Source organism: Xanthomonas sp. DAR33341 (genome assembly GCF_003992815.1).
Classification (GTDB): Bacteria; Pseudomonadota; Gammaproteobacteria; order Xanthomonadales; family Xanthomonadaceae; genus Xanthomonas; species Xanthomonas cissicola.
This window is the reverse complement of record NZ_QEYV01000011.1, coordinates 1-115,343: the sequence shown is the minus strand read 5'-3', so window position 1 is coordinate 115,343 and position 115,343 is coordinate 1. Positions and strand designations below refer to the sequence as shown.

99 protein-coding genes, 1 other RNA gene and 2 pseudogenes (1 of these 102 running past the window's edge) are annotated in these 115,343 nt (G+C 65.4%); 76 read left to right on the top strand and 26 right to left on the bottom strand.

Annotated features, from left to right (window positions below; all coding sequences use genetic code 11):
* The 3 genes from EO156_RS01945 to hpaM all read left to right on the top strand — a co-directional run.
* Nucleotides 1-1,776, top strand: partial view of a penicillin acylase family protein gene (locus EO156_RS01945; protein WP_016851380.1) — the 3' portion only. It extends 642 nt beyond the left edge of the window; the window shows 1,776 of its 2,418 coding nt (coding positions 643-2,418); the start codon falls outside the window, past its left edge; it ends in the stop codon at nt 1,774-1,776.
* 436 nt (nt 1,777-2,212) lie between these two features.
* Complete coding sequence (locus EO156_RS01940; RefSeq protein WP_016851378.1) at nt 2,213-4,351, top strand: TonB-dependent receptor; 2,139 nt, start codon at nt 2,213-2,215, stop codon at nt 4,349-4,351.
* Nucleotides 4,352-4,796: 445 nt separating this feature from the next.
* Entirely contained in the window at nt 4,797-5,849 is a 1,053-nt protein-coding gene (hpaM, locus tag EO156_RS01935; protein WP_005911745.1) for a type III secretion-associated outer membrane-bound protein HpaM, read from the top strand.
* Nucleotides 5,850-5,916: 67 nt separating this feature from the next.
* Here hpaM and asnB read toward each other — a convergent pair whose 3' ends face one another.
* From asnB to map, 6 genes and pseudogenes are all read right to left on the bottom strand, one after another.
* Complete coding sequence (gene asnB, locus EO156_RS01930; protein WP_016851376.1) at nt 5,917-7,611, bottom strand: asparagine synthase B; 1,695 nt, start codon at nt 7,609-7,611, stop codon at nt 5,917-5,919.
* Nucleotides 7,612-7,904: 293 nt separating this feature from the next.
* Nucleotides 7,905-9,035, bottom strand: a complete 1,131-nt coding sequence (gene dapE / locus EO156_RS01925; RefSeq protein WP_016851375.1) for a succinyl-diaminopimelate desuccinylase — start codon at nt 9,033-9,035, stop codon at nt 7,905-7,907.
* A gap of 264 nt (nt 9,036-9,299) precedes the next feature.
* A complete protein-coding gene (locus EO156_RS01920) occupies nt 9,300-9,656 on the bottom strand; it encodes an arsenate reductase (protein WP_003485342.1) in 357 nt (118 codons plus the stop codon).
* Nucleotides 9,657-9,845: 189 nt separating this feature from the next.
* A complete protein-coding gene (gene dapD / locus EO156_RS01915) occupies nt 9,846-11,045 on the bottom strand; it encodes a 2,3,4,5-tetrahydropyridine-2,6-dicarboxylate N-succinyltransferase (RefSeq protein WP_015472351.1) in 1,200 nt (399 codons plus the stop codon).
* A 24-nt stretch (nt 11,046-11,069) separates the two neighbouring features.
* Nucleotides 11,070-13,676 (bottom strand): annotated as a pseudogene (locus EO156_RS01910) ([protein-PII] uridylyltransferase); the annotation flags it as partial.
* A complete protein-coding gene (map, locus tag EO156_RS01905; protein ID WP_008576697.1) occupies nt 13,673-14,449 on the bottom strand; it encodes a type I methionyl aminopeptidase in 777 nt (258 codons plus the stop codon). The pseudogene EO156_RS01910 and the gene map, both read right to left, overlap by 4 nt.
* Before the next feature lie 290 nt (nt 14,450-14,739).
* Between map and EO156_RS01900 the strand changes: the two genes are divergently transcribed.
* The 16 genes from EO156_RS01900 (at nt 14,740) to bamA (ending at nt 32,821) form a co-directional block, all read left to right on the top strand.
* Nucleotides 14,740-15,291, top strand: a complete 552-nt coding sequence (locus tag EO156_RS01900) for a spore coat U domain-containing protein (RefSeq protein WP_016849731.1) — start codon at nt 14,740-14,742, stop codon at nt 15,289-15,291.
* Between the two features lie 8 nt (nt 15,292-15,299).
* On the top strand, nt 15,300-16,070 hold the full coding sequence (locus tag EO156_RS01895) for a molecular chaperone (RefSeq protein ID WP_016849732.1): 771 nt from the start codon (nt 15,300-15,302) through the stop codon (nt 16,068-16,070).
* Between the two features lie 16 nt (nt 16,071-16,086).
* Entirely contained in the window at nt 16,087-18,438 is a 2,352-nt protein-coding gene (locus EO156_RS01890; protein ID WP_016849733.1) for a fimbria/pilus outer membrane usher protein, read from the top strand.
* Entirely contained in the window at nt 18,435-19,469 is a 1,035-nt protein-coding gene (locus EO156_RS01885; RefSeq protein WP_029828453.1) for a spore coat U domain-containing protein, read from the top strand. Before EO156_RS01890 ends, EO156_RS01885 begins: the two co-directional genes overlap by 4 nt.
* Nucleotides 19,470-19,517: 48 nt before the next feature.
* Complete coding sequence (locus EO156_RS01880; RefSeq protein ID WP_016849735.1) at nt 19,518-19,850, top strand: hypothetical protein; 333 nt, start codon at nt 19,518-19,520, stop codon at nt 19,848-19,850.
* Between the two features lie 2 nt (nt 19,851-19,852).
* Nucleotides 19,853-20,578: a fimbria/pilus periplasmic chaperone gene (locus EO156_RS01875; protein ID WP_003485360.1), complete on the top strand. Its 726-nt coding sequence runs from the start codon at nt 19,853-19,855 to the stop codon at nt 20,576-20,578.
* 408 nt (nt 20,579-20,986) lie between these two features.
* Complete coding sequence (rpsB, locus tag EO156_RS01870; RefSeq protein ID WP_005911732.1) at nt 20,987-21,784, top strand: 30S ribosomal protein S2; 798 nt, start codon at nt 20,987-20,989, stop codon at nt 21,782-21,784.
* Between the two features lie 169 nt (nt 21,785-21,953).
* The gene (gene tsf, locus EO156_RS01865; RefSeq protein WP_005921626.1) at nt 21,954-22,832 is read left to right on the top strand and encodes a translation elongation factor Ts; all 879 of its coding nucleotides are present in this window, start codon (nt 21,954-21,956) and stop codon (nt 22,830-22,832) included.
* 278 nt (nt 22,833-23,110) lie between these two features.
* A complete protein-coding gene (locus EO156_RS01860; protein ID WP_005924972.1) occupies nt 23,111-24,634 on the top strand; it encodes a GGDEF domain-containing protein in 1,524 nt (507 codons plus the stop codon).
* A gap of 106 nt (nt 24,635-24,740) precedes the next feature.
* Nucleotides 24,741-25,463 (top strand): UMP kinase, encoded by a 723-nt coding sequence (gene pyrH, locus EO156_RS01855; RefSeq protein ID WP_005911727.1) that lies wholly within the window; start codon nt 24,741-24,743, stop codon nt 25,461-25,463.
* A gap of 184 nt (nt 25,464-25,647) precedes the next feature.
* Nucleotides 25,648-26,205 (top strand): ribosome recycling factor, encoded by a 558-nt coding sequence (frr, locus tag EO156_RS01850; RefSeq protein WP_005921623.1) that lies wholly within the window; start codon nt 25,648-25,650, stop codon nt 26,203-26,205.
* Between the two features lie 17 nt (nt 26,206-26,222).
* A complete protein-coding gene (gene uppS, locus EO156_RS01845) occupies nt 26,223-26,981 on the top strand; it encodes a polyprenyl diphosphate synthase (RefSeq protein WP_016849736.1) in 759 nt (252 codons plus the stop codon).
* Nucleotides 26,978-27,805: a phosphatidate cytidylyltransferase gene (locus tag EO156_RS01840; RefSeq protein ID WP_003485370.1), complete on the top strand. Its 828-nt coding sequence runs from the start codon at nt 26,978-26,980 to the stop codon at nt 27,803-27,805. The genes uppS and EO156_RS01840 overlap by 4 nt, the downstream gene beginning before the upstream one ends.
* A gap of 2 nt (nt 27,806-27,807) precedes the next feature.
* Nucleotides 27,808-28,998: a 1-deoxy-D-xylulose-5-phosphate reductoisomerase gene (locus EO156_RS01835; RefSeq protein ID WP_029828451.1), complete on the top strand. Its 1,191-nt coding sequence runs from the start codon at nt 27,808-27,810 to the stop codon at nt 28,996-28,998.
* Between the two features lie 26 nt (nt 28,999-29,024).
* Nucleotides 29,025-30,371 carry an RIP metalloprotease RseP gene (rseP, locus tag EO156_RS01830; protein WP_003485372.1) on the top strand — a complete coding sequence of 449 codons (1,347 nt, stop codon included), beginning with the start codon at nt 29,025-29,027 and terminating at the stop codon, nt 30,369-30,371.
* A gap of 83 nt (nt 30,372-30,454) precedes the next feature.
* Nucleotides 30,455-32,821: an outer membrane protein assembly factor BamA gene (gene bamA / locus EO156_RS01825; RefSeq protein WP_016849939.1), complete on the top strand. Its 2,367-nt coding sequence runs from the start codon at nt 30,455-30,457 to the stop codon at nt 32,819-32,821.
* A 76-nt stretch (nt 32,822-32,897) separates the two neighbouring features.
* Here the strand turns inward: bamA and EO156_RS01820 are convergent, their stop codons facing one another.
* The gene (locus EO156_RS01820; RefSeq protein ID WP_011050898.1) at nt 32,898-33,089 is read right to left on the bottom strand and encodes a hypothetical protein; all 192 of its coding nucleotides are present in this window, start codon (nt 33,087-33,089) and stop codon (nt 32,898-32,900) included.
* A gap of 128 nt (nt 33,090-33,217) precedes the next feature.
* Here EO156_RS01820 and lpxD point away from each other — a divergent pair, with 128 nt between their 5' ends.
* From lpxD to EO156_RS01775, 9 genes are all read left to right on the top strand, one after another.
* Nucleotides 33,218-34,231: a UDP-3-O-(3-hydroxymyristoyl)glucosamine N-acyltransferase gene (gene lpxD, locus EO156_RS01815; RefSeq protein ID WP_016849940.1), complete on the top strand. Its 1,014-nt coding sequence runs from the start codon at nt 33,218-33,220 to the stop codon at nt 34,229-34,231.
* Entirely contained in the window at nt 34,228-34,686 is a 459-nt protein-coding gene (gene fabZ / locus EO156_RS01810; RefSeq protein ID WP_003485378.1) for a 3-hydroxyacyl-ACP dehydratase FabZ, read from the top strand. The genes lpxD and fabZ overlap by 4 nt, the downstream gene beginning before the upstream one ends.
* Before the next feature lie 25 nt (nt 34,687-34,711).
* Nucleotides 34,712-35,503: an acyl-ACP--UDP-N-acetylglucosamine O-acyltransferase gene (gene lpxA, locus EO156_RS01805; protein ID WP_003485381.1), complete on the top strand. Its 792-nt coding sequence runs from the start codon at nt 34,712-34,714 to the stop codon at nt 35,501-35,503.
* 29 nt (nt 35,504-35,532) lie between these two features.
* Entirely contained in the window at nt 35,533-36,819 is a 1,287-nt protein-coding gene (gene lpxB, locus EO156_RS01800; RefSeq protein ID WP_016849941.1) for a lipid-A-disaccharide synthase, read from the top strand.
* The gene (locus EO156_RS01795; protein WP_003485385.1) at nt 36,816-37,550 is read left to right on the top strand and encodes a ribonuclease HII; all 735 of its coding nucleotides are present in this window, start codon (nt 36,816-36,818) and stop codon (nt 37,548-37,550) included. The genes lpxB and EO156_RS01795 overlap by 4 nt, the downstream gene beginning before the upstream one ends.
* Nucleotides 37,551-37,812: 262 nt before the next feature.
* Entirely contained in the window at nt 37,813-41,403 is a 3,591-nt protein-coding gene (gene dnaE / locus EO156_RS01790; protein WP_016849942.1) for a DNA polymerase III subunit alpha, read from the top strand.
* A gap of 159 nt (nt 41,404-41,562) precedes the next feature.
* The gene (locus EO156_RS01785; protein ID WP_005924942.1) at nt 41,563-42,522 is read left to right on the top strand and encodes an acetyl-CoA carboxylase carboxyltransferase subunit alpha; all 960 of its coding nucleotides are present in this window, start codon (nt 41,563-41,565) and stop codon (nt 42,520-42,522) included.
* Between the two features lie 57 nt (nt 42,523-42,579).
* On the top strand, nt 42,580-43,335 hold the full coding sequence (locus tag EO156_RS01780) for a tetratricopeptide repeat protein (protein ID WP_016849943.1): 756 nt from the start codon (nt 42,580-42,582) through the stop codon (nt 43,333-43,335).
* A gap of 41 nt (nt 43,336-43,376) precedes the next feature.
* Complete coding sequence (locus EO156_RS01775) at nt 43,377-43,877, top strand: hypothetical protein (protein ID WP_078585611.1); 501 nt, start codon at nt 43,377-43,379, stop codon at nt 43,875-43,877.
* Nucleotides 43,878-44,082: 205 nt separating this feature from the next.
* Here the strand turns inward: EO156_RS01775 and EO156_RS01770 are convergent, their stop codons facing one another.
* Nucleotides 44,083-44,529, bottom strand: coding sequence for a CopD family protein (locus tag EO156_RS01770; RefSeq protein WP_003485394.1), 447 nt, complete (start codon nt 44,527-44,529; stop codon nt 44,083-44,085).
* 74 nt (nt 44,530-44,603) lie between these two features.
* Here EO156_RS01770 and EO156_RS01765 point away from each other — a divergent pair, with 74 nt between their 5' ends.
* Both EO156_RS01765 and EO156_RS01760 read left to right on the top strand, forming a co-directional pair.
* Complete coding sequence (locus tag EO156_RS01765; protein WP_011050894.1) at nt 44,604-45,206, top strand: class I SAM-dependent methyltransferase; 603 nt, start codon at nt 44,604-44,606, stop codon at nt 45,204-45,206.
* Nucleotides 45,207-45,507: 301 nt separating this feature from the next.
* Nucleotides 45,508-46,851, top strand: coding sequence for a polyhydroxyalkanoate depolymerase (locus EO156_RS01760; RefSeq protein WP_015472356.1), 1,344 nt, complete (start codon nt 45,508-45,510; stop codon nt 46,849-46,851).
* A gap of 124 nt (nt 46,852-46,975) precedes the next feature.
* Here EO156_RS01760 and EO156_RS01755 read toward each other — a convergent pair whose 3' ends face one another.
* Nucleotides 46,976-47,893, bottom strand: coding sequence for a sensor domain-containing protein (locus EO156_RS01755; protein WP_003485399.1), 918 nt, complete (start codon nt 47,891-47,893; stop codon nt 46,976-46,978).
* Complete coding sequence (locus tag EO156_RS01750) at nt 47,890-48,252, bottom strand: PadR family transcriptional regulator (protein ID WP_003485401.1); 363 nt, start codon at nt 48,250-48,252, stop codon at nt 47,890-47,892. The genes EO156_RS01755 and EO156_RS01750 overlap by 4 nt, the downstream gene beginning before the upstream one ends.
* A gap of 381 nt (nt 48,253-48,633) precedes the next feature.
* Here EO156_RS01750 and EO156_RS01745 point away from each other — a divergent pair, with 381 nt between their 5' ends.
* Complete coding sequence (locus EO156_RS01745) at nt 48,634-50,187, top strand: alginate export family protein (protein ID WP_029828445.1); 1,554 nt, start codon at nt 48,634-48,636, stop codon at nt 50,185-50,187.
* A gap of 440 nt (nt 50,188-50,627) precedes the next feature.
* Here the strand turns inward: EO156_RS01745 and EO156_RS01740 are convergent, their stop codons facing one another.
* Nucleotides 50,628-52,004 carry a hypothetical protein gene (locus EO156_RS01740; RefSeq protein WP_016849945.1) on the bottom strand — a complete coding sequence of 459 codons (1,377 nt, stop codon included), beginning with the start codon at nt 52,002-52,004 and terminating at the stop codon, nt 50,628-50,630.
* Nucleotides 52,005-52,425: 421 nt separating this feature from the next.
* On the opposite strand from EO156_RS01740, the gene EO156_RS01735 reads away from it, so the two are divergent.
* The 3 genes from EO156_RS01735 to EO156_RS01725 all read left to right on the top strand — a co-directional run bounded on the left by EO156_RS01735 (nt 52,426) and on the right by EO156_RS01725 (nt 56,093).
* The gene (locus EO156_RS01735) at nt 52,426-53,100 is read left to right on the top strand and encodes a DUF502 domain-containing protein (RefSeq protein ID WP_033479811.1); all 675 of its coding nucleotides are present in this window, start codon (nt 52,426-52,428) and stop codon (nt 53,098-53,100) included.
* Between the two features lie 4 nt (nt 53,101-53,104).
* Nucleotides 53,105-53,881, top strand: a complete 777-nt coding sequence (locus tag EO156_RS01730; RefSeq protein WP_016849947.1) for a queuosine precursor transporter — start codon at nt 53,105-53,107, stop codon at nt 53,879-53,881.
* A gap of 274 nt (nt 53,882-54,155) precedes the next feature.
* Entirely contained in the window at nt 54,156-56,093 is a 1,938-nt protein-coding gene (locus EO156_RS01725; RefSeq protein ID WP_016849948.1) for a DUF885 family protein, read from the top strand.
* Nucleotides 56,094-56,281: 188 nt separating this feature from the next.
* Here the strand turns inward: EO156_RS01725 and mmuM are convergent, their stop codons facing one another.
* Together mmuM and mmuP are read right to left on the bottom strand one after the other, a co-directional pair.
* Nucleotides 56,282-57,247, bottom strand: a complete 966-nt coding sequence (gene mmuM, locus EO156_RS01720) for a homocysteine S-methyltransferase (RefSeq protein ID WP_005911685.1) — start codon at nt 57,245-57,247, stop codon at nt 56,282-56,284.
* A complete protein-coding gene (mmuP, locus tag EO156_RS01715) occupies nt 57,244-58,641 on the bottom strand; it encodes an S-methylmethionine permease (RefSeq protein WP_016850275.1) in 1,398 nt (465 codons plus the stop codon). The genes mmuM and mmuP overlap by 4 nt, the downstream gene beginning before the upstream one ends.
* A gap of 352 nt (nt 58,642-58,993) precedes the next feature.
* Here mmuP and EO156_RS01710 point away from each other — a divergent pair, with 352 nt between their 5' ends.
* From EO156_RS01710 to EO156_RS01620, 18 genes are all read left to right on the top strand, one after another.
* The gene (locus EO156_RS01710; protein WP_016850274.1) at nt 58,994-59,383 is read left to right on the top strand and encodes a VOC family protein; all 390 of its coding nucleotides are present in this window, start codon (nt 58,994-58,996) and stop codon (nt 59,381-59,383) included.
* A gap of 139 nt (nt 59,384-59,522) precedes the next feature.
* The gene (locus tag EO156_RS01705) at nt 59,523-60,416 is read left to right on the top strand and encodes an ABC transporter ATP-binding protein (RefSeq protein WP_016850273.1); all 894 of its coding nucleotides are present in this window, start codon (nt 59,523-59,525) and stop codon (nt 60,414-60,416) included.
* Nucleotides 60,417-60,428: 12 nt separating this feature from the next.
* Complete coding sequence (locus tag EO156_RS01700; protein WP_033482691.1) at nt 60,429-64,025, top strand: ABC transporter permease subunit; 3,597 nt, start codon at nt 60,429-60,431, stop codon at nt 64,023-64,025.
* Between the two features lie 231 nt (nt 64,026-64,256).
* Complete coding sequence (locus EO156_RS01695; RefSeq protein WP_003485424.1) at nt 64,257-64,706, top strand: DUF2147 domain-containing protein; 450 nt, start codon at nt 64,257-64,259, stop codon at nt 64,704-64,706.
* A gap of 244 nt (nt 64,707-64,950) precedes the next feature.
* Complete coding sequence (metG, locus tag EO156_RS01690; RefSeq protein WP_016850271.1) at nt 64,951-67,035, top strand: methionine--tRNA ligase; 2,085 nt, start codon at nt 64,951-64,953, stop codon at nt 67,033-67,035.
* A 371-nt stretch (nt 67,036-67,406) separates the two neighbouring features.
* The gene (locus tag EO156_RS01685) at nt 67,407-67,973 is read left to right on the top strand and encodes an HAD family hydrolase (RefSeq protein ID WP_126936730.1); all 567 of its coding nucleotides are present in this window, start codon (nt 67,407-67,409) and stop codon (nt 67,971-67,973) included.
* 25 nt (nt 67,974-67,998) lie between these two features.
* Nucleotides 67,999-68,427, top strand: a complete 429-nt coding sequence (gene rnfB, locus EO156_RS01680; RefSeq protein ID WP_016850270.1) for an Rnf electron transport complex subunit RnfB — start codon at nt 67,999-68,001, stop codon at nt 68,425-68,427.
* Nucleotides 68,428-69,076: 649 nt separating this feature from the next.
* Nucleotides 69,077-69,865, top strand: a complete 789-nt coding sequence (locus tag EO156_RS01670) for a hypothetical protein (protein ID WP_003485434.1) — start codon at nt 69,077-69,079, stop codon at nt 69,863-69,865.
* 85 nt (nt 69,866-69,950) lie between these two features.
* Nucleotides 69,951-70,319 (top strand): hypothetical protein, encoded by a 369-nt coding sequence (locus tag EO156_RS01665; RefSeq protein WP_016850269.1) that lies wholly within the window; start codon nt 69,951-69,953, stop codon nt 70,317-70,319.
* A 58-nt stretch (nt 70,320-70,377) separates the two neighbouring features.
* Nucleotides 70,378-70,941, top strand: coding sequence for a sigma-70 family RNA polymerase sigma factor (locus EO156_RS01660; protein WP_003485439.1), 564 nt, complete (start codon nt 70,378-70,380; stop codon nt 70,939-70,941).
* On the top strand, nt 70,938-71,771 hold the full coding sequence (locus EO156_RS01655; protein ID WP_003485441.1) for an anti-sigma factor: 834 nt from the start codon (nt 70,938-70,940) through the stop codon (nt 71,769-71,771). The genes EO156_RS01660 and EO156_RS01655 overlap by 4 nt, the downstream gene beginning before the upstream one ends.
* 224 nt (nt 71,772-71,995) lie before the next feature.
* The gene (locus EO156_RS01650; protein ID WP_005911662.1) at nt 71,996-72,994 is read left to right on the top strand and encodes an acyl-CoA desaturase; all 999 of its coding nucleotides are present in this window, start codon (nt 71,996-71,998) and stop codon (nt 72,992-72,994) included.
* The gene (locus EO156_RS01645) at nt 72,991-74,241 is read left to right on the top strand and encodes an FAD-dependent oxidoreductase (protein WP_016850268.1); all 1,251 of its coding nucleotides are present in this window, start codon (nt 72,991-72,993) and stop codon (nt 74,239-74,241) included. Before EO156_RS01650 ends, EO156_RS01645 begins: the two co-directional genes overlap by 4 nt.
* Nucleotides 74,241-75,125 carry a DUF1365 domain-containing protein gene (locus EO156_RS01640; RefSeq protein WP_003485446.1) on the top strand — a complete coding sequence of 295 codons (885 nt, stop codon included), beginning with the start codon at nt 74,241-74,243 and terminating at the stop codon, nt 75,123-75,125. Before EO156_RS01645 ends, EO156_RS01640 begins: the two co-directional genes overlap by 1 nt.
* Complete coding sequence (locus EO156_RS01635; RefSeq protein ID WP_016850267.1) at nt 75,122-76,417, top strand: cyclopropane-fatty-acyl-phospholipid synthase family protein; 1,296 nt, start codon at nt 75,122-75,124, stop codon at nt 76,415-76,417. The genes EO156_RS01640 and EO156_RS01635 overlap by 4 nt, the downstream gene beginning before the upstream one ends.
* A complete protein-coding gene (locus tag EO156_RS01630; RefSeq protein WP_003485450.1) occupies nt 76,414-76,959 on the top strand; it encodes a DUF2878 domain-containing protein in 546 nt (181 codons plus the stop codon). The genes EO156_RS01635 and EO156_RS01630 overlap by 4 nt, the downstream gene beginning before the upstream one ends.
* A complete protein-coding gene (locus tag EO156_RS01625) occupies nt 76,956-77,738 on the top strand; it encodes a DUF1295 domain-containing protein (RefSeq protein ID WP_016850266.1) in 783 nt (260 codons plus the stop codon). Before EO156_RS01630 ends, EO156_RS01625 begins: the two co-directional genes overlap by 4 nt.
* A 17-nt stretch (nt 77,739-77,755) precedes the next feature.
* Nucleotides 77,756-78,826: a cyclopropane-fatty-acyl-phospholipid synthase family protein gene (locus tag EO156_RS01620; protein WP_003485455.1), complete on the top strand. Its 1,071-nt coding sequence runs from the start codon at nt 77,756-77,758 to the stop codon at nt 78,824-78,826.
* Nucleotides 78,827-78,983: 157 nt separating this feature from the next.
* On the opposite strand, the gene EO156_RS01615 is transcribed toward EO156_RS01620, so the two are convergent.
* Together EO156_RS01615 and EO156_RS01610 are read right to left on the bottom strand one after the other, a co-directional pair.
* Nucleotides 78,984-79,331, bottom strand: a complete 348-nt coding sequence (locus tag EO156_RS01615) for a RidA family protein (RefSeq protein ID WP_003485457.1) — start codon at nt 79,329-79,331, stop codon at nt 78,984-78,986.
* A 10-nt stretch (nt 79,332-79,341) separates the two neighbouring features.
* On the bottom strand, nt 79,342-80,220 hold the full coding sequence (locus EO156_RS01610; protein WP_306291540.1) for a DUF998 domain-containing protein: 879 nt from the start codon (nt 80,218-80,220) through the stop codon (nt 79,342-79,344).
* Between the two features lie 92 nt (nt 80,221-80,312).
* On the opposite strand from EO156_RS01610, the gene mprF reads away from it, so the two are divergent.
* Nucleotides 80,313-82,877, top strand: a complete 2,565-nt coding sequence (gene mprF / locus EO156_RS01605) for a bifunctional lysylphosphatidylglycerol flippase/synthetase MprF (RefSeq protein ID WP_029828438.1) — start codon at nt 80,313-80,315, stop codon at nt 82,875-82,877.
* Between the two features lie 291 nt (nt 82,878-83,168).
* Here the strand turns inward: mprF and EO156_RS01600 are convergent, their stop codons facing one another.
* From EO156_RS01600 to EO156_RS01570, 7 genes are all read right to left on the bottom strand, one after another.
* On the bottom strand, nt 83,169-84,542 hold the full coding sequence (locus EO156_RS01600) for an AcvB/VirJ family lysyl-phosphatidylglycerol hydrolase (RefSeq protein ID WP_005911646.1): 1,374 nt from the start codon (nt 84,540-84,542) through the stop codon (nt 83,169-83,171).
* 69 nt (nt 84,543-84,611) lie between these two features.
* A complete protein-coding gene (locus tag EO156_RS01595) occupies nt 84,612-84,806 on the bottom strand; it encodes an oxidoreductase-like domain-containing protein (protein ID WP_003485464.1) in 195 nt (64 codons plus the stop codon).
* Nucleotides 84,807-84,869: 63 nt separating this feature from the next.
* A complete protein-coding gene (locus EO156_RS01590) occupies nt 84,870-85,475 on the bottom strand; it encodes a hypothetical protein (protein WP_011050871.1) in 606 nt (201 codons plus the stop codon).
* Between the two features lie 35 nt (nt 85,476-85,510).
* Nucleotides 85,511-86,113 (bottom strand): RNA 2',3'-cyclic phosphodiesterase, encoded by a 603-nt coding sequence (gene thpR, locus EO156_RS01585; RefSeq protein WP_016849749.1) that lies wholly within the window; start codon nt 86,111-86,113, stop codon nt 85,511-85,513.
* Nucleotides 86,114-86,386: 273 nt separating this feature from the next.
* Nucleotides 86,387-86,842: a PA2169 family four-helix-bundle protein gene (locus EO156_RS01580; protein ID WP_003485469.1), complete on the bottom strand. Its 456-nt coding sequence runs from the start codon at nt 86,840-86,842 to the stop codon at nt 86,387-86,389.
* Between the two features lie 221 nt (nt 86,843-87,063).
* On the bottom strand, nt 87,064-87,234 hold the full coding sequence (locus EO156_RS01575) for a hypothetical protein (protein WP_005911641.1): 171 nt from the start codon (nt 87,232-87,234) through the stop codon (nt 87,064-87,066).
* A 165-nt stretch (nt 87,235-87,399) separates the two neighbouring features.
* Nucleotides 87,400-88,611, bottom strand: coding sequence for an MFS transporter (locus EO156_RS01570; RefSeq protein WP_003489501.1), 1,212 nt, complete (start codon nt 88,609-88,611; stop codon nt 87,400-87,402).
* 244 nt (nt 88,612-88,855) lie between these two features.
* On the opposite strand from EO156_RS01570, the gene EO156_RS01565 reads away from it, so the two are divergent.
* Entirely contained in the window at nt 88,856-89,950 is a 1,095-nt protein-coding gene (locus tag EO156_RS01565; protein WP_026006961.1) for an alkene reductase, read from the top strand.
* 604 nt (nt 89,951-90,554) lie between these two features.
* Here the strand turns inward: EO156_RS01565 and EO156_RS01555 are convergent.
* Nucleotides 90,555-90,890, bottom strand: a complete 336-nt coding sequence (locus tag EO156_RS01555; protein WP_005911637.1) for a zinc ribbon domain-containing protein YjdM — start codon at nt 90,888-90,890, stop codon at nt 90,555-90,557.
* Nucleotides 90,891-91,004: 114 nt separating this feature from the next.
* On the opposite strand from EO156_RS01555, the gene EO156_RS01550 reads away from it, so the two are divergent.
* From EO156_RS01550 to EO156_RS01530, 5 genes are all read left to right on the top strand, one after another.
* Nucleotides 91,005-92,054 (top strand): cation diffusion facilitator family transporter, encoded by a 1,050-nt coding sequence (locus EO156_RS01550; RefSeq protein ID WP_026006962.1) that lies wholly within the window; start codon nt 91,005-91,007, stop codon nt 92,052-92,054.
* A gap of 340 nt (nt 92,055-92,394) precedes the next feature.
* Nucleotides 92,395-92,868, top strand: a complete 474-nt coding sequence (locus EO156_RS01545; protein ID WP_011050866.1) for a peptidylprolyl isomerase — start codon at nt 92,395-92,397, stop codon at nt 92,866-92,868.
* A gap of 157 nt (nt 92,869-93,025) precedes the next feature.
* Nucleotides 93,026-94,402, top strand: a complete 1,377-nt coding sequence (locus EO156_RS01540) for an Hsp70 family protein (protein WP_016849780.1) — start codon at nt 93,026-93,028, stop codon at nt 94,400-94,402.
* Nucleotides 94,403-94,591: 189 nt separating this feature from the next.
* Nucleotides 94,592-94,777 (top strand): hypothetical protein, encoded by a 186-nt coding sequence (locus EO156_RS01535; RefSeq protein WP_003489485.1) that lies wholly within the window; start codon nt 94,592-94,594, stop codon nt 94,775-94,777.
* A 430-nt stretch (nt 94,778-95,207) separates the two neighbouring features.
* The gene (locus EO156_RS01530) at nt 95,208-95,801 is read left to right on the top strand and encodes a mechanosensitive ion channel family protein (protein WP_026006972.1); all 594 of its coding nucleotides are present in this window, start codon (nt 95,208-95,210) and stop codon (nt 95,799-95,801) included.
* A gap of 183 nt (nt 95,802-95,984) precedes the next feature.
* Here the strand turns inward: EO156_RS01530 and EO156_RS01525 are convergent, their stop codons facing one another.
* On the bottom strand, nt 95,985-96,251 hold the full coding sequence (locus tag EO156_RS01525) for a DksA/TraR family C4-type zinc finger protein (protein ID WP_005911632.1): 267 nt from the start codon (nt 96,249-96,251) through the stop codon (nt 95,985-95,987).
* Nucleotides 96,252-96,424: 173 nt separating this feature from the next.
* On the opposite strand from EO156_RS01525, the gene EO156_RS01520 reads away from it, so the two are divergent.
* The gene (locus tag EO156_RS01520; protein WP_016849782.1) at nt 96,425-96,679 is read left to right on the top strand and encodes a DUF2789 domain-containing protein; all 255 of its coding nucleotides are present in this window, start codon (nt 96,425-96,427) and stop codon (nt 96,677-96,679) included.
* Between the two features lie 158 nt (nt 96,680-96,837).
* Here EO156_RS01520 and EO156_RS01515 read toward each other — a convergent pair whose 3' ends face one another.
* Nucleotides 96,838-97,011: a DUF1328 domain-containing protein gene (locus EO156_RS01515; RefSeq protein WP_003489471.1), complete on the bottom strand. Its 174-nt coding sequence runs from the start codon at nt 97,009-97,011 to the stop codon at nt 96,838-96,840.
* A gap of 378 nt (nt 97,012-97,389) precedes the next feature.
* Here EO156_RS01515 and EO156_RS01510 point away from each other — a divergent pair, with 378 nt between their 5' ends.
* From EO156_RS01510 to EO156_RS01495, 4 genes are all read left to right on the top strand, one after another.
* Nucleotides 97,390-97,917: a M48 family metallopeptidase gene (locus EO156_RS01510; protein WP_026006973.1), complete on the top strand. Its 528-nt coding sequence runs from the start codon at nt 97,390-97,392 to the stop codon at nt 97,915-97,917.
* 93 nt (nt 97,918-98,010) lie between these two features.
* A non-coding RNA gene (locus EO156_RS01505) (sX9 sRNA) lies at nt 98,011-98,087 on the top strand.
* A 16-nt stretch (nt 98,088-98,103) separates the two neighbouring features.
* Nucleotides 98,104-99,360: a 2OG-Fe(II) oxygenase gene (locus tag EO156_RS01500; RefSeq protein WP_016849783.1), complete on the top strand. Its 1,257-nt coding sequence runs from the start codon at nt 98,104-98,106 to the stop codon at nt 99,358-99,360.
* 156 nt (nt 99,361-99,516) lie between these two features.
* Nucleotides 99,517-100,617, top strand: a complete 1,101-nt coding sequence (locus EO156_RS01495; protein ID WP_005924809.1) for a Glu/Leu/Phe/Val dehydrogenase dimerization domain-containing protein — start codon at nt 99,517-99,519, stop codon at nt 100,615-100,617.
* A gap of 61 nt (nt 100,618-100,678) precedes the next feature.
* On the opposite strand, the gene EO156_RS01490 is transcribed toward EO156_RS01495, so the two are convergent.
* On the bottom strand, nt 100,679-103,519 hold the full coding sequence (locus EO156_RS01490; protein ID WP_029828430.1) for an autotransporter serine protease: 2,841 nt from the start codon (nt 103,517-103,519) through the stop codon (nt 100,679-100,681).
* A gap of 155 nt (nt 103,520-103,674) precedes the next feature.
* Between EO156_RS01490 and EO156_RS01485 the strand changes: the two genes are divergently transcribed.
* The 12 genes and pseudogenes from EO156_RS01485 to EO156_RS01430 all read left to right on the top strand — a co-directional run.
* Entirely contained in the window at nt 103,675-104,850 is a 1,176-nt protein-coding gene (locus EO156_RS01485) for an acetyl-CoA C-acyltransferase (protein ID WP_016848625.1), read from the top strand.
* A 122-nt stretch (nt 104,851-104,972) separates the two neighbouring features.
* Nucleotides 104,973-105,314 carry a hypothetical protein gene (locus EO156_RS01480; protein WP_003489455.1) on the top strand — a complete coding sequence of 114 codons (342 nt, stop codon included), beginning with the start codon at nt 104,973-104,975 and terminating at the stop codon, nt 105,312-105,314.
* Nucleotides 105,315-105,542: 228 nt separating this feature from the next.
* The gene (locus EO156_RS01475) at nt 105,543-105,869 is read left to right on the top strand and encodes a hypothetical protein (protein ID WP_029828426.1); all 327 of its coding nucleotides are present in this window, start codon (nt 105,543-105,545) and stop codon (nt 105,867-105,869) included.
* Nucleotides 105,870-105,978: 109 nt separating this feature from the next.
* Complete coding sequence (locus EO156_RS01470; protein WP_029828423.1) at nt 105,979-107,688, top strand: diguanylate cyclase; 1,710 nt, start codon at nt 105,979-105,981, stop codon at nt 107,686-107,688.
* 243 nt (nt 107,689-107,931) lie between these two features.
* Nucleotides 107,932-108,486 (top strand): polymer-forming cytoskeletal protein, encoded by a 555-nt coding sequence (locus EO156_RS01465; RefSeq protein WP_016850536.1) that lies wholly within the window; start codon nt 107,932-107,934, stop codon nt 108,484-108,486.
* Nucleotides 108,483-108,848: a hypothetical protein gene (locus EO156_RS01460; protein WP_016850537.1), complete on the top strand. Its 366-nt coding sequence runs from the start codon at nt 108,483-108,485 to the stop codon at nt 108,846-108,848. The genes EO156_RS01465 and EO156_RS01460 overlap by 4 nt, the downstream gene beginning before the upstream one ends.
* Before the next feature lie 236 nt (nt 108,849-109,084).
* Entirely contained in the window at nt 109,085-110,107 is a 1,023-nt protein-coding gene (locus EO156_RS01455) for a ligase-associated DNA damage response exonuclease (protein WP_016850789.1), read from the top strand.
* Complete coding sequence (locus EO156_RS01450) at nt 110,104-110,337, top strand: hypothetical protein (protein ID WP_003489440.1); 234 nt, start codon at nt 110,104-110,106, stop codon at nt 110,335-110,337. Before EO156_RS01455 ends, EO156_RS01450 begins: the two co-directional genes overlap by 4 nt.
* The gene (locus EO156_RS01445; RefSeq protein WP_016850788.1) at nt 110,334-111,938 is read left to right on the top strand and encodes an ATP-dependent DNA ligase; all 1,605 of its coding nucleotides are present in this window, start codon (nt 110,334-110,336) and stop codon (nt 111,936-111,938) included. The genes EO156_RS01450 and EO156_RS01445 overlap by 4 nt, the downstream gene beginning before the upstream one ends.
* Nucleotides 111,935-114,436, top strand: coding sequence for a ligase-associated DNA damage response DEXH box helicase (locus EO156_RS01440; protein ID WP_016850787.1), 2,502 nt, complete (start codon nt 111,935-111,937; stop codon nt 114,434-114,436). Before EO156_RS01445 ends, EO156_RS01440 begins: the two co-directional genes overlap by 4 nt.
* A complete protein-coding gene (locus EO156_RS24255; RefSeq protein ID WP_241239501.1) occupies nt 114,426-115,187 on the top strand; it encodes a metallophosphoesterase in 762 nt (253 codons plus the stop codon). Before EO156_RS01440 ends, EO156_RS24255 begins: the two co-directional genes overlap by 11 nt.
* 44 nt (nt 115,188-115,231) lie before the next feature.
* A pseudogene (locus EO156_RS01430) lies at nt 115,232-115,343 on the top strand (phosphoesterase); the annotation flags it as partial.

The window sequence follows — 115,343 nt, the reverse complement described above, 5'->3', positions numbered from 1 at the left end:
GCGCCGTTGTTCGGGCCGCCACAAGGCGATGCCAGCGTGCCGGATGCGGCCACGCTGGACCTACGGCGTCTACCGCATCCGCCTGCCGCGCCACACGCGGAAACGCCGACGCCGGGCAGCAACAACTTCGCGGTGGACGGCAGCCTCACCGCCGACGGCCGCGCCATCGTTGCCGACGACATGCACCTGGGCCTGCGCGCGCCCAATATCTGGTTCCGCGCACGGCTGCGCTATGCAGACAGCAATGCGCCCGAGGGCAAGGTGGATGTCACCGGATTCACCCTGCCGGGTCTGCCGGCGGTGGTCGTGGGCAGCAACGGGCATGTGGCTTGGGCATTTACCAACAGTTACATCGACACTGCGGATTTCGCGCGTATTCCCGCACCTACACCGGGTCACCCGCAAGCACTGACCAGGCACGTGGAAACCATCCGCGTGGCGGGCGCAGCGCCGGTGCAGTTCGAGGTCAGTGAAGCGGCGTGGGGACCGGTATTGCACGTCAACGCCGACGGCAGCGCGCTGGCATTGCGCTGGGCGGCGCAGTTGCCCGGTGCGATCCGGTTGGACTTCGCCCAGATGAGCACGGCGGGCGATCTGCAGGCGGCGTTTGCGGTGGCCGACCGCTCCGGCATTCCGGCGCAGAACCTGCTGCTTGCCGATCGCAGCGGGCGCATCGCCTGGCGCCTGATCGGCGCGCGCCCCGCGCGCAATGCCGGGTGCGGCCCGAGCGGGATTGCCGAATTGGCGACATCGACGCCCGCACCTGAGGCAGCATCCAGCGCACCTGCAGAGGCGGCTGCAACGCCTTCGATGTCGGGCACCTGCCTGCCATGGTCGCTGCGCAGCGATGCTGCGCCTGCGTTGATCGATCCGCCGTCGCACCGGCTCTGGACCGCCAACAACCGTATCGTCGATGCGCAACAACTGGCCACGCTTGGCAACGCAGGTTACGACCTTGGCGCGCGTGCGCAGCAGATTCGCGAGGGTCTTTTCGCAAAGCAGCGCTTCAACGAACGCGATCTGCTCGCCATCCAGCTCGACGATCGCGCCGTGCTGCTCACGCGCTGGTGGCAACTGCTGCGTAGCGTGGTCGAGCACAGCAAGGACCCGGCACTGCAACAGATTGCACACGTCACGCGCCACTGGGATGGGCGCGCCTCGACTGACTCGGCCAGCTATCGCATCGTGCGCCAATTTCGCAGCAAGACCATCGAGGCGGTGGAAGCCGGCCTGCTGGCACCGGCAAAAGCCGCACTTGGCGCGGAGTTCCTGCCGCCACGTCGCGCGCAACTGGAGGGCATCGTCTGGCCGTTGCTGCAACAGCGCCCGGCCCACCTGTTATCGCCCGCCGTCGCTAGTTGGGAGCAGTTACTCGACGATGCCGCGCGCAGTGCGCAGTCAGACCTGATTGCTGAAGACGCACAAAGCGAACCGCGCGGCCAGCACACCTGGGGCCAGCGCAACACCGCCGCCATCTGCCACCCCATCGCGCGTGCACTGCCCGCCCTGGCCAAGCGCTGGCTCTGCATGCCGTCCGATCAACTGCCGGGCGACCGCGACATGCCGCGCGTGCAAGGCCCGGCCTTTGGCGCCTCCGAGCGCATGGTGGTTTCGCCCGGCCACGAGCAGGACGGCATCGTGCACATGCCCGGCGGCCAGAGCGGCCACCCGCTCTCGCCGTTCTGGGGCGCGGGGCACGACGATTGGGTGCATGGCAGACCCACACCATTTTTGCCCACTGCCACGCGTTACACGCTGCAATTGCGTCCGCAGTAAGAGCGGGCGGCAACGCAGCTGCGCAGCGTCCAGCGAAGAAGGAGGAAGACGTTCGAGCATCGCTGCTCCACAAAGCGCCTCTCCCCTTGGGGGGGGAGGTTACGGGCACCACGCACTACTGATTAGTGCGCAATGTGACCCTTCGCGCGCGCCCATCAGGCTTCGCACCCGCCTTCATCCGCCCTTCGGGCGCCCTGCTCCCCAATGAAGGAGACGATGTCCCGGCGGGGGAAGGGAAGCTGTGCACGCATGCCTTCTGCATTTTGCGCGTTCTGCATCTTTCGCATCTCGGATGTATGGATCCGCACACGTGCGCGCGTGCGCGCGTGCGCATGCATCCTCCACCAAGCATGGCGCCCGGCACCTCGGCGACCTCCATGATCAAGCAAACACATCATGCTAAGATGCATTTGATAACCATTCCCATTAGTGACCAATGCGCCCCACGCTTCTTGTCACCGCGCTCGCCGCTGCGCTCGCTCTGCACACCCTGCCCGCCTTCGCTCAACACACCACCACGCCAGCCGTGACCGAGCTGGATGGCGTGGATGTCATCGGCCGTGCGCAGACGCTCTACAAGTCCGAAGACGCCGCTGTTGCCACGCGCACCGATACCCCGCTGGCGCTGGTGCCGCAATCGGTGCAGGTGCTGCCGCGCGAGTTGATCGACGACCAGGCCGCGCGGCAGATCACCGATCTGTATCGCAGCATCAGCGGCATCAGTTTCTTCAGCTATGCCGGTGTGACCTTGCGCGGTTTCCGCCAGGAAAACGTGCTGTACGACGGCCTGCGCGGCGACCCGTATGCCGGGTTCTCGGTGCCGCAGCTGTTCAACATCGAACGCGTGGAAGTGCTCAAGGGTCCAGCCGGAGCGCTGTACGGCGGTGGCGAACCCGGGGGTGTGATCAACTATGTCACGCGCAAGCCCGGTCATCAGGCGGCGCGCCGCATCGAACTGCAGCTGGGCAATCAATCCTTCGGTGCAGCCTCATTCGAGGCCACCGGCCCTGCGCGCGAAGATGGCCGCATCCGTTACCGCATCGGCGCCTATGTCGATGGCGAAGACGGGTTTCGTTGGAATACCGACAGCCAGAGCAAGATCGGCGATGCGTCGGTAGCCTTCGATCTGGGCGATACCGGCGAGCTCACCCTGCAATATACCGACATCACCCAGAACCTGGGCGGCAACCGACTGCGCGGCGTGCCGGTCGATAACGACGGCAACTTCCTCACCGACCGGCGCTGGAACCACAACGAACCTACCGATTTCCTGGACATGCGTGCCAAGGTGGCGCTTGCGCAGTATCGGTTTGCACCGTCCAGCGCGTGGGAGGTGGACATGGCGCTGCGCTGGTTCAAGAACCGAGAGCATCAGATCTATCACGAGCCGATGGGTCTGATCGACCGCGATCGCGACGGCACCGCCGAATGGATGACCCGGCAGCTGCGCAATCAATACCGCGACAACGATGCGATCTCCAGCAACGTCAACGCGATATTCCGCACCAGTACCGGGGCGATCGAGCACAAGCTGCTGATGGGCGCGGACTACTACCGGCTGGACGCGGATTTCCGCGCGCAAACCGCCAACACCGCAGACACCGGACGCGTGCGCGGCCCGGTGCCTGGCATCGATTTGTTCAACCCGGTATACGGCCGCAGCGGCTTCTACGATTACGGTTTGGGTGCCCTGCCCTGGCGCGCCACCAGCACGCGCAGTCAACGCTACGGCGCATATCTGCAGGACGAACTCACGCTGACGCCGCGCTGGTATGCAATGGCGGGGCTACGCTGGGACGGCTTCAAGGACGACAACCTGCTGAGTGGTTCGCGCGTCACCGGCAACGATGTCAGTTGGCGCGTCGGCAGCACCGTGGTGTTACGCGATGGCATCAATGCCTACGCAAGCTATGCCAGCGGTTTCCTGCCGCAGGACGCGGCCAATCAGGACAGCAGCGTGGGCGGACCGTTCGCACCGGAACGCAGCACGCAATGGGAAATGGGCCTGAAGACTGCGCTGAACGATGGCGGACTCACCCTCAATACGGCGTTGTATCGCATCGAGCGCAGCAACATCGTGCAGGCGAACGGACGCGTCGTCGAGGGTGTCAATCAGCTCTCTGCGCTTGGCTTGGTGCGCAGCGAAGGACTCGAAGTCGACCTGCTGGCCGACCTGACCGAGCGCTGGGTGCTCAATCTCACGTATGCCTACAACGATGCACGTGTGCTCGATGCAGGCACCAATGGCATCACCAATGCCTCTGGCGATCGCTTCGCCAATGCACCGCGCAACACCTTCGGCCTGTGGACGCGCTACGACCTGCCGATGTGGCGCTCGGCGATCGCCTTCGGTGCCGACTACGTGGGCGAACGCGTCAGCCTGGATGGCCAACGCGTCAAACCGTATGCCATTTACGACATCAGCTGGCAGACGCAGTGGGACGCGTGGAAACTGCAGATCAACGTCAAGAACCTGTTCGACAAGGTCTATGCGGCGAGCGGGTTCAATACGCGCGCCGGACACTTCCCCGGCGAGCCGCGTCGCATTTACGCGCAGCTGGCTTACAGCTTCTGACGAGCGCGCAGCGAATATGTGGCGCGCCACCAGCCAGCTGCGATGGCAACGCAAACAGCGCATCGCGCCTGCGGTTGCCACCCGCTCAAACACGTGTTTCTTTCTGTTGGAAGGACAGAGCGCGCCTGGCCCGCTCTACCGATTGCAGGTGCAAAACAGCTGTAAACAAGCGCAAGTCGTGGCTTGAAACTGCGCCCCCGTGCAGTGCAAGGCAAATCGGGCGCTGACTGCACGGCGTTTCGCTTGCAATGTGATGCAGGTCAGCGAAGCGACCTCTCGCAATGGGAAAAACAGCCTCGACTGCAGCAACGTAATGAACCTGCGCCGAATCGCGCGGCTGCGCATGGGCTGGAACTTAACGTCCGGTGGGACACACTAGAGTCCGTCGCGAATGTGGAGTCTTGCTCCGCACATCGCCCTCCTCCCCCCACTGACCGGAATCCGCATGCCTTTGCTTGCCCGCTCCGTTTCCGCCCTGTTGCCACTGATGTTTGCCACTGCCTGCTCGGCCGCGCCGCCAGCCAAATCCGGCCCGCCGGATGCGCCAGTGGCTGCATGCACCGCCAAGGTACGTCCTGGCCAGGACCTGCAGAAAGCCATCGACAAACTGCCGCAAAGCGACAAGCCCACGGTACTTTGCCTGGAGAAAGGCGAGTTCCCGCTCAATGGCTTGGTATCGATCCATCGCGGCAACTTTACCCTGCGCGGCCAGGGCCCCAGCACCATCGTGCGCATGGCCGACGGCGTGCAGCAGCCGGTGCTGGTGGTCGGCGATTACGAAAACCAGCAACCCACCGGTGTGATCCGCAACGTCAGCATCGAAGACATGCAGATCGTAGCGAGCACAGGCGATAAGGAGTTCATGCCCGAGCGCCCCTACCTGAGCAACAGCGCGGTGGTGGTGCGGTCCGGGCAAGGCATTCGGCTTGCAGGCCTGCAGGTCAACAAGTGCCGCAGCGCGTGCCTGCTGAGCGAGTACGACACCCGCGAGATCACCATCGAAAACAACGATGTGTCGGGCGCAATCTGGGACGGCGTCTCGTTCAACCGCACCGCCAAGGTCACGATGGTCAACAACTATATCCACGACAACGTGGCCGCCGGCCTGACAACCGAACACCTGGAAGACAGCGAGATCCGCAACAACCGTTTCGAACGCAACGGCAGCCAGGGTATCTATCTCTCCGATGCGCGGCGCAATCGCTTCAGCAACAATCAATTCGATGGCAACAAGGTGGCCGGCGTGTTTTTGGCCTGCGCGATTCGTTATCGCACACCGGAAATTTTGTGCTGGGACAACAGCATGAGCCAGGACAACGTCTTCGAGAACAACCGTTTCGCCAACACGCCGTTTACCTACACCATCGGCGTTGACCGCGCGGCCAACTGCACGTCGGCCGACTTCAAGCCGAACCTTTGGCGCAATAACCAGGCCGACATGGCGGGTGTGGATATCGATCCGCAGCGCTATGGGTACTGCGTGCGGCACGAGCAATAAGACGCGCCAGTCAACGCAGCGGCCGGCCGTGCAGCGATGCATGCCGGCCGCTGCAGTGACTGCAGCCTTACGAAGCCAGCGCCTGCGCGTGCACTCCTGTAATCGCGCGGCCCGATGGGTCGGCCATCGCGGCAAAACTCGCATCCCAGGCAATCGCCGTTGGCGACGAGCAGGCGATCGACTTGCCGCCCGGCACGGTTTCCGCCGCCGCCTGGCCAGGGAAAAACTGCTCGAACAAGCTGCGATAGAAATACGCCTCCTTGGTCTGCGGCGGGTTGACCGGGTAGCGTCGGTCGGCGGCGGCGAGTTCGCGGTCGCTGACCTGCGACTGCGCATGCGCCTTCAGCCCGTCGATCCAGCCGTAACCCACGCCGTCGCTGAACTGCTCTTTCTGACGCCACAGGATGGATTCGGGCAGGTAGCCGGCAAATGCCTCGCGCAGTACGCCCTTCTCCATGCGCGTCGCCCCGCTGCTGGTCTTGTCGACCATCTTGAACCTGGCATCCATGCGCATCGCCACATCCAGGAATTCGCGGTCCAGGAACGGCACACGTGGCTCTACGCCCCAGGCCATCATCGACTTGTTCGCGCGCAGGCAATCGTAGTTGTTGAGCGCGTCGAGCTTGCGTACCAGCTCTTCGTGGAATTCGCGCGCATTCGGTGCCTTATGGAAATACAGGTAGCCGCCGAAGATCTCATCGCTGCCTTCGCCGGAAAGCACCATCTTGACGCCCATCGCCTTGATCCGCCGCGCCAGCAAGAACATCGGTGTGGAGGCGCGAATGGTGGTGACGTCATAGGTTTCGATGTGGCGAATGACGTCGGGCAATGCATCCAGGCCTTCGTCGAAGGTGTATTCGAAACCGTGATGCACCGTGCCGAGCGCTGCGGCGGCCACTTCGGCCGCGGCCAGATCTGGCGAGCCCTTCAAGCCGATCGCGAACGAATGCAGGCGCGGCCACCAGGCTTCGGTGATGTCGTTTTCTTCGATGCGGTGACGAGCGTAGCGCGCGGCGACGGCCGCAACCAGCGAAGAATCCAGTCCACCGGACAGCAATACACCGTACGGCACATCGGTCATGAGCTGACGGTGCACGGCGCGCTCGAAGGCTTCGCGCAATTCCTGCAGTTGCACCTGTACACCTTCCACCGCGCCGTATTGGCGCCAGGCGCGTTCGTAGTAACGGTTCAGTGCGCCGGTGGCGCTGTCGTACCAATGGCCCGGCGGAAACTGCGCCGCATCGGCACAGTCGTCCACCAGCGATTTCAGTTCCGACGCCACACGCAAACGGCCTTCGCGATCATGCCCCCAGTACAGCGGCACCACACCGATCGGGTCGCGCGCGATGATGACGCGCCCTTCCGTCTTGTCCCACAGCGCGAATGCAAAGATGCCGTTGAGGCGGTTGAGATACGAAGCCGGCGTATCTTCGCGATACAGCGCATTGATCACCTCGCAATCGGAGCCGGTCTGGAACGCGTACGGCTGCAGCAGCTCCGCCTTGAGTTCGCGATGGTTGTAGATCTCGCCATTGACCGCCAGGGCGAGCTGCCCGTCTTCGGAGAGCAATGGTTGCGAGCCGCCGGCCGGATCGACAATGGCCAGCCGCTCGTGCACCAGGATGGCGCCGGTATCGACGTAGACGCCGCTCCAGTCGGGCCCGCGATGACGCTGCCGCTGCGAACATTCCAGCGCCTGCCGGCGCAGCGCCTGCAGGTCGTCACCGGGTTGCAGGCCGAAAATACCGAAGATGGAACACATGGAAACACTCCTGAAGAACTGCGTGGATTGGCGGCCGGTAAGAGCGTGCTGCACGGATCGACACCCATAAAAAAAACCCGCATCGGCCGATGCGGGTTTTTCTGGTTCCTGGGCGTTTGGTGGACGTCGCCTAGTCGCAGACCCGCATCGGCCGCGCACGATTATTCGCGCGCAGAGTGTTGCGGTTGGCGTTATTGAGATTGGCGAGGCGAATGACCATGTCGCCGACGCTAACGGTTCGGCTGCACCGACGCAACTGTTTCAGTGGCAACAACGGCGTCTGCGTGGCCCGCTCACCCGACCAGCAGGCGCTCGATCAATTTGCGATACAGCGCCGGTAGCGCTTGCAGGTCGGCCACGCGCACATGCTCGTCGACCTGGTGGATGCTGGCATTGACCGGGCCCACTTCGATGCACTGTGCGCCCAATGGCGCGATGAAGCGCGCATCGGAGGTGCCGCCACCGGTGCTTTCTTCCGGCGGCGCGCCGGCGAACTCGCCCAATACCTCACGTGCAACGCTGCGCAACCGCCCTTCCGGGGTGTAGAACGGCTCGCCGCTGCGGTGCCAGCGCAGCGCATAGTCCAGCGCGTGCCGATCGAGCAGCGCGGTGATTTCGGCCTCCAGGCGCGGCGCGTCCCAGTGCGGGGTGTAGCGCAGATTGAAGGCCACCTGCAGCTCGCCAGGAATCACGTTATTGGCGCCGGTGCCGGCATGGATGTTGGAGAGTTGCAGGCTGGTGGGCGGAAAGCTTTCGAAGCCGTCGTCCCACTGCCGCGCCACCAGTTCGGCCAGCGCAGGCGCTGCCAGATGGATCGGGTTGCGCGCCTTGTGCGGATACGCCACATGCCCCTGCACACCCTTGACGGTCAACGTACCGGACAGGCTGCCGCGACGGCCGACGCGCAACAGATCGCCCAGGCGCTCGGTGGACGACGGTTCGCCGGTGATGCACCAGTCGATCGTTTGCCCGCGTTCGCGAAACACCTCGGCAACCCGGCGCACGCCATCGATGGCATCGCCCTCTTCGTCCGAGGTCAGCAACACCGCCAGCGTGCCGGTATGGGATGGATGCGCAGCGACGAATTGCTCTGCGGCGACGACGAATGCGGCGACGCTGCCTTTCATGTCCGCCGCACCACGCCCATACAGCACGCCGTCGCGGATCTGCGGATCGAACGGGTCGCTGGTCCACGCCTCGCGCGGGCCCGGCGGCACCACATCGGTATGCCCGAGCAACACCAGCACCGGCGCACCGCTGCCATGGGTTGCCCACAGATTCTCGACCTCGCCCAGGCGCAAGTGCTCGCAGCTGAAGCCGGCTGCGCGCAGGCGCTGCGCAGTCGCGGCCTGACAACCGGCATCCGCCGGCGTTATCGAGGCACGTGCAATGAGGTCACAGGTCAACTCCAGCACATCGCTCATGAAACGTCACCGCAATAGAGCCGCATCTGCGGCGTTGATGGAGGGATTGCGTCTGCATCGATCGGCGTATTTTGGTCGCTGTTGCAGCGGTTGCAGCGGTTGCAGCGGTGGCAGCTAACCGGTTTGAAGGCAATCATCGCGTCATTGCCTGCGCGACGTCGAACGGCTTGCCCAGCGGATGAGCGCGCGATCAGCGTGCGAGACGTAACGCGTCGCGACGATAGCGGCAACACGGTCCGCGGCACCGTCGAAAACCGCAGTCGCTTAGCCAATGCCGAATAGCTTCTTGAAGCCGTTATCGGAAAAGCCCTGATGCAAGGCGCCATCGTCGGCGATGACAAGCGGCCGCCGGATCAGCTGCGGGTACTCGCGCAGCAACAGCTTCCATTCGGCTGCACTGCCCGCCGCCTTGCGGTTGTCCGGCAACTGCCGCCACGTGGTCGAGGACTTGTTGATCAACACATCGAATCCACCGACCTGCTCCGCCCACTCCGCCAGGGTCTGCGGCTCCGGCTTGTGATCGCGATAGTCGACAAACGTATACGCCACACCAAAACGATCCAGCCACTTGGTGGCTTTCTTGCAGGTATCGCAGTTTTTGAGTCCGTAGAGCGTGGTCATGCGAAATATCCCCAAGGGCGGTGCAGAGCCCCTCGCTTATCGAAAGGGGTTGCGATGGAACTGCGCGCGAAGCGACCGGCAAGCGACTTGCAAGCGCGTTGGGACGCGCGTGTCATTGCAGCAACCGAGCGCGGCAAAGGCGCATCCTTGGCCGGCGCTGCGCGGCAGCTGTTGCGGATGCGAAATGGATTAATCCGCCAGACCGCGCAACAGTTCGTTGACGCTGGTCTTGCTGCGCGTCTTGGCATCCACCTGCTTGACGATCACCGCGCAATACAGCGAGTGCGAGCCGTCCTTGGAGGGCAACTGCCCGGACACCACCACGCTGTACGGCGGCACATAGCCGTAAGAAATCTCGCCGGTGGCGCGGTTGTAGATGCGTGTGCTCTGGCCGATGAACACGCCCATGCCGATCACGCTGTGGTGCCCGATGACCACGCCTTCCACCACCTCCGAGCGCGCACCGATGAAGCAGTGATCTTCGATGATGGTGGGACTGGCCTGCAGCGGTTCGAGTACGCCGCCGATGCCGGCGCCGCCGGACAAATGGCAGTGCTTGCCGATCTGCGCGCACGACCCCACGGTAGCCCAGGTATCGACCATGGTGCCTTCGCCGACATAGGCACCGATGTTGGTGAAACTCGGCATCAGCACCACGTCCTTGCCGAAGTAACTGCCGCGACGCGCCACCGCACCCGGCACGACGCGCACGCCGGCCTTGCGGAATTCGGCTTCATGGAAGCCGGCAAAGCGCGATTCCACCTTGTCCCAGAACGGCGCTGGCTGGGCGTCGATCACTGCCATCTCGTTGACGCGGAAATACAGCAGCACCGCTTTTTTCAGCCATTCGTTGACGGTCCAGCCGCCCTGCCCGTCCGGCTCGGCGACGCGGAACTGCCCGCTTTCCAGTCCGTCGATCACGCGGGTGACAATGGCACGGGTGGAACCGTCGATCTCGTCCATGGTCAGCGTGGCGCGCCGTTCGAATGCGCTTTCGATGCCCAGTTTGAGTTCGTCGCTGCCGACCTGCGTGGAGGCGCTGTGCACGGCCTGCTCGGCAATCGGCAGCTTCTTTGCCGCAGCGGCCTTCTTTGCGGCCGGTGCAGCAACCACCTTGGTCGGCTGCCTGGCCACGCGCGGTGCAGCGGAAGTCGCGGTCTTGCCGCCAGTCTTCTTTGCAACGGTTTTCTGGCTTGCTGCATCAGATGCAGCAGTCTTTTTGCCGACAGCGCCCGCTGCCGCGCCCTGCTTGCCGACGCCAACACCTGGCTCGGAGTCGGCAGCAGCCGGCACCTTGGCAGCCTTGCCGCTCGGAGCATTCGCGCGCTTGGACGCTGCGTTGGTGGTGGTCGCGCTCTGCTTGGGCGCGGTTTTCTTGCTGGTGGCCATGGGGGTCTCCGGAGTTGCTAGCTAGACAGGGTCAAGGCAGGCGCACAACGCATCGCGCAGCGCCTGCCGGGCGGATTCGGACAACGGGCGATCATGCTCGTCGGTGATCTGGAACTGGTCTTCGGCACGCTCGCCGAAAGTGGCGATACGCGCGTCGTGCACGCGCAGGTGCTGCATGCGCAACACGTGCGCGACATCGGCGAGCAGGCCGGGGCGGTCGGGTGCGACCAGGCTGATGCGGGTGCGGCGGCCGCCGGCGCTTTCGCTGAACTCCACCCGCGGTGCGAAGCGGAAATGCCGCAACTGGCGCGGCACTGCACGGCGCGCCGGGCGCACCTTCTGCAGATCGCCGGCCAGTACCTGGCGCAGCGTTGCCGCCAGCCGCTGCGGGTCGCCGTCGGCATAGGTCTCCTGCGGCAACACTTCGAACACGTCGAAGATCGCATCGTGTGGCGCGTCCAGTACACGTGCGCGATGGATGCCGTAGCCCTTGCGATCGAGCGTGGCCACAATGGCCGCAAACAGCCCGTCGCGGTCCGGCGAATACACGAACACTTCCAGCGCGTCGTTATCCGGCACCGCGCGACGCGCCTTGACCAGGGTCTGGCCGATCTCCACTTCGATCAGCGAGGCCGCCTGCCACGCCAATTGCTCGGGACGGAAGCGCAGAAAATTCTCGTCCGGCATGCCGGCGAATTGCCGGTCGATGGTGACGTCGTCATGCCCTTGCGCCTGCATCAAGGTGCGCGCCGATTCGCGCGCTTCGCGTAGCCGTTCTTCGCGCGGCGGCGGGTGTTCCAGGCCCTCGCGCAACGCGCGACGCGCAGCGAAATACAGATCCGCCAACAGCCGATCTTTCCACGCGTTCCACAACTTGGGACTGGTGCCGGCGATATCGGCACAGGTGAGCAGGTACAGATAGTCCAGACGCTCGCGGGTGCCGACCAAGGTCGCGAAACGATGGATCACCTCCGGGTCGGAAATGTCCTGTTTCTGCGCGGTGACCGACATGCGCAAATGCTGCTCCACCAGCCAGGTCACCAGCTCGGTATCGCCCTCGCTCAAGCGATGCGCCAGGCAGAACGCGCGCGCATCCACCGCGCCCAGTTCCGAATGATCGCCGCCGCGGCCCTTGGCGATGTCGTGGAACAGGCCCGCCAGCAACAGCAGTTCCGGCTTGCGCAGACGCGGCCAGACTTCATGCGCGATCGAGAAACGTTCATCGGCACGGCCTGCGGCAAACAGCGCAATGTTCCGCAACACCATCAAGGTGTGCTGGTCCACCGTGTAGACATGGAACAGGTCGAACTGCATGCGTCCGGAAACGCTGGCGAATGCCGGAATCCACTGGCCCAGCACGCCCAGCCGCGCCATGCGATTGAGCGTCTCCACCGCACGCGGGCCGCGCAGCAACGCCATGAAGCGTTCCCGGGCGGTCGCATCGGCAACCTCGTATGCCGGCAGATCGCGCAGGACCTCGGCCAGCGCGCGCGCGGTCAGCGAATGCAGTCCGCGCACCTCGCGATGCGCGGCCCATTGCGCAAACAGCGCGAACACCTGCAGCACATCGCCGTCCGGCCAGCTCTCGGTGTCGGCGGCCAGATAGCCGCGGCGCAGGCTGAAGCCGCCGCCCAGCGGCTCCGGCGTCGCTTCGCCATCGAACTGTTCTTCGAAGCGCTGCAACAAGCGGTCGCTGATGCGGCGGATCAACGCAGCGCTGCGATAAAAGCGCTGCATCATTTTTTCCACGCCCAGGCTTTCCGGGTCGTCGGCGAACCCCAACCGTTCGGCCAGGGTCTTTTGATAATCGAACCGCAGGCGCTCTTCCGGCCGGTTGGCCACGATGTGCAGACCGAAACGCAGACGGGCAAGCTCTTCGCGCTCGCGACGCAACGCGGCGGCTTCGTCGAAGCCGACATGGCCCAGCCCGACCAAGGCCTCAAGGTCCTTGACCCCGAACGCGCGCAAGGCCATCCAGCCCAGCGTCTGCAGATCGCGCAGACCGCCGGGGCCGTCCTTGATATCAGGTTCGAGATTATCGGCGGTGTCGCCGAAGCGCTGATGGCGCGCCAGCAATTCCTCGCGCTTGGCCTGGAAGAAATCGCGCGGCGGCCACACCTGCGGCGGCGCGATCGCCGTGGCCAGCGCAGCGCGCGCCTGGGCGTCGGCCACCAGCGCGCGCGATTCGATCAAGGCAGTGAGCACGGTCTGGTCGGCCGCCGCAGCGGTGCACTGCGCCGGCGAGCGCACCGCGTGACTGATCGGCAGGCCCACATCCCAGAGCAGCGCAAACAGGCGCGCCAGGGCCTGCTCGTGCTGCTGTTGCGCGGCGGTGTCGCCCAGCACCAGCACATCCACATCCGAGCGCGGAAACAATTCGCCACGTCCATAGCCGCCGACCGCATGCAGCGACAAGCCGCTATCGGCCGGAATACAGCGCATCCAGGCATTGCGCATCAATTGGTCGACCGCGCGTGCGCGCAACGCGACCAGGCGCTCGATCGGCTCACCCTGATCGAAGCGTTTGCACAGGCGCATGTCCGCATGCACCAGCAGCGGACGGGCCTGCGCGGCCCAGTCCGCGTCGCCGGCGACGCCCGGGTCGGGTCGCTCCGCCGGCGTGTCCGTCATACCGGCGCTGGCGAATTGGCCGACAGCGTCAACACATCCACGCCGTCTTCGGTGACCGCAACCATGTGTTCCCACTGCGCAGACAGCTTGCGGTCCTTGGTGACCACGGTCCAGCCGTCGGGCAGCGTCTTATGGTGATAGGTGCCTTCGTTGATCATCGGCTCGATGGTGAAGGTCATGCCCGGCTTGAGCACCAACCCTTCGCCCGGGCGGCCGTAATGCATCACCTGCGGCTCGTCGTGATACACCTTGCCGATGCCGTGGCCACAGTAATCGCGTACCACGCTGAAGCGCTCGGCTTCGGCGAACTTCTGGATCGCATGGCCCACATCGCCCAGCGTGGCACCCGGCTTGACCGCCCGGATACCGCGCCACATCGCTTCATACGTCGTTTCGACCAAGCGCTTGGCCATCACCGACGGAGTGCCGACGTAGTACATGCGGCTGGTGTCGCCGTGCCAGCCGTCCTTGATGACGGTGACGTCGATATTGACGATGTCGCCGTCCTTCAACACCTTGGCCGCACTCGGGATGCCGTGACAGATCACGTTGTTGACCGAGGTGCACACGCTCTTGGGGAAGCCGCGATAGCCGACATTGGCGGGAATGGTGCCCTGCACGTTGACGATGTGGTCGTGGCAGATGCGGTCCAGCTCGGCAGTGGTCACGCCCGGCTTCACGTGCGGTGCCACCACATCGAGCACCTCGGCGGCCAAGCGGCCGGCGACGCGCATCAGTTCAATTTCTTCTTTGGTTTTCAGATTGACGCTCATGGCCGCGATTATCGCCGATCCGGGCTGAATCTGAACGACCCGCGCCTGCGTTTTTTATGAGACGCCGTGGGTCGCCTCAAGCGGACCGCACAGCAAAAAACCGGCGCGGCCTCCCATTCATGCGTGACGCAGTGCACTCAGCGTCAAAACTTGCCTTAACGAAGCCATCCGTAAGACATCGCACTTTTACGATTAAAACGAGTGAAGACAACTAGATAGCGCGTGAATTCGGCGTTATGTTTGGCACAGCTGATGCATTGCAGGGAAGGCGACGACTCGTCGCGTCATCAATGACCAGAACGGTCAAGGAAATGTCCATGCGCACTGTCCGCCCTGTCCTGCTGTCGCTCGGCCTGCTCTCGACCATTGGGATGGCGAGCGCGGCAGACACCACCACTTTCAACGTCAAGATCGCGGTCACCAAGGCCTGCACGATCACCGCTGCGTCCGCCACGGACGTCGACTTCGGCTCGGTGCTCTCGACCTCGACCGCCAATGCGGACGCCAACGGCAGCGTGACCGCCCAGTGCACCGCGCTGACGCCGTACAACATCGCATTGAGCGCGGGCAGCAATGCCGGCACCGCCAACGACGTCACCACCCGCCGCATGAAAAATACCGACGCGCTGGTGACCACCAACAACTACATCGCCTATCAGCTCTACCAGGATCTGGGCCGCAGCACGGTCTGGGGCAGCACCACCGGCACCAACACGCTCAGCCGCACCGCCACCGGCCTGAATCAGGTCTACCCGGTCTACGGTCGCGTGACCAACCCGTCGGCCAACAACCCCGCGACCGGTAATTACCAGGACACGATCACTGCCACGATCGTCTATTGAGTCCGCGTATGCCTGTGCATCACCGCCCGTTGTCACGTTTACCGGTCTGGCTGATGGCGGCCGGGCTGGCGACGGCGCTGGTCATGGCCAACGGCGGCTTGTCGAGGCCGGCGCATGCCGCCAGCCTGCAGTTGGCCCCTACATCGCTGAGCCTGAGTGCCCAGCAGACCGCCGACGGCCTGTGGCTGAGCAACAGCGGCAGCACGCCTGTCCAGGTGCAGACCCGCGCCTATCGCTGGACCCAGCGCGATGGGCAGGATCAGCTCGACCCCACCCAGAATCTGCTGGTCAGCCCGCCGATGCGCACCCTGGCCGCTGGCGAACGCCAGTTGATCCGGGTCATCCGCGCCGGGCCTGCCCCGAGCGGGCAGGAGCAGTGTTACCGCATCATCGTCGACGAGCTGCCCAGCGCCGATGCCGACCGCAAAGGCATGCAGTTCGTGCTGCGTTATTCGGTGCCGATCTTCCTGCTGCCGCCGGGCAATACCGAACCGTCGCCGGCCCTGAGCGCGCAGGTGGTCGCCGGCAGCGATGGCAAGGCGCAGATCCAGATCAGCAACACCGGCACCGGCCATGCGCAGGTCGCCGACCTGCGGCACCAGGTCGATGGCGCAACCAAGACCGCATTGAACGGCTTGGTCGGTTATGTACTGCCCGGGCAGACCATGCGTTGGTCGCTGGGTGCGCCGCTGGCGCAGTTCGGCCGCGGCACCATCATCGCAAGGATCAATGGTGAGGCTGACGAACGTACTTTGTTGGCCGCGCCGACGGCGCCTTGATGCGGCGCGACTGGCGATGACGCTGCTTGCGACCGCCAGCTGCCTGGGCAGCGCCGCAGCCGGCGATCTGGCCGATGTGGCGTCGCTTCCCGATCCGCCGCCGCCCAGCGCCACGCCACAGCCGCAAACACTCTATCTGGACGTGACCTTGAACCAGGCCGACCGCGGCTTGGCGCCGTTCGAACTGGTCGACGGGCGGCTGCGCGGCTCGGTGGAAACCCTGCGCAAACTCGGCTTCATCCTGGCCGACCGCGTCCCTGGCGAATTGGTCGATCTGGACCGCCTGCCCGACGTGGAAGTGCGCTACGACGCCGCGCTGCAGCGGCTCGCGCTGCAGGCGCCGCTGGCGCAGCTGTCGTTGTCCACCACGGTACTGAAAGCCGAAGAAGTGGCTCCGCCCAGCGCCACCGCATCGCCAGGCATGCTGCTCAATTACGACCTGTATGCCACCCGCAACGCCGGCGTCAGCAGCGCGTCGCTGGCCACCGAAGTGCGCGCCTTCGGCATCGGGGGCGGCATGGTCGATACCACTGCGGTCTTTCTGGCCTACGACCGTCCACAGGACAAACGCTGGCGCAGCGAAGCGGTGCGCCTGGATAGTGCCTGGCAGATGGATTTCCCGGATAGCGCCACCAGCCTGAGCGTGGGCGATTTCTATAGCGGCTTTGTCGACTGGAGCCGCTCGATCCGCCTGGGCGGCGTGCAGATCGGCCGCAATTACGCCTTGCAACCATATCGGGTACTGACGCCCACGCCGAGCTTTCTCGGCGAAGCGGCGGTGCCTTCCACCGTTGAGCTGTATGTGGACGGCATGCGCCAGTACAGCGGCCAGGTGCCGGCCGGCCCGTTTCAGCTGGCCGCGCAACCGGGCATCAGCGGCACGGGCCAGGCGCAGATCGTGGTGACCGATGCGTTCGGCCGCGTGCGTCGGCTGGATTTTGCGTTCTATGGCACACCGCAGTTGCTGGCGCGCGGCATTTCCGAATGGTCGGCCGGCATCGGCCATCTGCGCCGCGACTACGGCGTGCGCTCGTTTTCCTATGACCGACGTCGTGTGGCCAGCGCCACCTTTCGCAAAGGCCTGCGCGACGACTTCACGATCGAAGCGCATGCCGAAACTGGCGGTGGCGTGATCAATGCAGGCGCAGGCGGCGTGTGGTTGCTTGGCGTGGGCGGTGTATTCAACGCCGCCTACGCGCACAGCCGGATGGACGCGTTGCGTGGCGGCCAGTACGTACTGGGCTACGCCTGGAACAACCGGCGTTTCAACGTCAATCTGGGCAGCCAGCGCACCCATGGCGATTACCGCGACCTGGGCGCGTTGCAAGGCGCCCTGCCAGCGCGCGTCAGCGACCGCGCAGCACTCGGCGTCAACGTCGACCCGATCGGTTCGCTCGGCACCAGCTATGTGCGGCTGAGCTATCCGCAGGGCGATACCTCGCGCTATGCGAGCGTGTTCTGGTCGCGCAGCTTCGGGCGCAACTGGGCGGCCAATTTATCGGGCAATCAGAATCTGGATGTCCCCAGCGATCGCAGCCTGTACCTGTCGCTGTCGACCACCTTCGGCGAAGTGCGTCAGGCCAGCGCATCGATGCAGCGCAACGGCGACCGCACCGGCGTGGTGGCCGATATCAGCCAGCCGCTGCCTGGCGATGGCGATCTGGGCGGCATCGGCTGGCGCCTGCAAGGACGTGCCGGCGACGATGCCAGCGGCGGGCTGGCCGAACTGGGCTGGTTGAACCGGGTCGGCCGTTACAACCTCGGCGCAGCAACCCAGGACGGCGACAGCTTCGGCTATGCCAGCGCCAGCGGCAGCCTGGTGTGGATGAACGGCCGCACCTTCGCCGCGCGCGATATCCAGGACGCGTTCGCGGTGGTCACCACCGACGGCCAGCCCGGCATTCCGGTGCGGCTGGAAAACCGCTTGATCGGGGTCACCGACGCGCGCGGCACCCTGCTGGTCACGCCACTGCAATCCTGGCAGCGCAACCAGCTCTCCATCGACACCTTGAGCCTGCCGGCGGACCTGCGCGTGGACCGGGTCGACACCACGGTGACACCGCGCCAGCAATCCGGTGTGGCGGTGCGCTTCGGCATCACCCGCGTGCGCGCCGCCATCATCGTGCTGCACGATGCGCGCGGCGCGCCGCTGCCCGTCGGCAGCATGGTGCAGCGCGAAGGCAGCACCGACCGCGTGGTGGTCGGCTACGACGGCGAAACCTATCTGGACAATCTGCAACGCGACAACCGCATCCTGGTGGACCTGCCCCAGGGCCGTTGCGTTGCGCAGTTCGCGTATCCCGCCGACCCGGGCGGCATCCCGCGAGTGGGCCCGCTGCAGTGCATCCCTGAGCAGACCACGCCATGAGCATGTCCGCGTGTTGGCGCCTGATGCTCGCGCTGACGATCGCGATGTTGTGGCTTTGGCCCAGCGAGCGGGCGCACGCGGACACCACCTGCACCGTCACCCTCGGCACGCCGTTGGCATTCGGCAACGTGGCGGCCAACGGCACCACCGATGCAGTGGCAACACTCAATGTCTCCTGCGCGACGGCCGCGCTCAGCGTGCTGGGCTATGCACAAGTCAGCCTCTGCCTGGACCTTGGCCCCGGCAGTGCCAGCAGCGGCGTGTATGCCCCGCGCCGCATGCTCAACTCCACCAGCGACAGCCTGGATTTCCAGATCTACAGCGAGGCAACACGCACGCAGATCTGGGGCGCCACCGGGTCGGCCGCTCCCTCGCCGCGGACATTGACACTGTCCTACACCGTCCCGGTGATCACCGGCGGCTCGCAGACCGCCACCATCACCGTGTATGGGCGGATTCCGGCCAACCAGATCCTTTCGGTCGGCAACCACACCAGCAGCTTTGGCGGCGCCGACACCGTGCTGCGCTACTCCTACAACGAAAGCATCACCGGGATGCCCTCGCTGCCGAGCAGTTGCACCGCTGGCGGCCCCGGCTCCAAGACTGCCAGCAACGCCTTCCCGTTCACCGCCTCGGCCACTGTGCCGGCTCGCTGCAATGCCTACGTCACCACCGATCTGGACTTCGGCAGCATCGCCGGCAGCATCGACACCGCCATCGATCGCTCCTCCACCATCAGCCTGGCCTGCACCAACCGCACCGCCTGGAATATCGGGCTGGACAATGGCAGCAATGCCAGCGGCAGCGTGCGGCGCATGCGTCACGCCAGCAGCGCCAATTACATCGACTACGAGCTCTACAGCAATACCGGGCGCAGCAATCGGTGGGGCACCGTCATCGGGGTGGACACGCTGTCCGGCACCGGCAATGGCACCACCCAGACCGTCACGGTGTATGGACGCGCGCCGGCCCCACAACTGCCGATTGCCGGCGCCTACACAGACACGGTGACCGTCTCCATCACTTACTGACAGTTAATAAAGTTCGTATCGGGGGCGTCGCTATTTCTTACGTCTCCAATGCAAACGATTGCCTCCATGACGCAGGTCACCCTCCTGAAGCGACTGACCCTGGTTGCTCTGACTGGCGTCGCGACCTCTACCGTGGCGAACGCGGCCACTGCGCGGGGGCCGGAGAACTCCACCCTGCACATCGGCCTGCGCCTGCTCAGCGGTTGCGAACTGCGTACCGCGCCGCCGCGCGCCAGTTGCTCCAGGGGCACGCCGATGGCGATCGCCGAGCCGCCCAGCAGCAATGAGGCACCCGCTGTCACCAGCACCGGCCAGGACGCCAGCGCACTTGCCGGGCCGATGCCCGCAGGCAGCGCGCGCATCACCACCATCGCGTTCTGAGCATGGCCACTGCCCGCTACCTTCGCGATCTGTTGGCCTTGGCCCTGGTCCTGGGCGGTATGGCAGGAAGCGGCGCCGCCAGTGCTGCCGAGATCGCCATCGCGCCGACCACCGCGCATATCCCGGCCGACAGCGATCAGGTAACGGTCTGGCTTTACAACCAGGCCGCCCAGCCATGGCGTGCCGACGCCAAGCTCTACCGCTGGCGCCAGGACGGTGAGCGCGAACTCCTTGAGCCGGCCACCGGCGCCACCGTCAGCCCGGCGCATTTCGAAATACCGTCGCAGGGCCGGCAACTGCTGCGCGTGATCCGCCTCGGCCCCAGCCCCACGCAGGCCGAAGACAGCTACCGGCTCGTCGTGACCCAGCACGCGATCGGCAACGAGACCGACCTGCTGCGTTATTCCACCCCCGTGTTTGCACAGCCCAGCCAGGCCCGCGCAGCGCAACCGGCGCTGCATGCCAGCCTGGCCGGGCACGGCAGCCAGCGCGCGTTGCGCATCTACAATTCCGGCCCCAGCCATGCGCGCCTGGCCGACCTGGCCTATATCGATGCCGGCGGTACCCGCCGCAACATCCGCAACGACCTGGCCGGCTACGTCCTCCCCGGCCAGACCCGCCAATGGACCCTGCCCGCCAACCTGCCCGCAGGCAGCGGCCGCTTCGTGGCGCGTATCAACAGCGATATCGAAAGCACGCTGGCCTTGGAGCCGGGAGTGGGGAATTGAGAATTGGGAATGGGTCAAGCGGATTGCGCTAGCTGATCGTGGGCTCGTGAACGCCCAAGCGCACCAGGCTCTGCGATTCCCGATTCCCGATTCCCGATTCCCGATTCCCGATTCCCGATTCCCGCCAATTGCATCACGTTGACTCGCCGGCTATACTCCGCCGGCTGTTTTGCGTCTCTTGCGCATTGCGTCGTCCACGTCGGACGTCACCGACGAATTCACACCTGCTGCCGCCATCCGCGCCGGGGTGCCCTCACAAGGGGTTCGTCGCGGAGGCAACAGGGAAGCCCAACCCCGGAATTACGTGCGTTTGACTGCGAACCTCTCGCAAGAACCCGCACATCCATGTGCGGACTCTTCAAAAGTCAGGGCCGCGCACGGCGATTCCGCTCTTACGGAGTTACTGCAATGCCCCAAGTCACCATGCGTCAGATGCTGGAAGCCGGCGTCCATTTCGGCCACCAGACCCGCTACTGGAACCCCAAGATGGCGCCGTACATCTTCGGCGCGCGCGGCAAGATCCACATCATCAACCTCGAGAAGACCGTTCCGCTCTTCAACGACGCGATGAACTTCCTCTCCTCGGTTGCGCAGAAGCGCGGCACCGTGCTGTTCCTGGGCACCAAGCGCAGCGCGCGCGAGTCCATCAAGGAAGAAGCCGAGCGTTGCAACATGCCGTTCATGACCCAGCGCTGGCTGGGCGGCACGCTGACCAACTTCCGTACCGTCAAGCAGTCGGTCGCCCGCCTGAAGGAGCTGGAAGCGGCAGAGACCGACGGCACCTTCGACAAGCTGGTCAAGCATGAAGTGCTGGGCCTGCGTCGCGAGCGCGAGAAGCTGGACGCCTCGCTCGGCGGCATCAAGGAAATGAACCGTCTGCCCGACGCGATCTTCGTGATCGATATCGGCCATGAAGACATCGCCATCAAGGAAGCCAAGAAGCTCGGCATTCCGGTGATCGCCGTGGTCGACACCAACTACGATCCGGCCCTGGTCGACTACGCCATCCCGGGCAACGACGACGCCATCCGCGCCGTGCAGCTGTACGCACGCGCCGCTGCCGATGCCGTGCTGGAAGGCAAGGCTGCTGCGCCGAACTCGGCGTCGGTGCGCGAAGAAGAGTTCTCGGCCGACGCCGCCGACGAAGGCAAGGGCCGTCGCGCTCCGGCCAAGAAGGGCGACAAGAAGGCTGACGCCGCCGAGTAATCGGCGTGCAATGCGGCCGCACCATGCTGTGCGGCCGCAGCCCCGACGGCGCCCTCGCGCTCCGTCGTTGAGGCTACTGCACACATCTACGGGGGCGGCGGCATGCCGCACCGTCTCCTACTGGCGGAATCACTTCCGCCGCACGCATTCGTCCATATGAGGTAATTCCATGGAAATCACTGCTTCCCTGGTCAAGGAACTGCGCGAGCGCACCGGCGCCGGCATGATGGAGTGCAAGAAGGCACTCGTCGAAAACGCAGGCGACATCGACGCCGCGGCCGAGTGGCTGCGCAAGTCGGGCCTGGCCAAGGCCGACAAGAAGGCCGACCGCGTTGCCGCCGAAGGCCGCATCGCCACCGCCCAGGCCGGCGGCAAGGCCGTGCTGGTCGAAGTCAACTCCGAGACCGACTTCGTCGCCAAGGACGAGAACTTCCTGGCCTTCACCGAGGTTGTGGCCAATGCCGCACTGAACTCGGACGCTGCCGATGCCGAAGCGCTCAAGAGCGTCAAGCTCGACAGCGGCGAGACCATCGAAGAGCGTCGCGCTGCGGTGATCGCCAAGGTCGGCGAAAACCTGCAGGTGCGTCGCCTGGTCCGTATCGACAGCGCCAACAACGTCGCGGCCTATGTGCACGGCGGCCGTATCGGCGTGCTGGTCGAACTGAAGGGTGGCGACATCGAGCTGGCGCGCGGCATCGCCATGCACATCGCGGCGATGAACCCGCCGCACGTCAAGGCGTCCGACGTTCCGGCCGAATTCGTTGCCAAGGAAAAGGAAATCGAACTGGCCAAGATGTCCGAAAAGGACAAGGCCAAGCCGGCCGAGATCCTGGAAAAGATCATCAGCGGCAAGATCAGCAAGATCATCAACGAAGTAACGCTGTACGGCCAGCCGTATGTGCTCAACACCGACCAGACCGTCGAGCAGGCAGTCAAGGCCGCCGGCGCCGAAGTGATCGGCTTCCAGCGCCTGGCCGTTGGCGAAGGCATCGAGAAGGTGGTGGAAGACTACGCCGCCGAAGTGATGAAGCAGGCCGGCCTGGCCTGATCTTCCCCGCTCGAACGAAAGCCGCGGCATGCCGCGGCTTTTTTTTGCCTGTCGATCGCGCATCCGCACACCGGCGCGAACCTGAAGCGAACGCATCCGGCACAGCGGCAAAGCGGCCTCAACTCTACAGATGTCATCGGCATTGCCGTTACCCCAAGATGCCGACCAGGCTTTTCGCGTTCCATCACGCATGTCTTGTGGCGCGGCGATGGCGGAGCATGGCGCGCCCCACTCAACGACCGCAGCTGTATGCTTGTGGCCACTGTTGGCAATGACTCATGCAACCAGATCTCCAGGCCGCCCTGCACTACTGCCGCAACCTGCCCTCGCCGCCTGGCGTTGCGCTGCGCATCATCGAACTTGCGCAGGATCCGGACGTGGACATGACCACCACGGCCAAGGTCATCGGCATGGACATGGCATTGAGCGCACGCATGCTGAGGGTGGCCAATTCCCCGCTCTACGCCAGTCGCCGCCGCATCGACAATCTCGGCCAGGCACTGACCATGCTCGGCCTCAACGCGACCTTGAGCCTGGCACTGGGCTTTTCGATGGTGCACGGCGTTCGCAGCACCTTCATCGCCCACCCCCTGCATGAGCGCATCTGGCGACGCGCCGGCCTATGCGCGCTGGCCAGTCGCATCCTCGGCCAGGCCTACGGCATCCGCAAGCCCGAAGAATTGATGCTGGCCGGCCTGCTGCAGGACATCGGCAAGTTGGCCCTGCTGCAAGGTGCGCCGGATCTATACGGGCCGCTGCTGGAACAGGCCGCCGACAACACCGCGCTGCTGGATGCCGAACGCGAACAGCTGGGCGCCACGCATGCCGAAGTCGGCGCCTGGCTGGCGCATCAGTGGCAGCTGCCGCCGTATCTGCAGAATGCGATTGCGCAGAGCGAAGAAGAGCCGGCAGGCCTGGAACCGTTCATGGCCTGCGTGGCGCTATCGGGGCGCCTGGCCGATATCTGGCTCTCGGCCAGTGCGGTCGCCGCAACCGAACATGCGCAGCAGCAGGCCCAGGACGTGCTGGAGCTGGATGCCGAACGCTTCGAAAAAGTGATCGAACGCATCGCCGAATCGCTACCGGAACTGGAAGCGCTGTTCGACATCCGCGTGCCGCAGCCCGAGCACATCCAGATGATCTTCGAGCAGGCGCGTGAACTGGCGATGCTGCGTAGCCTGCGCGAATTGCAGGACGTGGCCGAAGCGCGCCGGCATGCCGACGAATCGGAAAACCGCATGCGTCATCTGGCCGAACAGGCCAGCCGCGATGCGTTGACCGGGGTATTCAATCGGCATCAGCTCGGTACCGCGCTGACGCATGAGTTCGAACTGGCCTCGCGGCAGGGCTGGCCGCTGTCGATCGCCTTCATCGACCTGGACGACTTCAAGCGCGTCAACGATGCGCACGGACATCTGGTCGGCGATGAAGTGTTGCGCAATTTCGCGCAAACGCTGCAACGCATGGTGCGCACCAGCGACCTGGTGGCGCGCTACGGCGGCGAAGAATTCCTGGTGATCCTGCCCAATACACCTGCCGATGCGGCGCTGATGGTGATCGAACGCATCCTGGCCGAAACCGCGCGCACGCCGATGGCGCAACTGCAGGGCGGCCCACTGCATATCACCTTCTCTGCGGGTCTTGCCACGCACGGCGGTGCCGAGCGCCAGTTCGACAGCATCGACCATCTGTTGCAGGCCGCCGACAGCACGCTGTATCGCTCCAAGCATCGCGGCCGCAACCGCGTCACCGCTTACGATGCGACCGACGTACCAACGCCGCCGAACCCGCGCGCGCATTGAGCAACCGGTCACGCCACTGCCAACAAAGGAATTTTTACCACGCCAGGTGACAGGCTTCCGCTAGAATTGCCGGCGTTTGCCGATCCCCCACCCCCGAGGTTTCCCCATGTCCGAACTTTCCTATCGCCGCATTCTTCTCAAACTTTCCGGGGAGGCGCTGATGGGAGACGGGGATTACGGCATCGACCCCAAGGTCATCAATCGTCTGGCGCATGAGGTGATCGAAGCCCAGCAGGCCGGCGCGCAGGTGGCGCTGGTGATCGGCGGTGGCAACATCTTCCGCGGCGCTGGCCTGGCTGCCAGCGGCATGGACCGCGTCACCGGCGATCACATGGGCATGCTGGCCACGGTGATCAATGCATTGGCGATGCAGGATGCGCTGGAAAAGCTCGGCGCCAAGGTGCGCGTGATGAGCGCGATCAAGATCAACGACGTCTGCGAAGACTTCATCCGTCGCCGCGCGATCCGTCACCTGGAAAAGGGTCGCATCGCGATCTTCGCCGCCGGCACCGGCAACCCGTTCTTCACCACCGACTCGGGCGCAGCGCTGCGCGCGATCGAGATCGGTGCCGACCTGCTGCTCAAGGCGACCAAGGTCGACGGCGTGTACGACAAGGATCCGAAGAAGCACACCGATGCGGTGCGCTACGACAGCCTGACCTACGACCAGGTGATCCTGCAGGGCCTGGAAGTGATGGATACCGCCGCCTTCGCACTGGCGCGCGACAGTGACCTGCCGCTGCGCATCTTCGGCATGAGCGAACCGGGCGTGCTGCTGCGCATCCTGCATGGCGAGCAGATCGGCACCTTGGTGCAGGGCCGCAGCTGAGGCTGGGAATCGGGATTGGGGAATCGGGAATCGTTGAGCGCAGTGCTGACGCCTGCGTTGATGCCTGTCCGTCGAGCGCCTCCAGCGGCAAGTGAACCGCTGCGCGGGTGTTGACGGCCCGCGAGTCGTGAAACCTCAGTCCCGGCTATAATCTCCGGATTCAGCTCCACACGGATTCCCGGCGATGCTCACCCAGATCAAACAAGACGCGCAGACGCGCATGACCAAGAGCATCGATGCTCTGCGCCATTCCCTCACCACCATCCGCACCGGCCGTGCCTCGCCGGCGCTGCTGGACGGTATCAAGGTCAAGGCCTACGGCGCCGACACGCCCCTGAATCAGGTTGCCAGCATCAGCGTGTCCGAAGGCCGCTCGCTGGTCATCAGCCTGTTCGACAAGGGCATGATCAAGGACGTGGAAAAAGCCATTTACGCCTCGGACCTGGGTCTGACCCCGACCGTGGTCGGCACCGTGATCCGCCTGAACCTGCCGCCGCTGACCGAGGAGCGCCGCAAGGAGCTCAGCAAGTCCGTGCATGGCGAGGGCGAAGACAGCAAGGTGGCCATCCGCAACATCCGCCGCGACGCCAACCAGCAGGTCAAGGATCTGCTCAAGGACAAGGCCGTCACCGAAGACGAAGCCCGCAGCGCCGAGGACGATATCCAGAAGCTCACCGACAAGGCCATCAAGGACGTGGATGAGGTCGTCAAGGGCAAGGAACAGGAATTGATGACGGTCTGATCGTGGCGTCGCCTGCCATGCATCCAGTCCCCTCTGCTGCTGTGCCGCGCCACATCGCCATCATCATGGATGGCAATGGGCGTTGGGCGCAGCGTCGGCGTCGTCCACGCGTCATCGGTCACCGTGCCGGCGCGCGCGCGGTCAATCGCACGATCGATTTCTGCCTGGAAAAAGGCGTCTCGGCGCTGACCCTGTTCGCGTTCTCCAGTGAAAACTGGGGCCGTCCGCAGGATGAGGTCGACGCGCTGATGAAGCTGTTCCTGCATGCGCTCGACCGCGAGGTGGAAGAACTGCAGCGACGTGGCGTGCAGGTGCGCTTCATCGGCGACCGCAGCCGCTTTGCCGCACCCTTGCGCGACCGCATGGCCGGCGCCGAGCGCAGCACCGCAGCGAACTCGCGGCTGGTGCTGAGCATCGCCGCCAGTTACGGCGGCCGCCAGGATATCGCCTCGGCTGCCCGCGCATTGGCCGAAGACGTCGCCGCCGGCCGCCTGCAGCCAGAGCAGATCGACGAAGCGCTGCTGTCCAGCCGGGTCGCCCTGGCCGACCTGCCCGCGCCGGACCTGTTCATCCGCACCGGTGGCGACACCCGCATCAGCAACTTCCTGTTGTGGCAGCTGGCTTACACCGAGCTGTGGTTCACCGAAACCCTGTGGCCGGAGTTCGATGCCGGCGTGCTGCAGCAAGCGCTGGACGACTATGCCGGGCGTGAACGTCGCTTCGGCCTGACCAGCGCACAGATCGCCGACAAGGCGACGGAGAGCTCCTCCGCATGACCAAGACTCGCGTGATTGCCGCGCTGATCATGGCGCCGCTCGCGATTTGCGCGATCGTGCTGCTGCCCACCCAATGGCTGGCAGCGCTGGCGGCGGTCCTGTTCCTGACCGGTCTGTGGGAGTGGCTCAAGCTCTCCGGCATCGACGACAGCCTGCCGCGCACCGTGCTGCTGATGCTCAATCTGCTGCTGATGGTGCTGATGGTGTGGGCCTCGGCCGGCTCCATGGTGCTGTTCCAGATTGCGTCGCTGGTGGGCGTGGCGTGGTGGCTGTTGGCGCTGCTGTGGCTGCGTTTTTTCACCTTCGGCGCCGATCATGGTAATGGCCAGGCGCGCGCACTCAAGCTGGCCGCCGGCACCCTGGCAGTGCTGCCGGCGTGGGCGGCGCTGGTGCTGCTGCATGCCAGCCCGGACAAGGGCAACCTGTGGTTGCTGACCGCGCTGACCATGGTGTGGGCGGCTGACTCCGGCGCCTATTTCGCCGGCCGCGCGTTCGGCAAACACAAGCTGGCGCCGCGGGTCAGCCCCAACAAGACCATCGAAGGGTTGCTCGGAGGCCTGCTCGCCGGCATTGCGGTTGCCTGCGCGTTCGGCTGGCTGGCCGGGCTGACGCTGGCACATGTGCCGCAGCTGGTGCTGGTCTCCGCACTGGCAGTGCTGGCATCGGTGCTGGGCGACCTGTTCGAAAGCCTGCTCAAGCGCCACGCCGGCGCCAAGGACTCGGGCACGCTGATTCCGGGCCATGGCGGCGTACTGGACCGCATCGATGGCGTGCTCGCTGCCCTGCCGGTGTTCGCACTCGGCAAGGAAATTCTCGGATTCTAGGCATGGCTGGCTCCTCTCCCCGTCAGGTCGCCGTGTTCGGCGCCACCGGCTCGATCGGCACATCGGCGCTGGACGTGATCGCCCGCCACCCCGAGCGGCTGCGTGCCAGCGTGCTGTCGGCCGGCAGCAAGGTCGATGAGCTGCTGGCGCTGTGCGCGACCCACCGGCCTGCGCATGCGCTGATTGCCGATGCAACGCTGTACCCGGCGCTGCGCGATGGCCTGCGCGCACGGGGCCTTGCGACCCAGGCGCACGCCGGTGCCGAGGCGCTGGACGCACTGGCGAGCAGCGATGCGTGCGACACCGTGGTGGCCGCGATCGTGGGTGCGGCCGGGCTGCCGTCTACGCTGGCGGCGGCGCGCGCCGGCAAGCGTCTGCTGCTGGCCAACAAGGAATCCCTGGTCCTGGCCGGCGAGCTGCTGACCCGCACCGCAGCCGCCGCCGGCGCTGAAATCATCCCGATCGACAGCGAACACAGCGCCATCTTCCAGTGCCTGCGCTCTTGCGACGCCACCCGCGGCGTACGCCGGGTCATCCTGACTGCTTCCGGTGGCCCGTTCCGCGGCCGCGATCGCGCGGCGCTGGCGGCGGTCACGCCCGCGCAAGCAGTGGCGCATCCCAAGTGGTCGATGGGTCCGAAGATCTCGGTGGATTCGGCGACCCTGATGAACAAGGGCCTGGAAGTCATCGAGGCGCATCACCTGTTTGGACTGCCCGGCGAGCAGATCGATGTGCTGGTGCATCCGCAGAGCCTGGTGCATTCCCTGGTGGAATTCGTCGACGGCTCCACCCTTGCCCAGCTTGGCCTGCCGGACATGCGCACCACCCTGGCGGTCGGCCTGGCGTGGCCGGAGCGGGTCGAATCCGGCGTCGGCGGGTTGGATCTGCTCAGCCAGGGCCGGCTGGATTTCGAGGCCCCCGACACCGCCGCATTCCCATGTCTGCGCCTGGCCTGGGACGCGTTACGGGCCGGCGGCACCGCCCCGGCGATCCTGAACGCGGCCAATGAAGTGGCTGTTTCAGCGTTTCTTCAGGGCCAGGTGGGTTTCCTAGCGATCCCTGCGTTGGTCGAACACACGCTGACAACGCTCCAGCGGCACAATGCCGATTCCCTCGACACCCTGCTTTTTGCCGATGCGCAAGCCCGGCAAATCACTGAACGCGCCCTCGCCCACCACGCCCTTCATGCCTGATCGTTCCACGCACGCGAGTTGCACCCATGGGTGATTTCATCGGTTCGGTCTGGTGGATGATCGTCAGCCTGGGCGTGTTGGTGACCTTTCACGAATTCGGGCATTTCTGGGTCGCGCGGCGCTGCGGCGTCAAGGTGCTGCGCTTTTCGGTGGGCTTCGGCAAACCGTTGTGGATGCGCCGCGACCGCCACGGTACCGAGTTCGTGGTTGCCGCGATTCCGCTGGGCGGCTACGTCAAAATGCTCGACGAGCGCGAAGGCGACGTGCATCCGGCCGAGCAGGACCAGGCCTTCAATCGCAAGACCGTGTGGCAGCGCATCGCGATCGTCGCGGCGGGTCCCATCGCCAACCTATTGCTGTGCATGGCGATGCTGTGGGCGATGTTCGTGGTAGGCAAGCAGGATTATTCGGCAACCGTCGGCCGCGCCGATGGCCTGGCCGCCGAAGCCGGGCTGACGCCAGGCGAGCGCATAGTACGCATCGACGGCCGCAGCGTGAGCAGCTGGAGCGACGCCAGCATGCAGCTCACCACTGCGGCAATGGACAGGCGCGATGTCCGCGTCCTGACTGCCTCTGACACTGCGAGCAGCAGCGAACACACCTTGCGCCTGTCGCAGTTGCCGGTCGGTTTCGACGAACGCCGCGTGGCCGCCCTGGCCGGCATCGGCTGGCAATTCATGCTGCAGCCACCGGTGATCGCCGAAGTGGTGAAGGGCTCGGTGGCCGATGGCCTGCTCAAACCGGGCGACCGCATCGTGGCCATCGACGGCCAGCCGATCCGCTCGGCCGAAGACATCATTCCGCAGGTGCAGGCGTTGGGCGCCCACGGCGGGCCGGGCATGATCGAGGTGGCGCGCGGCGAAGACCGGCTGGCGCTGGAAATCGCCCCGCGCAAGTCGCCGCAGGGCCAATGGATGATCGGCGTGCGTCCGGCCGCCGCTCCGGCTCCGGAATACGACAGCCGCCAGCAGTACGGGCTGTTCGCCGCCGTGCCGGCCGCGATCCGCGAAACCGGCCGGATGACCGCCGATTCGCTGGGCATGATGAAGCGCATGCTGACCGGCCAGGCCTCGGTCAAGAACATCTCCGGCCCGGTCACCATTGCGCGCGCTGCCAATGCCTCGGCCGAACGCGGGCTCGACTGGTTCCTGTATTTTCTCGGGCTGCTGTCGTTGAGCCTTGCGATCATCAACCTGATGCCCATCCCGATCTTGGACGGTGGGCATCTGCTGTATTACCTTATCGAGTTGATCAAGGGCAGCCCGATCAGCGAACGGGCCATGATTGCCGGACAATACGTCGGCCTGGCGGTCCTGGCCGGGTTGATGGGACTGGCGTTCTACAACGACATCCTCGGCCTGGTTCCACGATGAAGCTGCTCCACTCTTTCCGCCTGTTGTCGTCGTCATACGCCGGCATCCAGCAACACCCGAATACGACTCCAACCGGATGTGACATGACGCGTCTTCCCACTCGCCGCCTGCTTGCCCTCGCTCTTGCCGCCGGCCTCAGCCTGCCGGCCGTTGCTCTGGCCGTCGATCCGTTCGTTGCCAGCGACATTCGCGTCGACGGCCTGCAGCGCATCGCCTCCGGCACCGTCTTCACCTATCTGCCGGTGAACCGCGGCGACACCGTGGACGATGCAAAGGTGGCCGACGCGATCCGGGCGCTCTACCGCACCGGCTTCTTCGAGGACGTGCAGCTGGACCGCCAGGGCAACATCCTGGTGATCACGGTCAAGGAGCGCCCGGCGATCAACAAGCTCACCGTGACCGGCAACAAGGACATCAAGTCCGAGGAACTGCTCAAGGGCCTGGGTGACATCGGCCTGTCCGAGGGGGGCACCTTCGATCGCCTGAGCCTGGACCGCGTGACCCAGGAACTGACCCGCCAGTACAACAACCGCGGCAAGTACAACGTGGAAATCACCCCGACGGTGAGCCCGCTGGACCGTAACCGCGTCGACGTGGCCATCGCGATCAAGGAAGGCAAGGCGGCCAAGATCCGCCATGTCAACCTGATCGGTACGGAAAAGTTCGCCAACGAGGACATCCTGGACAACTGGGAATCCAAGGAGCACAACTGGGCCTCGTGGTACCGCCGCGACGATCAGTACTCCAAGGAAAAGATGTCCGGCGACCTGGAAAAGCTCAACTCCTGGTACCTGGACCGCGGCTATGTCGACTTCAGCATCGACTCCACCCAGGTCTCGATCAGCCCCGACAAGCGCGATATGTTCATCAGCGCCGGCGTCACCGAGGGTGAGCAGTACAAGATTTCCGAAATCAAGGTCACCGGCGACACCGTGCTGCCGCAGGCCGACATCGAGCGCCTGGTGATCCCCAAGGCCGGCGACATCTTCTCGCGTGCGCTGCTGGAGTACACCTCCGATGCGATCACCAACACGCTGAGCAACGTCGGTTACGCGTTCGCCAAGGTCAACCCGATCCCAACGCCGAATCGCGAGGACCGCACCGTGGCAGTGAACCTGCAGGTGGTGCCCGGACCGCGCGTGACCGTGCGCCGCATCCTCTACAAAGGCAACAGCCGCACCTCCGACGAAGTGTTGCGCCGCGAAATGCGTCAGTTCGAGAACACCTGGTACTCGCAGGCGGCGATCGACCGTTCCAAGATCCGTCTGCAGCGGTTGGGCTACTTCGAAAGCGTGGATGTGGAAACGCCCGCGGTGCCCGGCAGCAACGACCAGGTCGACGTGGTCTACAACGTCAAGGAGACCACCTCCGGCAGCTTCGTGTTCGGCCTGGGTTACTCGCAGAGCTTCGGTGTGACCACCTCGGTGCAGTTGTCGCAGAACAACTTCCTGGGCGGTGGTAACCGCGTGGCAGTGGAGGCCTCGCGCAGCAGCTATCAGCAGCGCTACGCGTTCTCCTACACCAACCCGTTCTTTACCGACGACGGCGTGTCGCTGGGCTACAACCTGTCCTGGCGTGCACTGGATTATTCGGACTTCAACACCGCGCAATTCAACAGCAAGAACGGTTCGGCGCAGGTGGTGTTCGGTGTGCCGATCACCGAAAACGACACCGTCTCGGCGATGGTGGGTATCGACAGCAACCAGATCACCACTTTCGCGGGCACCACACCGCAGGCGATCATCGACTACATCAATGCGATCGGCACGCGCACCTTCCATGCCTGGCGCACCGAGCTGGGCTGGGCACGCGACACCCGCAACGACTTCTTCATGCCGACCCGCGGCATGTACCAGCGTGTGGGTCTGGAGACCACCCTGCCCGGCTCCACGGTCGAGTACTACAAGCTCAACTACCAGATCTCCAACTACTGGCCGATCATTCCGGCGCTGGTGTTGAACACGCGCTTCGAACTGGGCTACGGCGACAGTTACGGGAAGGACAGCACCCGCGTGCTGACCAACCCGGATGGCAGCACCCGCACGGTCACCGCCACCGGCCTGCCGTTCTACGAGAACTTCTACGCCGGCGGCACCAATTCGGTCCGTGGCTTCGAAGACAACACCCTGGGCCCGCGTTCGGAAGCGATCAATGGCTATACCCGCGGCCAGCCGCTGGGCGGATCGTTCAAGACGGTGGGCTCGGTGGAAATGTATTTCCCCAAGCTGTTCGACAGCCCGTCGGCGCGCGTTTCGGCATTCGTCGACTTCGGCAACGTGTACAACGGCGTGGACAACTTCAAGGCCAACGAGTTGCGCGCCTCCACCGGTGTGGCGCTGTTGTGGCGCGCGCCCGTCGGCCCCATTTCGATCAGCTATGCATTCCCGCTGAAGAAGGAAGACAACGACGAGATCGAGCGTCTGCAGTTCACCTTCGGCGGCCAGTTCTAAGATTGGCACGCGAAACAATGGCGGCCCGGACGCCCGGGCCGCCATTGTTGTTTGAACACCCTGGTAGGAAACAGCGTTAGAAGTAGTCGTTCCAGACATTGCCCAGGCAGGTGGCGGTGGCGCCCCAATCGGATGCGTCCACGCACTGCACCTGCTGGTCCCAGAAGCTCAGAGCGTTGGTGCGCTGCTGTGCGAAATCGTCGGCCGATGCACTGGTGACTGCGCCCAGCAGGATCACGCTACCGAAAATGGAGAGAACAGTTTTCATATGTTTCTTCCTGGGTTCGCCGCATCGTTGCGGCCCGGCAAGCAATACGCTCGATTGTTTAGCCAACTCTTGACGACGTTTTCGAGCTGTTAAACCAGCCACTTATCGTTTACGCGAGGTTTACCCTGATGCGATTGACCGCCAGTGCGATTGCCGAACAATTCGGGTTGACCGTCGTCGGTGACGGCACCACCGAAGTCAGCGGCGTCGCCACCCTGGCCCATGCAGGCGCAGGCCAGCTGAGCTTCCTGTCCAACCCGCGCTATCGTCCGCAACTGGCCGACACCCAGGCCGCTGTCGTGGTGCTGCGTGCCGACGATGCCGAGGCCGCTAAAGGCACCGCGCTGGTCGCCAAGGACCCGTACACCGCGTTCGCCAAGATCGCCGCGCTGTTCGATGTGGCACCGGTGCGCGAACCGGGCATCCATGCCTCTGCGGTGATCGACCCGACCGCCCAGGTCTCGGCCACCGCGCATGTCGGTCCGTTCGTCAGCATCGGCGCGCGTAGTCGCGTGGGCGATGGCTGCGTGATCGGTACCGGCAGCATCATTGGCGAGGACTGCGTGGTGGACGCCGGCAGCGAGCTGCTTGCCCGCGTCACCCTGGTCACCCGCGTGCGGCTGGGCAAGCGCGTGCGCATCCATCCCGGCGCGGTGATCGGCGCCGATGGCTTCGGCCTGGCCATGGATGCCGGGCACTGGATCAAGGTGCCGCAGCTCGGCGGTGTGGTCATCGGCGACGACTGCGAAATCGGCGCCAACACCTGCATCGACCGCGGCGCGCTGGAAGACACCGTGCTGGAAGAAGACGTGCGCGTGGACAACCTGGTGCAGATCGCGCACAACTGCCGGATCGGCGCGCACAGTGCGATTGCCGGCTGCACCGGCATTGCCGGTAGCGCCAAGATCGGCCGTTATTGCCTGCTGGGCGGGCATGTCGGCGTGGTCGGCCACCTGGAGATCTGCGACAAGGTGGTGATCACCGGCAAATCTGTCGTGCGTAATTCCATCCATGAGCCGGGCGAGTATTCGTCCGGCACCCCTCTCACCGACAATCGCACGTGGCGCAAAAACGCCGCGCGCTTCAAGCAGCTTGATGTGCTCGCTAGGCGCATCCTGGCTGTGGGCAAGGAGAAAGAATGAGCCACCACGTTTACGAACTGCCGATCGACGTCAGTCAGATCCAGACGCTGCTCCCGCACCGTTACCCGTTTCTGCTGGTCGACCGCATCCTCGAACTCGATCTTGAAACCAAGTGGATCGTGGCGCAGAAGAACGTCAGCATCAACGAGCCGTTCTTCCAGGGCCATTTTCCGAACCGTCCGGTCATGCCTGGCGTGCTGATCATCGAGGCGCTGGCGCAGGTCGGCGGCGTAATGACCCAGCTCGGCCTGGGCCGCGATGCCTTGTCGCAGCTGTTCTATATGGTCAAGGTGGACAAGGCCCGCTTCAACAAGCAGGTGGTGCCGGGCGACGTGTTGATCATGGAAGTGCAGATGAAGCGCCTGATCCGCAATGTGGGATGCTTCTACGGCGAAGCCAAGGTCGATGGCGAAGTGGTGGCCAGTGCCGAGGTGATGTGCGCCGGCGCCAGGTAATCACCCGCTTTCGGAGTAAGACACGATGCGCGATTCAACACCTTTGATTCATCCGACGGCGGTCATCGATCCATCGGCAACGCTGGCGGACGACGTCCGCGTCGGCGCCTTCTCGCTGATCGGCGCCGATGTGCAGATCGGGGCGGGCACCGAGGTGGGGCCCCATTGCTCGATCCACGGCCCGACCCGGATCGGTCGCAACAACCGCTTCATCGGCCATGCCGCGATCGGCGGCGAACCGCAGGACAAGAAGTACGCCGGCGAACGGACCGAATTGGTGATCGGCGACGGCAACGTGATCCGCGAATTCGTCACCATCAATCGCGGCACCGGCGGCGGTGGAGGCATCACCGTGGTCGGCAACGACAACTGGATGCTGGCCTATACGCACGTGGCGCACGACTGCCATGTGGGCAACCACTGCGTGTTCTCCAACAACACCACGCTGGCCGGCCACGTCACCGTCGGCGACTACGTGATCATCAGCGGTTTTGCCGGCGCACATCAGTTCTGCCGTATCGGCGCGCACGCCTTCCTGGGCATGGGCGCGCTGACCAACGGCGACGTCCCGCCGTTCACCATGGTAGGCAGCGAATCGCTGGGACGTCCGCGCGGCATCAATAGCGAAGGGCTCAAGCGCCGCGGTTTCGACGCCGAACGCATCACCGCGATCAAGCGCGCCTACCGCACGCTGTACGTGGCCGGCCTGCCGCTGGCAGATGCCAAGCTCCAGCTGGCCGAACAGGCCAAGAGCAGCGACGATGTGCGCGGGATGCTCGAGTTCATCGAAGCAGCAGAACGGCCCTTGTTGCGATGAAGGGAATTGGGAATCGGGAGTCGGGAATCGTGGACGGCCAGCGCAACGGCGCGTCGGTCGGCAGCGTTACGACTGCGCTACCGATTCCCGATTCCCCACTCCCGATTCCCGGTGCGCGCAGGCGCGCACCTCGCATCGCGCTGATCGCCGGCGAGGCCTCTGGCGACATTCTCGGCGCGGGGTTGATCGAGCAGTTGCGGCTGCGCTATCCGAATGCCGAATTCGTGGGCATCGGTGGCGATGCGATGCGTGGCGTCGGTTGCCAGACCTGGTTCGATGCCAGCGAGCTGGCGGTGATGGGCCTGACCGAGGTGCTGCGGCATTTGCCGCGCCTGCTCAAGCTGCGCAGCGCGTTCCGCGAGCGGGTGCTGGCGTGGAAGCCGGACGTGTTCATCGGCATCGACGCGCCGGATTTCAATCTGCCGGTGGAACGCTGGCTCAAGCAGCGCGGGATCAAGACCGTGCACTACGTCAGCCCGTCGGTGTGGGCGTGGCGCGAGAAGCGTGCCGAAAAAATCGGCGTCAGCGCCGATCTGGTGCTGTGCCTGTTTCCGATGGAGCCGCCGATCTATGCCAAGCATGGCGTGGACGCCCGCTTTGTCGGCCACCCGATGGCCGACGATATCGCCTACCAGGCCGACCGCGCAGCGGCGCGCGCAACGCTGGGCCTCTCCGCCTCCAGCACCGTCCTGGCAGTGTTGCCCGGCAGCCGGCACGGCGAAATCAGCCGGCTCGGCGACACCTTTTTCCAGGCGGCCTGGCTGGTGTCCGAGCACCTGCCCAATCTGCACGTGCTGGTACCGGCCGCCAATTCGGGCTGCAAGCAACTGCTGGCCGAGCAGCTGTCACGCTCGTCGCTGCCGGTGATGCGCTCGCATCTGCTCGACGGCCAGGCGCGCACCGCCATGCTGGCCGCCGACGTGGTGCTGCTGGCCTCCGGCACCGCCACGCTGGAAGCGATGCTGGTCAAGCGCCCGATGGTGGTGGGCTACAAGGTCGCTCCGCTCACCTACCGTATCGTCAAGCTGCTGGGCCTGCTCAAGGTCAACCGCTACGCCCTGCCCAATATCCTGGCCAATGACGACCTGGCGCCGGAACTGATGCAGGACGACTGCACCCCCGAGCGACTGTGCGTGGCACTGCTGGACTGGTTCAAACACCCCGACAAGGTCGCCGCCCTGCAGCCGCGCTACCTGGCCCTGCATGCGCAGTTGCGCCGCGATGCGTCGGCGCGGGCAGCGGATGCGGTGGCTGGGCTGCTGTCGCAGCGCGAATCGGGAATGGAGAATCGGGAATCGGCAGGAGCCGGCGCATGAGGCGCTCTACCTCCAATGGCGCGGTTGTCGTTCCGGCGACGCAGGACGGGCTTTTCCACGATTCCCCATTCCCCATTCCCGATTCCCGCCTGATCGCCGGTGTCGACGAAGCTGGCCGCGGCCCGCTGGCCGGGCCGGTGGCCGTTGCCGCCGTGGTGTTCGACCCCGGCAAGCCGCGCATCAACGGGCTGGACGATTCCAAGCAGCTCACGGCCGAGCGGCGCGAGCAGCTGTATGCGCGCATCGTCGACCGGGCGCTGGCGTGGTCGGTGGTGTTGATCGACAGCGAAGAGATCGACCGCATCAATATCTACCAGGCGACCATGCTCGGCATGCGGCGCGCAGTGGAAGGCGTGGCGCATGTGGCCGGGTTCGCGCGCATCGACGGCAACCGCGTGCCCAAGGGGCTGCCCTGCCCGGCCGAGGCATTGATCGGTGGCGACGCGTTGGACCGCGCCATCATGGCCGCCTCGATCGTGGCCAAGGTGACGCGCGACCGGCTGATGCACGAACTGCACACGCGCCACCCGGAATATCGCTTCGATCAGCACAAGGGCTACAGCACGCCGGTGCATCTGGCCGCGTTGCAAACCCACGGGCCATGCCCGCATCATCGGCGCAGTTTTGCGCCGGTGCGTCTGGCGCTGCAAGGCCGTGAAGGCCTGGAACCGGATCCCGGGACCCGGGACCTGGAGCAGTTGCAGGTCGGGCAACTGGTTGCGCCGCTGTGAGAGACGCCAGGGTCGGCATCGGCGTGTCCGGCTGCGCGTCGGAGCCTGAACAGCCGCACATCGCGTGCCGTGCGCAGTAGCTCCAGGCACACATCATTCCACTCGTCTCGGCCCTGCAGTCCTCCGATGCCTGTGCAGCGCCGGCCCAGCACGCGATTGACCGCCCTTCCGGGTCCCCGGTCCCGGGTCCCGCCCCCCGCTGTCAAGCCTTGTTCGCCCCCGCCCCCGCCGGTACCCTGACCGCGCATTATTCCGGTCCCGCATGTCCACTTCCCGCTTCGTCCATCTGCACGTCCACACCGAGTTCTCGCTGGCGGATTCCACCATCCGTGTGCCCGAGAAACCGGATCAGGCTGACCCGAAAAAAGCCAAGCAGGCCAACCTGCTGAGCCGGGCAGTCGAACTCGACATGCCCGCGCTGGCAGTCACCGACCTCAACAACCTGTTCGCGCTGGTCAAGTTCTACAAGGCCGCCGAAGGCGTCGGGATCAAGCCGATCGCCGGCGCCGACGTGATGATCGCCACGCCGGACATGACGCCGTGGCGCATGACCCTGCTGTGCCGCGACCGTGAAGGCTACCTGAGCCTGTCGCGGCTGCTCACCCGCGCCTGGATGGAAGGCCACCGCCCCGAAGGCGGCGTGGCGATCCATCCGGAATGGCTGCAGGCCGGGCACGCCAACCTGTTTGCGCTGGCCGGCCGCGACAGCCTGGCCGGGCGCCTGTTCAACGAGGGCCGCGCAGATCTGGCCGAGCAACAGCTGGCCGACTGGCAGCGCGTGTTCGGCGATGGCCTGCACCTGGAGCTCACCCGTACCGGCCGCGATGGCGAGGAACGCTTCAACCAGTTCGCGCTGCACGCCGCGGGCGTGCGCGGGCTGCCGGTGGTGGCGAGCAACGATGTGCGTTTTCTGTACGCCAGCGACTTCAATGCGCACGAAGCGCGCGTCTGCATTTCCTCCGGCCGCGTGCTGGACGATCCCAAGCGCCCGCGCGACTACAGCGACCAGCAATACATGAAGTCCAGCGAGGAGATGGCGGCGCTGTTCGCCGACATCCCCGACGCCATCGACAACACCCACGCGCTGGCGCAGCGCTGCAACATCGAGATGCGCCTGGGCACCTACTTCCTGCCCGCCTACCCGGTGCCGGAAGACGAAACGCTGGACACTTGGATCCGCAGCCAGTCGCGACAGGGTCTGGCCGCACGCCTGGAAAAGAACCCGATCGCGCCGGGCAAGACCCGCCAGGACTATGTGGACCGGCTCGAATTCGAGCTGGACACCATCATCAAGATGGGCTTTCCCGGCTACTTCCTGATCGTGGCCGACTTCATCCAGTGGGGCAAAAACCAGGGCATTCCGATCGGCCCGGGCCGCGGTTCCGGTGCCGGCTCGCTGGTGGCCTGGGCGCTGCAGATCACCGACCTGGACCCACTGCCGTACAACCTGCTGTTCGAGCGCTTCCTGAATCCAGAGCGCGTGTCGATGCCCGACTTCGACATCGACTTCTGCATGGACCGGCGCGACGAAGTCATCGACTACGTGGCGCGCAAGTACGGCCGCGAACGCGTCAGCCAGATCATCACCTACGGCACCATGGCCGCCAAGGCGGTGGTGCGCGATGCCGGCCGCGTGCTGGGCTTTTCGTATGGGTTGGTCGACAGCGTGGCCAAGCTGATCCCCAACATCCTGGGCATCACGCTCAAGGACGCGATGGGCGAAGGCAAGGACTCGGAGATGGCCTCGCCGGATCTGATCCAGCGCTACCAGGTCGAAGACGACGTGCGCGACCTGATGGATCTGGCGCGCCAGCTCGAAGACCTCACCCGCAACGCCGGCAAGCACGCCGGCGGCGTGGTGATCGCGCCCGATCCGCTTTCCGAGTTCTGCCCGCTGTTCGCCGAACACGACGAAGACGGCCGCGGCAAGAACCCGGTGACCCAGTTCGACAAGGACGACGTCGAGGCGGTGGGCCTGGTGAAGTTCGACTTCCTCGGCCTGCGCACGCTGACCATCATCGATTGGGCGGTCAAGGCGATCAACGTGCGCCATGCGCGCGCCGGCATCGACCCGGTCGACATCACCGCCATTCCGCTCGACGACGTGCCCACCTACAAGGGCGTGTTCGCCTCGGGCAATACCGGTGCGGTGTTCCAGTTCGAATCCTCGGGCATGCGCCGCCTGCTCAAGGACGCGCGCCCGGACCGCTTCGAAGACCTGATCGCGCTGGTGTCGCTGTACCGTCCTGGCCCGATGGACCTGATCCCGGACTTCAACGCGCGCAAGCACGGCCAGCAGGAGATCGTCTACCCCGATCCGCGCACCGAAGTCATCCTGAAAGACACCTACGGCATCATGGTGTATCAGGAGCAGGTGATGCAGATGGCGCAGATCGTCGGCGATTATTCGCTGGGCGGCGCCGACCTGCTGCGTCGCGCGATGGGCAAGAAGGTGCCGGCCGAAATGGCCAAGCACCGCGAGATCTTCCGCGAAGGTGCGGCCAAGGGCGGCGTGAGCGCAGCCAAGGCCGATGAAATCTTCGACCTGATGGAGAAGTTCGCCGGCTACGGCTTCAACAAGTCGCACGCCGCCGCCTACGCGCTGGTCAGCTACCAGACCGCGTGGCTGAAACGGCATTACCCAGCCGAATTCATGGCCGCCACGCTGTCCTCGGACATGGACAACACCGACAAGGTGGTGGGCTTTCTGGATGAGGTGCGCAACCTCGGCCTCACCGTCAACCCACCGCGCGTCAACGAGTCGGCGTACATGTTCGAGGCCGCCAGCCCGGACACCATCCAATACGGCCTGGGCGCGATCAAGGGCGTCGGCCAGGGCGCCTGCGAGGCAATCGTCGAAGAACGCCAGCGCGGCGGCCCCTACACCACGCTGCTGGATTTCTGCACGCGCGTGGGCACCGCAAAGCTCAACCGGCGCACGCTGGAAGCGATGATCAATGCCGGCGCCATGGATGGCCTGGGCAAGAACCGTGCCTCGCTGATGCTGCAGTTGCCGGAGGTGATGAAGGCCACCGAGCAGATGGCGCGTGAGCGCGCCTCCGGGCAGAACTCGCTGTTCGGCGGGCCGGACCCGAGCGCACCGGTGATGCGCCTGGACCTGCCCGAAAGCAAGGAATGGCCGTTGGGCCAGCTGCTCACCGGCGAGCGCGAAACGCTGGGCTTCTACCTCAGCGGCCACCCGTTCGACCCGCACCGCGAAGAAGTCCGCGAGCTGGTCGGTTGCGACCTGGGTGCGCTGGAAAAGATCCTGGCCTCGCAACAGCGTGGTGGCGGTGGGGGCGGCGGCGATGGCGAAAAACGCGCCTGGCGCCCGGAGGTCGGCGCCATTCTTGCCGGCCAGGTCGTCGGCGTGCGCCGCAAGGGCGACAGCCAGGTGTTCGTGCAGCTCGAAGACGGCCGCGGCCGGGTCGAATGCAGCGCGTTCTCCGACGCGATGGCCGAGTTCGGCCACCTGCTCACCCGCGACCGCATCCTGATCGTCAAGGGCGGCCTGCGCGAGGACGAATTCAACGGCGGCTACAGCCTGCGCATCCGCCAGTGCTGGGACTACGAGCAGATCTGCGCCGACCACGCGCAGCGGCTGTCGCTGCGCCTGGACCTGCGCGAGAAGCAGGCCTTCAAGCGCATCGACGCCCTGCTGGCCAAGCACCGCCCCGGCAAGACGCCCCTGCGCCTGGACCTGCTGCTGCGCGCGCCCAGCGGCGGTGTGGCCGGCATGCTCGACCTCAACGGCAACCACTCGGTGCGGATCGACCAGCAGCTGATGGACAGCCTGCGCGCAGACCCTGCGGTGCGGACGGTGAAGATCAAGTACAGCCCTCCGTGGGCGTGAGAATGGGGAATCGGGAATGGGGAATCGCAAAAGCGCGGCGGCCGGATACCTTGCTCTGATTCCCGATTCTCCATTCCCGATTCCGCTCCCAACGCCCCCGTACGGGCCGAAGGCAGCGCTTCAGCTACACTCCCCGCCTTACGTTGACGACGCCATTGCATGAATCCTAACTACCTCGACTTCGAGCAACCCATCGCCGATCTGGAAGCAAAGATCCAGGAACTGCGCAAGGCCAGTACCGGGCCTGCGGTCAACGTGGAGACCGAAGTGCGTGCGCTGCGCGACAAGCTGCGCGTGCGCACCGCGCAGATCTTCCGCGATCTGTCGGCCTGGCAGGTCTCGCAGCTGGCGCGTCATCCGCAGCGCCCGTACACGCTGGACTACATCAACACCATCTGCGACGAATTCCAGGAACTGGCCGGCGACCGCGCCTACGCCGACGACAAGGCCATCGTCGGTGGCCTGGGCCGTATCGACGGCCGCCCGGTGGTGATCATCGGGCACCAGAAGGGCCGCGATACCAAGACCAAGGTGGCACGCAACTTCGGCATGCCGCGCCCGGAGGGCTACCGCAAGGCCTTGCGCCTGATGAAGCTGGCCGAACGCTTCCGCCTGCCGCTGCTGACCTTCATCGACACGCCCGGCGCGTATCCGGGCATCGGTGCCGAGGAGCGCGGCCAGTCCGAGGCGATCGCGCGCAACCTGCTGGAAATGGCCGAGCTGAAAATCCCGGTGATCTGCACCGTGATCGGCGAAGGCGGCTCCGGCGGCGCGTTGGCGATCGGCGTGGGCGACCGCACCCTGATGCTGGAATACGGCACCTATTCGGTGATTTCGCCGGAAGGCTGCGCCTCGATCCTGTGGAAGGACGCGGCCAAGGCCAAGGACGCCGCCGAACAGCTCGGTCTGACCGCCAAGCGCCTGAAAGGCCTGGGCCTGGTCGACAAGGTGATCCGTGAACCCACCGGCGGTGCGCATCGCAATCCCGAACAGATGGGCAAGCGCCTGAAAGCGGTACTGCTCAACGAGCTGGACGCGCTGGAAAAGATTCCAGTGGATACGTTGCTGCAGCAGCGCTACGAGCGGCTGCGCAGCTATGGTGCCTACGAAGGGCATTGATTCGCACGAAGGCCGGCCGCGCCAAGTGCGCGGCCATGGAAAGGACGCCACACCTGCATGTCTCCGCTCCTGCTGATCTCACTGCTGCTGCAAGCCGCCTGCTGCGTCCACGTCGTGCGCAGCGGGCGGCCCTTGTACTGGATCTTCCTGCTGCTGGCGTTTTCCCTGCTGGCGGTGCTGGTCTATGTGTGCGTGGCGGTCATCCCGGATCTGCGCAACCACCCCAACGCACGCCGCAGCCTCAAGCGCGTGCGCAGTACCCTGGACCCGCAGCGCGAACAGCGCGACGCCTCGCGCCGGCTGGATGTGGCCGACACTCCGGAAAATCGCCGCCAGCTCGCAGAGACGTTGCTGGCGCGCGGCGATTACGCCCAGGCCGCCGAGCATTACCAGGGGGCCTTGCGTGGGCTCTATCGCGACGATCCGCACCTGATGCTCGGCCTGGCCAAGGCGCAGTTCGGGCTGGGCCAACCGCAGCAGACGCGGCAGACCCTGGATGCCTTGATCGCAGCCAACCCCAGCTTCCGCTCGCATGACGGGCACCTGCTGTATGCACGCGCGGTCGAAGGCAGTGGCGACACCGACGCTGCGCTGCACGAGTACGACACGCTGGCCCAAGGCTATCCGGGCGAAGAAGCACGCGTGCGCTATGCACAACTGCTGCAGCGCATCGCACGCAATGACCAGGCCAGGGCGGTGTACGACCAGGTGCTGCGTCACGCCGCCGCCTCGCCCAAGCATTACCAGCGCGAGCAACGCGCCTGGGTCGACCTGGCGCGCAAGGGCCTGCGCGAACTGGATACCGGCGCCTGAGAGCAGCCAACAAGGCGCTCGCGCAGCTGCAGGCCACATGCATTGAATCGTTCGGCAACAAATCGCTTGGCAACCTGATCAAGGCCATCACCGTGCAAAGGAAGCCCGAAATCGAGGCAGTTCTGAGAGCCGAGATCGATCATCTGCTGGAGCAATCCACTCAGCGGTTTCGCAGCGGCGCCCTGGCCGAATCGCTCGCCCTGGGATTACAGGCCTGGGCGCTGATCCCCGAACCCAAAGCGAACTGGGACTATTACCCGCAAAGCCTGTCTGCAAGTTTCGTCAAGGATTACGCCGACCTGCACGATCAGGAAAACGTGCATCGATGGCTCGAGGTGATGGCGCTGATGTACGACGACCCAGACCACACCGACCATCTTGTGCTGATGACCGAAGGCGAAGCGATGCTGCAGCTCGGAGATGAGGCACGCGCCTGTGCTGCCTTCGGCAAAATTTACGCGCTATACGGCAAGAAGGGATTTGCCGGACACCAGAAACGGTATCTGGAGATGCTGCGCAAGCAACACCCGACAGGTGCATAAGCTCACATCGCTCCAGCGCAGCCTCCAGGATTCATCGACCCTTGCCCGGCGCGCACATCTCGACGTCACTGGCCGTCCCAACGATAAGGCACCGCAGGCATTCGCGGCGGGATACCGGAAGGCCCCGCATTTTTTTCAGCAGTGGCAGCTCTGTCACCTGCGCGCCGAAACCGTCAGGCGTGCGCAGGTGCGGTGCGCAATGCGCTCAGAACGGCTTGGCCAGCACCAGCCAGATCACGCCGACCAGCAGGATCACCGGCACTTCGTTGAACCAGCGCAATGCCCGACCGCTGGGCACTGCACGCCCCTGTTCGGCGCCTTTGACCCAGCGGCCGGCCACGATGTAGTGCGCCAGGATCAACGCAACCGCGAACAGCTTGGCGTGCAGCCAGCCGCCAGCGACCATCGTCGGGAAATCCGGAATGACCCGGTAGCCCTGCCATAGCACCGCGCCCAGCAGCAGCGCCAGACCAAGCATGCTGTGGCCGAATTTGTAGAGTCGCCGCCCCATCAACACCAGGCGCGCGCGCACCGCAGTGTCGCTGCCGGCTTCGGCGATGTTGACCAGAATGCGCGGCAGATAGAACACCGCGGCCATCCAGGCGATCACGAACAACAGATGGAAGGTCTTGATCCACAAATACAGGGTCATGCGCTGGCTCCGCTGGCTCGCGTAGGATGGCCCGCATTTTCACCTATCCGCGCACGCGAAAGCAGCCGACGTCCATGCAGCAGTCCGACCCCAAACACTACGACGCCCACTATTTCCGCCGCTGGTATCGCGATGCCGGCCTTGCCGACCCCGCACGCCTGCGACGCAAGGTCGCACTCGCCGTGACCCAGGCCGAGTACTACCTGGAACGGCCGATCCGCAGCGTGCTCGACGTCGGCTGCGGCGAAGCCGCGTGGCGCGCGCCGTTGCTGGCGTTGCGGCCGAAGCTGAGTTATCTGGGTTTCGACAGCAGCGCCTATGCGGTGCAGCGCTATGGCCGCAGCCGCCAGATCCACCCCGCCCGCTTCGGCGATTTCGCCTGGCTGCGCCCGTGCGCGCCGGTGGACTTGCTGATCTGCTCGGACGTACTGCATTACGTGCCCACCCGCGAATTCAATCAGGGCCTGCCCGGATTGGCCGAGATGTGCGCAGGCGTTGCGTTCCTGGAAGCCTTCGCCGAAGAAGATGCGTTCGAGGGCGATCACGACGGCTTCCAGGCGCGACCGGCGCGCTGGTATCGCAAACGCTTCGCCAGCGTGGGCTTCGCTGCGCTGGGGTCGCACTGCTGGCTGTCGCCGCAGCTGGCTGACCAGGCATCGGCGCTGGAGCGCGGCTGACCGGGAGGTGGTTGCCAGCGAGCATCGCATCCGGTCACTGCGTCGCCTGGACAGAAGAACGGTTGGGTGGCTCCACCTCCATTGCTGGGTCGAGGGACGTCGCCCAGCGTCTTCACCCCCGCTCCGGGCCGCTGCCCACATGAGCTGCGCTGGCGTTCCAGAGGCACGCATCCGTAGTGGGCAGATCCTGTCGTCGCGCCTGGCAGGCAAGCCGGTTTCTCGTTTAGAGACGGCGGCCACCACGCCGTGACAGCCTCAACTGTTCGCAGCCTCATTAAGGTGCAAATGCGCCAAAACCGGTATGCTGCGCGGCAGCAAAACCGCACGGATGGGTGGAATGCTTTATCAACTGCATGAGCTGACCCGCAATCTGCTAGCCCCCTGGGTGCATCAGGCCCAGGCGAACGCCAAGATGTTTTCCGACCCGGACAGCCTGTGGGCATCGCTCCCGGGCGCCGAGCGCATGGCCGCCAGCAACGAGCTGTTCCACCGTCTGGGCAAGGAATACGAAAAGCCGGCCTGGGCGCTCGACGATGTCGAGGTCGATGGTCATTCGCTGCCGATCATCGAACGCGAAGTGCTGAGCAAGCCGTTCTGCCGGTTGCTGCGCTTCAAGCGTTTCAGCGACCACGTCGAACTGATCGGCAAGATGAAGGAGCAGCCCGCCGTGCTCGTGGTTGCGCCGTTGTCCGGCCACCACGCCACGTTGCTGCGCGACACCGTGCGCACCCTGCTGCGCAACCACAAGGTCTATGTGACCGATTGGGTGGATGCACGCATGGTGCCGCTGGAAGCCGGCGCGTTCCGGCTCGAGGACTACATCACCTACATCCAGGAGTTCATCCGCCATATCGGCGCCGAGCGCCTGCATGTGGTGAGCGTGTGCCAGCCCACCGTGCCGGTGCTGGCGGCCGTGTCGCTGATGGCCAGCAACGACGAGCCCACGCCGCGCTCGCTGGTGATGATGGGCGGGCCGATCGATGCGCGTCGTAGCCCCACCCAGGTCAACAACCTGGCCACGGAAAACGGCATCGAGTGGTTCCAGAACAACCTGATCCACACCGTGCCGTTCCCGTATCCGGGCCATGGCCGCCAGGTGTATCCGGGCTTTCTGCAACACGCCGGCTTCCTGTCGATGAACCCGAACCGGCATGTGATGTCGCACTGGGATTTCTACACCGATCTGGTCAAGGGCGATCTGCAGGATGCGCAGGCGCATCGGCAGTTCTACGACGAATACAACGCTGTGCTCGACATGCCGGCCGAGTATTACCTGGACACCATTCGCGTGGTGTTTCAGGAGTTTCTGCTGCCGCAGGGCAAGTGGAAAGTGGACGGCCAGCTGGTCAAGCCATCGGCGATCCGCAAGACCGCGTTGCTGAGCATCGAAGGCGAACTGGACGACATCGCCGGCCTCGGCCAGACCGAGGCGGTGCACGATCTGTGCACCGGCATCGACGCGGCGCACCGTCGTCATCTGGTCGTTGAAGGCGCCGGTCACTACGGCATTTTCAGCGGCCGCCGCTGGCGCGAGGTGGTGTATCCGCAGGTCCGCGAATTCATCGCGCGCTACGATGCGGATCCGGTCGGCAGCCGCGACCTGGCCACCGTGACCCCGATCCGCAAACGCGGCAAACGCGCCTGAGTTACCCAAGAAAATCCCCGGCAATGCCGGGGATTTTCATCTCGGTCTGCCTGCAGCCGCCAGAGCGGTCATGCCAGCGAGCAAGCACCACCACCCTGCGCATACCGACATCTTGGAAGGCGCATCACGCCGCCGCCTCTCCGCCCTTGACCAGCAGCTGCTTGGCGAACATGCCGTGCAACGTGCCGAACGCGCGCGCCAGATGCAGCGTAACGAACAACAACAGCACGCCCACCACGCACAACGGCAGCGTCAGCCAGGCGCTGGTGATGTCCACCCCATCCCAGGTCAGCACTGCGACGTTGTCGAACAACACCGCGATCGGTGAAGCGGCCAGGCCCAACGACAGCGACAGCAGCGTGCAAAACACGGTGAAATAGAGAATGCCCAGCGGCAGCATCAGCAGGAAGTACAGCATCGTGCTCCAGGTACGCGCGTCGGTGAACATCGCGCCGATGCGCTGCAGCCAACCGCCCTGCAGGCCCGGGTGTTGCGGGCGACGCGGCATGCGCACGCCAAGCAGCGTTTCGACCACGCGGCCCTCCACCAGCGACAACACCCGCACCGAGCCGAAGAACAACACCAGCAGCGGCACGCCGATGATCAGGATCAACATCCCCACCGACAGGCTGGCGCCGGTCACGACCCAGGTGAAATAGAACACCCCGGTAAGCAGCGACAGCAACATGTAGAACAATGCGCCATAGGTGCGCGGGTCGGCGGCCACGCCGAAGAACGTGCCGATCCACGATGCCCGCTTCGGTGGCACCGGGGGGCGCAGCGCGCGTGCCACGGTCACTTCGGTTTCGCGGTAGATCTCCGCCACTTCCTCCGGCGCACCGTAGCTGCTGGCCACGCCGGCAATGACCTCGGCCTCGCTCTTGCCTTTCTGTTCTGCCAGTTCGGAACGCAGATAGTCTTCGGCGTCGTAAAGCGCGTCCTGGATCATTGCCGGATCTGCCCCGGCCAGCGCCTGGCGCAGCTGCAGCAGGTAATCGCCAATGGTGGTCGGCAACGGACGTGCCTGTGCAATCGTGTTCATGAGTGGTTCCCCTCCAGCACTGAATCAACAGAATCTCGGGTGGCACGCCAGGCGGCGGTCCAGTCGCGCAGGCAGTCACGCCCGCTCTCGGTGATGCGGTAATACCGCCGCGGCGGCCCGGAGGCCGAGGGCTCGACATGGCTCTCTAGCAATCCGGCCCCTTCCAGATTGCGCAGCACCGGGTACAGGGCGCTTTGCTTGCCGCTGAGCACGCCTTCCAGACGCTCGAGCCGCTTGGCGATGAGGTAGCCGTACAGCGGTGCATCGGCCTGCGCCAGGACAGCCAGCAAGGCCAGCGACACAGTGCCCGCGCTCAGTTCCTTCTGAAATTTGCGTAGGTGGACATCCGCCTCGCTCATCGGCCATCTCCGCTAGGTTGAAGATGATGCTATGTAGAACCTAGCTATAGTGAATGTGCCGGTAGTCATGGACGGGCATTGGGGAGTCGGGATTGGGGATTCGCGATTCGCGAAAGCAAAAACAAAGGCGTGGTCGCGAGCTTGCTTGAGTCATTGTCAGCATCGCAGCGAGCTCCACCGCAGGACGCAGCGCCGCCGTTGCGAATCCCCAATACCGAGTCCCGACTCCCCGCCCCACTAGCGCCCGCCTGCGTCAACCCAGTGCGTTCATGAGCTTAGAACCTTTGGGTTACTGCCTTTCTGGCACGGCTTTACTACAGTCGGTATCCCCCCCTGCCGATACCTTTCGCCTAGGGGTTTTCACTTTCGACGGGGAACACGATGCAAATGACACGCTTGGCGCAGCCGGCCATGGCTGAAACTTCCTTTGGTGCCACCCGGCGCCTGTGCCTTGCGATTGGGTTGGCGCTGCCCGCACTGGGTTTTGCGCAGGTGCAACCGGCCCCGGCCAACGCCGAACAGGTCGTGGCCGAGCCAGCGAAAGCGCCGGCCACCGCCGCACCGGCGACCGCCAAGGGCTATCCGCTCGAAGCGCAGGGGTGGGGCGCCAAACAAGGCGGCAACATGTGGCAGGTGCGCTGGGCCGAAGACTGGTCGTACCTGAAGGATCCGTCCAAGCGCAAGAGTCCGTTCGATCCGCTCAAGTACATCCCGCTCAACGACGACGGCGATGTGTATGTGTCGCTCAGCAACGAGTTGCGCGTGCGCAGCAATACCATCACCAATCCGGGCCTGATTCCCGGCAGCCACTCGCAGCAGCAGTATCTGCTGCGCGCCTTCTTCGGTGCGGACTTCCATGTGGGCGAGCACTTCCGTCTGTACACGGAATTGGCGCATGGCAGCCTGGACGGGCGCAACGAGGGGACCAAGACCGGCACACAGGAAAACAACGCGATCCTGCAGCAGGTGTTCTTCGACGTGAAAGGCCGTATCGGCAGCGCCGACACCGGCCTGCGCGTCGGACGTCAGGTGTTCGTCGATGGCCCGACCACGCTGATGGCGCTGCGCGACAACACCGATATCTTCGTGACCTTCAACGGCGCGCGCGCCTGGGCAGTCGGCGACAGGACGCGTGTTGACCTGTTCGATTTCAATTTCAACATCGATGGCACCGAAGGCCTCGGCGATGATCGCATCGACCGCTCGCGGCACTTTCGCGGCGTGGTCGGTGGCTACCGCCTGGCGACGGCCAAGCCGATGTACCTGGAGCCGTTCTTCTATCAGTTCCGCAACGACAACCAGGTGTGGGGCCGTCAGACCGCAGAAGAAAACCGCAATTACTACGGTCTGCGCCTGTGGGGCAACGTGGGCAGGCTGCGCACCGATTCGTTCGTGACCGTGCAGCGCGGCAGCTTCGGCGGACGCGACCTGCGCGCCTACATGGCCAGTACCTCCAACGCCTGGTCGCTGAGCGAATCGGGCTGGAAGCCGCGCCTGGGCTTCCATAGCGAAATCGCGTCCGGTGGCGGCGGCACCTCCGGCACCGGCACGCTGCGCAACAACAACTTCTTGTACGGCAACACGATCTACTTCAGCTGGGCCACGTTCTTCGGCCCGGTGAACCTGGTCACTGCCGCACCGACGTTGACGTTCTCGCCGACCTCCAAGCTCACCGTGAACCTGGAGTGGGAAACGCTGTGGCGCCAGACCACCAGCGATGCGATCTACAACAACCAGGCGCGCGCCTACGCACGCACTCAGAACACCGGCGAGCGCCGCATCGGCACCATGCCGCGCATCAACGCCACCTGGAACATCGACCCGAACTGGTCGGTGACCTTCCGCGCCGAACATCTGATGGCCGGGCCGGCGTTGGAGAAGGCCGGCTACGGCGATTCGACCTTCGTGATGGGCTGGTTGAACTTCCGCTTCTGAACACAGCGGTTGGGTGCGCTGTCCATCTCCAACATACAGTGGCGTCATCACGTGCCGCGTCCCGCAAGGACGCGGCATGTTGTTTTTACGTGCAGCATGCCGATGACAGCGAACAAGGCCGCATGCGTCATGCGGCGGGAGACAGCGACGCGCGCAGTGCATTCACGTCCTTGAGTCGTCCTGACCTCCGGCCGCTTCAGGCAGCCAACCCACCCCTGCGCAGATGCCAGGCAGGCATGGCCGATGGTTCGCATCGGCGTTGCCACGCACGGTGATGCATGCGCGCCTCCAAGCTCACCTGGCGACTGCTCGCCCGGCGTTGACGGCTGTCCGCCGGTGGTCGTCAGGCAGCTGCTGCCGATACAAGCAGTGCGCATGCAAGCGTAGACCGCCTGCACCAGTCTTGCGACCTGTGCCTGGCAGTGCAGAAGGCGGCTTGTTTATCGAGCCGATGAGGCTGCCTGTGTGGCCGCGATCGCACTGCCTGGCACGGGCCAGCGATCATTGCCTGCCCCGCCCTCCGGTCGTGCGTACTGCCGAAGCGTCAGGCTCTTGCCGTCGTTTCCGGCGCCTAGCGGGCGCACCTGTCCACGCAACGCAGGCGGTAGCGCGGCGATCCGCTGCGTCAGCGGCATTGTCTGCGCAGGATGATCGCGCAACCACTGCAGCGCAGACAGCGCGCGCAATGCAGCGGCGGTGTCCTGCATCTTGCGCTGATAGTTGGCGTAGTCCGGATGCGACACGCTTGCCAGCAAACACCCGGTTGCATTGGCGATGCAGGCCACCGATGCGGTCTGCGGCAACGGGATCAGCGTCTGCGGAACCGGCCGATCCTGCGCCAGCAAGGTCCGCACCGGCGCGCTGCAGGCCCAGGTAAAGGTGGGCGCCAGCAAGGCCTGGGTGCGTTCGTCGTCCAGCAACCGTAGCGGGAACCGGTCTTGCCAGGACGATTGGCCGCCTTGCGTCAACGTATCCTCCTGCAGCATCGAAAACACCATCCGCGATTCACCGTGCAACGCGTGACACAGCGCGATCTCATCCACCGGCAGCGGCGCAAATGCAGCGGCGCATTGCGCGGGCAAGGGATACTGCGCCGGCAATTCGGCCAGCATGTCGGCAAACAGGTGCGCATTGCCACGCAGCATCGCCGCGCCAATCATCGTGATCGCCAGATTGTCGCTACTGCGCATCAGGACACGGGCAACCTGCGCATCGGTGCAGACCCCGGACAAGGCCTGGGTGCTACGCCCCTGGACAAACTCCAAGGCACTGGTCGTCATCGACAAGGGCATGCGCGGCAGTTCGGGAAGCGGCGTATCGACACGTGCACGGAACGGGCTGCGGTAGTCGGCGTGTTGCGCCAACGCCCGCATCCGGGCCAGCATCGGTGCCTGTGCGGCCAGCGCAGCGGCATAGGCCTGCGGTCGTTCGCGCACGCGCTGCAAGCATCCGCCAGCGCTGGCCATGCAAAGCGCAGGCGCGCCGGACGGCCAACCCGGCAGGCGCCGATAGCCTGCAGCGGCGCTTTGGAATGCCGCATGCTCCGGCAGCCGATTGAATCGCTCCACGTCCTGGGCCAGCACTGCCTCGCGCTGCGCCTCCGGAATCGCGTACGACAGCGACCACAGCGCCCCGAACATGTTGCTCCCGCGCAACGGTGGAAGCGGCTGGCGCAGCTGCGCCAACGCCTGACGCTGCGATTCGGGAATCGGCCAATACATGGAGATCGCATAGAGCGTCAGCGCTGCTGCGATCAGGATGCAGACACCGAGCAAGGCGGCTTTGAGAAATTTGGCGAGCACGTGCGAACGATCCATCCCTGGGAGCTGCGCATCTTAGTGCCATCGGCACAGGCCCGCGACGGGCACAGACGCATTGCGTTCTTTTGGGCTGCGCACCATCGGCAGCCGTGTGTTTGGCGACCTGCGTGACACTGGGCAACCACACCACGCGCTGGCAATGGGCGACGGTCTCATTAAGTCGTTGAAAGAATCCGGGCGCGCCAGACCTCGCCCCCACCGCCTCTGCGCGCCATGCTTTCCCAATGGAAGAAGGGCTGCACGGGTCGCCCGCTGCCGCTCGGCTGCGGGTACCGCCACGCCTGTGTCGATATAGGTACCGGAATAACGGGATTGCGCAGGCTTGAGGCACGCGAAACACTTTTGCCAATCGCGAATGCCTGCTGCCAAACCCCGGCCCCAGCTCCACCGAGCGTGGCCGAATGCCTACACTATGCCGATGTCCGAATCCCCTACTCCGCACGTCCGCCCTTCCCTGCAACGGATCTTTCTGACCGGGTTGCTCACCTTGCTACCGGTCTGGTTGACCTGGGTGGTGGTGAAGTTCGTTTTCTCGCTGCTTTCGGGCATCAGCAGCCCGTGGGTGGTGCCGTTGTCCGAACGCATCGCCGCCTCGTTCCCCGATTATCTGGGCTGGTTCAAGGCGCTGTGGGTGCAGAACACCATCGCCCTGATCGCCACGGTAGCGGTCATCCTGTTCGTCGGGATCCTGAGCCGGCGCGTGATCGGCCAGCGCTTGCTGCGCTGGTTCGAGGCCATCATGCGGCGCATTCCGCTGGCCAGCGTGGTCTACGACAGCGCGCGCAAGCTGCTGGACATTTTGCAGACCCAGCCCGGCAGCACCCAGCGCGTGGTGTTGATCGATTTCCCGCATCGCGACATGAAATCGGTGGGCCTGGTCACCCGCGTGATCAAGGAACAGGGCACCGGCCGCGAGCTGGCCGCAGTCTACGTGCCCACCACGCCCAACCCCACCTCCGGCTACCTGGAAATCGTGCCGGTGGAGCTGCTCACGCCTACCGACTGGAGCGTGGATCAGGCGATGAGCTTCATCATTTCCGGTGGCGCCGTGGCGCCCGAATCGGTTCCCTTCACCCGAACTGCGGATCGCTGACACCATGAACCATGTGCGCACCCTCGACGATCGTGCGGTCCGCCTGTTCATTGCACTGGCGGCCTTCTTCTGCGTCAACGCGGCGCTGGCCGAGTTCATTGGCGTCAAGATCTTCGCGCTGGAAGACACGCTCGGCATTGCGCCACTGAACTGGAATCTGTTCGGCCAGCGCGGCTCGCTCAGCTTCACCGCCGGCACCTTGCTGTGGCCGATCGTGTTCATCATGACCGACACCATCAACGAGTTCTTCGGCAGCCGCGGGGTGCGTTTCATCTCGTGGGTGGCGGTGGTGCTGATCGGCTACGGCTTCGTGTTCGCATTCGCGGCCATCGCGCTGGCGCCGGCCGGCTGGTGGGTCACTGCGGCGCAAAACCAGGGCGTGCCCGATTACCAGGCGGCATTTGCGGCAGTGTTCGGGCAAGGGCTGTGGACCATCGGCGGCTCGCTGGTGGCATTCCTGTTCAGCCAGTTGATCGATGTCTCGGTGTTTCACCGCATCCGCCGCGTCACTGGCGAAAAACACGTGTGGCTGCGCGCCACCGGCTCCACTGCGGTCTCGCAGGTGGTGGACAGCTTCGTGGTGATCTATATCGCCTTCGTGCTCGGCCCGCAGCATTGGTCGATCGACCAGTTCCTGGCAGTGAGCACGCTCAACTACATCTACAAGATGGGCTTTGCGGTCTTGCTGATCCCGCTGCTGTATCTGGCACGCCGCGGCATTACTGCGTACCTGGGCGCCGAGCGTGCCGAGCAGCTGCGCGAAGAAGCCGCTGCCGACTGAGCCGGGCTGTCTCCCAGCCAGGGTCGTCGCGCCGCAATGGGGTGCGGCGGCAACACCTTGCCAACAGTGGTCCGCATCGCGGCGCTGCGAGCCAGCCCACCGAACTGTGACTTGCACGCCGCCTTGCTGGCTATGTCGCAGCGCACCACATCGCGCGAGCGCAGCACCGCGCCCATGCGCCGCATGAATTGCCGATAGGCGGTAGGCCGCCAATGGGTGGCCGTAACCGTGCGGATCGGGCAAGCTCCCCGCTCGCTTGTTTCCGGAGCCGGTAATGCCCCTCAGCTTTTCCCGCCTGCTGTCCCTGGCCATGGCCGCCCTCGTGAGCCTGTCGCTGGCGGCGCCGGCCGATGCGGCCAAGAAGAAGACCGCCAAGGCACAGACCACGCAAACGCGCGCGAAGGCGAGCAAAGGCAAGAAGACCGCCAAGCCGGCAGCCAAAAGCACCAAGGGCAAGGGCAGCAAGGCCGCCAAGGTGAGGCCACGCGCGGTTGCCGCGCCGGTGGTGCTGACCAAGGCGCAACAGCTCAACCTGCTGTACGACCAGTACTGGGACGCCTCGCTCAAGCTCAACCCGCTGCAGGCCACCTTCCAGGGCGAGAGCCGCTACAACGACCAGTTGCCGAACTTCCTGTCGCCGGCGTTCCGCCAGCAGTCGCACGATTTCACCGTGCTGTGGCTGGGCAAGGCCGAGGCGCTGGGGCCCGATGGGCTGAGCGGACAGGATCTGCTCAGTTACCAGATCTTCGTACGCGATGCGCGCAGCGCGCTGGCCGCCGAGCAGTTCCCCAGCTGGATGCTGCCGATCAACCAGTTCTACAACATCGCCAGCATCGCGGTGGTGCTGGGCTCGGGTACCGGCGCGCAGCCGTTCAAGACGGTCAAGGATTACGACAACTGGTCGCGGCGAGCGCTCGGCATTCCCGACCTGTTCGAGCAGGCCATCGCCAACATGCGTGCGGGCATGCAGGCCGGCGTGGTGCAGCCCAAGGTGCTGATGCAGAAGGTGTTGCCGCAACTGGATGCGATCATCGCGCGCAATGCCGAAGACAGCCTGTTCTGGGGTCCGGTGCGCAACCTGCCCGCCGACATGCCCGAGGCCGACAAGCAGCGCATCACCGCCGAGTACAAGCGCATGATCGAAGTGCGCATCATGCCGGCCTACCGCGCCTTGCGTGGCTTCATCGCCACCGAATACCTGCCCGCCTGCCGCGACAGCGATGGGCTGGCGGCATTGCCGAACGGCGCGGCGTGGTACGCCTATGATGTGCGCCAGAGCACCACCACGGACCTGACCCCGGAGCAGGTGCATCAGATCGGCCTGGATGAGGTCGCTCGCCTGCAGGGCGACATCCAGACCTTGGCCAAGCAGGTCAAATTCCGCGGCAACCTGCCCAAGTTCTACAAGTTCATGCAGACCGACCGGCGCTTCGGCTTCCGCAGCGACGCCGAGTTGCTGAGCACGTATCGCAGCCTGCAGGGCCGCGTGCAGCTGGCGGCGCCGCGGCTGTTCAACACCCAGGGCATGCCGGCGCTGGAAGTGCGTGCGGTGGAACCGCAGCGTGCGCAATCGGCGGCCAGCGGCTCGTACATGCGCCCCAGCGGCAACGGCAGCACGCCGGGCATCTTCTACGTCAACACCTCGGACCTGCCGGCGCGCAAGACCTGGGAGGCCGAAAGCCTGTACCTGCACGAAGCGGTGCCCGGCCACCACTACCAGCTGGGCTTGCAGCAGCAGTTGACCGACCTGCCCAAGTTCCGCCGCCTGGGCGGCGAAACGGCCTACATCGAAGGCTGGGGTCTGTATGCCGAATCGCTCGGCCGCGAGCTAGGGCTGTATGACGACCCGTACAACTACTACGGCTATCTGCAGAACGCGTTGTGGCGCTCGATTCGCCTGGTCACCGATACCGGCCTGCACAGCAAGGGCTGGACGCGTACCCAGGCCATCGACTACATGGTGGACAACTCCGCCATGAGCCGCGCCGATGCCGAAGCCGAGGTAGACCGCTACATGGCCATTCCCGGCCAGGCACTGGCCTACAAGGTGGGCGAGATGAAGATTGCGCAGTTGCGCGAGCAGGCGCAGCGCGAGCTGGGTCCGCGCTTCGATGTCCGCGCCTTCCACACCGAAGTGCTCAAGGACGGCTCGGTACCGCTGGATATCTTGCAGGACAAGATCCAGCGCTGGATCGCCACGCAGAAGGGCTGACGCGCGCCGTTGCGATGATTGGACGCTGCTGACCCGTCACTGCGGGTTGGCCTTGGGATTGGCGCAGGTTGAGGCTTGGAGTGCTTGGCAAAGCCCGGCTTCGGCTCGCCCTTTGCATGCTGCGGTGGCAATCCCAACGATGCCGGCCGGGTGTGACATGCGGGATGAGCGCGCGTTCGTCAGCCGGGTCACTCCGCCGCACGCGCGGCCGCCAGCGCGGCGATATCGCGCGGTGCGGTGCGGCAGCAGCCACCGATCAAGCGCGCGCCAGCCGCCAGCCAGTGCGCATGCTGGTCGGCCAGCGTCAGCGCAGCCCCGCGACCGGCATGCCAGCGCTTGTCGCTGGCGTCGTAGTGCTCGCCCGAGTTCGGGTATACCACCAGCGGCAGCGCGGTCAGCGCCGACAGGCTGTGCAATGCAGCCGTCGCCTGATCCAGCGCAATGCAGTTGATGCCCACCGCGATCACCTGCGCGCAGGCATCCAGCGCCGGCACCACCTGCGCCAGCGGCGTGCCGTCGCTCAGATGCGCCGCATCGCGCAAGGTGAAGGAAAACCAGGCATGCAGCTGCGGAAATTCGTGTCGCAGCAACTGCCGCAGGGCCACGATTTCGCTGGCCGATGGCAGCGTCTCGCAGGCCAGCAGATCCACGCCAGCCTCAGCCAGCGCCGCGATGCGCGGACGATGAAAGTCCATCAACTGCTCGATCGGCAGCACGTAGTCGCCACGATATTCCGAGCCATCGGCCAGATACGCGCCATACGGTCCCACCGAGCCTGCCACCCACAAAGGCGCGGCATGCGGGTGCAGCGTCAGATGATCGGCACGCGCCTGCATCGCCAGCGCTACGCTGCGAGCGATCAACGCCTGCGCTTGCGCAACATCCAGTCCACGTGCGGCAAATCCCAGCGGCGTGGCCTGATAACTGGCGGTGATCGCGCATTGCGCACCGGCAGCGAAGTAATCGCGATGCACCTGATAGATCAGCTCCGGCTGCTCCATCAGCACGCGCGCCGACCACAGCGCATCGTTGAGATCGCAGCCGCGCTGCTCCAGCTCGGTGGCCAGCGCGCCATCCAGCACCACATACCCATCGTGTTGCAGGGCCTGGCTGAAAGGCGCATTGGCGCGCGGCTGGCGCGGAAGAATCGTCATGCGTGCAGTCTCCGGGCCGCAAGCCATTGGGTAAGTGCGTAGGCGCCATAGCACAGCGCGACGAACGGAATACCGCACCACAACGCAATGCGCTGCTGCGGATCGAATGCCAACCCGATGCAGGCGAGCAGACACAGCGAAAAGCCCAGAATTGGGGTCCACGGGTACCACGGCGCGCGATACGCCAGCGTTTCCAGCGCAGCGCCATCGCGCAGCCATTGGCGACGGAAGCGGTAATGCGCGGCGCAAATGCTCAGCCACACCACCACGACGGCGAAGCCCGAGACTGCCGAGATCGCAACGAACACCGTTTCGGGCGCATACACGCCGGTGAGCAGCGCCAGCAAGCCGCCCAGCATGCTCAGCGACACGGCACGCAACGGGATGCCGCGGCCGGTCAAGCGCGCCAGGCCGCTCGGCAACGTGCCTTCATTGGCCAACGACCACAGCATGCGCGCGGCCGCATACAGCCCGGAATTGGCCGCCGACAGGATCGCGGTGAGGATCACCGCATTCAAGATATCGGCTGCATATGGAATGCCCAACAGCTCGAAGGCGCGCACGAACGGGCTGGTTTCCACGGCCGCTCGTCTGGCAGGCAGCAGCGCCGCCAGCACCAGCACCGTGCCGACGAACAGCACCACCAGCCGCACCAGCGTTGTGCGGATTGCCAGCGGAATCGCGCGTGCAGGCTGTGCGGTTTCGCCGGCCGCCACGCCGATCAACTCGGTGCCGGAAAATGCGAAATTCACCGCCACCATCGTCATCAAGATCGGGAGCGTACCGTGCGCGAACCAGCCGTTGGCGCGCAGATGGCGCAGCCCGGGTGCGGGCGAACCGTCGGCCAGTGGCAACAGACCGATCACCGCCGCGCCGCCAAGCACGATGAACACCAGGATGGTGATCACCTTGATCAACGAAAACCAGAACTCGCCTTCGGCAAACCAGCGCGCCGAAACTGTATTCAGGCCGAAGATCAGCGCGCAGAACAGCAGACACCACGGCCACGCCAGGCTGTGCGGAAACCAGTACTGCATGCAGAACGCTGCGGCCGTCAGGCTCGAACCCAATGCCACCGTCCAGGTCAACCAATACAACCACGCCACCACATAGCCGGTCGCCGGGCCGAGGTAGCGCGCGGCATACACATGAAACGCACCGGTTTGCGGCATCGCCACCGCCAGCTCGCCCAGGCATTGCATCACCAGGTACACCACCAGGGCGCCGATCAGATACGCCAGTACCGTGCCCAGCGCGCCGGTGCTGGCAATGATGTACCCGGTGTTGAAGAACAGGCCGGTGCCGATCACCCCGCCCAGCGACAGCATCACCAGATGGCGCACCTGCATGCTGCGCTGGAACTGCGGTGCGGTGGCGGACGACGGCTCGGGCATGGGGGCGAATGGTCGGGGGACTCCATCCTGCCACGTGCACGCAGACGGGCACAGCCGCGCGCAGTCGAGTTGTGATGCAGGACCTACCGCTCACTGGCGCGCGGGTATGCTGCTGATCGGTTTCTGCTCGCCCCCTTCCCATGCCCCATCACCGCCTTACGGCTTTGCACACATCCGCGCGCCGCCTCGCCACCGCGGCCCTGCCTACGCGCAGGCCCAATCCAAACGGCGCGTCCCGCGCAAGCGATGCCGAGCTTGCTGCGCGTTCGATTGCCAGTGCGCCTACGCGCTGCGCATGGTCGAACACGTCGAGAGTGATCGCATCGCCTGAAGCACTGCGTTGGAGCGCCGCATGATGCTCGCCGGAATCCACCATGTGGCGATCATCGCCAGCGACTACGCGCGTTCCAAACAGTTCTATTGCCAGATCCTGGGCCTGCGCGTGCTCGACGAGCACTACCGCGAGGCGCGCGATTCGTGGAAGCTGGATCTGGCGCTGCCCGATGGCGGACAGATCGAGTTGTTCTCGTTCCCCGCTGCCCCGGCACGCCCCAGCCGCCCGGAAGCGCAAGGGCTGCGCCACCTGGCGTTTCGCGTCGCAGATCTGGACAGCGCGGTTGCGCATCTCAACGCGCACGGCGTGGCCACCGAGGACATCCGCATCGACGAATACACCGGCCGCCGCTTCACCTTCTTCGCCGACCCGGATGAGTTGCCGCTGGAGTTGTACGAGGTCGCTTAGAACCGGCAGGCCTCGCAGCCGGTTGTGCGGCACGGTCACATCCACTGCATCTGCGCGTCAACATGGCATGACTTCCGGCGCATGCGGCAATGCAGCGACGCCGTGAAGATCGTCAGTACCCAGGGCAAAGGAACCGTCCATGTTGCAGATCCGCGCGTTGTCCAAGACCTACGCCAATGGCGTGCATGCGCTGCAAGGCGTCTCGCTCGACATTCCCCGCGGCATGTTCGGATTGCTTGGCCCCAACGGTGCCGGCAAGTCCTCGTTGATGCGCACGCTCGCCACCTTGCAGGAGCCGGACTCGGGCAGCGTGACGCTGACCGCTGCCGACGGCAGCAGCATCGACGTGCTCAAGGACAAGGACCTGTTGCGACGCCGGCTGGGCTATCTGCCGCAGGATTTCGGCGTATATCCGAAGGTGAACGCGCTCGACATGCTCGATCATTTCGCCGTGCTCAAGGGGCTCACCAACCGGGCACAGCGCAAGGAAGTGGTGGAACGCCTGCTGCAGCAGGTCAATCTCTGGGACGCGCGCAAGCGCAAGCTCGGCACCTATTCCGGCGGTATGCGCCAGCGTTTCGGCATTGCGCAGGCGCTGCTGGGCAACCCGCAGCTGGTCATCGTCGACGAGCCGACCGCCGGGCTGGATCCGGAGGAACGCAACCGTTTCCTCAATCTGCTGGCCGAAATCGGCGAGAACGTGGTGGTGATCCTGTCCACCCACATCGTCGAAGACGTCACCGACCTGTGCCCGACGATAGCCATCATGAACAAGGGACAGGTATTGCTGACCGGGCGGCCGGCCGATGCCATCGACATGCTCAGCCAGCAGGTCTGGCGCAAGCAGGTCAGCAAGAGCACCCTGCCCGACTACGAAGCGCGCTTCACCGTGTTGTCCACGCGCCTGATCGCCGGCCATCCGGTGATCCACGTGTTCAGTGCGGACTGCCCGGAACCGGGTTTCGAACAAGTCGCTCCCGATCTTGAGGATGTCTATTTCCAGCGCCTGCGTAAGCAGGCGTTGGCTGCCTGACGGAGCACGGCCATGATCCTGGCGTTCCTGCGCTTCGAGCTGCGCGAACAACTGCGCTCGCCGTTTTTGTGGTTGTTGGCCGCGCTGTATGCGTTACTGGCCTTCGCCGCGCTGTCCAGCGATGCCGTGCAGATCGGTGGCGGCATCGGCAATGTACTGCGCAATGCGCCAACCGTGATTGCCAGCGTGCTGGCGATTTTTAGCTTGCTCGGCCTATTGGTGGCTGCGCTGTTTGTCAGCAATGCCTTGCTGCGCGATTTCGAGTTGGGCACCGCAGAGCTGGTATTTTCCACACCCGTGCGCCGCCGCGATTACCTGGCAGGCCGCATCGCTGCAGCGTTGATTGCCGGCACGGTGATGTATCTGGTGATCGCGCTGGGCATGTTTGTGGCGCAGTTCATGCCATGGATCGACCAGGCGCGGCTCGGGCCGGTCGCGCTGCTGCCGTACCTGTGGTCGCTGCTGGTGCTGGTGCTGCCCAACCTGCTGTTCACCACCGCGCTGCTGTCGGTGCTTGCGGTGACCACGCGTAGCATCCTGTGGGTCTACATCGGCGTCATCGTGTTTTTCGTGCTGTATGGCGTGAGCCGGGCGCTGCTATCGGACCTGGACAACGTTTGGGTTGCGACCCTGTCCGATCCACTCGGCATCCGCGCACTATCGCAAACGCTGCGCTACTGGTCGGCGGAACAACGCAACCTGCAACTTCCCCCATTGACGGGTTACCTGCTCGCCAATCGCGCCCTGTGGCTGGGCATGAGCGGTGTGTTGTTCGCCGCGACCTTTGCACTGTTCCGCACCGAACGCAGCGGCACGCGTCGTCGTCGCGGCGTGGCGCCTGCCGCATCCTCCAGCGCGCAGGCAGCCAGCGTGCGCGTCAACACCACCCGTCTCAGCGTGACGCCCGCCTTCTCGGCCAGCACCGCCATCCGGCAACTGCTGCGCCAGATCCGTTTCGATACGCTCGGCGTGCTGCGTAGCGCACCGTTCGTGGTGCTGCTGATGCTGGGCCTGGCCAACTTCATCCCCACCGCATTGTTCAATGCACGCATGTACGGCACCGCCGTGCTGCCGGTCACCTCATTGATGCTCCAAGCGCTGCAGAACAGCTACAGCTTTCTGCTGATCATCGTGGCGCTGTTCTATGCCGGCGAACTGGTGTGGAAAGAACGCAGCAACCACACCGACGGCATCACCGATGCCATGCCGGTGCCGGACTGGGTTCCCCTGCTCGGCAAGTTCGTCGCCTTGCTGGCCGTGATCGCCAGCTTCCAGCTCGCCGGGGCGTTGACCTCGATCGCGCTGCAACTTGGCCGTGGCTACACCACCATCGAGCCGCTGCTGTATCTCAAGACGCTGGCGCTTGGCTCGGTGCTGTATGTGCTGATGGGCGGTATGGCCCTGGTGCTGCAGGTCTTGAGCAACAACAAGTTCGTCGGCTATGCGATGCTGATGCTGGTGTTGATCGGGCAATCGGCGTTGTCGATGCTGGACTACACGCAGAACCTGTACAACTTCGGAAGCTGGCCCAACGCCCCGTATTCGGACATGAACGGCTTCGGCCACTTCTTGCCCGGGCAGCTGTGGTTCCAGGGCTATTGGGGCGTGTTCCTGCTGGCCTTGTTGCTGCTGTCCTCGGCGTTCTGGCCGCGTGGCGTCGGCCATGGACTGAGCCAGCGGCTGCGCCTGGCATCGCAGCGCCTGCGCAGCCCCACCGGCGCGGCATTGGCGGTGAGCCTGCTTGGCTTTGCGACGATCGGCGGCTGGCTGTACTGGAACACCAACGTCTACAACAGTTTCCTGTCGCCGGAGCGGCAGTTGGACCTGCAAGCACGCTACGAGCGCGATTACCGCAAGTACAGGGACCTGCCGCAGCCGCGCATCATTGCCGTGGACAATCATGTCGATCTGCACCCGGAAACGCAGTCGGTCGTGATCGATGCCACCTGGACCGTGCGTAATTCCCATAGCGTTCCGATCAACGAGGTGCACATCGGCATGCAGGGGCGCGCTGGCGACCGTAGCCTGGTCAACGTGGACCTGGGCGGGCAGACGCTGATCACCCACGACATCCCGGCCGGCTACCGCATCTATCGCCTGCAGCGCCCGCTGCAACCTGGCGAAGAGCGCGTGTTCCGCTTCCGCGTGGACCAGCACCCGCATGGCATCACCGCCGGGCAGGCACAGACCGATCTGGTCGCCAATGGCAGCTTTTTCAATAGTCGGGCACTGCCCTGGTTCGGCTACAACACCCAGACCGAGATCACCGACCGCAACGACCGCCGCAAGCGTGGTCTGGGCGAGCCGACGCGCATGCCCAAACTGGAAGACCAGGCCGCACGCGCCAACACCTACGTCAGCGACGATGCCGACTGGCTCAGCTTCGCCAGCACCATCTGCACCGCGCCGGACCAGATTGCGTTGGCACCGGGCTATCTGCAGAAGGAATTCCGGCAGGCTGGCAGGCGTTGCTTCCGCTACGTGATGGATCGCCCGATGCTCAACTTCTATGCGTACCTGTCGGCGCGCTGGCAGGTGCGCAAGGGCTATTACAAAAACGTTCCGATCGAGATTTATTACGACCCCAAGCACCCGTACAACGTGCAACGCATGATCGAAGGCGTGCAGAAATCGTTGACCTATTACGAAGCCAATTTCACCCCATACCAGCATCATCAGGTGCGCATCATCGAGTTCCCGGGCTATGCGGGGTTTGCGCAGTCGTTTGCCAATACTATCCCCTACTCCGAATCGATCGGGTTCATCGCCGACCTGCGCGACAAGGACGACATCGACTACGTGTTCTACGTCACCGCGCATGAAGTGGCGCATCAGTGGTGGGCGCATCAGGTGATCGGTGCGAATGTGCAGGGCGCCACGATGTTGTCCGAGTCGCTGGCGCAGTACTCGGCGCTGATGGTGATGGAGCGCGAATACGGGCGCGCGCACATGCGCCGCTTCCTTAAATACGAACTGGACCGCTACCTGGAAGGGCGCGGCGGCGAAACGCTCGATGAACTGCCGTTGTACCGGGTGGAGAACCAGCAGTACATCCATTACCGCAAAGGTTCGTTGGCGTTCTATCGCCTGCGTGAGGAGATCGGCGAACAGGCGCTCAATCGCGCGTTGCAGCGTTTCCTGCAGGCCAAGGCGTTTCAGCAAGCGCCCTATACCACCTCGGCCGAACTGCTACAGGCCATTCGTGCCGAAGCAGGCCCCGATCAGCAAGCAATGATCACCGACCTGTTCGAGAGGATCACGTTTTACGACAACCGTGTGGTGAGCGCGCAGGCCCGCAAGCGCCCGGATGGACGCTTCGATGTAACCGTGCAGGCGCAGGCAGCCAAGTTGCAGGCCGATGGCCGCGGCAAGGAACATGCAGTGCCGATGGACGACTGGATCGAGGTCGGGATCTACGGCCAGCCCGCCGGCAAGACCGCACCTGCGCCGGTGCTGGCGCTACAGCGGCGGCACGTCACCAGCGCCACGCCCAGCTTCACGCTGACGGTGGACGCCCTGCCCATCGAAGCCGGCTTCGACCCCGACAACAAGCTGATTGACCGCGTGCCGGACGACAATCGGAAGCGGATCAGCCTGGCGGCCAACTGATCGGCGATCACCGAAGCAGCATGCGTAGGACAGAGCACGGCATGCGCTGCTCCCGCGCGTCTGCTGTGGCGCGCGATCAGCGCAAGGTCAGTCATCGCCCTGGGCCACGCCGGTGCCTGCAGCGCGCGCATGAACGCATCCCGCAGCGCATCTTTCCGCAACCATACTCCACGGTATACATTCGCGATCAGGCCGCCGACGGTGGCCCAAGCAAACCCTGGGAGGGGAACCATGCGCAAGACCTTCAAGACCCTGTTGCTCGCCCTGCCGCTGGCGGCCGCTTCGCTGATGGCCCATGCGGCCGATTCGCCGGTGGGCCGCTGGACGACCATCGACGATGAAACCGGCAAGCCCAAATCGGTGGTGCAGATCGAGCAGGCCGCCAATGGCACGCTGAGCGGAAAGGTGGTCGAGATCCTGCAGTCGTCCAAAGGGCCCAACCCGGTCTGCGACAAGTGCGATGGCGCGCTCAAGGGCAAGCCGATCAAGGGCATGACCATCTTGTGGGGCCTCAAGCCCGACGGCACCGCGGTGTGGAGCGGTGGTTCGGTACTCGACCCGGCCAAAGGCAAGACCTACAAGTCGAAGATCACCCTCACCGACGGCGGCAAGAAGCTGCAGATGCGCGGCTACGTCGGCATCGAAGCGCTGGGCCGGACCCAGACGTGGGTGCGCGAGTAACCGATTCGAGAGTCGGGATTCGTAAGAGCGGGCGTCCTTCGGGGCGCCTTTTTTATGTTTGTCAGACCGAGATGCCGGTGCGCGAGTGACGCAGTGACGCTGGCAGACTTCGTGCATGCAGACGCCGGCAAAGCACCGAAACGCACCGGCCGCACGGCAACCGGCCGCTTCAACCAATTCCCGATTCCCGACTCCCCATTCCCGACTAGTGCGATAATCGCGTGTCCCCCGCATTACGCCTGCCATGACCCGCACCGCACTCGTCACCACTGCCCTGCCGTATGCCAACGGCCCGCTGCATCTTGGCCACTTGGTCGGCTACATCCAGGCCGATATCTGGGTGCGCGCGCGCCGGTTGCGCGGCGACAAGACCTGGTTCGTCTGTGCCGACGACACCCATGGCACGCCGATCATGCTGGCTGCCGAGAAGGCCGGGGTGACCCCGGAAGCCTTCATCGCCAACGTCCAGGCCAGCCACGAGCGCGATTTCGCGGCGTTCGGCGTGACCTTCGACCACTACGATTCGACCAATTCGCCGGTCAATCGCGAGCTCACCGAAGCCTTCTATGCCAAGCTGGAGGCCGCCGGCCATATCAGCCGGCGCTCGGTGGCGCAGTTCTACGATACGGCCAAGGGCATGTTCCTGCCGGACCGTTACATCAAGGGCATCTGCCCCAACTGCGGCAGCCCCGACCAGTACGGCGACAACTGCGAAGTGTGCGGCGCCACCTATGCGCCGACCGAGCTGAAGGAACCGAAGTCGGTGATTTCAGGCGCCACCCCGGAACTGCGCGATTCGGAGCATTTCTTCTTCGAAGTGGGCCATTTCGACGGATTTTTGCGCGAGTGGCTTGCCGGCGATGTGGCGCTTCCCGGGGTCAAGGCCAAGCTCAAGGAATGGCTGGACGCCGAAGGCGGCCTGCGCGCCTGGGACATCTCGCGCGATGCGCCGTATTTCGGCTTCCAGATTCCCGGCCAGCCGGGCAAGTATTTCTACGTGTGGCTGGATGCGCCGATCGGGTACCTGTGCAGCTTCAAGACGCTGTGCGCGCAGATGGGCGAAAATTTCGAAGCGCATCTGGTCGCCGGCGCCCAGACCGAGCTGCATCACTTCATCGGCAAGGACATCGTGAATTTCCACGGCCTGTTCTGGCCGGCCGTGCTGCACGGCACCGGCCACCGCGCGCCGACCCGCCTGCACGTCAACGGCTACCTCACCGTGGACGGCGCCAAGATGTCCAAGTCGCGCGGCACCTTCGTGATGGCGCGGACCTTCCTGGATGTCGGCCTGGAACCGGAAGCGCTGCGTTACTACTTCGCGGCCAAGTCCTCCGGCGGCGTGGACGACCTGGACCTCAACCTGGGCGATTTCATCGCACGCGTGAATGCGGACCTGGTCGGCAAGTTCGTCAACCTGGCCAGCCGTTGCGCCGGCTTCATCGGCAAGCGCTTCGATGGCAAACTGGCCGACGCCCTACCCGATGCCGCCCAGTACGACCGCTTCGTCGCCGCCCTGGCACCGATCCGCGAGGCCTACGAACGCAACGATGCCGCCAGCGCGATCCGCCAGACCATGGCGCTGGCCGACGAGGCCAATAAATACATCGACGACACCAAGCCGTGGGTGATCGCCAAGCAGGATGGCGCCGATGCGCAGCTGCAGTCGGTCTGCACGCAGGGCCTGAACCTGTTCCGCATCCTGGTGGCCGCGCTCAAGCCGATCCTGCCGCGCACCTGCGCCGAAGCCGAAGCCTTCCTGTCGGCGCCGATGACCAGTTGGGAAGACGTGATCGGCCCGCTGACGGCGCACACGATCCAGCCCTACACCGCCCTGTTTACCCGTATCGACCCCAAACTGATCGACGCCATGACCGACGCTTCCAAGGACACCCTCGCCGCACCTGCAACACCGGCTACCGCCTCCAAGCCTGCACCGGCCAAGGCGGACGCAAAGCCCGCTGCAGCGGCGAATCCCCAATCCCCCATCGCCACTCCCGGCTTCATCGGCATGGACGATTTCGCCAAGCTCGACCTGCGCATCGGCAAGGTGCTGGCGTGCGAATTCGTGGAAGGCTCGGACAAGTTGCTGCGCTTCGAACTGGACGCCGGCCAACTGGGCACGCGGCAGATCTTCTCCGGCATTCGCGCCAGCTATGGCGAACCGGAAACGCTGGTCGGCCGCAGCGTGGTGTTCATTGCCAACCTGGCCCCGCGCAAGATGCGCTTTGGCATCAGCGAAGGCATGATCTTGTCGGCTGGCTTCGACGGCGGCGCCCTGGCGCTGCTGGACGCCGACAGCGGCGCACAGCCGGGCATGCCGGTCAGGTGATGGGATTGGGTGTTGGGAATCAGGAATCGTAAAAGCGGAGTCTGCAAGGTCTGCTGATTGCGAGCTTGAGAATCGGCGCACCCGACATCCACACACCGATTTGAGCTTGAGAGGCTGACAAAACGTGTGGGAAACACGAAGTAATGAGGGATGCGCGAACAGCACGCTTTCAAGCCCCTCTCCTGCGGGAGAGGGGTTGGGGTAAGGGTACGCGGCGAAGCTCTGGTGTCGTTGTCACTGCACGTGGCTCCGCTCGTACCCTCATCCGCCCCTGCGGGGCACTTTCTCCCCCATGAAGGAGGACAATGTCCCGGTGGGAGAAGGGACATCCGGCACAGCTTCAACCAACTCCAATCCACCATCCCCGCGCCATGCACCTCGCCCTGTTCGACTTCGATCACACCGTCACCACCTGCGACACCTATGCGCGCTTCCTGCGCAAGGTGGCCACGCCCGCGCAGCTGGCCGCAGCAAAGTGGCAGGTCGGCCCGTGGGTGCTGGGCTATCGGCTGGGCGTGGTGTCCGCTGCCGCGCTGCGCACGCGGGTGACGCGCATCGTGTTCAGTGGTCGCTCGCTGGACGAGATGGCCATGCATGGCGCCGATTACGCGCGCACTGCACTACCAGGCGTGTTGCGCGCAGAAATGATGCAACGCATCGACTGGCATCAGGCGCAAGGGCATGAGGTAGTGCTTGTCTCCGGCTCGCTGGATCTGTACCTGCAGCCCTGGTGCACGCAGCATGGGCTGTCGCTGATCTGCAACCGGCTCGAACACACCGGTGGCGTGCTGAGCGGGCGCTATGCCGACGGCGATTGCGGGCCGCACAAGGTTGCGCGGATTCGCAGTCAATACGAGCTGCCTCGGTACGACTGCGTGCACGCCTATGGCGACAGCCGCGAAGACAAACCGATGCTCGCGCTTGCGCAACAACGCTGATATCGCGGCAATCTGCTGCATTGAGATGACCGCGATGCCTGCCCCTGCACCCGATCTGGTCGAACGCCTCGACCGCCTGCTGCCGCAGACCCAATGCGGGCAATGCGGGTATGACGGCTGTCGTCCGTATGCGCAGGCGATGGCAGATGGCCTGGCGACGATCGATCACTGCCCGCCCGGCGGCGATGCCGGGGCACGCGCCTTGGCGCAGGTGCTGGGCGTGCCGCCACGTCCCTACGATCGCAGTCGCGGCGCACACAAACTGCCGCAGGTGGCCTGGATCGTGGAAGCCGATTGCATCGGCTGCACCAAGTGCATCCAGGCCTGCCCCGTGGATGCCATCGTCGGCGGCGCCAAGCACATGCACACGGTGATCGCACCGTTGTGCACGGGTTGCGAACTGTGTCTGCCGGCCTGCCCGGTGGATTGCATCGAGTTGCATCCAACCGCCTGAGCGCGGCGCTCGGCGCGATGCCGCGTCCAGCCGATGTCTGCGTGGTCATGGGTTGGCGTGCATTCCGGCATGGTCACCTGCTGCGCAAGGCAGATTCGAGCTGGCGCGACATGCAGGCGATGCCCCTATCGATCAATGGTCTGCCGCATCCAGGTCGGAAAGCCAGCACCAGGAGCATCGACACCGCCGCAAGCGGGTTGGCATTGGTCCGACTATCCGGGTTACAAACGCGCTTGGCTGCGCGCCGTGTCGGCATGCGCACGAAACGTGCGCCCCGACATGCCGATGCGCCATGCTGCGGAACGTTGGCAGCCATCTCTCGCGAGCCACCGCAGCCCAAGCAGGCCAGGTGATCGCGCTGCGCGCATGCGCCCACCGTTGGAAACGTTGCACCATGCGCGCTCGCCCTGGGATGTGGCACCGCTTGTTGTCACTCTCGTTCGCGCATTGCGGCAGGACCACTCGTGACGGCACACCGCCGTGCCGCCGCCAGCACCGTCAGCGCCATCAACGCCACCACCAACCACTGCCAGGCCAGCCGCGCCAGGCGCCCACAACCACCTCGCCGTCAGGAACGTCCTGACGCAGCCGGCGCATCCGTGCTGCGGCCGCGCCCGTATTGGTAGGCACTCCCATCGAGGATCTGCCGATGCGTCCACTTGCCGCCACCCTCGCCGCGCTCACCCTCCGTTGCCGGCCGATTCCGCCGTTGTTGCTGCTGGTGCTGGGCAGCCTGCCGCTCGGCGCAGCCGCGGTGACGCGGGTGGACGGCGATGCGTTCGATGGCGAGAGCGGCGCGTTGCGGTATCGCGAGTCGCACTGGTTGCTCGACGATGGCGGGCGGCTGGTGCTGTACCGCTGCCCGGACGGGCGAGCGTTCGCGCGCAAGCAGGTCGATGGCGGCGGCAGCTCGCCTGATTTCAGCCTGATCGATGGACGCGACGGATATCGCGAAGGCGTGCGCCAACGCAATGGCGCACGCGAAATGTATCAGCTCGCCCCAGGCAAACCCGAACGCCGCACCACGCTGCCGCCTGGCGGCGGCGCGCGGGTGATCGATGCCGGGTTCGACGCCTATTTGCGCGACCAATGGGACGCCATTGCACGCGCGCCGCAAAAGGTGGACTTCGTCTTGCCCAGCCTGCAGCGGCAGTTGGGCTTCCGGGTCGAACGCCTGGGCGATGCCGCCGGCCAGCGGCGCTTCCGCATCAGTCTGGATGCCTGGTACGGCGCGGCGGTGCCATCGCTGGAGGTGCGTTATTCGCTCGCCGACAAGCGGCTGCTCGAGTTCCGCGGAGTCGGCAATCTGCGCGATGCGAACGGCCGCTATCCGCGCGTGCGCATCGTCTTTCCGGACACCCCCGCGCGCGCGGCCAGTGCCGAGGAAGTACGTCAGGCGCGCGAGCAGCCGCTGGCCACCTCGTGCAGCGCCTCGTGAACCACGCCCGCGCCATCTTCACGTCCGACCACGCGCGCTTGCGTACAACGGCCCGGGCACCCATTCCCCGTACAGGAGCACCGTCGTGGCAAAAGCCTATCTCTGGATCAATGCAGTGCTCTACTTCGTCCTGGCGGTGTGGTGCACGCTCTCTCCGACCAAGACCGCAACGGCAGTGGGCTATACCCAGCTCTCGCCGGCCGGGCAATCGGAGTATCTGGTCATCTACGGCGGGTTGCAGTTGGGCATGGCGTTCCTGTTCGGCTACTTCGCGTGGATCCACCAAGCCCGCACCGGCTTGGTGGTCGCCCTGGCGTTCTACGTCCCCATCGTGCTGTTCCGCAGCGTCTCGCTCTCGCGCTTGTGGCCGGTCTCCGCACCCACGGTTGCGCTTGCCGGCGTGGAGATCCTGTTGTTGCTTGCCGCGGTGCTGCTGTGGTTCCAGCGTAAGTGAAAGACACGCTCGGCCCAGTCCGGTAGCATCGCCCCCACCTCACCCAACGCCCGACCGCATGAGTGCCATTCCTGGCCACGACGACGATGAGACCGGACGCCTGCTGACCGCAACCGCGGGCGGCGACCGGCATGCTTTCGAAGCGCTGTATCGGCAGACCTCCGCCAAGCTGTTCGGCGTGTGCCTGCGGATGATCCCGCAACGTGCCGAAGCCGAAGAGGTGCTGCAGGACGTGTTCACGCTGATCTGGCACAAGGCCGGGCAGTTCGACCCGAGCCGCGCACGCGGGCTCACCTGGCTGGCGATGATCGCGCGCAACAAGGCGATCGATCACCTGCGCGCCAACGCACCGCAGCGCCGCAATGTGGCGCTGGACGATGCCGGCGAACTACGTGCCAGCGATGCCTCGCCGCTGGATCGCACCGAGCGCGCAAGCACGCGCCGACGCATCGATCACTGCCTGGCCGAACTGGAACCGCCACGCAGCGAGTTGATTCGCACGGCGTTCTTCGAAGGCATCACCTACGAGGAACTCGCCGCGCGCACCGATACGCCGATCGGCACGGTCAAGAGCTGGATCCGTCGGGGTCTGGCCAAACTCAAGGCATGTCTGGAACGATGAGTACGCCCTTTCCCATCGACCAGGAACCGCCGCGCGACGTGCTTGCCGGCGAATACGTGCTTGGCCTGCTGAACGCAGAAGAACGCCTGGCGGCCGAACAACGCATCGCCACCGACGGCCAGTTCGCCCAGGCAGTGCTGCAGTGGCAGGAACTGCTGGCGCCGCTGCTGGAAGAAATCGTGGCGCAGACGCCGCCGGACCAGGTGTGGGTACGCGTGCGCCAGGCGCTGGGCTTCGATACGCCCTTGCGCGCGGTGCCGTCTGCAGCGCCGGTCAGCACGACCGCGCCTGCAGCGCCGTTGTGGAACAGCGTGCGGTTCTGGCGCTGGGCCAGCGTCGGTGGCCTGGCCACGGCAGCGGTCTGCGTGCTCGCCCTGCTCAACCTGCGTACGCCGCCGCCACCGGTGCAGCCGCCGCACACTGGCGAAGTGGTGCAGACCCCGGTCACCCCGCCTGCGACCAATCCACCTGCCGCGACCGGGATCGCCATGACCTCGACCCTGGCCACCGAAGACGGTCGCCCGGGTTATGTGGCCTTGATGGACGCCGACAAGCACACCATCACGGTGACGCCGCTGGACCGCACCGCCACCGCCGACAAGGTGCCGGAGTTGTGGCTGATCACCCCCGATGGCAAGGCGCATTCGATGGGCACCTTCGACGATCAACGTGCACGCCGTGCGCAGATTCCCGATCAGTTGATGCCCATGTTGAGCAACGAGGCCATTCTGGCCGTCACGCTGGAGCCGCCAGGCGGCGCACCCGGTGGCGTTGCCACCGGCACCGTGGTGGCCAAGGGCGGCATCAGCACGCTGGCGATGGCGCCCTGATCCAGCGCGCCTGACCTCGCCTGCGGCCACTTCGCAGGCGGGGCTCTCCAAGACAGCCTCATCCGCGCCGGTATTCTGTGACGCGGGCAATGTGTGCGCAGCTGCGCGATTCGTTCGCGACGCCAAGCGAACCCCACCCATGCGTGCGACGATCAAGCGGCCTGGTGCATCTGTTTGCCGGCAGCGTCCGTACTGGGTCACGACTACTCGATGGAGAATCACGCGTGCCGAGCACTGGCCTCGACCCTCACGCCGCAGCGCCGCAGCCCGCCACCGCACCACCGCGTGGCGGGCTGGCCGCACGCGTCGGCAGCCTGCGGCGCTGGGTGGATTCGCAAACCGACGAGCCCCTGGACGAAGCGCGTGCCGATCGCATCGACTGGCTACGTGCGGTGCCTTTCATCGCCTTGCACCTGGCCTGCCTGGCGGTGTTCTGGGTCGGTGCGTCCTGGTTTGCGGTGGGCATGGCGGTGGCGTTGTACGCGCTGCGCATGTTCGCGCTCACCGGTTTTTACCACCGCTACTTCTCGCACCGCGCGTTCAAGACGTCGCGGGTGCTGCAATTCGTGTTCGCCGCCATCGGGGCCACCTGCGTGCAGCGCGGGCCGTTGTGGTGGGCGGCGCATCATCGCAACCACCATCGACATACCGACACCGGCCGCGATCCGCATTCGCCGGCGCAGCACGGCTTCTGGTGGAGCCATACCGGCTGGTTCCTGACCCCGCGTAATTTCCGCACCGACTGGGAAGTGATTCCCGACCTGCGCCGCTTTGCCGAACTGCGCTTTCTGGACCGCTTCGACATCGTGATGCCGGTGCTGCTGGCGCTGGGCCTGTACCTGCTCGGCGACTGGCTGGCAGTGGCTGCGCCCGCGCTGAAAACCAGCGGCGCGCAGTTGCTGGTGTGGGGCTTTGTGATCTCCACCGTGGCGTTGTTCCATGCCACCTTCACCATCAACTCGCTGGCGCATCGTTTCGGCAGCCGGCGGTTCGACACCCGCGACGACAGCCGCAACAACTGGCTGCTGGCCTTGCTCACCTTCGGCGAAGGCTGGCACAACAATCACCATTTCTTCCCAGGCTCGGCGCGCCAGGGATTGCGATGGTGGGAATACGACATGACCTGGTACGGACTCACCGCGATGTCGTGGGTGGGGCTGGTGTGGGACCTCAAGCCGATGCCGAAGCTGCTCACCCAGCGCGCCGAACGGGTGAAGCGATGAGCGAGGGCAGAATTGCCGTAGTCGGCAGCGGAATCGCCGGCCTCGGTGCAGCGTGGCTGTTGTCGCGGCGCTACGAGGTGACCTTGTTCGAGGCCGCCGATTATCTGGGCGGGCATACGCACACGCACGACATCGACCTGGAAGGTCAGCGTTATGCGGTGGACAGCGGCTTCATTGTGTTCAATCCGCAGCATTACCCGCTGCTCACGCGCATGTTCGCCGAGCTGGACGTGGCCGCGCAGCCGACCACGATGAGCTTTTCGGTCCACGATGCACGCAGCGGGCTCGAATACAACGCCGGCAGCCTGAGCGGATTGTTCTGCCAGCGCCGCAATCTGCTCAGCCCGCGCTTCTGGGGCATGCTGGCCGACCTGCGCCGCTTCTATCGCCAGGCACCGGCGGTGCTGCACAGCGACGAGCGTTTCAGCACGCTGGGCGCGTATCTGCAGCGGCACGGCTATTCGGATGCGTTCCGCGACCAGCACCTGGTGCCGATGGCGTCCGCGCTGTGGTCCTCGCCTTCGCAGACCATTCTCGAATTTCCCATGGGCCAGCTGATCGGCTTCATGGCCAATCACCATATGCTGCAACTGAGCGGGCGCCCGCAGTGGCAGGTGGTGCGTGGCGGGTCCAACAGCTACGTGCGTGCGCTGCGGCGACGCTGGCAGGTGATCGAGCGCCTGTCCACGCCGGTACAGGCAATCCGCCGCACGCCCAATGGCGTGGTGCTGAAGGCTTCGCGTTGCGAGGAACATTTCGACCACGTGGTGCTGGCCTGCCATGCCGACGATGCGCTGGGTTTGCTCAGCGACGCCACGCCGGCCGAACGACACATCCTCGGTGGCATCACCTACCAGGACAACGACACCGTGCTGCACACCGATGCCAGCGTGCTACCGCGCGACCGTCGCGCCTGGGCAGCATGGAACGCGCACGTGCCGGCCGACCCGGACGCCGCCTGCACGGTGAGCTACTGGATGAACGCACTGCAGTCGATCGCGTCACCGCAGCCGTTCATCGTCAGCCTCAATCGCAATCACGAGATCGACCCCGGCAAGGTGCTGCGGCGCATGCGCTACCGCCATCCGGTACAGAACGCGGCGGCAGTGGCGGCGCAAGCGCGCAAGGCCGAGATCCAGGGCGTGCAGCACACCTGGTTTGCCGGCGCCGCGTGGGGCTTCGGTTTCCACGAAGACGGCCTGCGCAGCGGCGTGGACGTCGCGCATGGCCTGGGAGTGCACTGGTGATGCAGCTGCTGCGCGACGCCCACCACGACGCGGTGCCGTTGCCCCCTACCGAGGGTAGCGGCGCCGGTCGCGTGGCGAGGCCATTGCGCAGCGCGATCTACACCGGCTGGGTGCGGCACCGGCGCTTCATGCCCAAGGCGCTGCATTTCCGCTATCGCCTGTTCCTGATGTATCTGGATCTGTCCGAGCTGGATCAGGTGTTCGCACGACGCTGGTTGTGGTCGGTGGGGCGCGCCAATCTGGCGCAGTTCCGGCGCAGCGACTATCTGGGCGATGCGAGCATTCCGCTGGACCAGGCGGTGCGCGACTGCGTGCACACGCACACCGGCGAGCGCCCCGAGGGCGCGATCCGGCTGCTGACGCACCTGCGCTATTTCGGTCACGTGTTCAACCCGGTCAGCTTCTACTATTGCTTCGATCGCCACGACAGCCTGCGCTGGATCGTGGCAGAAATCACCAACACGCCCTGGCAGCAACGCCATACCTACGTACTGCCGGTCGCGCAGGCGCGCACGCATCGCGATGTGCATGCGTGGCGCTTCGACAAGCGCTTCCACGTTTCGCCGTTCATGGGCATGCAGCAGCGCTACGACTGGCGCTTCAGCGTGCCGGATGCGCAGTTGCGTGTGCATATGGATGTGCTGGACGCCGTTGGCGACGATGCCGGCGGTGCCATCGACAACAGCAGTACGCGCCGCTTCGACGCCACCTTGGTGCTGCAACGTCAACCGCTCACCGCGCGCAACCTGGCGTGCACGTTGCTGGCTTATCCGTTGATGACGGTGTGGGTGGTGATCGCCATCCACTGGCAGGCCTTGCGCCTGTGGCTGCGCGGCAACCCGGTCCACGACCACCCTCACCCGCCTGTGCGAGAACCCCGATGAACGCCACGTCCCTGCCCGATCACGCTGCGCCGCGCGCGGCCTCCTGGACGGACCGTCTGCTGCGCAAGCGCCTGCTGGCCACGCTTGGGCAACTGCGCGATGGACAGCTGCAGCTGCATGAAGCCGGTACTGTCGCCACGCTTGGCACGGCCACTGGCGCGCAGGCCTTGCAGATGCAGTTGCGCGTGATCGACCCCGGTTTTTATCGGCAGGCGGCGCTCAACGGCAGCGTCGGTGCGGGCGAGTCGTATATGGATGGGCAGTGGCAGTGCGACGACCTGGTGGCGTTGATGCGGCTGCTGCTGCGCAACCGCGAGCGGCTGGACGCGATGGAGACCGGCACCGCGCGCCTGGGCGGCTTGGCCATGCGCAGCCTGCATGCGTTTGCGCGCAATACCCGCAGCGGCAGCCGGCGCAATATCGCCGCGCATTACGACCTGGGCAACCCGCTGTTCAAGCTGTTCCTGGATGAAAACCTGATGTACTCGTCGGCCATCTTTGTCGACGGCGAAGAGGCGCAGGGCGAAGCGGCACTGGAGCGCGCGGCGACCCGCAAGCTCGAACGCATCTGCCAGAAACTGCGCCTGGCGCCGCACCATCATGTGGTGGAGATCGGCACCGGCTGGGGCGGCTTTGCGCTGCACGCCGCACGCGAACACGGCTGCCGCGTCACCACCACCACCATTTCCCGCGAGCAGTTCGAGCTGGCCAACCAACGCATCGCCGCGGCAGGTCTGAGCGATCGGGTGACGGTGCTGTTGCGCGACTACCGCGACCTGGAAGGCCGCTTCGACCGCGTGGTCTCGATCGAGATGATCGAAGCCATCGGCCACCAGTATCTGGACACGTACTTCGCCAAGGTCGGCAGCCTGCTAGCTGACGATGGCGAAGCGCTGATCCAGGCCATCACCATCGAAGACCACCGCTACAAACAGGCGCTGCATTCGGTGGACTTCATCAAACGGCATATCTTCCCTGGCAGCTTCATCCCGTCGGTCGCGGCGATGACCGGCGCGGTCGCGCGCGCCAGCGATCTGCGCCTGTTCAACCTGGAAGACATCGGCCCGAGCTATGCGTTGACCTTGCGCGCGTGGCGGCAGCGTTTCATGGCGCAGTTGCCGCAGGTGCGTGCGCTGGGTTACGACGAGCGCTTCATCCGCATGTGGGAGTTTTACCTGGCCTATTGCGAGGCCGGTTTTCTGGAACGCTCGATCGGCGATGTGCATTTGTGGCTAAACAAGCCCGGTGCACGCCCGCCGCAATTCGTGCCGGGCCTCACCGCCGACGCATGAAGCAGCTCGGCAACTACCTCGGCCTGCAGGTGCTGTGGCTGATAGCGGTCAGTTCCGCTGCGCATGCGCGCATCTGGCCAACGCTGCTGGCGCTGGCCGTCTTTGCGCTGTATCAGCTGTGGCCAGCGCGGCGCGCACCCGGCGACGTGCAGTTGATGGTGGCAGCCTTGTCGCTGGGATTGCTGCTGGACACCACGCTGGCAGCGGGCAATTGGGTGCGCTACGCCGCGCCGTGGCCGGGCAGCCTGCTGGCGCCGCCGTGGATCCTGGCGTTGTGGCTGGGCTTTGCGCTCACCCTCAACCATTCGCTGGCCACGGCAATGCAGCGGCCGTGGCTGGCAGTGGTGCTGGGCGCCATCTTCGGGCCGTTTTCGTACTGGCTGGCGCAACGCAGCTGGCACGCGGTGGAATTTCAGCCGCCCTACCTGCATGCCGTGCTCGCCGTGGGCATCGGCTGGGGCGTGGCCTGCGGCGTGTTGTCGCTGTATGCACGCCGGCTGGCGCGACCATTGCCCGATGACCCCACTGGAGAACTGCAATGACTGCCTGGCCACTGCTGCATGTGGGCGTGTTCGCAAGCGTGGTGATGGTGGTCGGCTGGCTGTGGCAACGCCGCAGCGGCAACGCCGGCCCGGTGGATGTGTTGTGGGCGGGCTGCCTGGCGCTGGCGGCGCCGTATTGCGCATGGATGTCCGATGGCGCACTGCTACCGCGCGTGCTGGTGGCGGTGCTTGGGGGCGTGTGGGGGGCGCGTCTGGCGCTGCACCTGGGCGTGCGCGTATTCGGCGACCCGCACGAAGATGGCCGGTACCGCGCGTTGCGCGAGCACTGGAATGGCAGCCAGGGCAAATTTCTCGGTTTTTTCCTGGCGCAGGCCGTGGTGGTGGTGCTGTTCGCGGTGCCGTTCCTGGCCGCTGCGAGCAATCCACACGCGGAATGGAGCGCATGGACAGGCATCGCGATCGTCGTGTGGTTGATCGCGGTCGGTGGCGAGGCATTGGCGGACCGGCAGTTGTCGGCGCACAAGGCCAAACCGGCCAATCGCGGCAAGACCTGCCGCACTGGTCTATGGCGTTATTCGCGCCACCCCAATTACTTTTTCGAGTTCGTGCACTGGTTCGCGTATCTGGCGCTGGCCGTCGGTGCCGGCCCGTGGCCGGTGGCGCTGTGCGCGCTCGGGCCGGTGGTGATGTTCGTGTTTCTGTATCGCTTCACCGGCATTCCTTATACCGAGCAGCAGGCGCTGCGCTCGCGTGGCGAGGACTATGCGCAGTACCAGCGCAGCACCAGCGCGTTCTTTCCACTTCCCCCTTCGTCCTGAGTTGCCTGGAGAGTTGCATGTCTACCGTTACCGTCCCGCCCTCCGCGCAGCCTGAAGAAGCCTTCGCCACGCGGCTCGCCGAATCCGGTGTGCTGCCCGATGCGGTCTTGCGCCACGGCATCCGTCGCCTGTGCGCGCAGCGCCTGCGCGATGAGCGCGGCAACGATGCCGATGTCAACGGCGAGCGGCAGCGCGCCTTCATCGACAGCCTGCGGGCCAGCGCGATCGCGATCGAAACCGATGCGGCCAATCGCCAGCATTACGAATTGCCGCCGCAGTTCTTCACCCTGTGCCTGGGCCGCCGGCTCAAGTACAGCAGCTGCTATTGGGACGCCACCACGCCCAATCTGGATGCCGCCGAAGAACGCATGCTGGCGCTGTACGGCGAGCGCGCCGAACTGGCCGATGGTCAACGCATCCTGGAACTGGGCTGCGGCTGGGGCTCGTTGACCCTGTGGATGGCCGAGCGCTATCCGAACGCCAGCATCACGGCGGTCTCCAACTCGCGCCCGCAGCGCGCGCACATTCTGGAGCAGTGTCGCGTGCGCGGGCTGAGCAACGTGCAGGTGATCACTGCCGACGTCAACGCGCTGACCCTGCCATCGGGCGACTTCGACCGCGTGGTCTCGGTGGAGATGTTCGAGCACATGCGCAACTACCGCGACCTGCTCGCACGCGTCGGCAGCTGGCTGGCACCGGGCGGCAAGCTGTTCGTGCACATTTTTTGCCACCGCGATCTGGCCTACCCGTTCGAAGTGGCCGGCGAAGACAACTGGATGGGCCGGCATTTCTTTACCGGCGGGCTGATGCCGGCTGCCGATACCCTGCTGCATTTCCAGCAGGACGTGGTGATCGAACAACGCTGGCTGCTGTCGGGCGAGCATTACGAGAAGACCGCCAACGCCTGGCTGGAAAACCAGGACCGCCACCGCGACCAGATCATGCCGCTGTTGAAGCAGACCTACGGCGACGACGCGCAGCGTTGGTGGCAGCGCTGGCGGATGTTCTGGCTGGCCTGCGCGGAATTGTTCGGTTACGACCAGGGCCGCGAATGGGGCGTGGCGCACTACCGTTTCGTCAAACGTTGACTGCACCGCCGGCAGTTGTTGCGGCCATGACTGCCGGCCACCCTTGCACCACGCGTACGTGCGCGCACTGCGACAACCGCGCAGCAGTCACTTGGTTGCGCTGAAGCGGTGCGTGCCATCGCGCGCACCGCATCCAGTGCCGCACCCGGTGGTGCGATCAGCCCGCCGCAGCGGTCACCACGATTTCCACCTTCCACTCCGGCCGCGCCAACCTGGCTTCAACGGTGGCGCGGGCAGGCGTGAAGCCGTGCGGCACCCACTGGTCCCAGGCCGCGTTCATGCCATCGAAATCGGCGATGTCGGCGAGGAAGATTTCCGCACGCAGGATCTTGGTCTTGTCGCTGGCCGCCAGCGCCAGCAGCTTGTCGATCTCGCCCAGCACCTGGCGGGTCTGCCCGGTGATGTCCTGGCTGGTGTCCTCGGCAATCTGGCCGGCCAGGTAACACACGCCGGCATGGACAGTCATTTCGGACATACGCGGACCCGCATCGAATCGCTGCAGCATTTCAGGCTTCCTACGGTTGATTGACCCCTGCATTGTCCCGCGAATGCGGCAGGCGTGCAGCCCCGTCGCGCTCGCAGCGCGCCAACACGGTGCCCGCGCGCACCATCCAGACCACGATCAGCACGATGGCGATCTTCTGGCTGATGCCCAAGGGTGCGCTGGTCACGGTGACATGGAACAGCAACACCGCAAACGCTGCCCAGCCCAGCAGGAAGGCCGAAGGAAAGTGCGCACGCCACCGCACATCGCGCCGGAAGTACCACGACTGCAGCAGCACCGCCGCAATCACGCACAGAAACGTCGTATCCGCCGACAGCACATGCACCATCGCGGCCGCCTCCGGCGCCAGCTCGGGCATCCAGCTGTCGCCGATCGAGACCATGCACAGGCCCACTGCCGCCATCCAGAACAAACCCAGCACGGTGCGGCTACGCGCAGCCGGCGCCAACGCCGCATACAGACCCCGCGCCAGCCACGCCATGCTGGCGGCCAGCAGGCAGTAGGCGGTGCGCAGCAACAAACCATACGGGCCGTGCAGATAGGCGCTCAGTTGCGCATCCACCCACCATAGATCGCGGCGCAACCATTGCAGCACCAGCACCAGCCCGATGAAGACCATGCCCGCGATGGCGGCGACGCGGCCGGCGTGGCCGCTCCAGCGCGGCGGCAGGGCCCGCGCGCGGGGCGCGAACGTTGGGGAATCGGGTGGATTGCGCATCAGCAGCCTGTCTGCCTTCCAACTGTCATGGCGGTCCTGTCGTGTTCGTTCGGCACGCGTGTGCGGCTTTGTCCTATGATGCGCGCGGCCGGCCCGCACAGACACTGTGTCGGTACGATCGAACCTCGCGTTCACTGGATGTCGGCACCTTCGCAACCACGCTGCATGCACCTTCAACCCGACCGGCCCATGCATTGCAAACGCGCCCGCGGCACACCTCGTGCATGCACCCTCCTTCCCTTTCAGCAGATCCCGTTGCCCTCATGACGGATACCCCCGCGTCTTCCGAAACGTCCGCCAGCGGTTGGCGTCGCGCCCTGCCGGTCGTCATCAGCCTGGCGATCCTGGCGATGGCCCTGCATGCGCTGTCGTCGCAGTTCACCGACCACGGTTACCGCCAGATCCGGCATGCGTTCCGTGCGCTGGGCGCGGGGCAGATCGCACTGACGCTGCTGCTCGGCTTGAGCAGCTACGCGTGCCTGGTGGGCTTCGACTGGGTGGGACTCAAGCGCACCGGCAAGCAGTTGCACCCGGCACGGGTGGGCATCACCGCCTTCATGGCGCATGCGGTCGGGCAGACATTGGGCTTTGCCGCACTCACCGGCGGCGCCGTGCGACTGCGCGGCTACGGCAGCGTGGGCCTGACCCTGGCCGAGATCGGCCAGGTGGTGCTGATGAGCACCCTGGGCTTCATCTTCGGGGCCTGGGTGCTGCTGGGTCTGGCATTGCTGCTGGAACCGGAAGCGGCCGCGCGCGCGTTGCCGATTACTGCGCAGGCCATCCGCATCGCCGGCATCGTCCTGCTGGTCGGCTACGGCGCCATGCTGGTGCTGGTCGGCAAACAGGGCCGCGAGTTCGGCTTCCGTACCCACCGGTTCTGGTTACCGGACCGCACCACGGTGCTGGGCGTCACCGCACTGAGCGTGGTGGAGCTGGGCCTGGCCGCGGCCGCGTTCTACGTACTGCTGCCACCGGAGCCCGGTACCGGCTACTTCGGCTTCATCGGCATCTGGCTGGTGGCCGTGGTGGCCGGACTGATCTCCACCGTGCCGGCCGGCCTGGGCGTGTTCGAGTGGAGCCTGCTCAAACTGCTGCCGCACGTGCCCCCCGCCGCGGTCCTGGCGGCGGCGCTGGCCTACCGCGTCACGTATTACATCGTGCCACTGCTGATCTCGGTGGCCATGGCGGCCGCCTCCGGGCTGCGCGCGCCGGTACGCGTCGGCGCCAGCACTGCGCGTACTGTGTGGAAGGCCCTGCGGCCGTGGCTGCCGCAGATTCTGGCGCTGGCGGTGTTTGCGGTGGGTGCCGCGCTGGTGATCGACGGCACCCTGCCGACACCGCGCGCGCGCCAGGAAGTGGCGCCGCTGCCGCTGATCGAAACCTCGCATCTGCTGGTCAGCCTGGGCGGCATGATGCTGCTGCTGATCGGCCAGGGCCTGCAACGCCGCAGCCATGCGGCCTGGGTGCTGGCGCTGGGCGTGTGCTTGCTGCTGCCGCCGTTGGCGCTGCTGCGCGGCAGCCATATCTCGGTGTCGTTGTCGGCAGCGCTGGCAGCGGTTGCGCTGTGGGCGGCGCGGCGCGAGTTCTATCGCCAGGGCGCGCTGCTGGACGAGGCCTGGTCGTGGCGCTGGCTGAGCAACCTGGGCCTGGTGCTGGTGGCCACGTTCTGGCTGCTGTTCTTCGTCTACAGCCATGTCGAATACAGCAACGATCTGTGGTGGCAGTTCGCCACCTCGGCCAATGCGCCGCGTGCGTTGCGCGCCGCGCTGATCCTGTGCGTGGGCGTCATCGTGTTCGGCATGGCGCGCCTGCTGCGGGGTGGGCGCAGGCCGATGCCGGCGGCCGATGCACAGACGCTGCAGACGCTGGCACCGATCCTGGCCACCAGCACCGATACCCAGGCCTGCCTGGCGCTGACCGGCGACAAGGCGTTTCTGCTGGATGAGCAGCGCCGTGGCTTTGTGATGATGCAGCGCTATGGCGGCTCGCTGATTTCCATGGGCGACCCGGTCGGCCCGCCAGAGGTGGCGTGCGCGCTGATCTGGCGCTTCCGCGAAGAGGCCGACCACATGGGCCTGCGCCCGGTGTTCTACCAGGTCGGCGAACGGTACTGGCAGACCTATCTCGACATGGGGCTGACCCTGGTCAAGCTGGGCGAAGAGGCGATCGTGCCGCTGGAAGGTTTTACCCTGGAAGGCCGCGACCGCGCCGACCTGCGCCAGGCCTGGAATCGCGGCAAGCGCGGCGGCCTGAGCTTCCGCATGCTGCAGCCCGAACAGGTGGAGGAGGTATTGCCGCGTCTGGCCGAGGTGTCGGAACAGTGGCTGGAAGAAAAATCCGGCGAAGAGAAAGGCTTCTCGCTGGGCAGCTTCGATGCGGATTACCTGCGTCGCTTCCCGGTGGCGGTGGCCGAGGCCGAAGGACAGATCGTGGCATTCGCCAACGTGTGGTGGGCACCGGCCGGCGGCGAACTCTCGGTGGACCTGATGCGGCACAGCGCGCAGGCACCGAAGGGCACCATGGATTTCCTGTTCATCGAGTTGTTCCTGTGGGGCCAGGCCAACGGCTACACGCGGTTCTCGCTGGGCATGGCGCCGTTGTCGGGCCTGGCCGAGCATCGCCTGGCCGGGCGCTGGAACCGCTTCGCCAGCCTGGTCGCGCGGCACGGCGAGCGTTTTTATGGATTCAGCGGTCTGCGCCGCTTCAAGTCGAAGTTCGCCCCGACCTGGCGCCCACGCTACCTGGTCGCCCCCGGCGGCATGCATTTGCCGGCCGCCTTGCTGGATGTCACCCGGTTGATTTCGGCCGATCCCGGGCGGCAGGAATAAGGCCGCGCGACGCTGGCGCCAGGCATGCCGGTCTGACGGCACTGCTTAGCCGCTCACCAGCGCGGATGTCGAAATCCCAGGCGCATTCCAGTTCCTGAAATGCCGGTTTGCCAAGAAGCTGCCGCACATCATGGAAGCGCGGTGTGCCATTCGGGGCGGGACTGTATGGCGGCATGAATGCCGCCATCGAGCTTCCAGGGATGGAGTTACAGCCTGCCCCGAGACCGGAGGCGGCACCGAGCAACCGACCAAGACCAAGGTCGGCGCCATCAGATCAAACGATGTCCGGCCTTACGGCTTCGACAGCGCGTGCAACTGGTCCATGATCGTCTTGGCCAGGGTCGCGTAATCGCCCTTGAAGTGGTGATCGCCCGGCAGTGCGACCCGCCTGGCCACGTTTGCGGGCAGGCTTGGGCACAGCGCATCGTCGTCGTCCTGGCCGTAGATGCACACCGTCGTGCCGGCCGGCAGACGCTGAACTTCCGGTGCGATCGGCAGGCCCTCGTCATCCGAGCCCAGCCAGTTGCTGACGTGGAATTCGTAGTCGGCCAGCTTGCCGACCGACAACAGCGCCGTCATGCGCAGGTTCTGCTTGGTCGCCGCCGGCAGTTTGTTGATGGCGGCCGGCAGCACGTCGGCGCCTTGCGAAAACCCGATCAATACCACGCGCTGACGATCCCAGCGCTGCGCATAGATGCGGGCGATGCGATCCAGGTCGTCGGCAAAACCTTGCGGCGTGCGCTCGGTCCAGAAGTAACGCAGCGAATCCAGGCCAACCACCGGAATGCCTTGCGCGGCGAGTGCGTCGGCCACTTCTTCGTCCAGCCCGGCCCAACCGCCATCGCCAGAAACGAAGATCACGAACGTGTCGTCGTCGCTGTCGCCGTCCGGCTTGGCCGGCAGCTCCACCACCGGCAGATCCGCCAGACCGCCGGGCGGCGGCGGCAACGCCACGCCCTTCTGCTCGCCCAGCGAACGGACCGCGGCACGCAGGCCGGGCAGGATGTCGCCTTGCGCTGAGCGCCGGAAGGTGCGCGCCTGCGGCACCTGCTTGAGGAAGCCCTCCTCGGCAGCCGCCGGACAGCGTTTGTCCTGGCTGGCCGCAAGCACCCAGGGAATCTGCAATGGCACCGGCAACAGCGTGTTGGTCCCCGGGCGCACACCCGGCTGGCAGATCGCCTGGTTGGACACGGTGGCCGGGCAGAGCCCGTCGGTCAGCACGCCGGCCAATACATGCGGCTTGGCTTGGGCCGCGATCGCGTAGGCCAACGCGGCGCCCTCGCCATCGCCCACCAGCAGCGGCAGACGGTAGGTAGGGATGTGATAGAAGGCCTGCACGTAGCGCGAAAAATTTTCCACATCGCCGACCGAGAACGTGCAGGTGCCGCCGGCTTTGCGCAGCACGGCGTACAGGTGCGCGGTGTCCACCACCGCCACCATCGCACCGTCGGCGCGCAGGCTTTCTGCCTGGGCCTGGCGCGTGGCGGCATTGCCCGCACCGGCCAGCCAGATCACCACCCGTTGCGGCTCGCCCTTGGGCATCAGCACCGGCACCTGCTCGAAACGGCCGTGGCTGACCGGTTCCGGCGCCTGCGCGGCAGCCATGCCCGACAGCGTCAACATCGCCGCGCCGCAGAGCGCGCTCCACATTTCAAGTCGTCGCATGTCGCACCATCGGGAAAAGTGGTTCAAAGATAGTCGTTCCGGACTGCAGCGCGAAGCGCAGGACCGTGCTCATTGCGCGTCGGGGCGGCTGACCGCCGGCTGGCGCGCTTCCCACGCTGCCAGGGCCTGGCGGTAACGCGTCAGCTCCTCGGCATACAGATCGTGCACGCACAGCGGGCAGCCGCTCTCACAACATTCGTTGGGCGCAGGCGGCTGCGGGGCGATCGGGCGTGGGTCTGGGCTGGAAGCAGCGCTGTCGTGCATGCGGCCATTGTAGCGTGCGCATCGGACTCAGCCGGGCATGCAGCCCGGACCGGACGGTCACGCTCAGCGCCCCAGCCGCCGGCGCAGATTGGCGCGCGCGGCACTGTCGTGGTGGATATGGAAGTAATCGCTCAGGAAGATGCGCGGTTGCTTGAGCACACCCGCCAGGAACCGACGGCGATTGAGCCGGTACAGCACACTGGGGACGTGCCCGCGATACTCCTCGGCGATGGCCTGATCGTAGGCATCGAACACAGCTGCAGGCGCGGCCAGGATCGCCATGTCGCAGTCCAGGAACAGCGCGGCGTCTTCATCCACGTCCTGCGGCTGCAATTGCCCATGCCGGGCCGTGAGCAGGATCAGCGCGTGCACCCGCTCGACATCCACCTGCGCCTGCGGCCACCAGCGCGGGATGGATTCGGCCGCCATCAGTGCCGATTGCGCTTCATTGTCGCTGCGCCCGGGCTGATACACCGCATCGTGGAATAGCACCGCCAGCCAGACCTCTACCGGCTGCTGCCAGCCCGGCCCGGCTGCGACCTCGGCGTAGTGCTGCAACACCGCGCGGACGTGGCCGAAGTGGTGATAAGCGCGCGGCGGCGTGGCATAGGCCTGTTCGAGTGCGGCCAGGTGGTCGGCGTGCAATGGCAATGGCGTGGCGATGTCCATGTCCGCAGGCTACCGCGTACGCGCGGCCATGCACATCAGCGCAGCGACCAGCGGCCTTCGATCTGGTAACGCGACTGGCCGAGAAAGCTACGCACCAGCGCGAAGTCGCGCACGGTCCAGGCAAGCGCATCGCAGCGCCGCTGCGGCACTGCCTGATTGCAGTACAGCAGCGTCATGTGCGGCGTGTATTGCGCGTCGCCGGCAATGCCGACATGCGCCAGCTGCCTTCCCAATGCGCCCTGCAGCTCGTAAAGCCCGCGCACCTGCTCTTCGCCACGCAGCACGCAGGGAAGTTGCGAGCGCCTGCCACCGAAGGTGCCGACGCGATCGAACTCCACTGCGAACTCGTCCATCTGCACGCGCGTCGCGGCCTGGCTGGCGCGGCTCACCAACGAGGGCGGCAGACCACCGGCGTAATCGCCCAGATGATGCAGGGTCACATGCAGCCGTTCGCGCGCTAGCGGCTTGCCTTCGGCGTGCCCGCCTCGCAACAGGCCGTCGGCAATCCGCGCGGCATGTTCGGCAGTGGGCGCATCGGCCATCACCGCGAAAAACAGACGTTCGGTCGTTTTCTCTTCCCCAAGCCCGAGCGACAACTGCGCCTCGGCCGATGACAGGTACAGGAACTGTTGCTTCATGGGTGGATGCCACGACCGCGCAACGCGGGCCTGCCTGAAGAAGGGCGGCGGATACTAGCAGACCCGACGCATGCCGAATATGCCGGCAGGCATGACGCGGATGTGGAACCTTTTTATACTGCGTGGAACTGCGATTGCGGTGTCAGGTCTGCACTCGCGCCGCGCCGCGACACAAAAAGAAACGGGCAGCGTGCGCTACCCGTTTCCGCCTTTATCGTCCTACTCCCGAGCTGCATCGGATCGGTGACGATGCACGTCGGTTCAACGCGCAGCTTACGCGGCGCTCTTCATCGCATGCTTGCGGTTACGCATGACGTCATGGCAAGCGCGTACTTCCGGCAGCAGGCGCAACGCGGCGTCGCGTGCGGCAGCAGGGGTGTCCTGGTCGGCGATGGTCTCGTCGAAAGCCTTCAACAGGCGGTCTTCGGACTCTTCCAGCTCGGCCACATAGCCGTACTTTGTGTCGCCCAGGGTCGCGCGGACCTTGCCGTAGAACTGCTGCATGCTGCCCACCAGGGTGCCGTGCTGTTCCGGCGTGCCGCCAACGGCGGTGACCACACTGCTCAGGCTGCTGACGATGTCGGTCTTGACGCCGGCAATGCGACGGAACAGCGTCGCGAGCTCCGCATCGCCCACTTTGGCCGCGGCTTCTTCGTAGAAGTCCTTGCCGTCGCGCGAGATGGCGATGAGGTCGTTGAGGCTATGCTCGGTTTTGCTCTGAATGCTCATGTAGGGCTCCTGGTTGGGATGGACCGACGCTGCGCTGTGCGATCACTGCGCATGCTTCGGAAAGTGAGTCAATCGATGGATTGATTGCAGTACCGTCGCGTTGTGTACGGCCTCATCCTCGCGTCGCTCGCATAATCGATATGTGAGCGATGTGGGCATCATCCTCACGCCATCGTGCAGGCGATGAATTGCGATTCATCCATGCCAACAGCAGGTCAAGATCACTTCGGCTGGCGACTGGCCCACATGTTATCGACCAGGTTCGGATACGGCCGCCCCGCCTCTTCAGCACGCTGCTTGGCGGCTGCCTTTTGCGCATCGGTCAACGGCGTCGACTTCGCCTTGCCCTTGGGATTGGGGCGCTTCCACGGCGGTGGAGTGAACTCGTTCATGGCACTGTTCGGTCCGCTTGATTGAGTGCGAAGGCTCGCCGACGCCCTGTGAGATGGCTGTAGCGATGCCACGTGGTCTGCTGCGGATCGCTGCACAGCGGCGCAAGTGCTGCCACCCGATCGAAACGGCGCCGCGGACGCTCGACGCATCGCGGCACCGGCAACTCAGCAACTCCTCAATACCGTACGTTGCTGATGACGTTCCTGCCACACCGCCGCTGCATAGACCAGCAACCCGCCGAGCGCGGTGGCCGCGCCGACGTAACCGGTAGAGGTCCAACCCCAGCCTGCCGTGATCGCCATGCCACCCAGCCATGGACCCAATGCATTGGCCGTATTGAACGCTGCGTGGTTGGAGGCAGCAGCCAGGGTCTGCGCTTCTGCCGCCACGTCCATCAAGCGTGTCTGCAAGGCTGGCGCCAGCGCCCCCATGGTGCCGACCGCCACGATGGAGACGAACACCCACACGGCCGATTGCGCTGCCAGCGGAAACGTCAACATCACCACCACCGACCACACCAGCAACACCGGCACCGCGCGGAACTGCATGCGATCGAACAACCAACCGCCCAGGATGCTTCCCAGCACCCCGCCCACGCCGAATGCCACCATCGCCAACGGAATGCGCGCTGCGGTGACGCCGGTCACTGCCGTCAACGTCGGCGCAAGGTAACTGAAGACGCAGAACATGCCGGAAAAACCCACCGCCCCGATCGCCAATGCCAGCCACACCTGCGGCTGATTGAACGCGCGCAATTCGCGCAGCGGCTGCTGACGCGGCTCCTCCGGCTGCGGCGGCAACAGGACCGCCACAGCGGCGACCGTGCCCAGCGCAATCACCGACACCGATGCATAGGCCCAGCGCCAGCTCACGATTTGCCCCAGCCAGGTCGCCAGCGGGTTGCCCACCAGCAGCGCAACGCTCAAACCCAACAACACGCGCCCCACTGCAGTGGCACGTTGATTGGGTGGGCTGATCGATGCGGCCACCAGCGACGCAACGCCGAAGTAGGCGCCATGCGGCAGCCCGGCGATGAAGCGGCACAGCAGCATGGCGTGGTAGCCCGGCGCCAATGCGCTGGCCACGTTGCCCAGCGCATAGAACACCATCAACAGCAGCAACAAGGTGCGCCGCGGCCAGCGCGCGCCCAGGATCGCCAGCAAGGGCGCCCCCACCACCACACCCAATGCATACGCGCTGATGACATGACCGACCTGCGGCTCGGTGATCTGCAAGCCCTGCGCAATCTGCGTCATCAGGCCCATGGTGGAAAATTCGCTGATGCCGATCGCAAAGCCGCCCATCGCCAGCGCAAGCAGGATCAGCACGTAATCGCGCCGGGACACGCGTGGCGAAGAAAGATCGGTATCGGTCATGCCCGACTCCAGGAATGCGGGGGCGGTCTATTATTGTGCAACGCAGCAGAGCAGGAAAGCGCAACACCACGACCCAGTTGGGCGCCAGCGCCTAATCCATCGCAATTACGCCGCTTTCAACGCGACAGGGACGCTGTGTCCTATCTGTATCGCTCGAATCTGCTTGATTCCACCACCATCGCTACGAAGCACCGCGATCGGCGCGGCGTCGCGCCTGGCGCGTGATCAAATCGACTGGTTGCTGATGTCCAAATCCACTCAATCCCCCTTGTTCTCCCCGGTGCGCCTGGGCGCACTGGATCTTGCCAACCGCGTGATCATGGCCCCGCTGACGCGCAACCGCGCCGTCGCCGGCCAGGTGCCCTCGCCGCTTGCTGCCGAGTACTACGGCCAGCGCGCCACCGCCGGCCTGATCGTGGCCGAAGGCACCCAGATCAGTCCGCTGGGCCAGGGCTATCTCGATACGCCCGGCATCCATACCAGGCAACAAATCGAGGGCTGGCGCGCTGTCACTGACGAAGTGCATCGTCGCGGCGGCAAGATCGTGCTGCAGCTGTGGCACGTTGGCCGCGTCTCGCACACCAGTGTGCTGCCCCCGGGCGAAGTGCCGGTTGCGCCCAGCGCCATTCGCGCGGAGGGCAAGACCTTCACCCCAAACGGGTTCGAAGACGTGTCCGAGCCGCGCGCGCTGGCATTGGACGAAATCCCCGGCTTGATCGAGGACTACCGCATCGCGGCGCGCAACGCGATCGATGCCGGCTTCGACGGCGTGGAAGTGCATGCGGCCAACGGCTATCTGCTGGACCAGTTCCTGCGCGACAGCTCCAACAAGCGCACCGACGCCTACGGTGGCGATATCGAAAACCGCACCCGCCTGCTTGCCGAGGTGGTGCAGGCGATTGCCGATGAAATCGGCGCCGAGCGCACCGGCGTGCGCTTGTCGCCGGTGACCCCGGTGTACGGCGCGCACGACTCCGACCCGCAGCCGCTGTTCGAACGTGCGGTCGAGCGCCTCAACCTGATCGGCGGGCTGGCTTTCGTGCACGTGATCGAGGGTGCGACCGGCGGCCCGCGCGACAACATCGCCTTCGACTACGCCGCGCTGCGCGCCAAGTTCGACGGCGCCTGGATCGCCAACAACGGCTACGACCGCGGCATGTCCGAACACGCCATCAGCAGCGGCTACGCCGATGCGATCGCCTATGGCCGCCCGTTCATCGCCAACCCGGACCTGGTGCGTCGCCTGCGCGAGAACGCGCCACTGGCCGAGCTCGACCAGGCAACGATGTACGGCGGCGGTGCCAAGGGCTATATCGATTACCCCGCATTGCCCGAGTAATCGCCTGATCAGCCCCTGACCACGCGACCGCGCCTGCCGGCTGGCACGGCGCGGTCGCTGTGGGTGACGCCGATGCACTGCATGCCTGCTGGTGGCGGATATCCGGCCGCCTCTCTCGCATACCAGCCGCCGGCGCGATGCGGCCTATCGGCGATTGCTAGGCGAACCGCTGCTGGCATCCTGCGCATCGCACGCACGCACGTGCGTTGTTGGCATTGGGTTTTTCGCCAGTTGCCACGGCGCCCGACAGTCGCCACTTGGGCCTTCTGATCCGCAACGCCCCATCACGGCACGTGACCTCGCCGCGGCGCGTGCGCGCGCTACCGTCGCGATTGCCAGCACGCCAACGCTGGCCAACGATGCGACATTCTGATTGCCAAGGATGAGCGCGACGCTCCTGCTCGACGCGGTTCTGCTCGGCAGCCCGGTCGTTGGCTGTGGCCTGCCAGCTACATCGGCACCGGCTGCATGGTGACATCAGTGTATCCGCGCGATTAGCGCAACTGGCCAGCAATGCCCTATCCGCAGGTGCATTGCGCATTCGGGCAACATCGCGCATTGACTTCGCGCCAACGCACACTGCAGCGCCATTGGTCAACCGCGCTTACGCCTTGCGCAGGAAACAGGTCTTCAACACCAGGCCCTTGATCTTTTCCGAGTTGCCCTCGATGTGTTCGGCGTCGTCTTCGACCAGGCGAATATTGCGGATCACCGTGCCCTGCTTGAGCGGAATCGACGAGCCCTTGACCTTGAGATCCTTGATCACGGTCACCGTGTCGCCGGCCTGCAGCACGTTGCCGTTGCTGTCGCGCACCACCGTCGTGTCTGCCGCGGCATCGCCCGCGCTCCATTCGAAGCCGCAATCGGCGCAGATCCACATCGCGCCATCGGCATAGGTGTTCTCCAGTCCGCATTGCGGACACGCGGGGACGGTAGGCATGCAATTCCTCGATCGAAGCGGGCGTGGATTGTAGCCGCCCTGCCACGCGATCACGCACCCGGCACGGCGATAGCGCGATAGTGCGGCGCTTGTCGAATGTCCCGCAGGTCGCGCGTGTCCAATCAGCCAGTGCCCCCTTCCCCGCGCACAAACCCGTCCTCCCGTCACGTCGAACAGAGCGAGCCCTCGGCCAACGGCAATGGCTCAGGCAAGCCTAAAGGTTCGCACGTGGTGGTGTACGTGGCACTGGCGGGCAATCTGGCCATTGCCGTGGCCAAGTTCATCGCCGCCGGCATCTCCGGCAGCTCGGCCATGCTCAGCGAAGGCGTGCACTCGCTGGTGGACACCGTCAACGAAGTTCTGCTGTTGTATGGCTTGCGCCGCGCCGCGCAGCCGCCCACTCCAACCCATCCGTTCGGGTACGGGCGCGAGCTGTACTTCTGGAGTTTCATCGTCGCCCTGCTGGTGTTCGCGATGGGTGCAGGCGTGTCGCTGTACGAAGGCATCGTGCATCTGCGCAACCCGGAGCCGGCCAAGAGCCATCTGGTCGCTTACAGCGTGCTCGGCGTCTCGATCGTGTTCGAAGGCATTTCATGGGTGGTGGCGGTGCGCGAATTTCGCTCCAAGAAAGGCCGCATGGGCTATTTCCAGGCGTTTCGCCAGAGCAAGGACCCCACCACCTTCACCGTGTTGCTGGAAGACAGCGCTGCGTTGATCGGTTTGCTGATGGCGCTGCTCGGTCTGGCCGGTGCGCAACTGTTCGACATGCCCGAACTCGACGGCATCGCTTCGATCGGCATCGCCGGGGTACTGGCGTTTACTGCATTCCTGTTGGCGCGCGAAACCAAGGGCCTGCTGATCGGCGAGCCGGCGCATGCGCATGTCACCGACTCGCTGTTGCGCATCGCCGCCAGCGACCCGGACGTGCGTGCGGCCAATGGCGTGCTCACCATGCAAATGGGCCCCAACCAGGTAGTGGCAGCTTTGAGCGCCGAGTTCGAAGACAGCCGCACCACACCGCAGATCGAGGCCTGCGTCGGGCGGATCGAAGCCGCTGCCAAGCAGCAACATCCCGAACTCACCGCACTGTTCGTCAAGCCGCAGACCCCGGAAACCTGGCGTGCACGGCGGGCGCAGATCGAGAGCAGAACAGAGCCGGACTGAGGCCGACCGAAGCGTGCGGCATGCAGACGTCGTGGATGCATGCCTGCCGGTCACCACGGCGCTGCGTTGGTCCATCAAACGCAGCGCCAACGCCGCAATCGCCGATCGCGCTGCGGACGGTCGGCCCGACGTACATCACGCTTCAATCCGTTGTCGTGCCGACGCATCTGGCGCGAGCTTGGTCGTGGCGGTTGTGCCGCCAAGCTGATCCCCGCCTCAACCGCAAAACCGGCTGCGGTTGCATGATGCGGTGCGATTGCCTACGGTGTGCGTGCGGCACCTCTTCGCATCGTGAATCAGCCGATGCATTCCCTTCGATCATGCATCATGGAGGCTTCCAATGGAAATCAGCCAGGGTCGCGTTGCGACCATTCACTACACCCTTTCCGACGACAACGGCCAAGTGCTGGACCGCTCCACGCCCGACACGCCGCTGAGTTATCTGCATGGCGCCGGCAACATCGTGCCCGGCCTGGAGCAGGCACTGGAAGGCAAGCAGCTGGGCGATACGCTCACCGCCGACGTCGTGCCCGAACAGGGCTATGGTCCGCGTCATGAGCAGCTCATCCAGCAGGTGCCGCGCGATGCGTTTCCGACCGATGTCGACGTCGTACCCGGCGTGCAGTTCGAGGCGCGCACGCAGCAGGGTCCGGTCCTGGTCACCGTGACCGAGGTTGGCCCGGATCAGGTCACCGTGGACGGCAATCACCCGCTCGCTGGGCAAACACTGCACTTTGCGGTCGAAGTGGTGGCAGTGCGCGAGGCCACCACGCAGGAATTGAACGACGGTCACGTGGCCGAGCTGGCGGCCTGACCCGGCGCGCGCCGCCCCCCCCCCCCCGTGGCTGCGGCGGGGCCAGTGCGCAACACAACCCTTTCGCGTTTGGCCATGGCGTCACCGACGCTGCCGGTCTCGACGGCAGGTGCGGCAGGCGTAGTAAAGTGCGCGGCCCGCTCTCAGGCCTGTCTGCATGAAACTCGGCATCGACTTCGGTACCAGCAATTCCGCCGCCGCGGCGATCGTCGATGGGCAGGTGGTGCCGGTGCGCTTCGGCGAGGCCTTGCAGTTCCGCACCACGGTGTATTTTCCGGAGACCATGCGCGACCCGGACGATTTCAGCCTGACGCCAGCGCTGGAGTACGAGGTGGAGCGGCTCATCGACTCGGGCCGCCGCGATGCATTGGCTGCCGGCCGCACCCCCAACAACGACAGCCTGCGCCGCGACGCGATCCGTATCGTGCGGCGGCAGTGGATGGAAGAGCAGGTGCGTGAGCCACGCACCTCCGCCGCCCTGCTGCAAAACGCCGTCTACGGCGACGAGGCGCTGGATGCGTATTTTCTCGAGGGCGAAGGCAGCCTGGTGCAAAGTCCCAAGTCGATGCTGGGCTACAACCTGCATCCGCGCGCGCGCCAGACCATTACCGGCATCGCCACCCATGTGCTGGAACACATTCGGCTGACTGCCTCACGCCAGTTCGACATCAACATCCGTTACGCCACCCTGGGCCGGCCGGTGCAATTTCGCAGTTCCATCGGTGAGGCCGGCAATGCGCAGGCGCTGGAGATCCTGCAGACCGCTGCGATCGCCGCCGGTTTCGACAACGTGGATTTTCTCGAAGAACCTGCAGCGGCCGCGATGCATTACCACGTCAGCCACGACAGCCGCCACGACACCGTGGTGGTGGATATCGGCGGCGGCACCACCGACATCGCCCATGCCAGCGTCGGTGGCAGCGCTGCGCCGCAGGTACACCGTGCCTGGGGGATCGCGCGTGGCGGTACCGATATCGATCTGGCGCTGAGCTTGGCGGCCTACATGCCACTGTTCGGCCGCGGCATCACGCGCGTGCCTACCCACCACTACGTGGAGGCGGCGATGGTGCAAGACATGACGCGACAGCGCGAATTCCGCCTGCACAAGTACCAGGACGTGCCCGCCCCCTTCGACAAGCGCCTGCAGGCCCTGCAGGACACCGGCAACACCGCGCGTCTGTATCGCGGCGTGGAAGCCTGCAAGATCGCGCTCAGCGAGCTGGATCGGCACCAGGCCGCGCTCGACTTCATCGAGCGCGGCCTGGGCGTGGACGTTCAGGCCGACGCGTTGGTCGCGTCCGCTTCCAGTTATCTGGGCGAACTGGCAGGCCTGCTGGCACAGGTGCGCGCCGACATGGCGGCCGCACCGGCGACGGTGTTCCTCACCGGCGGCATGTCGCGGGCCGGCTATATCCGCGAGACCGTAGCCGCTGCGTTCCCCGAATCGCGCCTGGTGCATGGCGATCCGTCGTTCGGTGTGGTCCAGGGATTGGCCTGGGCGGCCGCGCAGGCAGCCCGCTCGTCGGACGATTAACACGCGCTGCCACTTCATTGCCTATAATGCGCGGTTGCTGCTCGACGCCTAGCCGTCTTGCCTGCAACGGCACGCACAGCGTGCCAACGCGATGGCGCACCGAACGCCGTCGCACTCTCGACACCGCTTCCGCGCGCGCCACCCTAGCCGCATGCGGTGTCACCGCACTTCCCCGCTACAGGAGGCCACATGGCACGTCCCGCGACCAAGCAGAAATCCCAGCCCAGCATCGCTCGCAGCGAAGGTAAGTCGCAGCCGCTCAGTCGTGAGCGCATCGCTGCCGACATCGCTGCGTTTCGCAAGACCGGCGGCCGGATCGAAGTGCTCACCACCAACTTCGGCCCGGCGCGCAACGACGGCGACAAGGTTGCCTAACGCAGCCAACAACGCGGCAGGTTGCAATGCATGGCGCCGCGAAGTCGAACTGTTGTACCAACGTGCCACCGCAAGGTGGCATGTTTGTTTCTGGCGTCCGTCGATGTCATTCATCCGCATCGCGCAGGAATGCGACTTCAATGCGACGTCATGTCGCATCTGGCGATGACCTGCGCAATGACTTCGCACGGGTTGCCGATGCGCGGCGACCGAACGCTACGGGCGCGTCGGCAATTTGCGCCGCATCCGCGCGAACATGCCGGGTTTGCACCCACCGACTCCATCTGCATGCGCGTGCAGGCATGCATTCATGGAGTGCCTGCCATCTGCCGCACTTCTGCATTCGCAGATGAGCATGCATTCACTCTGCGCACCTACAGCGCAGAGTTGGCCCGCTACAATGGGTGCCCCTTTGATCCTGCACGATGTGATGTCCGCCTCCGATGCGTTGCCCGCCATGATCCGCAGCCTGTTGCCCCACTGGAATCCGGAATGGCTGGCGATTGCGGTACCGACGGTCAAGATCGTGCTGATTCTGGCAGTTGCCGCGTTGGTCCGCCTGCTGCTCCGGCAACTGCTGCGGCGGCTGTGCACACGCTACAGCGTGCCCGCCGAAATGATGATCGGTATCCGCCGCGTCGGCAGCTTCATCATTTCTATCAGTGCCTTGCTGATGGTGCTGCGGGTCATCGGCGTCTCGGGCGGCACGTTATGGACCGCATTCACCGGGTTCGCAGCCGTCGGCGCAGTAGCCTTCTTCGCTGCATGGAGCGTACTGTCCAATATCTTCTGCACGTTCCTGATCATCACCACGCGGCCGTTTCGCCTGCACGATCACATCGAGGTACTCGAAGGCGGCGACAAGCCCGGCTTGAAGGGACGTGTGATCGATATCAACGTGATCTACACAACGCTGGAAGAAACCGGCGAGCGTGCCGGCAGCGTATTGCAAGTCCCCAATAGCCTGTTTTTCCAGCGCACCACGCGTCGCTGGCGCGAGGCCGGCAGCTTCAACGCCAACTAGGCGCAAGGCGAAGACGCTCTGCTGCAGCCAGTTCGCCAGTGGCAGAACCCAAACACGTCGACGGCGGCAAGCGGCAAGCCCCAACGACTACAGCAAGCTCCACTGCGTTGCCCGCTTGCGATAGCGGCGCCGTATGCCGGGATCGCGGTCGCAATTGCATCGTGGAGATGCCCCCTCAACCACTCAACGCAGCTGACTGTCCTTGCTGCCGCGACGGTTGTAGCCGCTTTGCGCAGCCTGCTCCAAGTCATGCGCTTCTTGGCAGTTCACGCACAAGTGCACGCCGGGCACTGCCTTGCGGCGCGCCTCGGGAATCGGTGCCTCGCACTCTTCGCAATGCGTCAGGCTCGGCCCGTGATGCAACTGACTCCGTGCGCGCTTGATCGCATCGTCGACAGTGGCATCGATCTGGTCCTGTACCGCTCCATCACCCGCCCATCCGGTCGCCATGATCGCTCCACCTCGCTGGTCTGGACACACATATGGTCATTCGCGCAGGCAAATCCAAGCCGCATGTGCACAGTACGCTCAAGCTGGTTGAACTAGCATCGAGCCAACGCCACTGCCGCCACGCGCGGCAAGTGACCAGGCACTCCGTCATCCGCACTTACGAAGGAACAGCAATGGAACAGCCCGTCCACCCGTTTTCCGAACTCTTCGCCCAACTCGGCCTGCCGTCCGACGAGGCCAGCATTCGCAGCTTCATTGCCGAGCACTCCCCGCTGCCGGGCGAGATGCGCCTGGAAGAAGCACCGTTCTGGACGCCTGCCCAATCCCAGCTGTTGCGTGAAGAACGCCTCGACGATGCCGACTGGATCGTGACCATCGATCAGCTCAATATCGCCCTGCATACCACTGCCGAGGATACCGGTGTTTGAGCCAGGCGCGCGCTTGGCGTACGCCACGCTTGAGATCGCCTGCAGCTGACATGCGCGCCAGCGCCTCGGCAGAAGAAAGGAGCGGCCATTGGCCGCTCCTTCGCATCACAGGTAACACAGCCGGACAGCGATGCGCCTACCCGGCTGTGCAGCATGCGTCAGGTCACTTTCTTGGCAATCGTCATGCCCAGCACGAACAGCACGATGGCAATGATGATGCCCGCCCAGAACAGGAACTTGGCGATACCCATCGCCGCGCCGGCCATGCCGCCGAAACCCAGCGCACCGGCGATCAAGCCGATAATTGCGAAAATGATGGCCCACTTGATCATGATGTTGTCTCCTCGTCGGCACCGTGCCGTTGTTCGATCGTGTGCTTGCGGCGCAGCGCCACAAAACATGCATCGCACGCTAACGATTCGAATGTGCCGCACTCGTGAATACGCCTGACACACGCTGCAATACGGGCATTGCATTCACGGAGCAAGCGCCGTGCCCACGCGATCGCGCGCGCTCCTGGAGAAATGATTAAAGATGCGCGCGGGAACGCCCGTACGGACGAAGCGCCGCATCCGCATTGCATCGTGCAAGCCGCACTGAGCGCAACCGATGCACGCGCTTGCCCCATCGACTCTCGGTGCGCATGCGCAACTGGTCGGTAGTCACGCGTCCGCACGCGTGGATGGTCAGTGGCTGACACATCGGCGATCATGCGCGCTTGCCCGCGACCGATCGCCATGGACACTCTTCGCTACCTCACCGGCTATCCGCCCGCCGTCCTGGATCAGGTACGCGCGCTGATCGCACAGGACAAGCTCGCCACCGTGCTGGCGCGGCGTTACCCGGACCGACACGCGATCCGCACCGACCGCCATCTCTATGAGTACGTCAAGGCGATGAAGGAGCGCTACATGCGCTCATCGCCCACCTTGCACAAAGCGATGTACGACAATCACCTGCAGGTGGTGAAGCACGCCCTGGGCACGCATACGGCGATCTCGCGCGTGCACGGCGGCCGTTTGAAGGCCAGCCGCGAGATCCGCATCGCATCGGTGTTTCGCGACGCGCCGGAACCGTTCTTGCAGATGATCGTGGCGCACGAACTGGCGCACCTGAAGGAGGCCGATCACAACAAGGCCTTCTACCAGCTCTGCAACCACATGACCCCGGACTATCACCAGCTGGAATTCGACCTGCGTCTGTACCTGACGCAATTAGCCCTGTCCACCGATCGCTGATCGTGCAGGACGCGTGCAAAACGAAGCGCGGCTGACCGAACCACTGCGCTCACCGCCAGGCGAGCATGCACGCGGCCGGTGCTCGGAATGAACAGGTCACCCTCGTACACTGCAGTCCCGAGCGCGCCGCCTACCTCCGCCTGACGACCGCTCGCTACGTGGTGTCGGCCACTCTAGGATGCGCGCATGCAACCCTCCTCTCTTGCAGACCTCACCCGCGCGGCGCAACGCCAGCAACCCGGCGCGATCAACGCGCTGGCCCAGGCGCTGGTGCGTGCCGGCCAGCCGGAAGACGCGTTTGCCTGGTATTCGCGCAGTGCGGCCGCCGGCGATGCGCTGGCGCAGGTCGAAGCCGGGCGCATGCGTGCCTATGGGGTCGGTTGCGAGATGGACGTCGGCCAAGCGCGTGCGCACTGGGAGCTGGCCGAGCGGCAGGGCGCTGCGGCAGCACGCTATCTGCTGGCGACCCTGGCTGTGGGAGAGCAGCCGCTGGCCCTGGCCGGCACTGCACAGGATCGACTGCAGTCGGCAGCCGCTGCCGACTACCCGCCAGCGCTACGCGCCATCGCCATCCAGCACGGGCGTGTGGCGCATCCGGAGCGGCAACGGCACTGCGTCGCCTTGCTGGAACGTGCGGCGGCAGGCGGCGATGCCGTGTCGGCCGCACTGTTGGCCGAGCGCCTGCTGCGTGGCGAAGGCGTGCCGCCCCAGCCCGATGCCGCTGCACAGCTCTTGCAGCAGTTGCAGCCCCTGGGCATGACCGCGCTACCGGCGGTGGACATCGCGCCGCCAGACCCCGCAGACGACACCGCCGATCACCGCATCGCATTCGCACCGCGTGTGGGCCCGGTGCGACGCCACACGGCCCCACGCATCGAAGAATATGCCGCGGTCCTGTCGGCCGACGAATGTCGCTTGCTCATGCTGCTGGCGCGACCGCATCTGCGTGCCTCGAAGGTGATCGATCCCAACGATGCCAGCACCCAGCGCGCACCGATCCGTACCAGCCGCGGTGCGACATTGGACCCGATCATCGAAGACTTCGCCGCGCGTGCCGCGCAGGCACGACTGTCAGCCTGCGCACAGCTACCGCTCGCCCACGCAGAACCGCTCTCGGTGCTGTGCTACGCGCCGGGCGAGCAGTACCGCGCGCACCGCGACTATCTGCCGCCCGGAACGATCGCCGCCGACCGTCCCACCGCCGGCAACCGCCAGCGCACCGTCTGCGTCTATCTCAACGACGTCGGCGCGGGTGGCGACACCGAGTTTCCGATCGCTGGCGTTCGCGTGCGTCCATGCCCCGGCACGCTGGTCTGCTTCGACAACCTGCATGCCGATGGCCGCCCGGACGCCGATTCGCTGCACGCCGGTCTGCCGGTCACGGCAGGCAGCAAATGGTTGGGGACGCTATGGTTCCGCCAGCAGCGCTATCGGCATTGGTGAACAGATTCATGCACAAGCCACTGCCGACGTGGTTTAAAATGTTGCAGCGCGACGTGATCGGACAGGATCTGCAAACGTCGCGTTTTTTGTTTCCCACGGCACGGGTGCATGCCCGGCTTCAGGGAAGGCACATCACGCAGCCCCGCGGAGCCTTCGATGCTTTTCGAAACCCTCGATACCACCGGCCACGAGCAGGTGATTTTCTGTCACAACCGCGATGCCGGACTCAAGGCGATCATCGCCCTGCACAGCACGCGCCTTGGGCCAGCGTTGGGTGGCGTGCGGATGCGCCCCTATGCCAGTAGCGAGGCGGCACTCAACGACGCGCTGCGGCTGAGCCGCACCATGACCTACAAGAACGCCCTGGCCGGCCTGAATGTCGGCGGCGGCAAGGCGGTCATCATCGGCGACCCTCGGACCGACAAGACCGAAGCGCTGTTCCGCGCCTTCGGCCGATTCGTCGACACCCTCGGCGGGCGCTATATCACCTCCGAGGACGTCGGCACCGACGTCAACGACATGGAGCAGATCTACCTGGAAAGCGAGTACGTCACCGGCGTGCACCAGGTGCACCGCGGCTCCGGCGACCCTGCCCCGTTTACGGCCTATGGTGCGCTGCAGGCGCTGATGGCCTCGCTCAACCGCAAGCTCGGCCACGAAGAAGTCGGCAAGGCCAGTATCGCGATCCAGGGGCTGGGCCATATCGGCATGGAGTTGGTGAAGCTGCTCAAGGAGCGCGGCGCAAAACTCTATGTGGCCGACCTGAATCAGGCGTTGGTCGACCGCGCCGTGGCCGAATACGGCGCAGAAGCGGTGCGCCCGGATGAAATCCATCAGGTATCGGCCGACGTATTTGCTCCCTGCGCGCTGGAAGGCGCCATCAACGAAGACACGCTGCCGCAACTCAAGGCCAAGATCATCTGCGGCACCGCGAACAATCAGCTTGCCAGCGCCGCCATCGGCGAAGAGCTGCATCGGCGCGGCATTTTGTATGCGCCCGATTACGTGGTGAATGCCGGCGGGGTGATGAATGTGTCGCTGGAGATCGACGGCTACAACCGCGAACGCGCGATGCGGCTGATCCGCAGCATCTATCACAACCTGGAAAAGGTTTTCGATCTGTCCACGCAGCTGGACGTTTCGCCGCAGCAGGCGGCCGATCAGATTGCCGAAGCGCGCATCGAAGCCATCAGCAAGCTCAAACTGCCGCTGGGCCGCACCGCACCGCGCTTCCTGCACAAGCTGCGCGGCGAGTGAAACCCTGTCCAGGCACGCGGCCTGGACAGGGACCACATGCCTCAGCCAGGCAAGGCGCCGATCAGAAATCGGCGCTGTATCGCAGGCTCAGCGCACGGTCGTCGCCGCGCTCGCCCACCCGCTGGTCGTAACCGAAACGCAGCTGGCTCTGCTGGCCAAGCGGTGCTGCAGCAGTGATGCCGAACAGACCACCCGAGCGTGCCGGTTGCATGCCACGCAGCGGTGCCCACGCATCCACCCCGACGAAGCTGGCATCCAGCGTCAAGCCATCGCTGCTCAGCGCTTGCTGCCATTCGGCGTAACCGCCCAACTGGATACCGCGCCAGTGATACGCCGAGCGCACGCCGGCAAGCGCCTGCGCGCGCGAGGACGTACTCGCGTTGGCACGCAGGCCGAAACCATCGCCGCCGCTTTCGCGGAAGCCATCGCTGCGCAAACGCACATAATCCAGGCCCATATACGGTGTCAGGCTCGCATGCGCACCGCCCAGGCGGTACCCGGTTTCCAGATTGCTGCTGAGGTAACTGCCGCTGTAGTCGCTGAAGGCGCTGCTGCGGTCTTCGCCCAGCTGCAGGGTGCGCTCGATCTGACGATTGACGTTGCCAAAGCCCATCTGGCCCAACGTGTACGCGGCGCCCAATGTCGTGCCCCAATACAGCTGCGCCTGCACCTGACGATCGCGCCCGCGTGCCCCATCCAGGTCGCCCAGGCTGCTGGAGCGCGTTTCGCCGAACGCAAACCCGGTGACCGCACCGGAGGCCAAACGCAGATCGTTGCCCATCATCCAGCCGGAGGTGGCAAAGCCCGAAGTGGTTGCACCGCCCTCGCCCGGCCCGCCAAGTGCCCGCTGCCAGTTGCCCAACAGACGCGGCTGTTGCGAGAGACCATCGAAATGCGCTGCCAGTGCGCGGCGACCCAGATCGATGGTGTCGAAGGTCATCGCCGCAGAGTCGGCATGCGCACGGCCGGATAGGCTGCGCAGCGAATCCGCGGCGGCCTTGGCCGTGGGCGATTGTTGCAAGGCGGCTGCAGCGCGAATGAAGCCGCCGCTGAGTGCGCCATTGCCCTGGAACTGCTGCGCATCGACCTGCTGGAACGCCTGCTCGACGCGGATGGCCGCATCCATCGATGCGGTGCCGATCGCGCCCAGCGACGCGGCGACCGCGGTGACATCCATGCGCTGCAGCGACACATACGCGGTGTTGGCGTCGTAGCTGCGCGTGGCGCTAAGAAAGGTCACCGCCGGCCCGCTGCTCAGCGTGTCGAATGTGCCCTGCAGACCATTGGTCGCCTGCAGTACTGCGTAGGTCGTGTTGTTGACGACGTAGTCGCGCCGACCGAGCAATTGCAGGTCGCCTGCGATGGTCGCCGTGCCCGCGACATTCAAACGGTCACCCACATTCACTGCCAGGCGACCGTTGCTGGCCTGGGTGTAGTTGCCGGCAATGGACGCGGTCGCACCGTTGACCTGCAAGGTCCCGGCGTTGTCGACCCGACCACCGATGCTGCCCGCGCCGACCAGGCGCGCGCCGTTGGCGATGCTCACGCGCGCACTCTGCAAGCTGGCGGTCTGCAGGGTGCCGCCGAGTACCTGGGTATCGCCGGTGAAGGTATTGGCCGCGCTGCTCAATACCAACGTGCCGGTGCCGCGCTTGGTCAGCCCGCCGGTGCCACTGATGTCGTTGGCCCAGGTCGAACGCAAGGTGGTGACATCGACATCCACCGTGCCCCAATCGAAGCGTGCCGGCCCCAACACCGCCTTGCCGACGTCGAGCAGGCCGTAGCCGAATACCGGGTCGACACCCGCGGCCCCCAAGTCGGTGGCAGTTCCCAGCAAGGTCTGGCGCACCAGATCATTGTTGAAATACGGAAATGCCTGCCACACCAGCGCGGCCGCACCGGAGACCAGCGGCGCTGCGAACGAGGTGCCGCTGCCGTAGAAATAACGGATGTTGCCGGCGGTGGCGTCCGGGTCGATGAACAGCGAGGTGCCCGGCGCGACCAGGCAGTAGCGCATCGCCACACCACAGGCGTTGGAGTACGACGCCAGTTGCGTCGGGTTGGCGGTATCCAGCGCGCCGACCACCAACCAACCGCGTTCCAGATCGGCCGCCGGCAGCGTTCCGTTCGGGCCAGGCTGACTGGGCAGCGCCGCCGTATCGGAAGGCTGCGAGCGCGATTCATTGCCCGACGCGAACACCACCAGCCCATCGTGACTGAGGATGAAAGGGCGGTATTCCTGCGCAATCTGATTGGTCACCGTCGGGTCGTTCCAATACAGGCCGCCCCACGAATTGTTCATGATGCGGACCCCGGCGCTGATCAGATCGTCATGCACCGGCCCCAGACCAAGCGGCCCGTCGACCTCGTTGCCGTCGCCGCTGCCGTCATCCTCCGGCGCACGGTCGCTGATGATGCGCGCAGACACCAGGCCCGCACCCGGCGCGATGCCGCCGGGCCATTGCCCGACCGCACGCCCGGCGGCCAGCTCGGCCACCACGGTCCCGTGCCCGACCACATCGCCCACCGCGGTGTTGTTAGTGCGTGGATCCACATAGATGAAGCTGTCGCTGACGCGCCCCTGCAACGCCGGATGATTGGCATTGATGCCGGTATCGATGACACCGATGCGATACCCCGCACCCGTAAAGCCAAGCGCCTGCGCCGCACGCGCGTTGGTCAGTGCCAGATGCGCATCGATCGCCGGCTCCGGCGTCGTTGGCGTCGTCACTGGCGGCGGCGGCGGTGAGGTCGGTGGCGGCGGCGGTGGTGGCGAGGTCACCGGCGGTGCGGCCGGGGTGCTTGGACGGATACCGCCCCCGCCACCGCCGCCGCCACAGGCGGACAACGCAACGGCCAGCGCCGAAGCCAGCACAGTTCTGGCGACGTCTTGCTTCTTCATTGGTGTTCTCCCCGAACCCATTCCATGGATGGGGCCCAAGCCGGGCCCGAATAACGCTTTGCTTACTTTAAATCGGAAAGCGGGCGCGTGGGGCGCGCGCTGGCGCGGCGCCGCCATGAGGCAGATAATCGTTTCACCTTAAACGGTATCTGCTCATGTCCGACATCGTCATCGTTGCTGCCAAACGTACTGCCATCGGCTCGTTCCTCGGCCAATTCAATGCGGTGCCGGCACCCACGCTCGCCGCGGCTGCTATCCAGGGCGCACTCGCGCAATCGGGCATCGCGCCTGCCGATATTTCCGAAGTCATCGTCGGCTGCGTGCTGCCGGCCAATCTGGGCCAGGCACCTGCGCGTCAGGCTGCGATCGCCGCAGGCATTCCTACCTCGACCGGCGCCACCACCATCAACAAGGTGTGCGGCTCGGGAATGAAGGCGATCATGTTGGGGCACGACCTGATCAAGGCCGGCTCGGCCAGCATCGTGGTGGCCGGCGGCATGGAGTCGATGAGCAATGCCCCGCATCTGCTGCCCAACTCGCGCACCGGCAACCGCTACGGCAATTTTCAGGCGGTCGATCACATGGCCTGGGACGGTCTGACAAATCCGTATGACGGCCAGGCCATGGGCGTGTTCGGCGAAGCCACTGCGGAGAAGTTCGGCTTCAGCCGCGCCGACCAGGATGCGTTCGCCATCGCCTCGGTGGAACGCGCGCAGGCGGCGCAGCGCAGCGGCGCGTTTGCCGACGAAATCGTGCCGGTGACGGTGGCCACGCGCAAGGGCGACGTCGTCGTCGACAGCGATGAGCAGCCGGGCAAGTCCGACGTGGCCAAGATTCCGACGCTGAAGCCAGCCTTCAAGAAAGACGGCAGCGTGACCGCGGCCAGTTCCTCGAGTATTTCCGATGGAGCGGCAATCACCGTGCTAATGAGCGCGGACGACGCGCAACGCCGTGGCGTGACGCCGCTGGCACGCATCGTTGGCCATGTCACCCACGCTCAGGAACCGGAGTGGTTCACCACCGCACCGGTCGCTGCGATCCAGTCGCTGGCCAGCAAGCTCGGCTGGCGATTGGACGATGTGGATCTGTTCGAAATCAACGAAGCCTTCGCCGTCGTGGCGATGGCACCGATCAGGCAACTCGGCATCGCGCACGATAAGGTCAATGTGCATGGCGGCGCCTGCGCATTGGGTCATCCGATCGGTGCATCCGGCGCGCGTTTGGTGGTGACATTGGTGAACGCGTTGCGCAGCCGCGGAGGCAAGCGCGGAATCGCCACGCTGTGCATCGGCGGCGGCGAAGCCACTGCCATTGCTATCGAATTGATTTAATTATCTTTAACGGCGATTTTGCAAAACTGAATGCGCGTGCGCTTGACACTCGTCTTGTGGCCGTCATCATGTCGGGGGCGCGCAATAGCGCGTTGCCTAATCTAACGACGAGGATTGAAACAATGACCATTAACAAGCTGCTGATCGCAATGGCTCTGGGCCTGGCCCTGACCGCTTGCTCGAAGCCGGAACAGGCTCAGGACGCTGCTGCTTCGGCTAACGAAGCTGCTGCCGACGCTCAGACCGCTGCTGACCAGGCTGCTGCCTCGGGCTCGCAGTCGGCTGACGCCGCTCAGGCTGCTGCCAACACCGCCGCTGCTTCGGCCGACACCGCTGCTGACGCTGCTCAGGCTGCTTCCGGCGCCGCGACCGACGCTGCTGCTGACCAGGCTGCCGACGCTGCCAAGACGGCTGAAGACACCGCCAAGGCTGCTAAGGACACCGCAGAAGAAGCCAAGAAGTAATCACTTCTTGACTCCAAGCGAGTTCGGAAAAAGCCGCTGGTTTCCAGCGGCTTTTTCTTTGCCTGCGATTCAAACCTCGCACGCCGTGCCCGCCGACAGGAACACGAACAACCTGCAAGATTGCGCCTGTCTCCCCGGCGGCTGAATGGCCGGCTGCGCATTGACGCAGACTGCATCGCCTCCTGCATAAGCTCCGGATTCCAACACCGGAACAGGAACAGGACCACCATGAAGACGATCCACATGCTGTCGTTGAGCGCCATCGCCGCCCTCACCCTTGCTGCCTGTCAGGGCCCGGACGCCGAGCAGGCCCGCCGCGATGCCGCTTCTGCCGCCAAGCACGCCGCCGCCGCGACCGAACAGGCCGCCGACCGCGCGGCAGTGGAAGCGAAGGCCGCCACCGCCGACGCACGCGTGGCTGCGCGCGAATTGGCCGCAGACGCCAGCCGCGCCACCGCCAATGCAGCCGATGCCACCGCCGACAAGACGCGCGAAATGGCCAACAAGGCCGAACAGAATGCCAACAAGCACGACGCCGACCACGCGCAGCACTGAGTCCGCCCCCCCTTTCGCAGCACCCGCAACGCGCCGGCCATGTGCCGGCGCGCTTGTCTCGGCCGACGGATGGCTCGTGTTGTCGAGGCCGGCAGGCTAGCATTCGCATATGTCCTCTTCTTTTACGTCGCGCCGCCGCAACCAGCTGGCGCTGATTTTTTCTGCGCTGATCTTCGTCGTCATCGGGATCGGCATCTTCGTCGGTGCCCGCCGTTCGCTGGCCGATGCCGCGCTGGTGTCGCACACCCATGAGGTGATCGGGCGGGTCGACGAGATCCAGGCGCGCCTGCTCGATGCCGAGTCGGCGCAGCGCGGCTTCCTGCTCACCGGCAACGACGCCTACCTGCTGGGCTACCAAACCAGTGTCGAACGTCTGCCGATCCTGCTGGACAACCTGCGCCGCTTGATCGTCGACAACCCCGCACAGGAGCAGCACCTGGCGCAGTTGCAACGGCTGGTGGAAACCCGCCTGCGGCAGATTCAGCACGTGCTCGACATTTATACGCAAAGTGGGCTGGAGCCGGCACGTGCCGACATCCGGCAGAGCGCCTTCCGCACCACCAGCGCGATCCGCGAGCTGGCATTGGCGATGGTGCAGCGCGAACAGGAGCTGCTGGCACAGCGCGCGCAAAGCAGCGAACAAAGCGCCAACCTGTTGCTTGCGCTGGCACTGGCCGGCATTCCGTTCGGGCTGGTGGTGGTGGGCATGGTCTATGCGCTGTTGATGCGCGAATTGCGCCACCGCGGGCAGGCCGAACAGCTGGCGGCGCAGGCCAATCGCGAGTTGGGCCAGAGCATCGACGCGTTGCAGCGCAGTACCGCCGATCTCAACCTGCTCAGCCGTTACACCGGGCTGCTGCAGAGCTGCATCAGTGCCGAAGAAGCGTTGATGGTCAGCAGCCGTACCCTGGCCAGCCTGCTGCCGGGCGTGGCGGGAAGCGTGTACCTGCTGCGCGCCTCGCAAGACCGCGCCGAGGCAATCAGCCACTGGGGCGAGCCGCTGGTGCGCAGCGCGCCGCATCTGTCGCCGGAGCAGTGCTGGGCGCTGCGCCGCGGCCAGCCGCACATCGTCCAAGACCTGGGTCGGGATGCACTGTGTGCGCATATCGAAGAACCCGCACACGATGCGTCGGTCACCACCGCCTGCCTGCCGATGTCGGCGCAAGGCACCCAGCTGGGGTTTCTGTTCCTGTCCGCAGCCGGCCCGGGGCCGATGCCGCGGCTGGAAATCGCCGAGGCGGCCGCCGAGCAGTTGTCGTTGGCGCTGAGCAACCTGCGCCTGCGCGAATCGCTGCGCCGGCAGTCGATCCGCGATGCGCTGACGGGGCTGTATAACCGCCGCTATCTGGAAGAATCGCTGAGCCACGAGTTGGCGCGCTGCGCACGGCGTGGGTTGCCGTTGTCGGTCTTGATGCTGGACGTGGACCATTTCAAGCAGTTCAACGACAGCCAGGGCCATGCCGGTGGCGACCTGTTGCTGGCAGCGGTGGGCGAATTGTTGCTGACCCGCCTGCGCGCCGAGGACGTGGCCTGTCGCTACGGCGGCGAGGAATTCACCGTCCTTCTGCCCGAAGCCGATGGCGAAGAAGCCATGCGCGTGGCCGAGCAGATCCGCGGTTACATCGCCGCACTGGCGGTCAGCGACGGTGCGCGCGCCTTGCCGAAGGTGACCGCCTCGATCGGCGTGGCCAGCTTCCCGGTCGATGGCGAACAGGGTGCGAGCCTGATCCAGAAAGCCGACGCTGCGCTGTATCGCGCCAAGCACGCGGGGCGCAACCGGGTGGAGCGACACGGTGCTGCGACGGACAATGCGGACTGAGAGCAGCGACCAAGACCACCGCGCGGCAGCCAGCCAGTCGCGGCCACGCCCGCGCCCGAAACCGGGATGTAGCACTCAAGACTGCGGCCCTGGTACGCCGCGCGCCCCCGCCCGACGGCTGCTCGCAGCGTTCGCCGACAGCTTCGGCACGCACACCGCCCATCGTGGATTGCGGAGTTCGTCACAAAAAAGATCCAGTTGCACAGCGATAGTCGGCCTCGACCCCTAAAGCGAGGCAGTCCGATGTCGATGTGGCGCGATCAAGGTCCCAACAAGAAAGACGGCGTTCCGGTCACCCCCGAGGTTGCTGCTGCCGATGGCAGGCTGTTCACTGCCGAGGCCAGCCCTGCACCGCCGGTGCCCGCCGCAACGCCCAGCGTCGTACCGGCAGCTGCGGCCACGCAGCGTCACAGCGAGGCGAAAGAGTCGCTGATTGCTGCCGACATCAGCATCGAAGGCAAGATCGAAGGCGCCGGCCATGTGCGTCTGGCCGGCCGCTTCAAGGGCGATGTCAACGTCAAGGGCGATCTGACCATCGAACGCGGCGCCAAGCTCAATGGCGGCGTGCGCGCCAACAAAGTGATCATCGCCGGCGAGCTGGAGGGCAACATCGAATCTGCCGCGCAGGTCGAACTGCAGACGTCCGGTGTGTTGGTCGGCGACGTCAAGGCCGGCAGTCTCACGGTGGCCTCCGGTGCGCGCATGCGCGGCCAGGCCGATTTCGGCTGGGGCGATGATGGCGGCAAGCCGGTCACGACCAGCAAGCCGGTGGTCAGCGGAGACAGCGACGCCACATGAGTGCACCTCGCCCGGGCACGCCCGGCGCCACGCGCAGCTGCCCGCACTGCAAGGCGACGATCCTGGAAAGCGCCAGCGTCTGCCCTGCGTGCAAGCACCACCTGCGCTTCGATTCGGCGGCTGCGCAACACGCGCAGCCGGTGCCGATCGTGCCGCTCAAGGTCGACGGCACCATCCGACACCCGGCCGACGGCGATCCGTGGGAATACACGGTGGTGGTGGTGGTGCGTAACGGTAAGGGCGAGGAGATCCGTCGCCACGTGGTCGATGTCGGCGCCATGCACGGCGGCGAAGAACGCGGCTTCACCCTGGCGGTGGAAGCGAGCGCAGTCCGTTCGCCTGGGCGGCGTACGCGGCATTAAGAGCCGCTAACAAAACGACTACGCAGCCGCCCGGCGGGCGCGGCCGGACGCACGTGGCCGGTGAGCTGAGCGGCGCGTGCCATGCCCGCATCTGTCGCCTCCGTTCGCCGTCCACGCCCGCCTGGCGGCTGCCCGCGTCGCGGCGGCACCTGCGGTGCGCGCGTGCTGCGCGAACGCACCGCCGTACGCGGTTCCCATTCTCAGGATCTGCACACCGGCTTGGCCAGAGTTGCCGCATGCGCAACGGCAACGACGAGACATCTCACACACGCGGCGATCTGGTGGTACTCGGGCCGGAGGGCCTGTATTGCCCGCAAGGCGATTTCCATATCGACCCGTGGCGGCCGGTGCCGCGCGCGGTGATTACGCATGGTCACGGCGACCACGCCCGCAGCGGCATGGGCGAGTACCACTGCACGCGCGAGAGCCTGTCCATCCTGCAATGGCGCCTGGGCGACCAGGTCTATCACACGCATGCGGATGGTGAAGCGTTTCAGCTGGGGCGTGCACGCGTGTCGCTGCATCCGGCCGGACACGTGCTGGGGTCGGCGCAGGTGCGCATCGAGGTGGATGGCGAGGTCTGGGTCGCCTCCGGCGACTACAAGCGCCAGCCCGATCCCACCTGCAAGCCGTTCGAAGTGGTGCCCTGCGACACCTTCATCACCGAGGCGACCTTCGGCCTGCCGGTGTATCGCTGGCCCGACACCTCCGAGGTCGCGGCCGATATTTCTGCCTGGCGCCGCGAATGCGCCGAACGCGGCGAAGCGGCCATCCTGTACTGCTATGCGCTGGGCAAGGCGCAACGCGTATTGGCCGAATTGCGCGCTTGGGAGACGCAGCCGGCATTGCTGCATGGTGCGGTCGCGGTGGGCGTGGAGGTCTATCGCCAGGCGGGCATCCCGATGCTGGACACCCAGCCGGTCAGCGAGCATGCGCGTGGCGCCGACTATGCCGGGCAGCTGGTCATCGCGCCGCCATCGGCGGCCGGCAGCGCCTGGATTCGCCGGTTCCGCAGCGCGCAGCAGGGCTTCGCCTCGGGCTGGATGCGTATCCGCGGCAATCGCCGTCGGCGCAATTACGACCGCGGCTTTGTGGTCTCCGACCATGCCGACTGGCCCGACTTGCTGCGCACCATCGAAGAAACCGGCGCACAGCGCGTCATTGCCACCCATGGCAATACCGATGCATTGATCCAACACTTGCGGGAGCGCGGCGTCGCAGCAGAAGCCTTCCGCACCGATTTCGGAGCCGAGGAATGAACCCGCTGCCCGCACGTCGTTATGTTCGCGCGCGTCCGCGCATCCGCCTGAGCGGTGCGCTCGTGTTCCGCCGTCATGCGTTGGCGTTTTGCGTGCATCGCAATGCGCCGGCGGCCACCATCGGTCCACCGCGACCGCTGCGGCGCCCACGCGCGCTTGCCGCGTTTACCCGACGCGCAATGGAGCTGCGTGCTGCCGACCGACGCGCGGCGCCACAGGCGCTAACGTGAAGCGTTTCGCGGCGTTGTACCGCACCCTGGACCGCAGCACCGGCACGCTCGACAAGCGCGCGGCGCTGGTCGCGTATTTCCGCGATGCGCCCGCGCTGGACGCGGCATGGGCGCTGTATCTGCTGGCCGGTGGCAAGGTGGCCAGCGCGCGCATGCGCATTGCCAGCAGCGGCGAGCTGCGCGAATGGATCACCGATACCGCCGGCATTGCCGACTGGCTGGTCGCCGACAGCTACGACCATGTCGGCGATCTGGCCGAAACCCTGGCCTTGCTGCTGGACGACCCGGTCGCCGAGGCGGCCGACCTGCCCCTGGCCCAGTGGATCGAACAGCGCCTACTGCCCATCGCAAATCAGGACGTGGAAGTGCGCAAGGCCTGCATCGTGCAGGCATGGCGCAGCCTGGCCTTCGACGAGCGTCTGGCATTCAACAAGCTGCTGACCGGCGCGCTGCGCGTGGGCGTGTCGCAGCGACTCGTGCAGCAGGCGCTGGCCGAATTGTCGGGTGTGGATATCGCGCGCATCGCGCAGCGCATGCTCGGCAGTTGGCGGCCGCATCCAACCTATCTTGCAGAGCTGTTGACCAGCGAAGAACTGCCTGGCGATCGCCAGCAGCCTTACCCGTTCTTCCTGGCATCGCCGCTGGAGGCGGAGGTCGAGACGCTGGGCGCCATCGATGACTGGCTGCTGGAATGGAAATGGGACGGCATTCGCCTGCAACTGATTCGCCGCGCCGGCGAAGCGGCGCTGTGGTCGCGCGGCGAAGAACGTCTGGATGGACGTTTTCCTGAAATCGAACACGCCGCAATGCAATTGCCGGACGGCACCGTCATCGATGGCGAGCTGCTGGCCTGGCAACCCGAACAGCCCCTGCCAATGCCGTTTACCGCGTTGCAGACGCGCATCCAGCGGCTCAAGCCCGGGCCCAAGACCTTAGCCGCCGCACCGGCGCGCGTGGTGGCCTACGACCTGCTGGAATTGGCAGGCGAAGACCTGCGCGAGCGCCCGCTACGGGAGCGGCGCGCACTGCTGGAAGGCGTGCTCTTCGCGCTCGCAGATCCGCGCATCGTCGCCTCGCCGCTGGTGCAGGTCAGCGATTGGCAGGCCGCAGCGCACGTGCGGGTGGAAGCGCGCGAACGCGGCGTGGAAGGGCTGATGCTCAAGCGCGCCAGTTCGATGTATCAGTCCGGTCGCCGTCGCGGTGACTGGTGGAAATGGAAGATCGACCCGTTGACCATCGACGCGGTGCTGTTGTACGCGCAAGCGGGCCACGGCCGACGCAGCACGCTCTACACCGACTACACCTTCGGGCTGTGGCATGAGGGCCAACTGGTGCCGATCGCCAAGGCGTATTCGGGCCTGGACGACAAGGAAATCCTGCAGCTGGATCGCTGGATCCGCGCCAACACCACCGAGCGTTTCGGCCCGGTGCGCGCGGTCACCGCGCATCATGTGTTCGAGCTGGGGTTTGAAGCGGTGAACCGCAGTGCGCGGCACAAATCCGGCATCGCGGTGCGCTTCCCGCGCATCCTGCGTTGGCGTCACGACAAGCCGATGGCCGAAGCCGACCACTTGAGTACCCTGCAGGCACTGGCACGGTGAGCGCCACCCAGCAAGCGCACGGCACGCCATTGCAGCAGTGGCGTGCCTGGTTCGCGCAGCGCGGCTGGGCGCCGCTGCCGTTTCAACGCGACGTGTGGAAGCGCTATCTCGATGGCGAATCCGGCCTGCTGCATACGCCTACCGGCAGCGGCAAGACACTGGCGGCATTTGGCGGGCCGTTACTGGAGGCATTGGCCGCGCGTGGGCGTGAATCTCCGCGCAAATCGGGCAAACCCGCCTCGCCTGCGCGCCGCCAGCCGCAACGCAATCTGCAAGTGCTGTGGATCACGCCATTGCGCGCACTGGCCGCCGACACCGCACGCGCGCTGCGCGAGCCGGTCGACGACTTGGGGCTGGATTGGCAGGTCGGCCTGCGTACCGGCGATGCCAGCGCGCGCGACAAGCGGCTGGCACGCAGCGGCAAGCTCGATGTGCTGGTCACCACGCCCGAATCGCTGGCGTTGCTGTTGTCGTATCCGGATACCGCGCCACAACTGTCGGCGCTGCGCTGCGTCATCGTCGACGAGTGGCACGAGCTGCTGGGCAACAAGCGCGGCGTATTGCTGCAATTGTGTCTTGCGCGCTTGCGCGGATGGACGCCGCAACTGCGCATCTGGGGGCTATCGGCAACGCTGGGTAATTTGCCGCAGGCACGCGATGTGCTGTTGCCACATCACCCCGAGGCGGCGCTGGTCTCCGGCGTCAAACCGCGCACCATGACGCTGGAAACCCTGCTGCCGCAAAGTGGCGAGCGGTTTCCGTGGGCGGGCCATCTTGGCCTGGCGCAACTGGCGCGCGTGCTGCAGAAGATCATGCAGCAGCGCACCAGCTTGGTGTTTACCAACACGCGTGCGCAGGCCGAGCTATGGCATCAAGCCTTGAGTGCGGTGTGGCCGGAGGATCTGGCCACACTGGCGCTGCATCACGGCTCGCTGGATCCAGCGTTACGCGCGGCCGCCGAACGCGGGCTGGCCGACGGCAGCCTGCGCTGCGTGGTGGCCACCTCCAGCCTGGATCTGGGCGTCGACTTCCCGGCCGTGGATCAGGTGCTGCAGGTCGGCAGCCCGAAAGGCATCGCACGTCTGCTGCAACGCGCCGGGCGCGCACGCCATCGTCCCGGCGAATCAGGCCACGTGGTGTGCGTACCTTCGCATGCGCTGGAGCTGGTCGAATATGCGGCGGCACGGCGCGCGCTGGTGCACGGCCATATCGAAGCGCGTCCACCGCCACGGTTATCGCTGGACGTGCTGGCGCAGCACTGTGTCACCCTCGCCCTCGGCGGCGGCTTCCACGCCGATGCGTTGTTCGAGGAAGTGCGCGGCACCGATGCCTTCGCCGCGCTGGAAAAAACCGCGTGGAACGCGGTGCTGGATTTCATCGTGCAAGGCGGCAGCGCGCTGGCGCATTACCCGGACTTCCACAAGGTGGTGCGCGACGACGACGGTCTGTACCGCGTGATCGACCGACGCGTCGCGCTGCGGCATCGGCTGTCCATCGGCACCATCACCAGCGACGGCAGCGTGCGCGTGCAGTTTCTGCGCGGCGGGCGGCTGGGCGCGGTGGAAGAACAATTCATCGGCCGTCTGCGCCGCGGCGACCGCTTCCAGTTCGCTGGCCGCCTGCTGGAACTGGTGCGCCTGGAAGACATGACCGCCTACGTGCGCGTGGCAAAGGGCGGCAGTGGCGTGGTGCCGAAATGGATGGGCGGGCGCATGCCGTTATCGTCGGCGCTGGGACGCGAGGTGGAAGCGGTGTTCGCCGATCCCGGCGATGCGCCGGAGATGCAGGCCCTGGCGCCGTTGCTGCACCTGCAAGCGTCGCTTTCTTCGCTGCCTGGGCCGGACCATCTGCTGGTGGAAAGCGTCAAGGCGCGCGACGGCCGCCACGTCTTCGTCTACCCGTTCGCCGGCAGGCAGGTCAACGAAGGCCTGGCCGCGTTGCTCGCGGCACGCTGGGGCCGGCGCCACCGCAATACCTTCAGCTTCGCTGCCAACGACTATGGCTTTGTGCTGTCGCCAGCGCAGGATGTCGACATCGATGCCGATGCGCTGCAGACCCTGCTGTCACCTGCGGGCCTGTTCGACGATCTGCGCGACAGCCTCAATCTGGGCGAACTGGCACGCCGGCAGTTCCGCGAAATCGCACGCGTGGCCGGATTGTTGTCGCCCTCGTTGCCTGGCCGGGCGCCGCGCAGCCTGCGCCAGCTGCAGGCCTCCAGCGGCCTGCTGTACGACGTATTGCAACGCTTCGACCCCGATCACCTGCTGCTCGCCCAGGCCGAACGCGAAGTGTTCGAAGGCCAGCTCGAACTTGCGCGGCTTGCGCATGCCCTGGAAGATTGCGCGCGACGTGAGCTACGCCTGCGCAAGCCGCGCAGCCTCACGCCCTTATCGTTTCCGCTCTGGGCCGAACGCGTGCGTGGGCAACTGAGTACCGAAGACTGGAAGGCCCGCGTATTGCGCGCTGCCGAACAACTGGAACGCAAGCATGGGCGATAGCGTGCAACTGCAGCTGGCCGGCGAAACCGTAGAATTGCTCGGCGAACGCGCATTGTATCGGCCGGCGCAACGCGCGCTATTGATCGCAGACCTGCATCTGGGTAAGGCCGACGTGTTTCGACGTGCCGGCATCGGCCTGCCGGCTGGCGGCACCGCGCACGATCTGGAGCGACTGGATGCGTTGCTGGCACAACGCGATGTCCAGGCGCTATGGATTTTGGGCGACCTGCTGCACGGACCCGCGCCGCGTGCCGCCTGGCATCGACGCTGGAGCGCATGGCGCGAACGGCATTGCGCGTTACGCGTTAAAGATGTCCAGGCGCTATGGATTTTGGGCGACCTGCTGCACGGACCCGCGCCGCGTGCCGCCTGGCATCGACGCTGGAGCGCATGGCGCGAACGGCATTGCGCGTTACGCGTGATCGCCATCCGCGGCAATCACGACCGCGCCCTGGCCGGTGCGGATCTGCACATCGAAGCGGCCGGCGAACAGGTCGAAGATGGCCCGTCGTTCGTGTTGCGTCATGACCCATTGCCGCATCCCACCGGCCATGTGCTGTGCGGGCATCTGCATCCATTGGCCAAGCTACCGGGGCTATCACGGCGCTGGCCAGCGTTCTGGTTGCGCGAGCGCGTCACCATCCTGCCGGCGTTCTCGCAGTTCACCGCAGGCATCGTGCCGACACTGGCCGAAGGCGAGCGCCTGGTTGCCTGCGTGGAAGGCGATGCGATGGCACTGCCGGTGCGTTAGCCGGCGCCGCGAAGCGCCGGCCGATGTTTCGCCCAAGAACGGTTAAAGATGTCCAGGCGCTATGGATTTTGGGCGACCTGCTGCACGGACCCGCGCCGCGTGCCGCCTGGCATCGACGCTGGAGCGCATGGCGCGAACGGCATTGCGCGTTACGCG

Bases quoted from the DNA above. Each gene is read 5' to 3' on its own strand.
- EO156_RS01600 (WP_005911646.1), bottom strand. From the start codon at position 84,542: ATGCGACGACTTGAAATGTGGAGCGCGCTCTGCGGCGCGGCGATGTTG.
- EO156_RS01540 (WP_016849780.1), top strand. From the start codon at position 93,026: ATGAAACTCGGCATCGACTTCGGTACCAGCAATTCCGCCGCCGCGGCG.
- EO156_RS01740 (WP_016849945.1), bottom strand. From the start codon at position 52,004: ATGGATCGTTCGCACGTGCTCGCCAAATTTCTCAAAGCCGCCTTGCTC.
- hpaM (WP_005911745.1), top strand. From the start codon at position 4,797: ATGCCTTTGCTTGCCCGCTCCGTTTCCGCCCTGTTGCCACTGATGTTT.
- EO156_RS01645 (WP_016850268.1), top strand. From the start codon at position 72,991: ATGAGCGAGGGCAGAATTGCCGTAGTCGGCAGCGGAATCGCCGGCCTC.
- EO156_RS01515 (WP_003489471.1), bottom strand. From the start codon at position 97,011: ATGATCAAGTGGGCCATCATTTTCGCAATTATCGGCTTGATCGCCGGT.
- EO156_RS01620 (WP_003485455.1), top strand. From the start codon at position 77,756: ATGTCTACCGTTACCGTCCCGCCCTCCGCGCAGCCTGAAGAAGCCTTC.
- EO156_RS01820 (WP_011050898.1), bottom strand. From the start codon at position 33,089: ATGAAAACTGTTCTCTCCATTTTCGGTAGCGTGATCCTGCTGGGCGCA.
- EO156_RS01460 (WP_016850537.1), top strand. From the start codon at position 108,483: ATGAGTGCACCTCGCCCGGGCACGCCCGGCGCCACGCGCAGCTGCCCG.
- EO156_RS01495 (WP_005924809.1), top strand. From the start codon at position 99,517: ATGCTTTTCGAAACCCTCGATACCACCGGCCACGAGCAGGTGATTTTC.
- lpxD (WP_016849940.1), top strand. From the start codon at position 33,218: ATGCGATTGACCGCCAGTGCGATTGCCGAACAATTCGGGTTGACCGTC.
- EO156_RS01880 (WP_016849735.1), top strand. From the start codon at position 19,518: ATGCAAACGATTGCCTCCATGACGCAGGTCACCCTCCTGAAGCGACTG.
- dapD (WP_015472351.1), bottom strand. From the start codon at position 11,045: ATGGCCACCAGCAAGAAAACCGCGCCCAAGCAGAGCGCGACCACCACC.
- EO156_RS01940 (WP_016851378.1), top strand. From the start codon at position 2,213: ATGCGCCCCACGCTTCTTGTCACCGCGCTCGCCGCTGCGCTCGCTCTG.
- EO156_RS01530 (WP_026006972.1), top strand. From the start codon at position 95,208: ATGTCCGCCTCCGATGCGTTGCCCGCCATGATCCGCAGCCTGTTGCCC.
- EO156_RS01475 (WP_029828426.1), top strand. From the start codon at position 105,543: ATGAAGACGATCCACATGCTGTCGTTGAGCGCCATCGCCGCCCTCACC.
- EO156_RS01835 (WP_029828451.1), top strand. From the start codon at position 27,808: ATGGCTGGCTCCTCTCCCCGTCAGGTCGCCGTGTTCGGCGCCACCGGC.
- map (WP_008576697.1), bottom strand. From the start codon at position 14,449: ATGAGCGTCAATCTGAAAACCAAAGAAGAAATTGAACTGATGCGCGTC.
- EO156_RS01900 (WP_016849731.1), top strand. From the start codon at position 14,740: ATGACCAGAACGGTCAAGGAAATGTCCATGCGCACTGTCCGCCCTGTC.
- lpxA (WP_003485381.1), top strand. From the start codon at position 34,712: ATGCGCGATTCAACACCTTTGATTCATCCGACGGCGGTCATCGATCCA.
- EO156_RS01760 (WP_015472356.1), top strand. From the start codon at position 45,508: ATGCTGCGCGGCAGCAAAACCGCACGGATGGGTGGAATGCTTTATCAA.
- EO156_RS01580 (WP_003485469.1), bottom strand. From the start codon at position 86,842: ATGAGCATTCAGAGCAAAACCGAGCATAGCCTCAACGACCTCATCGCC.
- EO156_RS01795 (WP_003485385.1), top strand. From the start codon at position 36,816: ATGAGGCGCTCTACCTCCAATGGCGCGGTTGTCGTTCCGGCGACGCAG.
- EO156_RS01470 (WP_029828423.1), top strand. From the start codon at position 105,979: ATGTCCTCTTCTTTTACGTCGCGCCGCCGCAACCAGCTGGCGCTGATT.
- EO156_RS01655 (WP_003485441.1), top strand. From the start codon at position 70,938: ATGAGTACGCCCTTTCCCATCGACCAGGAACCGCCGCGCGACGTGCTT.
- dapE (WP_016851375.1), bottom strand. From the start codon at position 9,035: ATGAGCGATGTGCTGGAGTTGACCTGTGACCTCATTGCACGTGCCTCG.
- EO156_RS01745 (WP_029828445.1), top strand. From the start codon at position 48,634: ATGCAAATGACACGCTTGGCGCAGCCGGCCATGGCTGAAACTTCCTTT.
- EO156_RS01735 (WP_033479811.1), top strand. From the start codon at position 52,426: ATGTCCGAATCCCCTACTCCGCACGTCCGCCCTTCCCTGCAACGGATC.
- EO156_RS24255 (WP_241239501.1), top strand. From the start codon at position 114,426: ATGGGCGATAGCGTGCAACTGCAGCTGGCCGGCGAAACCGTAGAATTG.
- EO156_RS01885 (WP_029828453.1), top strand. From the start codon at position 18,435: ATGAGCATGTCCGCGTGTTGGCGCCTGATGCTCGCGCTGACGATCGCG.
- EO156_RS01730 (WP_016849947.1), top strand. From the start codon at position 53,105: ATGAACCATGTGCGCACCCTCGACGATCGTGCGGTCCGCCTGTTCATT.
- EO156_RS01750 (WP_003485401.1), bottom strand. From the start codon at position 48,252: ATGAGCGAGGCGGATGTCCACCTACGCAAATTTCAGAAGGAACTGAGC.
- dnaE (WP_016849942.1), top strand. From the start codon at position 37,813: ATGTCCACTTCCCGCTTCGTCCATCTGCACGTCCACACCGAGTTCTCG.
- rseP (WP_003485372.1), top strand. From the start codon at position 29,025: ATGGGTGATTTCATCGGTTCGGTCTGGTGGATGATCGTCAGCCTGGGC.
- EO156_RS01895 (WP_016849732.1), top strand. From the start codon at position 15,300: ATGCCTGTGCATCACCGCCCGTTGTCACGTTTACCGGTCTGGCTGATG.
- EO156_RS01630 (WP_003485450.1), top strand. From the start codon at position 76,414: ATGAAGCAGCTCGGCAACTACCTCGGCCTGCAGGTGCTGTGGCTGATA.
- EO156_RS01710 (WP_016850274.1), top strand. From the start codon at position 58,994: ATGATGCTCGCCGGAATCCACCATGTGGCGATCATCGCCAGCGACTAC.
- EO156_RS01510 (WP_026006973.1), top strand. From the start codon at position 97,390: ATGCGCGCTTGCCCGCGACCGATCGCCATGGACACTCTTCGCTACCTC.
- EO156_RS01785 (WP_005924942.1), top strand. From the start codon at position 41,563: ATGAATCCTAACTACCTCGACTTCGAGCAACCCATCGCCGATCTGGAA.
- metG (WP_016850271.1), top strand. From the start codon at position 64,951: ATGACCCGCACCGCACTCGTCACCACTGCCCTGCCGTATGCCAACGGC.
- EO156_RS01465 (WP_016850536.1), top strand. From the start codon at position 107,932: ATGTCGATGTGGCGCGATCAAGGTCCCAACAAGAAAGACGGCGTTCCG.
- EO156_RS01780 (WP_016849943.1), top strand. From the start codon at position 42,580: ATGTCTCCGCTCCTGCTGATCTCACTGCTGCTGCAAGCCGCCTGCTGC.
- EO156_RS01520 (WP_016849782.1), top strand. From the start codon at position 96,425: ATGGAACAGCCCGTCCACCCGTTTTCCGAACTCTTCGCCCAACTCGGC.
- EO156_RS01755 (WP_003485399.1), bottom strand. From the start codon at position 47,893: ATGAACACGATTGCACAGGCACGTCCGTTGCCGACCACCATTGGCGAT.
- thpR (WP_016849749.1), bottom strand. From the start codon at position 86,113: ATGAAGCAACAGTTCCTGTACCTGTCATCGGCCGAGGCGCAGTTGTCG.
- EO156_RS01555 (WP_005911637.1), bottom strand. From the start codon at position 90,890: ATGCCTACCGTCCCCGCGTGTCCGCAATGCGGACTGGAGAACACCTAT.
- EO156_RS01695 (WP_003485424.1), top strand. From the start codon at position 64,257: ATGCGCAAGACCTTCAAGACCCTGTTGCTCGCCCTGCCGCTGGCGGCC.
- EO156_RS01770 (WP_003485394.1), bottom strand. From the start codon at position 44,529: ATGACCCTGTATTTGTGGATCAAGACCTTCCATCTGTTGTTCGTGATC.
- EO156_RS01565 (WP_026006961.1), top strand. From the start codon at position 88,856: ATGTCCAAATCCACTCAATCCCCCTTGTTCTCCCCGGTGCGCCTGGGC.
- EO156_RS01490 (WP_029828430.1), bottom strand. From the start codon at position 103,519: ATGAAGAAGCAAGACGTCGCCAGAACTGTGCTGGCTTCGGCGCTGGCC.
- EO156_RS01890 (WP_016849733.1), top strand. From the start codon at position 16,087: ATGACGCTGCTTGCGACCGCCAGCTGCCTGGGCAGCGCCGCAGCCGGC.
- EO156_RS01860 (WP_005924972.1), top strand. From the start codon at position 23,111: ATGCAACCAGATCTCCAGGCCGCCCTGCACTACTGCCGCAACCTGCCC.
- asnB (WP_016851376.1), bottom strand. From the start codon at position 7,611: ATGTGTTCCATCTTCGGTATTTTCGGCCTGCAACCCGGTGACGACCTG.
- tsf (WP_005921626.1), top strand. From the start codon at position 21,954: ATGGAAATCACTGCTTCCCTGGTCAAGGAACTGCGCGAGCGCACCGGC.
- EO156_RS01545 (WP_011050866.1), top strand. From the start codon at position 92,395: ATGGAAATCAGCCAGGGTCGCGTTGCGACCATTCACTACACCCTTTCC.
- EO156_RS01570 (WP_003489501.1), bottom strand. From the start codon at position 88,611: ATGACCGATACCGATCTTTCTTCGCCACGCGTGTCCCGGCGCGATTAC.
- uppS (WP_016849736.1), top strand. From the start codon at position 26,223: ATGCATCCAGTCCCCTCTGCTGCTGTGCCGCGCCACATCGCCATCATC.
- mmuP (WP_016850275.1), bottom strand. From the start codon at position 58,641: ATGCCCGAGCCGTCGTCCGCCACCGCACCGCAGTTCCAGCGCAGCATG.
- EO156_RS01590 (WP_011050871.1), bottom strand. From the start codon at position 85,475: ATGGACATCGCCACGCCATTGCCATTGCACGCCGACCACCTGGCCGCA.
- rpsB (WP_005911732.1), top strand. From the start codon at position 20,987: ATGCCCCAAGTCACCATGCGTCAGATGCTGGAAGCCGGCGTCCATTTC.
- EO156_RS01875 (WP_003485360.1), top strand. From the start codon at position 19,853: ATGGCCACTGCCCGCTACCTTCGCGATCTGTTGGCCTTGGCCCTGGTC.
- EO156_RS01660 (WP_003485439.1), top strand. From the start codon at position 70,378: ATGAGTGCCATTCCTGGCCACGACGACGATGAGACCGGACGCCTGCTG.
- EO156_RS01640 (WP_003485446.1), top strand. From the start codon at position 74,241: ATGCAGCTGCTGCGCGACGCCCACCACGACGCGGTGCCGTTGCCCCCT.
- EO156_RS01615 (WP_003485457.1), bottom strand. From the start codon at position 79,331: ATGCTGCAGCGATTCGATGCGGGTCCGCGTATGTCCGAAATGACTGTC.
- fabZ (WP_003485378.1), top strand. From the start codon at position 34,228: ATGAGCCACCACGTTTACGAACTGCCGATCGACGTCAGTCAGATCCAG.
- EO156_RS01685 (WP_126936730.1), top strand. From the start codon at position 67,407: ATGCACCTCGCCCTGTTCGACTTCGATCACACCGTCACCACCTGCGAC.
- EO156_RS01700 (WP_033482691.1), top strand. From the start codon at position 60,429: ATGATCCTGGCGTTCCTGCGCTTCGAGCTGCGCGAACAACTGCGCTCG.
- EO156_RS01725 (WP_016849948.1), top strand. From the start codon at position 54,156: ATGCCCCTCAGCTTTTCCCGCCTGCTGTCCCTGGCCATGGCCGCCCTC.
- EO156_RS01670 (WP_003485434.1), top strand. From the start codon at position 69,077: ATGCGTCCACTTGCCGCCACCCTCGCCGCGCTCACCCTCCGTTGCCGG.
- EO156_RS01625 (WP_016850266.1), top strand. From the start codon at position 76,956: ATGACTGCCTGGCCACTGCTGCATGTGGGCGTGTTCGCAAGCGTGGTG.
- EO156_RS01920 (WP_003485342.1), bottom strand. From the start codon at position 9,656: ATGACCACGCTCTACGGACTCAAAAACTGCGATACCTGCAAGAAAGCC.
- EO156_RS01450 (WP_003489440.1), top strand. From the start codon at position 110,104: ATGAACCCGCTGCCCGCACGTCGTTATGTTCGCGCGCGTCCGCGCATC.
- EO156_RS01595 (WP_003485464.1), bottom strand. From the start codon at position 84,806: ATGCACGACAGCGCTGCTTCCAGCCCAGACCCACGCCCGATCGCCCCG.
- EO156_RS01575 (WP_005911641.1), bottom strand. From the start codon at position 87,234: ATGAACGAGTTCACTCCACCGCCGTGGAAGCGCCCCAATCCCAAGGGC.
- EO156_RS01705 (WP_016850273.1), top strand. From the start codon at position 59,523: ATGTTGCAGATCCGCGCGTTGTCCAAGACCTACGCCAATGGCGTGCAT.
- EO156_RS01500 (WP_016849783.1), top strand. From the start codon at position 98,104: ATGCAACCCTCCTCTCTTGCAGACCTCACCCGCGCGGCGCAACGCCAG.
- mmuM (WP_005911685.1), bottom strand. From the start codon at position 57,247: ATGACGATTCTTCCGCGCCAGCCGCGCGCCAATGCGCCTTTCAGCCAG.
- mprF (WP_029828438.1), top strand. From the start codon at position 80,313: ATGACGGATACCCCCGCGTCTTCCGAAACGTCCGCCAGCGGTTGGCGT.
- EO156_RS01455 (WP_016850789.1), top strand. From the start codon at position 109,085: ATGCGCAACGGCAACGACGAGACATCTCACACACGCGGCGATCTGGTG.
- EO156_RS01840 (WP_003485370.1), top strand. From the start codon at position 26,978: ATGACCAAGACTCGCGTGATTGCCGCGCTGATCATGGCGCCGCTCGCG.
- rnfB (WP_016850270.1), top strand. From the start codon at position 67,999: ATGACCGCGATGCCTGCCCCTGCACCCGATCTGGTCGAACGCCTCGAC.
- bamA (WP_016849939.1), top strand. From the start codon at position 30,455: ATGACGCGTCTTCCCACTCGCCGCCTGCTTGCCCTCGCTCTTGCCGCC.
- EO156_RS01525 (WP_005911632.1), bottom strand. From the start codon at position 96,251: ATGGCGACCGGATGGGCGGGTGATGGAGCGGTACAGGACCAGATCGAT.
- EO156_RS01765 (WP_011050894.1), top strand. From the start codon at position 44,604: ATGCAGCAGTCCGACCCCAAACACTACGACGCCCACTATTTCCGCCGC.
- EO156_RS01535 (WP_003489485.1), top strand. From the start codon at position 94,592: ATGGCACGTCCCGCGACCAAGCAGAAATCCCAGCCCAGCATCGCTCGC.
- EO156_RS01635 (WP_016850267.1), top strand. From the start codon at position 75,122: ATGAACGCCACGTCCCTGCCCGATCACGCTGCGCCGCGCGCGGCCTCC.
- EO156_RS01485 (WP_016848625.1), top strand. From the start codon at position 103,675: ATGTCCGACATCGTCATCGTTGCTGCCAAACGTACTGCCATCGGCTCG.
- frr (WP_005921623.1), top strand. From the start codon at position 25,648: ATGCTCACCCAGATCAAACAAGACGCGCAGACGCGCATGACCAAGAGC.
- pyrH (WP_005911727.1), top strand. From the start codon at position 24,741: ATGTCCGAACTTTCCTATCGCCGCATTCTTCTCAAACTTTCCGGGGAG.
- EO156_RS01480 (WP_003489455.1), top strand. From the start codon at position 104,973: ATGACCATTAACAAGCTGCTGATCGCAATGGCTCTGGGCCTGGCCCTG.